Consider the following 115,343-nt stretch of genomic DNA (forward strand, 5'->3'; position numbering starts at 1 on the left):
GCGCAAGCAACGACGTTTGGGGAGAATGACCCCGATCCAATTCGAGGCTACAATGATCGAGTCTGTCGCTCTGGCAGCGTAAACCTGGGTGTCAACCAAACCATCAGCAGACCCGGCTGTCCACTAATTCAGGCTAACCCCTTGACGATGTTCTGGCATTCAACATAAGCCTGCGCTTCAACCGCGGCCCGGTCCAACACTGCAACGATCACTTCAACGGTGGCCGGGCCAAAGGACTGGGCATGGGCGATGAACCAGTCCCGGCTCCGAAGCCCGGAAACGTCCTTATGCTGGGCAGGGATATGGACCTGCAGTGTCGAATGCTGACCACGTCGGCCCTCCAGCCGCGCATGCTCAGCAACCACCGCCGAAGCGTCGATCACCGTCACCCTTGTTTGCGTCAGCCTGACGCTCAACGTCCGGCCAACCAGCTGGTACGGAACAGAGTAATACTGGTAATCACAGTTCACGTGATAATTCGGCCCCACCTTCAGCTGCTTGTATTCCACCTGTTCGAACTGGTGGGACGGCAACGGCTTGAGCAGCTCCGCCTCGGAGCTGGCGAACAGTTCAGCCCGGCTCACCCCGTTGGTGCGGTGCACCTTGGAGTTCACGTGCTCCAGCCTCTGGCTCACCGCTTCGTTGAGCTCCTCGAAACTCTCGAAGTCTGCCTCTGCCAAATACCCCAGAATCATCGTCTCAACGACCTGGACCATCCGCTCAACATGCGCCTTGTCGCGTGGCTTGCCCGGCCTGGCAGGAACAATCGCTGTTCCATAGTGATCGGCCAAGGCCGCGTAGGACTTCGTGACCACTACTTCCCTCGCTTCGCCTTGAGCGGTGATTTTCCGGTTCTGCCGGTAATGCGTCGCGGTTTTCGCATTGTCCGGAACAATCATCTGAGGCACCCCGCCGAAGAACTCCAACGCGTCAACATGCGCCCTGTTCCACGCATCCTGCCTCATGTTCGGATACGCCTTGGCGAAGACCATGGAGGAATACGGTAGCGAGGCGACGAAGAAGTACGCTTTGAACTGCTCACCGTGTATAGCAGAGGTATTTGGTAGCACCTGTGCGCGCATCGGATAGCACTGATGTAACGATCGGATAGCGCTATCCACGTTTCGACGGCAAGATGATTCTGACATCCACGACACCGAGGTCGTGGCCGTCGAAAGGAATCATCCGTCATGGCTGATTACCGCAGAATCATGCTCCTGCTCTTGCAAGGGCGTTCCTACCGGCAAGTGCAAACACTGCTGAATTGTTCACCCCGAACAATCTCCGAAGCCCGCCAAGTGCTCCAGGAGCAAGAGTTCACCACGCCGGAACAACTCAAGGACCTCAGCGACGAAGTTCTGGAACAATGCTTCACCGATGGGCGAAGAATGATCTCCACGAACTTCGTGCCCATAGATATCGACGCAGTCATCAAAGCCAGGCTGGGGCGGAAGAAACCACCCTTGAAAGTGCTCTGGGCCCGCTACCTGCGCACCTCAGCCATCGGTTCACAGCGACACTACCAATACGAACGGTTTTGCCAACTCGTCGCTGAAGAAGTCCGGCAAAGGAACCTGAGCAGCCCCATCGCCCACGAGCCTGGGCGCACGATGCAGGTTGACTGGGCCGGCACCAAAATGCAGGTGGTCGACCCGATCACCGGCCGGGCCACGAAGGCCTCGATCTTCGTGGCCACCTTGCCGTATTCGGGTTTGGTTTTCGCCTACGGGTATTTGGACGAGAAGCTCGGCTCATGGTGCGATGCGCACCGCAGAGCTTTTGAATATGCGCAAGGCGTTGCCCAAGTGATCATCCCGGACAACGCCTCGACAGCCTCCAACACGATCAGCCGTTACGAGAACGTACGGGAGGTGAATCAATCCTACTCAGTTTTCCTTGAGCACTACCGTACTGCGGCGGTCCCGACGGAACCTTACCGGCCTCAGCACAAGGGCAACGTGGAATCCGGGGTGCAGGTGGTGACGAACTGGGTCATCCACTACCTCGATGACCAGCGGTTCGCCTCCATGGATGACCTGAATGAAGCCGTGGCGGAACGCGTGGAATGGCTCAATGATCGTACCCCGTTCCGTGGCGAGCCGCGCTCCCGGCGTCAGTGGTTTGAAGATGATGAACGCCATGAGCTGATGGACCTGCCCGAGCAGCGGTGGCAGCAGGTTGACTGGCGCAAGGCCAAGGTCTCCCGTGATTGGCATTTGATGGTCGACACCATCAAATACTCGGTGCCCAGCCAATACGCCGGGCAGAGTGTTGACGTGCGAATCATCGGAGAACAGGTTGCAGTGATGGCCGATGGGCTGGTTATCGCCGAGCACGTCCGCGGGGCGCGCAGGTATTCCTACGTCACGAATCCCGAGCATGCGCCGGCCGGCTACCAGGACACGTCGTTGCTTTGGACCAGGGCATATTTTCTGCGGCAGGCCAGTAAGATCGGCCCGGGAACCGTTGAGGCGATCACCCGGTTATTGGATCGGAAGAAGATCGAGGCCCAAGGTTTCCGCTCGTGCATGAACATCCTCGCTTGGGGCAAGGGCATGAACCGCAGCCTGCTGGAACGCGCCTGCCAGGATCTTTGCGCTGATCCGCGCACCAACATCAGCTACACCGCGGTCAAGCACCGCATCACGGTGCTGCGCACCGAAGCGGACGGCCGGCCCACGGTGACCGCCCAAGCGGTGGCTGATCCCAAAGTCGGTGCCGAAGCACCGGGCATCACCCGCAACAGGGACACGAGCAAGGCATATCTGGCCGGTGCCAGCTCCTTTAGCCTGGCCGCGCTGACTGGCACCACTGAGACCACGACATTGCAGCAGGGAGAAGACAATGAATGAGGAGCACCTGACCGAGCAGGACATGGACTTGTTCACTGCGTTGCGAATGACTGCTTTCGGCAAAGCGGTGATCAGCGTGGCTAACGACCCCGGTTTCGATGATTGGACGTTCTCGGCGAAGATTCGGTACGCGTTGGAACAGGAGAACGCGGCGCGCAATGAACGCCGGACACAGAAGCTGCTCAAGGCCTCGGGCACTCCCAACCTTGGTGCTTGTGTTGAGGATATCCGCTACCTGCCGGGCAGGTCATTGACGCGTGAGGTCGTGGGACGATTGGCTTCGTGCCAGTGGGTGCAGAACACCACCAACGTGGTCATTCTTGGCCAGTCCAGCGTGGGGAAAACCTATCTGGCGCAAGCCTTGCTGAACGCTGCCTGCCGGCAAGAGTTCACTGCGAGGTATTTCCGGCTTGATGACCTGGCGAATTATTTATCGGTGTTTCACCGTACGGATCCGGAGCGGTTGCGGTTCTTGCAACGGCTGCATGACTACGAAATTCTCCTTTTGGACGATTTCCTGACCACCCCAATCAGCAGTGAAATTGCCAGTGAACTGTTGAACATCCTGGCGGCGCGGGAACATCGAGGCTCGACGATCATCACCTCGCAATTCGATCCGGAGGATTGGTACCGGTCGTTGCATGATGCGGTGATTGCCGAGTCGATTCTGAATCGGCTGGTATCCAAGAGTGAGATGATCCAACTCGACGGGCCGAACATGCGCCGGCATGAGTATGCCTCAACGCAAGACGGCGGCGTAGAGAAGTAGGAGCCGGCGGTGGTGCGTGGACTTCAGGGTGCTATCCGGTCCACGCACTACTGCTACCGTTTCGGTACACAGGTGCTACCAAATACCTCTGCTAAACACTAACCGGTCACTGCATCAACCACCGCCACGTGGGGCCAGCCCAGTCAACGAACATGGCCTTGCCTGGTTCATGCTGCAACGTGGCTACCAGATCATGGGTGCGCATATGCTGCTGGAACTTGGAGCAGAACCGTGAATAACTGTATTTCTTCTGCCCGTCATCGAGGTCGGTGTATTTCATCCAGGCTTGCTGCAACGTGAAGAACCGGTTGCGTTGCAGCTTTTCGGCTACGAGCTCGAAGTCCGGCTCGGAGTAAATGGCGCTGATGACTTTGCGTTTGTCGGGGAAGATTTCGGCCAGTCTCGCGTGCGAGATCTGGCCGATGTTCGCGGTGGTGATCTGGTGAATGTCGATGGCTTTCTTAGCCGTCGAGATGTCTCTTCTCGAACAGTTCACAGATGCGGTGATTTCCGCATAGGTGTGACTGTCCAGGAGCATCTGGATGATGCGTAGGTAATCCATTTTTCGCGGATTCTCCTTGGGTCAAGGATATTCTCTGGAACCATGGGTGGTTCTCGTGAGGGAATATCCGTGCCTAGAAAATCAGCGGAAGATGGCCATCAGTACCGAGTTGGCAGAACGGGGGTACCAGGTTGGAAGAACAGAAGTACCTTCAAACGCTATTCCGCAAACAAACGGCCACGAGTGTACTTGCGCAAGGCTCATATTTTGCCGCGAGACTTCATGGGTATCAAGATGGTGAGTGTGTACAAAGTTTTGAGATTCAATGCCCATGAAGTGATGAGCTTACACGCTCGGCACACGCACATGTGCTCCCAAATGTAACTCTAAATAGCTGAACAGCTACCAACAGCTGACGGCTGTTGGTAGCTGTCTCCACATTAATGAGATTAGTTGTCCACGAGGTCATAAGATCCTGGGCCTACAACGTGGCGGAATTTCTCACCAGTTCGCAATACCAGAAGTGCCATTTCAAGCCATAGGAACCCGCTTAAGGGCTACGAAAAGAAGTCGAGTATCATGCTTGGCTTAAAGGTCAAATGCTCTTGCGATATATTCATTCATCATTTCCGGAAGCGGTGGCTTATGCCCATCACGATAGAACACCAAATCAAATTTAACGTTTTCGTTATGATAATTTCCTTTGGAAAAGTCTAGGCCTAAAGACTTAGCAAATGGAATGCAATGATTTAAAGTATGAAATTTATCTCCAGTATTTTGGATAAACCACACTTTGTTTCGCGCTTCATTTGAGTTATATAGAGCGCCTAAATCAAACCGTGTCGCATTCGACACCAGCTTCTGCTTCAGATCATCCCATGTTGAAAAAGCTGACGATAATAGACGGGTTCGATGACCTTGGCGGTAACCTTCCGCACTTGTTTGCGGTGAGAATGGAAGCGCCACAGAACCATCAATATGGAAAGATGTGGCCAACGCAGCAAAACCTCCACCGCTGCTTCCAGTCAATACGATTTTATCTGCAGAGAGATGCCGTGCAAACTCTCTCACGAGAGTTGTGATCATTTCATGACCATCGTCAACTTCATCCCCTACGTACCAAGCAAGCCCTAATTCATCATGCGTCTGTAGAGACGGATCTGAAATGAACAACACAGACCCATCGAACCGCTTCACAGTATTTTTGAACTCAAATCGGGGCAGAGTGTACTTTTCTCGGTCTAAGGCACCGTGAAAAACGACTAACAGCCTATTAGACTTACGGCGAATCAGCAGAGCATCTAAATTTAATCTCTTAGCAATCTTGCCATCCGGAACTACCCGAAACTGTTGTTCAAATTCAGTCTCCAACTCAACGAATGGCGATTCTTTAGTCGAACATACCGCATCCCATTCAAGATACACACAGTCATTTATTTGAGCAGTTTCCGTGCTGTTAAGGTCATTTCTTTTCTTTTCGAAGTCTTGATCTTTCACCCAAAGATCTAAATCGAAAGTAGAGATTTGTCCCACTAAAGCGGTCATTTCTTCCATACTACGTTTTCCTAGCTCTTAATTTCTTCAGATTCCAGCACAGTTAGTCGACTGATATTTTCGTCAACAACCTTATATTTAGGGAAAGAGGAGATCCACTCCCGGACCGTTTCCTGTTCACTTTCCCTGTGAGTGTCATCGAGCACGATAACAGCGCTATCATTCAGTTTTCCCGCCATAACATAAACGGCCGGACGCCGAGCATTGGGACCGGTTGACTCTGGAGGACCGTCAACGAAGAGCAAATCGACGTTTGCCAGATCTTTCAGCGCGCCAGGGGAATACCAAGAATATTCTTCCCCGCCAACTTGAATCTGTTCCAACGGTGCTAGACGCAGCTCAACTATATCGCTGAGTCCATGGCGATCGACTTCGAGTTGAGTGCGCGAGAGATACTCTTCGAGATGATCAATCGAAATTATGCGCGTTCCAAACTTTTTACAAATGTAGGCCATCCAAATAGTGGATGTACCCCCACCAAATTCGACGATGACTTTTGGTTGTTCTCGCTCCAAGACATCGATTAGGTGAAGTAGCGCCTGAGCGTCCAGCGCATAACCGCCTGTAGGAGGGATCAAAGAATCGACTTCTGCCATTCTTGGCGCCAGTTTTACGAGTGCTTCCATCTGCCGCGTGCTGTCACGGACAGTCTCAGTTATATGCCTGCGCAGCTGTCGACGGCTGTTTAGGCTGTCACGCGCGACTTCTCCGGCAAGTGCTGCAAGCGAGTCCTTGCTCAAATTCACATACCGTGCGAGATCTCCAACACGTTCCAATTCATTGCTGACTTCGTGAAGACGGGCGTTGACATTTTCCCTAAGATCTTCGAGTAAGGATTCAAGATGCTTCGACCGAATGTCCATTGAACTCGTCAATTTCTTAACATCGAGTTCCTGCCCCAGAAGCTCAATGTTCTCCGAAATCGTTCGGAATACAGATACTACATTCGTCCACTTTTTAATCTGCTGAGATTGGGAAGAATCCAAATTCTCTATAATTGAAGCGCGCTCTTCGGACAAAAGTCGCTCTAAAGAATTCACCTGATTAGAAATATTATCCGTTTGCGCATCATATTCCGACAGGAGGCTAACTTTCATCTTGTCAAGCTCAGCCCGAACCACTTCGGGAACCAGGTCGAAAGAATCTTTCGATTCCGAACGCTGCCGTTCCAGTAGTCCAATTAGTCGTCTTTCCATTCGTTCTACTCGCACACGAACGTTAGAAAGCTCAGGGTTGACACGAAGCTTGTTAACAATTTTACGTTCCAGAAGATTGAGAATTTCATAATTCCGAGAATCTAGGTTGTTCGACAAGCGAAGACCGGCCAAGATTTCAGCTTCTGCATCATGGAATGCTTTGGTTTCCCTTTGATAAATGTTCGCGAGCTTTCGTACACGAGTCTCAATATCATTGAGTTGATCTTTATATCCGCGGATTTCATCTATTGTACGATTTATTCGCGTTAATTCAGAACTATTCTCCGCTTCATTCTCGATCTGGAAATTCAATACCTTCTGGACGTTAGTCCGCAGTTCTTCTCTGGTTGAGCGAGACTGCTTTTCAACCTCGACCACGAGTTGGCTAACATTTTTTTCTATAAGCTGTGATTTACGAATCAATTCGCGGTGGCTTTTTCCAGAAAAATTCTTTGCATCCAATGTACGCAGATCGATTTCAGTAATCTTTGCTGACGAGTCCTCAGTTCGCAGGCTCATCCGATGCACTCTGCGCAAATTAACCACACTTAACAGTACAAGAGATAAAAAGAGTAAAAGTATCGTTATTCTACTTATGGATGAAAGTCCTATAATTTCGAATACTATTCCGATAACGGTCAACAAAAAAGACCCTATCACTATAAATTGGACTTTTTTTGAAAGTTCTTTAATCACTTTAATTCCTCCACTAGACCAAACCAAAAAGACCATGGAAAGATTGTTCGATCCTGCCATTTAAACCGAACATATGTGTCAGCCCTTTCCGTGCCTTGCTAGTTTGTTCTAGATAAGCTTCTTTATTCCGCCAATAATAATCCACTAGTTGAGCAACTCCTGTTACGTCGGAGTACAGTGCAGTATCGGCATGCGCGTTTCGGAACTTTTCGGGGAGAATGACGACCCGACCCGTAGCCGCAGCCTCGAATGCCTCTCTGCAAATGAGCTCGGATGAATCTTCGCTCGGAAAGTATACAAAGAAATCGATGGCATTCATATAATCGTTCGGGTCGATCTCACCTTCTCTGAAGGAAACCCAACTATCAGCATAATACTTCTGCTTAAGGTTTCCGAGCGCTCCACGAGCATCACCCAGGGTCCATACTTCAGAAGACTCGCCAGTCGGCCATAACTGTTCTATGACATCCTTCTCAGGCCACTGCAAAGCATTATTATGACAGCTACGTCCAATAATTGGCGTTGAACGATGCTGAGAATTATTTATTCTTGCCTTCTCACTCCAACGATTTAGATCCAATACAAGTGGCCATTCATTATGCAATGATTTCATTCCAGATTCTTCAACTTCGACGAAACCTTGCGTCAGCCCTTTGGGGAATGTCCATAGAACTTCAGCAGAGAAATATTTCTGCGCGTTATTTGAACAATCCGAATATGAATATCGGATTAAATCACAATTAGCTTCCGATGCTAATTCGAACGGTGCCATGATAATCTTTCCAACATCAAGATTTGACTCTTGTGTCGTTGGAAATTGCATTATCGATGGATCATGAAAAATCAAGTTTTTAATTACGATATCTTGGTCCGTGGTGACCTGTGTAATTTGTCCGTCGTTGATGAGACTTTGTATCTGCCAATTCGGTTTAAATGACGTGCGAGCAATAGAATTAGGGGATTCCATTTGCATCATACCGACACGGAATCCGCTGCTAACAAAGTATTCCGCTTCCTCTACCGCGCATCTGAGCCAACCATTAGAAATGCGCCAATCAGCGACCAAGACTATATCCAGCACATTTAGCTTTGGTTTTTCAATTTGGAAGCGGGGCGGGATGGGTAGCGGATCTGGTACGTTTTCGCATATCGACAACGCCGACGCAGGGGTACTCGAATGCCAATATAGTGCTGCGTTCCAGAATGCTCGACGGGATTGATGTGACCATCCTGAAGAGAAATCACCTCGGGATAATGAATTTGGCATCAAGCGGATGATATATAGAGTGTCTCGGATTACACCGACAGTACGATTAGAATAGAACTCAATTCGTTGTCTAAATTCGCTGTCGGCGGCCTTTCTCGCATTTAAGTATCCACCAACCTCACGTGCGAGTTGAAGCGGAGTCATGAAACTCACTTCACACTTTCGTGTCGGACTAAGCCCTGGCATGATGCGACATAGGTTCTCATCCGTACGAACAGCAGACGTCATCACACCCGCAGCTTCAGGGTTTTCTAGCAAGTACTTTACTTGACATTCCAGTCGTTCAGGATGAGACCAGTCATCTGAATCTTGCCCTGTAATGAATTCACCAGCAGCAACTTTCAAACCGACATTACGCGCCTGATACGTGCCACCATTCTCATCAAGCAGGATTACTCTGACTCTGGAGTCGAGCTCCGCCAACCGCTCTAGCAAATTATTCGCACGGTTCGGGCTTGCGTCATCAACAATTATTAGTTCTAGATTTCTCCAAGTTTGATTTAAAATTGATTGTGCTGCAGCCAGAAAAGCTTCCGGTTCAGGATCATAGCTAGTCATGATGACCGAAACAAGTGGACCTTCAATTACATGGTGGAGATCATTCTCTGCAACCAAACGATCAAAGGGGTTCTTAGCTTCTCCACGTAATGTGACCGGTGATCTTTCATCTTCTTCGAAGATCCTGTTAAAGCCCCGTATCCAGGAGCCATAGTCATTCTTCTTTGACCCCTTGAACGGATTGTATAGATCAACTTCTAGGTACCCATTCTGGAGCTCTTTGAGTTCTGGGTTATCGTCTAGATAATTTTCTGCTTCCTCGAATGAGGCGGACTCGAAAATTAATTCAAACTCGAGCTGTCGATATTTCCGCAATGAACTAATATGAGGTAAATTTTCGTTTGCTATTCGAAGTAATCTGAGTCCGGTTGACCGGTCCTCAGCATAAATATTCTGCAGAGCAACGATCCGCCCCAATGAAGCAAGAGCTTCAAAGTTAATATCGCCGTCTCCAAGTTCATCAAGTTTTTCTGAAAGTTCTTCAAATGTGGTTCCTCGGCCAGCTACGGCCGTGGCCAAAACGTCACGGTATCGCACTGATTTTGCAAGGAGTGCGTGTTCCTCTGCTTGCGGCAGGCTTCGGCGGATTCGTTCCGCGTAGGATTTGAGCAACATGCTGTAACTAAGGTTCAACGTCAGCGCAACTTTCATCCATGCTTGTATCTCTAGAATTTAGTTTAGTAGATGATCGCGAAAGTCACTGCTCTCGTGACAATTTTTGGCTGGTAAGTTTTCGATGTGAATCGTCCCGGGTTTTATGCCGCTTTCTATTGAGAGAATGGAAAGCATGCCCAAGCAGTACACCCCCGAAGTCAAAGCGGCTCTTCAGATTTCAGAGTGTAAACGCTGTCTAAACCCGCCAGCTTCCAGCAACGACCGAGCAATATAATGCGTCGGATTCCTGAACCCCAATGCGATACCCCGCAAATGCTCCAGCCTCCCATTTAACGCCTCGGTTGGGCCGTTCGAGCTACCCACATGATCAAAGTACGCCAGGATGTCATCCTTGCGCCGCTTCAACGTAGTTCCTAGTCGCTTCAGCTCCGGCAACCCCGCAGGAACCTTGGCACCGATCTCGTCAATCAGCGTCGATAGCGCCTATTTGCCGACCTCCGGCTTCGACTGCCGATACGCATCAACCATCCGCTGATACACGCTCCATACCAGCTGCACCGGCTGGTATGCCGGCTCGGCGAAAAGATCCTCCAACCGGGATTTCTGCTTCTCGATCGCCAAGTCCAATCCCACCGTCAACGTCCTGCGAGCCTTATAGAGCGGGTCGTCTTTCAACCCTCGCCGCCCGTGCTGCTCGCGTTGCACCCGCTGCCTGCTCTTATCCAATGCATCGGAGCCCAGCTTGACCACATGGAACGGGTCCAGCACCTCCACCGCATCGGGCAGTTCCTCGGCGGAGGCGGTTTTGAAGCCGGTGAATCCGTCCATCGCGACCACCTCGATGCCTTGCTTCCACTGTTCATCACGCTCACTGAGCCAGGTCTTGAACACCGCCTTGGACCGACCAGGGATCATATCCAGCAGTCGCGCCGTGCCTGTGCCCTCACGGACCGCGGTCAGATCCACGATCACCGTCACGTACTTGTCCCCGGTGCGGGTATGCCGCCAGACATGCTCGTCAACACCGAGGACTTTGACCCCGTCAAACCGTGCCGGGTCACTGATGAGCAACCGTTGTCCTTCGGACAGTACTGCGTCGTTGGCGGTATTCCAGGCCAGTCCGAGGCCTTCGGCAATACGGGAGACGGATAAGTGCTGGCAGACCAGCCCGGCCAGCGCCCTCCTGAGGCCGGTGCGGCTGATTTTCTGGCGTGGCGCCACTGCTTCAGTGAGGTCCTCGCGCCACACATGGTGGCAGGTGATGCACCGGTAGCGTCGGTGCTTGATGAGCAGAACGGTGGGCCGCCACTCGAAGGGTGCGTGGGCGATGCGGCGGGTGACTGTATCCCGTGGTGAGCCTTGGCATCCGCAGCTGCGGCACCACGGATCCGGGGTGGTGACTTCGCAGAGGATTTCGGCTTTCTCATCCGTGAGGTTCTGGCCGATCGCGGTCAGCCCCAAGTCGTCGATGCGGGCGAAAGTCGTGAGGTCCGACGCGGTGAAGGTAGACTGGTGCACTGTCGAGGTCTTTCGATGATGGGTAGTGTGGTAACTTCCATTCTTCGCGAAGACCTCGACTTTTTTAGGTTTTCGACATGCCCGGGATCCGGGGTGCTGGGTTCAGCTGGCTACACTCTTATTTCTGAAGAGCCCATAAACCTTGGTGTCAACCAAACCTTAAGCAGACCCTTCTGCACTGGAGCCTTGGCTAACAAGGCGGACGTGGATGACGTGGTCGTGGAATGGGTGCACTGGTACAACAACGACCGGTTGCACTCGACCCTCGGATATCGGTCTCCGGTTGAATTTGAAGAACTCTATTATGATGAAATGAGTGGCTCGTTACCCGATGAAGCCGCCAGTAAACTGGCGGCGTAATTTCCGGGACGGTTCACTATTCAAATATCCTCCGATTATTTGTTCAATCTGCGGCGAGGGAGCGTTCGGAAAATCTCCAGCGGTCCGCACGATGCTGCCGACCTGAAGATTCAGTCCTGGCATCAGGCACGCGACTGCCCGCATGCAGGATATTCGAATCAAGTAAATCTATCGGTTGTGCTCGTGGAGTACATAGGCCGACGGACTCGGTGATTCTCAAGTAATCACTGAAGATGATCGGCAAACCTCTGACTTCAGCAAAACTACTGCACAATTCACTTCGATGCGATCAGTTGATATTGAGATGGTGTTGGGCCCGTTCAGATTCAAGTGGAGCCATTGGCTCCCAATTGCGATCGCGAGCGATTTTCTGACCGTCGCGGAGACCTTTAAATAGGTTGGACGTTCCGCGTATGGTCTTTTCGACCAAGATAAGGCGCAAGATTTCCTTGATAAATGTCAACGCAGTCCCGAGCGCGAACGCGCCAGGGTGCCACATTCCGTGAACCCGATAATATTGCTTTAGAATGGCACGGTTCCGCATGATGTAATAGCGATAGGGGTCGCTAGAGGCGTTGAAATGGCGTACGCCTAAATCAAGCTGCCTTATATCGCGCGTACGTCGCAGAACAAATTCATTGACGATAACGGCAGTGGTTATCCTTGAAGCCAACCAACCGTATAACTGATCGTCCCAATATATGAAGAATCTAGGATCGGGAAAGCCGATGCGTCGTACCACATCTCGATGGATAAACATTCCTTCGAAACAGCCGGAATTCATCTCCCGATATCCCGTCACGTCAAATTCGCTTGGGGCAAAGGGAATTGGGATAGCCAAACGGTCAGAGATCCGATACTGCCAATAGAATTCGCTACCGTCAAAATCGTAGCGTCGCCCTTGTATGACTTAGAACCGAGTCACCCATTTCCCGAGCTTGCCTAATCCGTCGGATATGACCTCGACATCGTCATCCATCATCCAAGTCCACGATGCACCGAGTTCATAGGCAGTCTTCACTCCGGTATGGAACCCGCCAGCACCGCCGGTGTTAGTCGAGAGCTTCTTATATACGACCGCGGCATCAAGGCTACGGGTATGACTCTCGACGATCTCACGAGTGTCGTCGGAAGACGCATTGTCGATGATAACCACGTGTCCGGGCATCGGATCCATCAAGTGGATGCTATTGAGGAGTCGATCAAGCAGATGCGAACGGTTGTAAGTCACGATCACAATCGCTGTTTCCGACGGAGCGAAACTCGGCTTGGCGGTTTCTGCTGTACCTCTTGAATCATCCCTCATATCAAAATCAAGTTTATCCCAATAAATGGCATTCAGCTAATTACCAGCCCAGTTCTTGTTTTAGAAACCTAAATTCAATCAACAATTAACCATACGTTCACGTAAATTTCTCATCCTATTCATATTTTGATTCGTTATTAAACTCTTAGGCGGTCGTAGAAACTTTTCAGGAAATGGGTTGGCAGTATCATTCTCTTAATAATTATTACATTTGAAACCTTGCACAAATAGCGCAAATCGCTGCCGACACTTTAGTAGTCCTGCCTCCATTCATGCGAAAAGAATTGACGTACAGTCAAAAGCAGAACACTGAGACTGAGGGGTGCTGCCGCGAATTACATCCGAAGCACTTTTACACTCACAATTCGGGCATCAGTCGACGCAGTGTGCATCAGAAGCAACGAACGATGAATGAACGCTAAATCAGTGCTTTAAGTAAGCAACCCGTCCGGTGATCTATGAGATCTTCGGACGGGTTGCGAATGAGATTAAGTTCAGTTAGTCAGAGACTACCGCTGCACATTTGCGGACATTACGGTCATCCAGTGCGCCTGACGCATGACGCAGCACCTAGTCAGCCAGGTTGATCTCTCGTGCAACACTGGCACCGATCGCAGCGCCAACCACGTCTAGCACGCCCTGCGGCAGCGCCGAATCGATGTTGATGACTGCCAACGCTTCAGCCTTCTTTTCGTCGCGCGATACCTGCATGCCGGCGATGTTGACGCCCTGCTCCCCCAGTACGTTGCCCAAGGAGCCGACGACGCCCGGACGATCCGCGTAGCGAACGACGATCATGTGATCGGAAATCGGGATTTCGATCTCGTGACCGTTGATGCCCACCAGCTTCTCAATCTGCTTGGGCCCGGTCAGGGTGCCAGCCACTGCAAGCTGGTTCCCTTCATTGGTGGATCCCTTGATGGTCAGCTGGTTGCGGTACTCAGGCGAGTCTGGGGTGGTGATCAGACGAGTGGCGACGCCGCGCTGCTCAGCCAAGACTGGTGCGTTCACGTAGGAAACCTGGTCCGACACAACATCCATGAAGACGCCCTTGAGCGCGGAGAGCTCCAGAGCCTTGACGTCGAGTGTAGCGATTTCGCCAGCAACCTCAACATCAATGCTGGTCAGCGAACCGGATGCCAACGCGTTGAAGATACGGCCAAGCTTTTCAATCAGCGGAATACCCGGGCGGACGTTCTCATCGATCACGCCGCCTGCAACGTTCACTGCATCTGGAACCAGCTCGCCAGCCAAGGCCAGGCGCACCGACTTGGCAACCGAAACACCGGCTTTCTCCTGTGCTTCGTCGGTCGAAGCACCCAGGTGCGGGGTCACAGTGACATTGTCGAATTCGAAGAATGGGAGGTCAGTGCTTGGCTCCTTGACGAAGACGTCAATGCCAGCACCGGCAATTTCTTCATTCTTCAATGCTTCATACAGAGCGTCTTCGTCCACCAGGCCACCACGGGCCACGTTGACCACGTAGGCGGAATTCTTCATCTTGGTGAAGGCTTCCTTGCCCAGCATGCCCACGGTTTCCGGGGTCTTCGGCATGTGGATGGTGATGAAGTCGGCTTCAGCCAGCAACTCGTCCAAGGTCAGCAAGGTGACACCCAGTTGTGCGGCACGTGCCGGGGTGACGTATGGGTCATAGGCAACGATCTCCATGCCAAAGCCCTGCAGACGTGCGGCAACCAGTGCACCGATGCGGCCCAGACCGATGATGCCGGCCTTCTTCTCGAAGAGTTCAACGCCAGTGAAGGAGCTTCGCTTCCATGCGCCGCTCTTCAGCGATGCATTGGCTGCTGGAATGCGGCGTGCCAGCGACACGATGTGGCCAACGGTCAGTTCGGCGGCGGAGATGATGTTGGAGGTTGGTGCGTTGACTACCATGACGCCAGCCTGGGTGGCTGCCTTGATGTCCACGTTGTCCAGGCCCACGCCGGCGCGGGCGATGACCTTGAGGTTCTTTGCGGCGGCAATTGCCTCAGCATCTATCTGGGTGGCGGAGCGCACGAGGATTGCGTCTACGTCGGCAATGGCTTCGAGCAGCTGGGAGCGGTCGGCTCCGTCGGTCTGACGAATTTCAAAGTCGGGGCCGAGGGCAGCAACGGTTGCTGGGGAGAGTTGTTCGGCCAGAAGTACGATTGGCTTGTTGTCAGACACTGGTGTGGCACCTTTGCGATTTCTTGGGCTGATGCTTGCATGGAAGCAGCTGTTAATCGCTGCTTCCATTTCCAGAGTAGCGCTATGTATCCTCCGTTTTCCCTTGAATTCACGCATGTTACGCAGGGAAAATCCGACTTTGTGAAAACTTTCACTTATTCGCTAGACTGTGACGAGCACTAACTCGCGCCGCGTGGTCAAGCCTACATTTACCGCGCAGGACCGTCGTGGATTACGTAATAATTCCCCGTACCGCAGGTCCATTTGAGCTGGGCCCCCGGCACCGATACATCACGTCAATTTCTTGCCACAGCGGATCCGTTCAGCGTTCAAACGATACTCATGCTGTTGCCCACTTCCTGCCAAATCGAGTACAAGCACTTATGGACGCGGTAATGCACCCCGGATACCATCAGTGAGCATCTGAATCCTCCGCTACACCAGGAGTTGCGGACTTATCTTCTTGGGGAGCCATGGAAACACGTATCGGGATTATTGGCGGCGGGATCCTCGGGATTGCCATAGCCCGCGCCCTGTCCACCACCGCGGGGCATCACGTCACGGTGCTAGAGAAGGAAACAACCCTGGCCAACCACCAGACCGGACGCAACTCCGGCGTAGTCCATGCTGGGTTGTACTACCAGCCTGGCTCGCTCAAGGCCCAGCGCCCTAAGCTCCCCAGCAGTTCCCTCCATCCGCCAATCCGTCAATCGTCTGCCGGGCATCCAGTCCGGCAGGTGTCCAGTTCCTGGCACGGAATCGCCAGGTGGCCTGCGTCCTACTTGGCTGATCGCAAATCGAAGAAGATGAAGCTCAAGAACGCGTCCCGCTCGCGTATCCTCTCGGGCACGATCTGCTCGGGCGCGTCCTTGGAATAAGGCGGTTCCCAGACTTTCTCGATGCTGAAACCGGCTTCCAGGAAGGCGGTCATGGTCTCATGCAGCGGCCGATGCCAATAGGTCAGCGACGCGGCCTGGCCGGCGAAGGACAGTTCATCGGTGTACTGGACCCGCTGGAAATAGTCTTCACCCGGGTGATTCCACGGGTACAAGATCGGATGGTTCAGCGAGAGCAAGAGCCTGCCGCCAGGCTTGAGCACGCGCCTGATTTCTGCCAGTGCCCGCGTCCAGTCCTCCATGTAGTGCAGGACCAGCGAGGCTATAGCGCCGTCGAAGGACTCCGCGTCGTAGGGCAAGTGCTCCCCCAGATTGGCCACCTGCAGATCGGCCCCGTCACCGAGCCGCGCACGCGCCAGATCGATCATCGCCTGGCTCGCATCGAACCCGCTCACGAATGCACCGCGCGCCATGAGCTCGTGCGCGAGCGGTCCCGACCCGCACCCGATATCGAGGATCCTGCGCCCGGCGACCTCGCCGGCCATCTGCAGCATTGCCGGACGCTCGTAGAAGGCATTGAGCAAGCTCGAATCATTCTCATCCGAATAAGCCTGGGCGAAGTCGTCATAGTTGGTTCCAGTAGCCACCGCTCAGCTCCACTCAAGTTCATTTTTGTTACTTCTGAGATTTTTTAAGACCCCACAATATCCGTTTTTCAAGAAACTCGCGTTTTCTCGGCCTTGCCAGCCAATATATTTAGCGTCCGCATCGTTTTATTAATCTTCGATGTTGACGAAAATGAAAATCATCCGATACGCTGTCGCCATATCACTCGACCGGATGTTGGGGGTCCGGCAAAACTTGGGGAAAGCCAGTTGATCGTGGGGATCAAGTGGCTGAAATTTTGGCACTCGTTTTGGGAAACGAGCACCATATTCAACGCACCAGTCTGCGTTCTCTAGGTTTAGCACCCCCAGTGTCCACGGATATTGGGGAATTCTTTTGTTTGGCAATCCTGTTGGGGACAGAGTTGCGCGTCGGAAATTGAACCGCCGCCATCAATCAACGCCGTTTTTCTAGCGAGCTTCATCGTTCAAGACGATTTCCGGTGCCGCCTTGGCCCTGGCGCTAACAGCGTCAGTTGCCTTGCCTGCGGTACCGCAGACGTTTACAGCGGCCACCGCAGCCCAGGCTGATACGGAACTAGCCGCTACCGTCGAACCGACCCAGGACTCGAGCACCGAGATTTCCCGCACGAGCGGCCCGGCCGGCGAACGCTCAGCCAGCGCATCGGCAACCGCCAGTGCTGAGGAAGTTCTGAAGACCAAAGAACCGGAGCTTCCATCGCCATCTGAAACGACAGCAGCTCCAACCGCTCAAAGTACCGCGAGCCCGGAACCGACGAGCTCACCGAGCCCAAAGCCCTCCAGCGCGCCGAGCCAGTCCGCTTCGCCTGATCCAGCCCCCACGCTTGCTCCCTCGCCAATTTTGATTCCAGAAGCCACGAAGGCTCCAAAGAACACTGATTCTTCGCCGAGCGCCAGTGCCAAGCCGAAAGAATCCGCTTCAGCGAGCCCCGAGATGAAGCTTCAAGAGCAGAACGAAGTCATGAATGCAATCACTTCGACCTGCACGGACACGCAGTTCCTCAACGCAGTCATTGGTGGCGTCGAAATCGATGGCAACCTCTGCTCCAATGGCGCAGAGGATTGGACCACGATACTGAATGGTCCTGTCGCAAATGACGGCAACAACGACAGCACGCAGTTCACAGAGGGCGCTTCCGAAACCAACTGGCCTTGGACAGGACAAAAGATCGCGGGCGTCAACACCGCCGGTGACAAATCCGACATCACCAAAATCTACGCCACGCAGCGTTCTGTCGACGGAAACGTCTACGCCTTCTTCGGCTTCGAGCGTGCCACGGCGAACGGTACTACTCAATTCGTCATTGAGCTGAATGCCGAACCGAACCCCTCGCCTAATTCCCCGTCTCCGAATCGCAGCACCGGCGATTTGCGCCTGCTCATCGAGCAGGGCGGAAACAACACCTTGACCCTGACTCGGGCCGACGAGTGGAACTCAACCGGTGCCACTACTGGTTCGTGGACCCGGCTGCCCAGCACCGCCGGCTTCACCGGCATCGCGAATGACAAGGCCATTGGAAACTTCGACCGTACCGGGAATCTGGTCAAGGGTGCCTTCGCCGAGATGAGCCTCAACCTGACGGCCCTGTTCGGCAATGCGGATTGCAGCGGCAACTACGGAACTCTCAATGTCCGCTCCAGCGCTTCGGGTGATACCTCTTCCCTGAAAGACTGGGTGAAGCCGATTGCCTTGAGCATTCCGAGCACCTGCTCAAGCGTCCAGGTCGATAAGATCTGGGAGATTGACGGCCAGAGCTACAGCCACGGGCAGCAGCCAGCCGGATTCACCGCCGCACTGAAGCTCGGTGGCCGAGACGATGCGGTCTTCGGCACCAGCTATGCCACCCGGAGCAACGGCTCCAGCTACGAGCAGGGACAAACTGTCACCATCGATGAAACCGTCGACGCCTTGCCCGCAGGCTGCACCAACGTCGCTTCCGGAGATATCGGATCGCACACTCTGGGCGCCGGACACAATAGCTTCACCATCACCAACAAGGTGACCTGTACTGAACTGACCCTGGTCAAGAAGGTCGTTGGCGATGCCTCCGCGGACAGCTGGACGCTCACCGCGACGGGCCCTACCCCGCTCAGCGGAGCCACCGGCTCGACTGCTGTCACCGATGCGGGCGTCAAGCCAGGCACCTACACCTTGGGTGAGACTTCGGGTATCGAGGGCTACCGCCTGACCAGCATCAGCTGCGGCGAGAACCACCCGGTGACGCTGGACGAGAAGACGGTAAGCATTGCAGCTGGCGACAAGGTCACCTGCACGCTGACAAATACCGCCGAGGTGGCATTGACTGTCACCAAGACGTGGATTGTCAACGAGGTTGAATACCCGGACGGCGAGCAGCCTGTTGGTACCGCCAAGCTCACCGTGGACGGCGAGAAGGCCGCATTCGGCGACACCATCACCGGCTACCTGATCGGCGATGAGGTCGCGATCGCTGAAACTGTCGAAGACCTGCCGGCACTGTGCACGCTGACCAGCACCACCATCGACGGCATCGAGGGCAAGACAGCTGCCCATGCCATGACCGGTGATCCCGATCCAAACGTCGTCAAGGTCGTCAACACGGTTGACTGCGTCCAGCAGCTGACCCTCATCAAGAAGGTCGACAACGAGGAGTTTGCAGGCACCAGCACTCCCGACGACTGGACCCTGACTGCAACGGGCATCGACCACGAGTCCGTGTCAACCGGCAAGACAGGCGATGCTGCGGTGACAAAGGCCGAGGTGCCCGTCGGAAACTACACCTTGTCGGAGAACGGTCCGGCAGGCTATGCGGCCGGCGCATGGACTTGCGAGGGCACCGGCAGCTACGCGGACGGCAAGCTCAAATTGGAACTCGGCCAGGAAGCCACCTGCACCATCGTGAACACCGCGAATCCGGGCGCAGTCACCTGGACCAAGACCGATGCGCAGTCCCGGTTCCTGGCAGGATCCGAATGGGAACTGACCGGACCTGATGCCGGCACAGCCGTAGCCATCACCGACTGCACCGAGGAGGGATGCGCCGGGCCGGATCTGGATCCACGAGCTGGCCACTTCATGCTGGAAGACCTTAAGTGGGGCAACTACACCTTGACCGAAACCTTGGCACCTCCGGGCTACAAGCTCGGAGAAAATCCAAGCATCGATTTCACTGTTGCCGGTGATGAACTGCAGGTTGAACTTGCAGCAGTCGTCAACGAGCAACAGGAGGGACCGGCCCTGCCGCTGACCGGCGGCATCGGACGGGACCACGTATATCTTCTAGGCGGCACGCTCCTCACGCTGGGGCTTGGCGCGCTAGGGACCCGGTTCTGGACCACCCGGCGTAATCGCACGATTCGCTAGGTCCTCGAACCACCACATCACCACGCGCTGCCGGATTCATTTTGGGGGGCCGGCAGCGCACCATTCGCAAACACTTCACTAGGGAGAGAACGTGTTCACCGAACAGAAACTCGGCAAGCTTCTTGCCGGAGCCAGCGCACTGGCGCTGGCAGGCGTTGGATTCTTGGGGGCCACCGCCGCAAACGCCGCTGAAACCGGAAACATCGACGGCAGCAAGCTGGGGTCGATCACCATCCACAAGTCCGCGGCCGCCGCAGGAGAGGCCGGCGACGGCACCGCGCTGCCGGAGGATCCTCAGCCAACCCTGGAGGGTGTCACCTTCACCATCCAGCCGGTCTTGCATGACGGGGTCGAGCTGGATCTGAGCACCGCCGAAGGCTGGGAGCTCGCAGAGGCGCTGGGAACAACCCCAACCCTCCCGCTGACCGGGGATTACTCGCTGGGCACTAGCCAGGCAGTGACCACCGATATCAACGGCGTCGCCACCCTGTCGGGTCTGAAGCTCGGCCTGTACCTGGTGACCGAGACCGATTCGGGCAACAACCTGATCAAGGACAAGAGCGCACCGTTCTATGTTTCCGTGCCTAATCCGCAAGAGAATGGCGCGTGGAACTACGACGTGCATGTCTACCCGAAGAACACGCTGAACGAGATCAACATCGTGAAGACCGTGGATGATGCGGCACTGCTCATGGGCGATACCGTCACTTGGACCCTGGAAACCGAAGTTCCGGCTTCCTCGCTGCCGTACAAGTCCTTCAAGCTGACCGATGTCCTGCCAACCGGGCTTGAATTCATCTCCTGGGATTCCGTCTCCATCGGTGGCACGCCACTTGGTGATGGCGACTACACCATCTCGGATGACAACACGGAGATCACCCTCACCGCGGCCGGCTTGCTGAAGCTGGACGGTGCCGGAGCCACCACCTTGACCGCAGTGCTGAAAACCAAGGTCACCGCCATTCCAGAGGATGGCAAGATCACCAACGATGCCACTGTGACCATCAACGGCACCAGCGACAACGACCCGGCCACCACCAACCTGGGTACGCTGAAGCTGATCAAGATGGATGAAGACCAGAAGATCCTGCCGGGCGCCGAGTTCGAGCTGTACGCAGAGGCTCCAGTTGATGGCCAGCCAACTGGCGAACCGCTGGCCACGGGCGTATCCAACGAGAACGGCGAGATCATCTGGCAGCTGCACCTTGGCATCGAGGGCGACGCCACCGAGGACTACTGGGTTCTGGAAACCAAGGCACCGGCCGGCTACGTGCTGCCAGCCAACCCTTGATCCGGTGAACTGATCGTCAACGGTGGCGAGGTCATCACCAACGAGGTCACCAACCACAAGCCAGTGGGTCCTAACCTGCCAATGACCGGTGCACAGGGAACCATGCTGTTCTCGATTGCCGGTGTCGGCCTGATGGGTGTGGCCGCTGGCGGCGCCCTGCTGCAGCGTCGCCGGGCACGCCAGGGGAACTAGTTCCCTCAGCCGCGATCCCGCAACTCACTAAGTGGTGGGAGGCACCATGCCTCCCACCACTTAGCCGTTTCAGAACCACTTTTCGCCAACTTCAACGGTCTAGAAACCAGGACGGCAAATGACCACCATGCACTCGGCTCATTCCCTAGCTTCCGGGAAGCCGCAAAGATGGAAGCTTCCGAAGACAACTTTGGTGATAGCTCTCGTCTTTCTCCTTGGTAGCCTGACCCTGCTGTACCCGACTACGGCCAGCTGGTTTGCGCAATACAATCAATCCCAGACCATTGGAGTCATCAACTCCGACATTTCTGCCGAGGAGCCAGAGCTTCTGCACAAGGAAGTGGCAAGGGCGCAGGAGTACAACGAGAAGCTCGTGGGCGGGGCGTTGCTCTCCCCCAGCAGCAACGTGCCAACCAGTGACGGCCGCACAGCATCTGGACTGCGGTACGACGATCTGCTGAACGTCAGCAGTGATGGACTGATGGGACGACTGCGTATCCCAGCCATCAACGTTGACCTGCCGATCTATCACGGCACCGATGCGGCGACGCTCGAACGCGGTGTAGGCCACCTGGAAGGCACCGCCTTACCGGTGGGCGGCATCTCGCGGCATACGGTGCTGACCGCGCACCGGGGACTGCCCGAAGCGACCCTGTTCAATGATTTGCCCAACCTGGAAATTGGAGACACCTTCACCATCGAAGTTTTCGGCGAGGTGTTGACCTACAAGGTTTTCGAAACCCAGACGGTGCTTCCTGACGAATCCAAGGCTCTCATCCCGAGATTCGGCCAGGATTTGGCTACCCTCGTGACCTGCACTCCGCTGGGAATTAATTCCCACCGCATGCTGGTGACAGCGGAGCGTATCCTGCCGACCCCCATCGCGGATATCGAGGCCAGCGGCAAGACCCCGGACATTCCGGGCTTCCCCTGGTGGGCAGTCTTTGCCGGTGCCGCTCTGGTCTTCTCGGCCCTGTGGGTTTACATGGCTGGCCGGGTGAAGCCAGCCGAGGAAGCTGGTCCCCTCAACTCGTAGGTGAGGCGTTCGGTGTCCGGGCCAACATGGCCTGCATACGCCAAATAATAGGCAACGGCGGCCGCTTCCCGAAGCTATTGCCGTATCCGGTGTGCGAAGCGCAAATGGATACGCAGAGCCAGAGTGCCCACAGTCAATGCCTTCAGGCGAGCATGCCATTTGGCCACGAATCTGTCGTGGCCGACTCCATCCAGGGCTAGAACCGGAGGATTCATTTTCCACGGCGGAACAGCTCGAATGAAATAGCAATACCGGGTTTCAACAAAACTGACGATTCCTGCCGATCCTCCCCGAACTTCACTCGACGAAGTGCAAGTGATCCTGCAAATGCCTGTCTCCGAAGTCGATGAGTTCTATTGCTGCACTTCCCTCGGGCAAAGCGCGGTCCCGTATCACTGGGGAGATACGGGACCGCGCTCCCCTATTTGCGGGGGAACAAACAGGGGCCACAATCGACATTTCGATTCCGTTGGGGGCGGACCTGCCGATTCTTCAAGGAAGCTCTAATACGCTCCTTGAGGTCTAATCATTGCCTTGAATGTATGCCACATGATGATCAGGTCTCCCACTACCGACCAATTTTCGACATAGTACAAATCCAGGCGGACGCTTTCATCCCAGCTCAGATCGCTGCGCCCGCTGACTTGCCACAAACCGGTGAGCCCAGGCTTGATCAGCAGCCTGCGGAAGGTATGCGATTCATAGGCGTCGACTTCGCTTTGCAGCGGCGGCCTCGGGCCAACTAACGACATGTCTCCGCGCAGCACATTGATGATTTGCGGCAATTCGTCGAGCGAAAGTTTACGCAGGAATCTGCCGATTCTGGTAACGCGCGGGTCGTTTTTCATCTTGAACAATGGGCCGGCGCCGTCGTTGGCATGTTGCAAGTCTTTCAGCCGCAGTTCAGCATCAACCACCATTGTCCGGAACTTCAGCATGGTGAATTCCTTGCCGTTCTTACCAACACGCCGCTGGGCGAACACCACAGGACCCGCTGAGTCCAAACGGATTGCCAAGGCGATCACGGCAAATAAAGGCATGCACAACACGAGCCCGACTAGTGAAAAGAGAATGTCCAGAAGCCGCTTGGTTTGCATCATGGCTCCGTCGAATACCGGGGGCTCGACATGCATCAGCGGCAGACCTTCCACCGGACGCATGTGAATTCGCGGACCGGCAACGTCAGTTAGCCCGGCGGCCAGAATCAACTCGGTCTTGGTCTTCTCAAGACGCCAGCCCAACGTCCGTACGGATTCAGCGCCACTGACCAGGCCCCCGGCAACCATCACGGCATCAGCACCATGAATCTGGATGAGCTGCTCCAGTTCTTCCAAGTTGTGGGATACGGGAATATCTCCCAAGGACACGGGAGCGCCGCTGTCCTCGATCAGAGCGACAATTTCGTACATTCCAGCAGACTTCTTGGCGAGTTGCCTTGCCAGGTAGGTGATGTCTCTGGAATTTCCAACCACAATGACACGATGCAAAGTCGCGCCGTTAGCCGCCCTTGCGTGAAGGATACGACGCATCATCCAACGCGCTAGGAGCAGCAAAATGGTTGCTGGTAAAATCCCGGCTAGAATCAGCTCTCTTCCGATGCCCACTTGGCCCGCTAAGGCACCGATGGCAGAAATGCCTGCCGTGACGAAGCTTGCGCCAAGTACACGTTTGTACTCTTCGGATCCCACTCCCAAGGTGTCTGTCCGGCGAGTTCCCCTCACATGCAGCATCAATAACCACAGACTGAAGACTGCAATCCCTGCGGAAACATTGCTGAAGGATAGTTCTATTCCGAAAGCTCCGAAGACTGCAATCATCCAGATTCCTGTGATCGCTGTGTCTGTAACCACCAGGGTTTGCAACCATCGCTGCCGGCGTTCTCGTGCCGGTGCCCAAGCTGGCCTTGCTTCAGTTGCAACTGGTTCCCCGGTGTTGCCCAAAGCATTCAAACTGGATAAACGAGGTTCCCCTACCCCACTTACCATGTATTCCACTTCCCCTCGTGGTCAAAGTTGCGAGTTGGAAGTATGGTGAATCTGTCTTTTCTGCGCATAAGACGCGTATACAAGTTGGCTGACTAGCCAGATCCCCAAAACTCCCCGATCCACAATCTATGCAGTGGGAAGGGACAATTCACGGGTACTTCATACCCGGTATGCTCTCTTTAAGCACTCCCAAGGGAGAGCAGCCTACCTAGTTCTACGTGGTTCCTGGCAGGTGACTACCTAAACCGGTATATTACGCGAGTTCCAGCGCGTTCAGTCCTGTTCTGTCGCTCAGTCCGAGTTTGGCGAAGGCACGGTACAGGTGGCCTTCAACGGTTCTCACCGACAGGTTCAGTTCCATCGCAATTTGCTTATTGCTCAGACCACGAGCCGCCCATTTTGAAATGTCCAATTCCCGGGCCGATAGGCCATGTTGTTCCAGGACTTCCGCCACCGCCGGCAACTTGTCGAACTTTCGTCCCCCTCGGTACAGATGGCGACGGGCTTCGGCGGCTAACTCGCTGTCATCGGAACACGCCCGCAACACTTCCGCCCACACGACATCCTTGGCTTCTGTAGGTACCTGCCCGTTTCCTCGATCGATGAGGTCTGCCAGCCCCTGAGGAGAAGAGCCGAGACGCATTAGTACTTCGGCGATGGCCCTATAGCGTTCTGAAACGGTGCCTCCAGCAAGCCTGCGCAGAACGCCGTTGCTGCCGGCAACGATGTGGCGGGCTTCAGCCGAACGGAATCGGTAAAGATGCCAGAATCCCTGAATGGCGACCTCTGGCAAGGCTGAATTAACGAGTCGCTCGACGGCTTCCTCTAAATTGCTCGCCTCGTCGGATGGCAAGGCTAGTTCCTCCAGTGCTGCCAAAGCCCGGAACAGTGGGTTGGGCTCTGGCAACGAAGATTTCGCGTTGAATGCCAATTCCCGAATCACCGGATCCTGCAGTTCGGGGTCTCGCAATAGCACCGCCACGGCAGTGTGCTGTGCACTATCCAAGGCACCCGCCGCTTTGAAATCAGCGGTAGCCTGAATCAATTCTGCTAGGCAGAGTTCATGCTGCCCAGCGTGCTCTGCCTGCCAAGCTTGTGCGGTCGACGCCAGAGCATTCAGCAGCAGTCCCCGTGGCCAGTAGGCATGCAGCGACTTTTGCAGAACATGCACTTCCTTAATGTCCTTGCCTTGCACTTCCTGAGCCAGCAAGACCGAGGCATATGCACGCAGTTTGTGTCCGAAAGTTCCCTGATCACCAAGTCTCATGACTGCGGCGCCTACCTCCGGATCGTCGATATCCAGGATCAGGTGATCCAGCCCGAACATCAATGCCGAGAAGACGACCTCGATCGGCTGGGAATCTGCGAGAACGGTTTTAAGTTCTTCCGATGGAACGCTACCGTTCCTGCAGGCTTGCACAAAACGTACCAGCGACAACCGCTGGCTTACGTCCCCTCTGGTATCTTTCGACGATTGTTCTTGCATTCGTTCCAGCGCGTTCACGGCGTCCTTTAGAACATCGTTGTTTTCGAAGTACTTTGGCAGAATCGTCACCCAGAAAATTGAGAGCGACTCAGCTTCAGCTTCGGAGACAACGAATGACGACAGGCGGACTAGATCGGCCATGGCGTCAATGTCCTGGCCGGTCTTCGCCATTGCGCGCAGCTCTTCAATTTGGCGCAGCACGGAAACCGGCGAGTTGCTCGGTGCGGTGGCGAGTTCATAGGCTTCACGATATTGCCCTTCGTCATTGGCGGCGCGTGCCGCTTCAGCCAGTTCGTGATCCGTGGCTTCTCCCCCGGCAAGCAACGACCAAAACACCCTGCGCCATCCCATGCCAGTAAATCCGAGGTCGGCATAGCTGGGGATTGCCATCAATTCTCCCGCCTCGTCCGGCGGCATCTTACGAATTACCATGTCTTCCAGCAGCGTTGAAGCCAACGCAATTTCGCCCTGTTGAGCATGCCGCAGCAACCCAGCAGAAAACGCCCACGAGCCACCATAAGACAGCCATCGCTGGCAAAAATTGATGTCGCACGTGCCAGCAAGGATGATCTGTTTAATGGCAGTCGCGTCCGCACGGGACAGCTGTTCAAAGACTAACTGGATCTCGGTGTCAGTCCAGTCGTTTTGGAGGAGTTGCTCAATGCAGAGCACGCTGTAGCCGGCGACGTGCTGCCACATTTGACGGCTCTCAACTTGTCCGCACACGAGCATGACAAGTTCGTATATCCCCCCGGTCAACGACATGATTTCATTGACACTGCCAGTGGTCGGAGGAGCTTCGGTAATGCGCTTCAATTCCGTGGCCACTTGATCTTCACTCAGCGAGCCCAATTCCAGGGTCACCGAAACGTTCAAGGACTGGAATGGCTCAAGATTAGCTACATGGCCGATATCGTCATCGGTCAATAAACACAGATCCACGATCCGGGATTGAACAATCTGAGCAAGGATGTAGGCCGACTCTGGATCCATATGATGCGCGTTTTCCATCAACAGCAAGGCCGGTACTTCGTCCTGGTACCTGGCCGCTGACAACGCCTTGTCAAGTGATCTCATCACTGCGAGGAAATCAGTCGTTGCAGGTACGGTGTCGATCAATGAACTCAGCGCCCCGAAGGGAGTATCCGTTTCGCTGGGCAAGCAATTGACGGTAAGGATAGGACGGCCCACGCTCGTGGCACACCGTTGGATATCCATGACGAAATCAGCTTGCCCACACCCGAAATGGCATAGCACAACTTTGCAATTCGGGCCGTCCGGAATCAACGAATCTATTAAAGCTGTGGCCAGAATCGTCCGAGGTTTGTCTACAGCGGTCTTCGAACTCACTTGCCAGAGCCCCGCTGCTCGTTTTCAACCAGGGCCCTAAGTTCCTTGCGGTTTCGCAGTCCCAGCTTCACGTGTATCTGGTAGAGATGGCCTTCGACAGTTCGAACCGAAATTCCGAAGTGCTCGGCAAGCTCGGCATTGCGCAAGCCTCGAGCCGCCATCATTGCGACGCTTCGTTCCCGACTGGTCAATGGAGCGTGCCAAATGTTGCGTGACGCTTTGTCGGTAGCTGAGCTGATCTCCGCATAAGGGTGTTCCTCGTCCAGGCTCTTAATGCTTGCGATGCAGCGTTGCAGCTTTCGCCGCAGAACAGTATTGCCCTTTGGCATGCGATTCAATGGCAGGGCGGCATGGTAGATGAGTCCATGCGATGCGATGGCGCATGCGATCTCTACTTCGAGATGCTCATCTTTTTCCAAGAGCGCCTCGTTAAGCGCGCAAAGCATATGCGCCGAGTTGTCATTCATCGCATCTGTCAGCACACGCATTTGGTCCCGAGGCATGGCGAAACCCAAGGCAAGGCTTACTGAGGTGGCACGGCACGCAGAGAAATTTTGGCCGAGTTCCAAAGCCTGCTGAATGTAATCAGCCAGGTCGTTCTGGAGGCGGGCATCTGGATTCTGATAGGCACGGCGCAAAAGCCTGGCATAAGAGTAGCTCCAGTGACCCGGTTCAGCGGGCGAAGGGGTTTCGTCGCCTGCTACGGCCAGCGATCCCGCTTGCGCCCGATTGCCTGCCATAGCTGAAGTAAGTGCATAGACTTCCTGCTGAACTTGTGCATCGACGGGATACATCGATGATTGTTCTTGGTCGATGACGGCAGACAGCGCCTTCTGGCATTCCGCGATTCGTCCATGGTGGAGCTGGCGAATAGCGCCGAAATACTCCCTGAATCCTGCGGCTGTCGCATCCATGTAGTCGCTGTTATCGAGTAGCTCATCCATCTGATCCATCACTGGCCACAGGCACAAATTGGATGACAAGCTGTACACCATGAAAGCCACGTGCGGGTGCCATAGCAGCAAGCGTTGGTCGCGCAGATGGGTTTCGCAGCGTTTCAACTCAGCAACAGCCCAACGCACGAGTCTTTCGGCACCGACGAGCTTTCCGCCAAGGTTCCAGTCGTAGGCAACGCACAGCACACCCGCAATTCGAGTTGCTTCATCAGGCCAGCGCTGGTCATTGAGGCAACGAACGATGCCGTCCGTCGAATCGTCGGTAAAAGGTGTTTGCGGCCAGCCTCCCGAACGCACTGCCAAATACCATCTTGGGATGCTGAGCTCGGAGTCGTCAGTCTGGGCTTCTCCGCCCAAGTCGAGTACCGTGACTGCTCCTGCAATGTCGCAAACGTTCATTTTGGCGAAGAATTCAGCCAAGGTTTCCAAACTGCTTGGTGTGAGCCCGCTAGCAGGCTCTGCGTTGTCCAAACGGTTTGGCTGCTGCCCCGACCGGCCGGGATTATCGGAGCCCGGACAGGTCCTTGCGGAACTACCGGATATCATTCCCTGATTCACCGAATCGTAAATTCCTTGTTCGTCCCAGGTCCTTCGCTCGACCATTTGCTGAGGATGAGCCTGATACTTCGACTTAATCCTGCCAGCGCCAGCATTCTCCACTAGTCCGAGAATGAATAAGCGCGACAGCGCCTTGGCTTGTTCCTTGTCGTCGGTGAACTCCCAGGCGTTCACGATGTGCTGCCCCTCGATACGCCTGAGAAGCTGGCGCTCACTTGCTGATAGGCGCACCGTCCTCGTGTCGAAGGATCTGAGATATTCAGTCTGCGGAGCTACTGTAGTGTCCAATACCCATGTTTGGCGCTCTGTCCTTAGAACCCTGCGTTCAAGATCGGAGTCCAACAGTGTTTCTAAGCTTCCCAAGTCGCCGTGCGTCCGAGCCCAGTAATGGGCACGGACTTGTGCACTGATTCTACCCGCTAGACGACGCTCTATGTAGCTGTTGAATTCTTCCTGAGTCGCCGAGAAGGGGTTGAAAAGGACGAGGTCACGCCGCCGGAGGAGCAACGAGAAAAGCACCCCCAGGTTTTCTATTTGATCCGTCAATAAAATGAGCTGGATATTTCCCGAGGCAACTAATTTGCTGAGAATTCGTTCGCTTCGTGAATCCAGCAGATGGGCGTGCTCAACTATGACCTTGGCTGGCGATGGGGGGGATAAACGAGCAAACTCACCCTTGAGCCAATGGAAGACCTGAATGTCGTTGCTGAGATCTACAGCTTCGGTGCTCGATAGCATGTAAAGCAACGCACCAAGGCCCATGCTCTGTGAGAATTTGCTGCATGAAATCCTGATTTCCGGAGCATCGCGTTCAAGTAGCGGGATGACTTCCTCAATCAGATGGCGGTGCCGCTCATGCGCTCCCATACGGATCACTGCGCCGTTAGCACCTTGCTTGCCGAGTGCATCATTCAACCAACCAGCGCTGTAACTGACAATGTACTCATCAGGATTGCCGGTTACTACAGGCACATGTGATGCCTGTCCCCCAATTTGTAATGCCGTAGCCACTTGTTCCCCCATGAACTAGCGATCTCCGCACAAGTTCCCCCAATGGAATTTCATGCGCGGTAGGTTTTCTTTAGCTTACTCTTTCTTTACCGTAATTTTACTGAATGCCGGAATTATATCTCGTCAATTTTCCCAAAGTCGTACTTTTTTAAGCCCTGAAGTTCCTCAACCCTTCTGGCTAATTCTTCAGTCGCCACCATGCCTTTCCTTTGTCCACAGGCCGCCCAAAGACGAGAATTCGCCATGCTATGGGACTTAGGCCTTGAGTGCACGAGGAACTTTGGGCGTCATGGCATCCAGCGCTGAACGTAATCGTGTACTTGATGTGTGCACCGTATAAGGGAAGTACTCGGTCCTTACACCCACGGACGCGAACATGCGCTCAAGCTCGATGCCCTTTTCGGTACCTTTCCAATCGTCGCCTTTGAAAAACACATCGAACTTCACTTCGTTCCAGGTATCCAGACGGTTGGCGCTAGTTTCGATGAACACCTGATCCACGTAGGAGATGTTCTGCACTATTTCAGCGCGTTCCAAGGTAGGAATCACGGGCGAAAAACCCTTGCTTTCCAAAATGCGCTCATCCGACACCACACCAGCGATCAAAAAGTCGCAGCGCATCTTTGCCTGGCGCAGAATGTTCAGATGTCCAACATGAAAAAGGTCGAATGCTCCAGCGGCATATCCAACGATCATTGTGAGTCTCCTGCCTAGATATCGATTATTGCTTTGCCACTGGTTCCTGTGCGGGCTGTGGACGCCGAACGATGCCAAGTACTGCAGATCGAGCGCGCGCCGAAAATGCGCGTTTCTTGCGTGCAAGATCCAGGCACAATGCCTCATAGGCATCGGCAACCTTCTCCCAGTCGTAATCACCGGCTCTTTCCAGAGCCGCTGCAGCCCGTGATTGAACTCTGTTCCGATCGTGCTCTGCTTGCTCGACAAGCCTGGCGACGTCTTGCGAGTTAGTGAAAAACTCCCCGGAGTCACGTAGGACTTCCCGATTGAAGTTCACGTCGAAGGCGTTCACGGCAGTACCGGCACCAATGGCTCGCAGCAACGACGGATTAGTTCCGCCTACCGAGTGACCGTGCCAGTAGACCAGCGCCTGTGCGTAGAGTTCATCGAGCAGCTCCTGGTCCCAGACGCCTCCGAGGAACTTCACTGAAGCGCTGGCCGCCTCATGAACCTGCTGAGTATATGCCTGGGCATACGGAGCCGAACCGACCACAATCAGCGGCAGCTTGGCATTTGATTGCGCATAGCCGCGGACGATCATTTCAACGTGGTTTTCTGGTTCGAATCTGGCAACCACGAGGTGATAGCCGCCGGGCATCAGACCAAGCTCGCCGATGCGATCTTTGCTCTCAGACGAGAGTCGCGGAGCTCCATAGGTGATTAACCGGGTCGGTGCAGAAAACTTCTTGGTGTAGTAGTCGGCAATTCCCTGGGCATCAGCGATTAGCTCGTTGGACCACCATACGGCCAGGCGTTCGCAGATCAGGTAGTACCGTTGCCCTGCAGGACCCCACTTGGCTCGCTTCCATTCCAGTCCGTCTACATGCGTAGCCGCCGGAATGCGTCCAAGTGCCAGTACCGGCAAAAGCGGAGAGTTGGCTGCATTGAAAACCAGCGCGGCATCGGGACGCTTGAACAACGCATGAATGACCGACAACGCTGTATGGCTCAGCGTCTCCAGGCTGCGTTTCTTGAGGGCCGGCAGATGAACCAGGCGCATCCCTAGGTGCTCCCGTTGGCGTTGCTGGGGTTCAGTCCCCCTGCAATACACCGTGATCTGGTGACCACGTGCAGCCAAACGCCGACCTACTTCTTCTATAGCCGTTTCAAACCCGCCATACCGGGCCGGGACCCCTCTGGTACCGATCATTGAAATATTGAGCCGCGGTTTAACACCGCTGTGCCCGACGTCCCCCATTACGTTCCCCCAAGATTGCTCGATTCCGTTGCAATGGAATCGGGCTCGTGACTTTGAGTGATGTTGCGTCCCCACGAAACATCACCTAGCCAGCGAGTGCGAGTGCTGTTCTAATACCCGAAGAGACTAGTTCTCCAGTTGTTAATGTGCATGGGTACACGACTACTTGTTGGCACAGTCAACTACTTGGCTCGACTACTCACATTCCTCCCTGACCGGCCTAAAAGCGCAAGGTAGCGCTGTTAAAGGTCCGTCAAGGGTGAATATCACATTTACATAACGATGGATGCCGTGCCAGACTTTTCATGTTGCAGATTTGCGCGGTCTGCAAAACTGAAATCGTATACACCGATCCGGTGCCACGCCTTTTTGCTGGGGAGCAAGACGTGCCCAACGAGGACTGACCGCATTTGCGTCCCCCTTTTAGTCAATCCCCCATTGCAATCCGTACCTCCGCTACTGCACGCCCGCAAGCTCTAACCCGGTTGGCCGTTGCCACCACGCTCGGTGCCTTGGTAGCATCCGGACTATCGCTAGCCCCGACGACAGGCACCGCTGCTCCGGCGAGCGCAGCTACCCACAACCTGGCCGACTCCATGAGCCGCACTTCGACCACCGGTTGGGGCGTTCCCGAGACCGGCAAGGCCTACTCGCTGAACAGCTCAAGTCGTTTCTCCATCTCCAGCGGAGTAGGCGCTATCAAGCTTGTGCCGGGCAAGAACAGCTACGCTACCTCGGCCATCAACCAGGCGAACGCCAAAGCCCAGTTAGACGTTTCTTTCGATTCCCTGCCTCAGGCAGGATCCCTGTACGCACATCTGGCGTTGCGCCATTCTGCTGATTCTCGTTACGAGTCTTCCTTGCGGTTGACCGAAGGCGGAAAGCTGACCCTAGAAGTTTCGAAAACGGCCAACGGACAGAAAACAATACTCGATACCCATGTCATTCACGACAAGGTGACGATTGGCAAGGCCTACCGTTTGGAGTTCTCCGTAGCGGGTACCGAGTCGCCGAAATTGCAGGCACGTGCCTATGCAGGTACTTCGGCCCCGGCCTGGCAGGTGAGCACCGTGGATAAGAGTGCTTCGGCCATTACCAAGGCAGGGTCGCTGCGTACAGGCGGTTATCTGTCCAGCAAAGCTACTAAAGCATCCGGGCTTCATGTAGATAATCTCTTGGCCTCGTCTGCATCAGCAGGAGTGACCGAGCTCCCCGAAGATTTCGAGCCCGAGTTCAGTACCCCTGATGAGGTCTTTACTCCAGAACCCAAGCCCGAGGCCGAAGACAGCACTCCGGAAGCATCGCCAGATCTTGCTCCTGATTCCTCGCTGCCTTCCACCGCACTGTATGTTTCGAACGACGGCTCAAACACCGCCAAGGGAAGCTTCAGCGCTCCGATGCGTTCTATCGCCACCGCAATCAGCAAAGCCAGCAGCGGGCAAACTATCGTGGTGCGTGCCGGCAGCTACCACGAGTCATTGACTATTCCGACTGGCAAGAAGATTCACCTGCGCAGCTACCCGGGCGAAAAGGTCTGGCTTGATGGCTCCTCAGTCCTGAAGAATTTCAGTTCCGCTAATGGCCGCTACTCCACTACGTGGAATCACGATTTTGATTCCTCCCCTACGTACACTCGTGGTGCCAAGGACAACACCCAGGAAGCGTGGGGGTTCATCAACAAGGACTACCCGATGGCAGCACATCCGGAGCAGGTGTGGATTGATGGTGTTGCGCAGAAGCAGGTTGGGTCGTTGTCTGCGGTGACCGCAGGTACTTTCTACGTGGACCATGCCGGCAACAAGCTCACCCTGGGCACGAATCCGGCGGGCAAGTCGGTCAGGGCCAGCACCCTCATCAAAGCGCTGAGCATCCGTGCTGACGGTTCCACCGTCAACGGAATCAACGTGCGCAAGTACGCTCCATCAGTTCCAGACATGGGTGCAATCACCACTGAAAAGCCAGGTATCTCGCTATCCAACCTGACCGTGGAAGACTCCGCCACCACTGGCATCAACGTCAGCGCAGTGAACAACAAGATCTCCAATGTGCGCATCCAGCGTTCGGGCATGCTCGGCATGAACGCGGTCTATGCCGATGGGTTGAGCGTCAACAAGCTGGTCTCTACCTCAAATAACCTCGAACGCTTCAATTCCTCGCCGGTTTCCGGCGGCCTGAAGATTACCCGCTCGCGTGGGATCACGGTAAAGAATTCCACGTTGTCCAGCAACAAAGGTCCAGGGCTTTGGATCGACGAGTCGGTCTACGATTCCAAGGTGCTCAACAACGACATGGTGAACAACACCGGCCATGGCATGTCGCTGGAGATCTCTGCCAAAGCGATCGTTGCCAATAACCGCATCATCAATAATGGTGGCAACGGGTTCAAGCTGAACAATTCGAGCGATGTACAGATCTGGAACAACACCATCAGCGGGAAGAATCGTGTGCTGAACATCGTGCAGGATAAGCGGCGCGGGGCCAACAAGTCGGACGCAGGCCATGATCCGCGCCAGCCCTTCCCCGATGCAACCATGCCTTGGATCATCAAGAACATCACGGTAAAGAACAACGTATTGTCCAATACCGGCGGCGGCAACGCCATCATGGCCGTTGAAGATTTCTCCAAGGAATTCACCGCAGACCAATTGAAGATCTCCTTGGCTTCGAATGCCTACCACCGGACTGGCACGGCCAATCCAAAGTGGTCTGCTGTCTGGGCGAACGCTGCGAGCAATCCGCATGTCTACACCACCTTGGCTGGGTTCCAGAAAGCCAAGGGGCAGGACAAGTCTTCCTTTGAAATCACTTCGAGTTCGGCACTCACTAGCGGCAATGAATTGTCGGCTTCGGTGACCAACAAGGCGGGCAATGCCACAGCACTGCCATCCAACATAGCGTCGCTGATTTCCAAGACCGCAGGAAGCAAGCGAGTAGGACACTACGCGCGCTAAACTTGCGTCCACACCAATCGGAGGACACCACGTCAGGTGTCCTTCGATTGGCGCTTTAACGCGCTTTCCTGCCGCTCAGTGACAAGGTGCCATGCCTGTCCCAGTCGATGCTTATCCGCGCGCTGGGGCGTTCCAGATTAAGTGAAATGGCAAAGAAGGCCAGGAACATCACCCCGGCGTCGATGAGCCCATTTTCCATGAAGGAACGCACCAGGATGAAGGCCAGGAGGGGAAGGAACAACGTCCTCGCATTGGCGGTTTTCAAAACCCTGAGCACCACTGAGGAAATCCACAGCACAGCAATTGCGGTTCCAATGATTCCGCTCTGCGCCAGCAAGGATATCCAAGATGAGTCGAAAACTTGTTCTTCCCAGTATTGCCCTTCGACAGCGATGGTTTTGGTGCTCAGACCGGTGCCTACCCAGCGTTCCCAGGTGTCCCACGGCAGATTCAGCACCACGGACCAGCTAATCGTCCGCGAGTTCAGAGTCAGCAATGACGCGCTATCTTCCCTGGCCAGAAGGTTCTGCAACACCGGGGTCATCAGCAACGTATAGGTCAGCAGCGGGAATGCGATCAGGGCCGCGATCACTGTCTGTATCGGGATGTGGCGGATCAGCAGGAGCATCAGTCCGGCGGCCGCCGCGGCGCCGATCAAGGCCGTTCGCGATTCCGAGAGAAATAGCATTCCGGCTAGCATCACGAGCAGGGCCAGATGCCAACAGTGCACCCGTGCGCGGATTCCTTCATGGAGCAGCAGCAACGCTGGCACACCTGCGAGCAGCGCAATTTCGTTCGGGCTCAATGGCGGAATTCCACCGGAGAGCCTTGCGCCACCACCGAGCGCCAGCCCCGTTCCGGCACTCAGCGCCCCGACGATCGCCATGGCGAAAGACAAGGCTACCAGCGTTTGCTCCGCCGAATACGTGCGCATGACGAGCATCAGGGTTAAGGCCATCATGAGCACCCTGATGGCGATCACCGCTGAGGCCATCAAGTCGCCGGCAGCAAAAGCACCGATGAGGCTCACCGCGAGGATCATCAGCAAATAGTTCAAGCTTCTGATACCCAAAGGACGGGCAAGGCCATACTTTTTGGCCAATACCCAGGCCCAAGCCAATGCCGCGCTTTGCATCAGTGCCTTAAGAGCGACCACCGGATCAACGCCACCTGTGTAGAAGGCTCCTTGGCGCCATGCAACAACACACCCGACGCACATCAAGGCTATGGCCGCCAAATGCCACGCCTTTGGCTCAGCTTTCGGTTCTGCGGCGTAGCTGGTTGCCGGCAGCAAGGACGGCCAGCTGGGAGTAATCGCGCCCCTGGCAACACTGAAGTTAACCATTGTCATCCACGCGCTTTACCGTGGATGATCACCAGACCGGTGGCTCCCACGCGCACGGCGCTGAGGTCATCAACTATCTGCCGGAGCTTCTTGTACGTAGTCTGCTTCGTCTTTGCAGTTACCAGAACGCAGTCGCAGTGCAATGCCGCCACGGACCCGTCAACTGGTTCCGCTTCCGAGGTTGTCATGACAATGACTACATCGTAGCTTGCTTCCAGCTCGCAAATCAGCGACTCCAGCAACCGGGAAGCATCGAATTTCCTCAGCATCTGCGTCGTGGTTCCGGCAGGAAGAATACCCATCGGAATATGTTCGCGCTGCTGGACAGCCACATCCAGACTCGTCATTCCGGTGAGCACCTCGCTCACCCCAGGCTCCGAGCCCGGGACCAGTTGCTGCTGCTGGGCGTCGCCATAGACCACGATGGCCTTCTTGCCCATGCTTGCGAGCGCAATGCCTAGCTGTTCCGCATCGAAATGCGTTCCGCTATTCGAATTAAGCACCAGGATCCTCCGCGGCAGATGGCCGTCGTTGGACAGCAGGATGTTCGACAGCAGTTGCCGGTAGCCGTTGAGCTTGCGCGGACCACCCTTGTGATGCTGTTGCGAATCCAGCACTTCGCCGATGACCGGCAACTTGATGATCCGCTCGGTATCCTTGGCGCGCAAAATCCTTGGATCGACACGATCGATGAACATCGCAAGAAGCAGGCCGAAGCTCAGCCCGAAGACCAGGCCCACGGCCGCATTCAACGTCTTGCGCGGCGATATCGGATCAGCCGGCATGGTGGCACGCACCGAAAGCGTCGCGGTGACGACGAGTTCCTCGGGGTTCGTGTTCTCCAGTGCTTCGATGTTCTTCGCGAGCACGCGCGCGGAAACATTCGCCAGGTTCGCGGCCACGCGTGGTTCCGAGGCTTGCCCGGTCACTGCGAGGAGCACCGTGTCGGCAGGATTCGTCGCACTCAACGATTCCTTGATTGCCTCGAAATCCATGTCCGTATCGAGTTCACCCCGGACTTTTTCGATAAGCAGCGGATCATTAATGAGCTGCGGATAGGAACCGACGCGTTGAAGTGCAAATTGGCTTCGGGCATAGGACGTGTCGTTAGCCGACTGCGCCTGGATGAACAGAACAGCTTTCGCCGAATATTTCGGCGTCATCATCGAGGTCGCCAGAAGGCTTCCGGCAAGGCCCAGGATGATTGCCAGTGCAATCCATGCCCACCGGGTGCGCAGCACCCGCAAATAATCGCTGAGCTCCATCGGCTGCTTTCCGCTGAGCCTGCTCTCATCAATCCGATAGGATCCATGGCCGGCTTGTTGCTGCTGGGTGTAGGTGTACTGGCTGCGGGTCTCCAATTTCTTAGCCAAAGGAACGCACCTCCCGGTACCATTTGCGCAGTGCCAGGATGATGAATCCCACGTTGGCCACCAGCAGCAACAGGTAGAGCGCAAGGAATACCGGCTGCAGGAACATCAGGCCGAGCACCAAGCACATCAATCCGAAATCGGTTGGCACCACAGCCAAGGAGTACAACGCTGAGGATCGGCCTTCCCCTTTCAGGAAATGCGTACGCGTGCCTTGATTCAGCCGACGCAGCTGGTCGGTGAGAATCATCGCGAAGAACTGGACTGTTGCGACGATCTGGAAGCAAATCGCCACCGCATACCAGCGTTCGTCCAGGTCAGTGAACCGGTAGAAACTCACCAGTACCGCAAGATGAAGCATCGCTGTCTTAATGGCGTCGACAACATGGTCCAGCCATTCGCCGGCGGCAGATCCGCTGTTCTGCAAGCGTGCTAGCTGCCCATCGGCCGAATCCAGGGCATAGCCCAGAACCAGCAAGCCGGCCACCAATATCCCCTGCCACCAGGTTGGGCGCAGCAGCACAATTATCGCGATGGCACTGAAAGTGCACAGCGCGCTGATCCCGGTGACCTGATTAGGCGTGAGCCCCATCTTGTAGGCCATGGCTGCCAGGCGCCGGCCCATGGGACGGTTGATGTACCTCGAGTAGGCAGGTGCGCCCTTCGATGTTTTTTGCCGTTGGGCAAGTTCAGCTAGTGCCCAGCGGTAGTCCCCAGTATTTTTCAGCATTGAGTCCCCCATGACCCGTTTCCCAAGGAGCAGCCAGGCTAGCTGCCTAGCAGCGCTCCCGGCATTTCGGCCCTCATATTCTCGTCAAAACGTTCAGGTGTGTATTTTTCTTCGTATTTGCGCAGGCCTGCCTCCCCCATCGCGGCCAGGCTGCTGGCCGTGCAACGATCGAATATCCGTGCGAGCTCTGGAACGTCACCGGCAGTGAATATCCATCCGTCGACGCCGTTATCGACAACTTCCGCAGGTCCCCCCGAGTCGGAAACTATCGCCGCCTTCCCATGGCGGAACGCCTCCAAAGCCACCAAACCGCAGCCTTCTACGGTGTCTGTGGGCAGCACCAGTGCATCGACCGAATCAAACCAGTCTTGCGGATTGGCAACCTGGCCAATGATCTTCACCGACGCTGTATCCGAGACGAATTCAGCAACCATGCCCCTGACATCGATGCGATTTGCCGAGTCCGGCGCAGATCCAAGCACGTAGAGGGTTCCCGGGCAACCAGCCATGCTCCACGCCTTGAGCAGCGTGCCGTGGCCCTTGTGCCTGACCCACCGGCTGGCTACCAGATACCGCGGTCCGCGTGCGCAGTCCGCGTCCAGCTCCAGCGGCTTGGGCGGATTCGCCGGATCCAGCCGTGGCACCGCATTGTGCACGACGCTCAGCTGGTCTGCGGCGAATCCGGTGCTGCGGGCCACCGTTTGCGAAATGGCAATGCGCTGCTGGGTGAATTTCGCCAGCTGGCGTAAGAGCATTGCTTCACGCGGTCCCCACGGTTCCTGGATATGCAATGTGGTCTTCTTCCTCCCAGCCAGCCGTGCCAATGGAGCCAGCAGCAGGCACGCACTGGTCATCAGGTAGACCTGGTCTGCACCGCTGGAACGCAGCTTTCTCGCCACCTGCGGGGCGAGCCGCGCCATCCGTACCAGCCCCTTTGGAGTGAGCAGGGCACGGCGCAGAATGGGCATGTCCATGTGCTGCACCTCTACCGCGCGTTCCTGGAGCATCCGATACAGCTGGTGCTTGCCGTCCTGGTGATCGACAGGCAGCCACACGGTGATCCGGTAGGTATCACGTAGCGCCTGGACCACCTGCAGCAGGATCCGGTCACTGCCATAGAGCTCATCCGAGGAATGGATGATCAACAGTTTGGTCTTCATTCCTTGCTCCTTACGGCAACTCGGTAATCAACAGTTCATCGAACGAACCCACGATCGGTGCATTGGTCGCCGAACCCGAGAGGTAGACGCCCAAGCCGAAGCTGCCCGCGGCCTGCAGTCCGGCGGTGGAGTCCTGCGCCATGATCTGCCAGTCAGCCGGTTCGCTCGTCCCTGCGTTGTAGACCTTGGCGCGCAGCGTTGTCGCATCGGTGCCCGAGCTCTCGATCAGGACGTTGAGCGGTTCATCGGCACCACCGCTGATGCCCCCGATAACCGTCTCCGGGGTCAGCGTGGTAATCGTTCCGCTCAGGATCCTTTCGAAGGTGCCAGCGACATTGCCGTTGGACAGCACGCGCAGCTTCATCCGATAGCTGCCGACACCCGGCACATCGCGAACTACCACGTAGTGGTACACGCCGCCGCCGGTCGCATCCTTGTCCTGGCTGATGGTGAGGCCAAACAAGGATTCCCGCAGCTGCACCGGAAGCTGGATGCGAGGACCGCTGCCGCCGTTGGCCATCTGGATGTTGCCCTTCCCTCCAGTAACCGAGAAGTTCGCGTTGCTGCTGGACGAGGTCCAGTTGCCACCTAATTCGGCAGTGCCCCATCCGCTGGACAGCGAGCGCTCGAAGCGGTCCCGAGCCAGCACCTCTGCTTGGGCCGGTGTGCTGACCTGGACATTTTGTGTCAAGGTGCCTTCCGCGCCGTCTTCATCGGTGACTGTCAAGGTGATCGCATAATCGCCAGCTTCGGCGTATTCGTGGGTCGCGCTCGCTCCACTGGCTTCACTGCCGTCCCCGAAGTTCCATGCGTAGGATGCAATCGCGCCATTGGCGTCGGCGGAGTCCGCCGCATCCACTGCGATGCCGAGGCCATCGGTGGCGATGCTGAAGGCAGCCACCGGTGCGTCATTGGCAACGGCAACGGTGTTGGCGGTGCTGGCTTGGGCACCATTGGCATCGGTCAGTGTCAGCGTGACGGTGTATTCGCCATCTGCACTGTACCGGTGGCTGGCCTGTTCACCGGTTCCGGTAGTGCCATCGCCGAAGTCCCACAAGTAATCGGTGATTGCTCCGTCTCCGGCTTGGCTTTTCGCCGCATCGACCTGGAGTGCCAATCCATTCACTGTGGTGGCGAACTGCGCCACCGGGCCCTGTCCCAGGGTCACGCTGACGGTTTGCGTCAGCTGGCGGCTGCGTTCACCTGCATGGACGGTGAGCGTGACGTCATAGGTGCCTGCCTCGGCATAGGTGTGTGTGGCCGTGACACCGCTGGCGGTGGCCGAGTCCCCGAAGTCCCACTCGTATCCGGTGATTTCGCCGCCGTTTTCCGGAGGCAGGGACCCCGATGCGTCAACCGTGAGTTCAAGTTGATCCGTGCTGGTCACGAAAGCGGGAGTCGGTTCATTCAACCCTGCCTCGAATACCTGGACCAGGATCTCTTCGGTTGTCTGCGCCCCGTCGTCATCGGTCACCACCAAGGTGATCAGATAGGTGTCGGTGGTGGCGTAGGTATGCTCCACGGTAGCTCCGGTGGCCGTTGTCCCGTCAGCGAAGTTCCATTCATAGGACACGATTTCGCCGTCAGCGTCCGTGGATGCCGACGCGTCGAGTGCCACCGTCAGGTCGGTAATCACGGAACTGACCATGACGACCGGTGCCGTGTTCGCAACCTGCACCGTGACTTCTTGCGTAGTGGTGCCGGTCGCGCCCTGGGCATCGGTGACGGTCAGGGTGACCTCATAGGTGCCTTCGGCGGCGTAGGTATTCTCAGCCGTGGCAGTGCTTGCGGTATTGCCATCGCCGAAGTCCCACGCATAGCTCAGCTCACCGCCTTCCGCATCGGACGAACTGGAGCCATCCACGTTCAGCTTGAGCCCGTCGAGGCTGATCTCCATGGACGCCTGCGGCGCTCCGTTGGCCACAGTGACTTCCGCCGTGGTGCTGGCGGTTTCGTCTTGGTCATCGGTGACGGTCAGGGTGACGGTGTAGGTGCCATCCTCGGTGTAGGTGTGGGTGGCGGTTTCACCAGTTTGGGTTCCGCTGCCATCGCCGAAGTCCCACGACCAGGCGGTGATTTCGCCATCCGGGTCGGTGGACGTGGAGCCGTCCACCGACAGCTTCAACCCGTTTTGCTCACTGGTGAATGCCGCCACTGGCGGTTTGGGCAGTTCGGCCACCGTGACCTGCGCGCTAGCAGTTGCCTGGCCGCCACGGTCATCGGTGATGGTCAGCGTGACCGTGTACTCGCCAGCCTGCTCATACACGTGGGTGATGCCTTCGGTGCTGGCAGCCTGGGTGCTGCCATCTCCGAAGTCCCACGAATAGTCGCTGATGGTGCCATCCGCGTCTGCGGAGGAGCTGGCGTCGAACTGCACGTTCAGCCCCTGGGCGACATGCTCGAAAGCTGCCACCGGAGCCTGGTTTGGCGCGCCGACCAGCGAGTAGTGCTCATCGACTTCACCAGCGCCAAGGACCCGCGGGTAGACCGCGACCTCGTCGATGGTTCCGTCAAACCACTGGGAGGAGGCACCGGACCACAGCCGGTCTCCGCCAATGCGCCAGTAGCCGGTGTAGTTCTCGGCGACGCTCTGGGGGTTGGTGGCCTTCAATGCACCGTCCACGTAGAGCTTCATGCCGTCAGCACCCAAGGTGGATACCACATGGTGCCACTGGCCATCGTTGTAGCTGTCCGTGGTGGTAACCACGAATTCACCGCCTGAATAGGTGCCAAAGACCAACGTGCCATCATCGCGCATGTAGACGTGACGGTCATAGCTGGAGGACAGCCCCGACGCGCCGTTGCCGAATCCGATAATCTTTCCACCACGGTCGGTGGTCGTCTTGAACCACGCTTCGGTAGAGAAGACATTCGGATTGTTCACCGCGCCCTTGGAGATCACTGCCGCGCCGGTGGATCCGAACCCATAGCCCGTACCGCTGCCCAAGGCGCCTTCGACTCCCAAGGACACGCCGCCCTCGATATTGCCGTCGATGCCGGCAAGCGTAGCGTCCTGAGCCAGGTTTCCGCTGGTCTCATCCAGCCGCCAGTACATTGACGGATTATCCGCGTAAATCGCCATGCCATAGGCATCGGTTGGCGGTTCCGGGACATCCGCGGTGTGGCCGGTCGCCTGGTACAGGTTCAGGATCGCCTGTGCCCCCAGCTGCTTGTCAAAGATCGCGATCTCATCCAGGCTGCCATCGAAGTTGTTGCTTCGAGGGGAATTCGGCCAACCACTCAAGTTGTCCCCGCCGATCCTCCAGTGGCCGGTGTAGTCCTGGCCGCTGGTCACATCGGTGCGCTGGCCGACCGGCAAGCCATCGACCGACAATGTCATGCCGGCCTCGCCGAGGGTGGCAACCACCTGGTGCCACTGGCCATCGTTGTAGCTTTCGGCGCTGGAAACCAGCGCAGCCCAGCCCTGCCACGTGCCGAAATGCAGCTTGCCCGAATTATCCATCCACACATGCCGGTCATAGCTGCTGGAGTTGCCGGTCCGGCTATTGCCGAATCCAATCAGCTTGCCGCCGCTCTTGGTTTCCGTCTTGAACCAGATTTGAGTGGAGTAGACATCCGGTGCCGCGCTGGTTCCCCGGGTGGAAAGATATTGCCCGTCGAAATCTGCCGCGCTGTCCTCGACGAAAATGCCTTCCGCTCCGAAGCCAGGAGACGCGCTGGCGTCAGCATCGGTGAATCCAAGGAAGTCATGGACCACTGTTCCCGAAGATTCGTTGAGCGGATAGTGATTCACCGCGCCGGCGTCCTTCAACGCTTGCGTCAATGGATGCGGCGTGCCGGATTCCACGGTAATCGCATCGGACCGGGGTCCGATGTAGCTGTTGCCCGCCGGGTCGCTGACCCGTATCCGGTATTGGTGGGTGCTTCCCGCTTGCGCGCTGGAATCCCGGAAGCCCAGCGACTGCGGCTTCCACCAGATCGATGCGGCATCCTGAGAATCCAGGGCCGTCAACGAGTTGTCCCGCAGCACCTCGTAGGTCAGCGTCTCATCGTCGTAGTCCCAGGTCGTCGGCCACGCGACACGCACCGTGCCATCGCCTTGGTTCATTACCGTAGGCTTCAGATCGGCCGTGTATTCAGGTCGCCGGTTGTTGGTCTCCGAACGCATCGGGAAGACCGCGAGACCCTGCTGGTTCTGGTTATTCAACCGGGTGAATTCGCCGCCCATGACTAGGTAATCGCCGTTATTGTCCAAAGACCATCCGCCCTGGTACTGCCCGGTGTAGAAACCGGTGTTCAGCGAGGGGTACCAATGTAATAGCGTGGGAATCGGCTGGTTGGAGACCGGCGAATTATTCGATGGCGCGGTCTGGTCGGTTCCGGTTGCGAAGGTGGTTTCTGCCAAGCCGCGTTTCCAGATCTGCGGGTTTTCTTCGGGGAACCCATTGACCGAGGTGCAGTCATGTGCGTGCGGGGTGGAGTAGAGCACGTCACCCATCACGCTGATTGAGGAAGTTGATCCGTAGCAATTATCAAGCCAGATCAAGTCCCCGGTTTCAAAGGAGGCGGCGAAACGGCCGTCGAACCAGTGCCAGCCCATGCCATTATTGGCTGCGTAGACAACTCCGTCTTCCAACTTCAGGTCGACAACCCAAGCACGCTGGTTCTCGCTGATCCGTGGCGGAAGGATATCGGCATTCCAGGTCAGCGACTGGGCAGAATCCCTGTCCACCGCGCCGATGCCAACACGCGGCTGCCCGTTGAGCGTCTGGAAACGTCCACCGATGATCACGCGATTGCTGCTATCGGTGGCAATCAGGCCCTGCACGATGTCATCGACAGCCGGAGCCCACGGCTGCAGCGAAGCATTGCTCCGGGACAGCTTCGCAACATTCGTGCGGCTCTGGCCGGCGACCGAGTTGAAGGAACCGCCGATGTATACCGAATCGTTGGTCACTGCCACGGTTTCGACACTGCCGCCGACGCTGGCGTTAAACGAGGTAAGCGAACCATTAGAGGTGTTGAACGCGGCGACCTTGCTGCGTGCCTGGCCGCTGACTGCGGAGAATTGTCCGGCCGCATAGAACATCTGGCCATCGGGACTGAACTCAATATCCAGAACCGGGGCGTTGAAATTCGGGTTCCAGTCCAGGATCTTTCCGGTGCTGATGTTGAAGGCCATGGCATTGTTCCGGACGATCTCGCCGGATCCTCCGGCAGCGACGCCGCTGGGACGCACGCGGGTGAACGAACCGACCACGTAGGCCACGTCGCCGCGCACGCGCAGGTCCCAAGCCACGCCGTTTAGCTGTGGCGTATTGATGAAGTCCGCGCTGACTGTCTGCGGCAGCTCGACTTCAGGTTCCTCTGCGGTAGCCGCCGGGGCCGGAATGGCAACGAGGCCAAAGGCAACCATGGCAAAGGTGCTCAGGGTAGCCAGCAGCATTTTGAAGGCCGGACGATTGCCGCCTTCGTGCGGATCAGCTTTTTTCACGAGAATCGTTCTTCTTTCCCAGAAACGGCAGCATCTTCGGTGCGAGTGAAGTTGCCTTGTGCGGTGCGATGCCCATCAGATGCTTCGCGGATCAAGCTGCCGAGGACCCAGCGACGAATCGCATAGCCTCCGGCCATCGAGCCCAAGGCAGCTGCCCAAGGCACCCAGCGGTAGTCACTGGTCAGCACGATGACCGCCGCTACCAGCGCGAGCGAGAGCAACGTATCCAGCAAGCGCACCGCAAATACTGCGCGGGCGCGTTCCAAAACCGACGCCAGCAATCCGTAAGGAGTTGCCATGGCAACCGCCAGGGCATAAGCGAGCCAGCCGGTCACAGCTAGCGCGGAAAGTTCATGCCCGGTGATCAACGGACCGCCCCACGGCAGCACTGCCACGCCAATCAGCGCGCACGCAACAGTCACCATGCCCAGGCGGAGAACAGCTTTGTCGGTTTCCCTCAGTTGATCAGCCAGAGTTCCATCCAGCCGGCGGGCCATGGAAGCGAAAAGGTAGGAGCAGACACCTGAAACCACCAGCATTGCTGGTGCAGCGTAGATTCGCGCAGCTTCCAGGGAACCGGCAGCACTCAGCGAGACCAATGCGATGATCAGCAGGCGGTTCAAGGTCAGCTGGCCTGGGCGCAATGCTTGCAGCGCTGAACGCCAGATGCCGTATTCGGCCACGGCCCGCCATGCCGCTGGTGCGTAATTCCACTGGCGCTCAGCCACTGGCAAGGTGAGCCAGCCGAGCACCAGACCTGCCGTCTGGCCGATGATGATGGCGATCAGGAACGTTTCCAGGGTCGGTGTGCCCCGCCAAGCGGTACCCAGAATGATTCCGCTGGCAGTTGCCAGTACCACCACGTCCATGGCGACGATACGTGCAAAGGTCATCGTAGCCATGTGATTGCGGCGCACCAGGTCCTCTGCAACGTAGCTGATCGCTGCCAGTGCGTAGAGTGCGGCGCTTCCCACGCTGAATCCGGTTCCCAGCAGACTGAAGCCCAAGCTTGCCGCTCCGACGAGGAGCATCAGAACCAATGCCCAGCCGAACAGGGCGGTACGGATTCTCGCGTTGAATCGGTCCAGGACCATAAGAGAGTCGCCGACGAATCCTGAAATGATTCCGGTTGCGAGGATGAACGATCCATACAGCAGAGAAAACAAGCCCAGTGCTTCGAGCCCGAGCATCCGTGCGGCCAGCATCGTCACCATGAAGTTGGCTGCTGATTGTGTTGCTTGTGCAATAGTTGCGGTGCCGACCTCGCTCAGCTTGCGAATAACAGAACTGAACGGACTCATCATTTGCTCAGCTTTTCGGTGAAGACCATTGGCTCATGAACCGCGTCCAAATCAATGTGCAGGTCCAGGCTCTTTGTCCCGGGCGTTGGCATGAAGGCATAATCAGTCGAGCTGGACTCGTCAACAGCCAGCGAACCGGTGAAATCGTAAGCAGGAATCTCTCCATACAACGGCTGGGCCATGTCGCCAGTGGAAGTAACTGCAGTGATCAACACCTGCGAAAGATCCACTTCCTTGTCGGAATTGTTGGTGACGGTCACCGTAAACACGGCGTACGGCGCGCCGGTGAAGTATCCAGGACCTTCATTGAGCACTTTTCCCTGGTCTGCGAGCTTGACCGATACCTCGAGATCATCAACGTATCTGCCAGTCCCAGCGCTCGGCTTTTCGTGTACAGTGACTTTGTCCTTGGCAGCGATGTCCTTGCCATCGCGCTTGACCTGCCCCGGCAACGTGGATTTCGCCTCGTAGGCGACGGCTGAATGCTTGTACGGCTCGCTGGGTTCAAAGCTCGGTTCCGGGCCGGCAGGCTTCTGCGACTTCGCGGCTTCGTCCCCGGCACCGGCGGCCGCTTGCTTCGCGGCTTCTTGGGTTTGCCCAGGAACCTGCGATGCAGCCGATTCCTCTGTGCTGGATGCCGCATTTTGCGTCGTGTCTGCCACCGGTGGGGTGTCTTGCCCCGATGAACAGCCCGGCAGCGCAAATAGTGCTGTTCCAAGCAGGAAAGCCACGCCGGAACGCAGGTAATTGCCGCCCCGCCAGCCTTGAGAGAAGGAGCCGGTGGTAGCTGGGGGGCTCGCCAATACGGTGCGCGACTGGCATACCACCGACCCCGCATCCTCGCCACGGGTGAAAGGCAACGTGCCAGAAGCTTCGCCAAGCCCGCTCCCCGCGGCAAAACTATGGTGCTCTGATCTCCTGGCCGATAATTTCCCCAGACGGGCCAGAGCTCTGCGGCGTTGATAGCCACTGCGAATGTCATTCATTGATTCCCCCCAGAATCTGAAGTTTCCCCACTGAGCACTGTATTAAGCCAAATACCCGGGTGGGTGATACAGGACTACGCAACGGACCGGAAAACTACTTGCCTTTGCCAGTTGGGTTCCGCCTCACCGCAGCTGAGACAAGTAGTCATGCAACGCGACAAGTTGATCTTGGGGACAAAATCCTGTCGCCCTGATCTTGGTTGTATCAAGCACTCCGAATCGCGGACGGGGAGCAAATGGGGATTTCGTGGACGAGTACTCTTCTGTTGTGGTGCTGCTGACCCGCTGGGGGTCTTGTCCGCACATGGAGAAAACCTGCTTCGCGACGCTGTACCAACTCAGCGGCGCGCCATTTCCCTGGATGTTGTACGTACCGTAGGCGCAGTCGTGGTCGATCAAATGCATGATGCCTGCCGCGAGATCCCCGGCGAAAGTCAGCCGGCCAATTTGGTCGTCTACGACCATCGGTGAAATATCGCTGCGTGCCAGGCGAGCCATGGTGTCCACGAAGTTCGTTCCGTGCCCTATGACCCAGCTCGTGCGCACCAGATAGTGTTTCGGAACGGAACGGACAGCTGTTTCGCCTGCTGCCTTCGACTGCCCATAGACCCCTAGGGGCGCGATTATCGAGTCTTCGGAATAGACCTTTTCCATGCCATCGAATACGTAGTCCGTGGAGACGTGAACCAGCACCAACCCGTGTTCCAGGCAGCGCGCGGCTAAGGCTTGAACTGCTGTCGCATTGACCTGCCAGGCTCTTTGCCGCCCCGACGGCGTTTCGGCCGCATCAACCGAGGTATAGGCGGCCGCGTTGATCACATGCGAATAAGCCTGCCAATCGATCTGATCCAGTGCCGTTGCACTGCAAAGGTCCAGTTCTTCTCGTCCGTAGACATCCAGCCTCGGATCTTCGGCATGGCGTTGGCCCAGGGCGCGCCCCAGTTGGCCTCCCCCGCCGAGAACCAGTATTTTCTTCTCGGCGACCGGGGCTGCGTCAGCCAAATTTGGATGATTCAGATCTGCTTCGGAAACGATAGCGTTGTCCAGTGGGATGGGCCATGGGATTGCCAGTTCAGGATCCGCGAGATTGACGTAACTGTATTGGCCCCGGGATGAAGCGCTCCAGTGTTCAGTGACCAGATACGTGTACGCGGTATTTTCTTCCAAAGTCTGGAAGGCGTTTGCGACTCCGCGGGGAACGAAGACAGCCCTATCTGGGCCCAGCCGCATCGAAATGCTTTGCCCGAAGCTCTCCCCCGGCCTCAGGTCAACCCAGACAGCAAAAATGCTGCCGGTAGCCACTGAAATATACTTATCCCATGGCTCGGCGTGAAACCCTCGGGTGGTTCCGGCCTGGCGGTTGAATGAAATGTTGTTCTGCACGGGACGGAAATCTGGAAGTCCGGCAGCAACCATCTTGTCGCGTTGCCAATTTTCCTTGAACCATCCCCGCTGGTCTTCATACAGGGGAAGGTCAATCATCAGCAGTCCGGGGATTGCTGTGCTTGCTACGGTTAGTTCTGGAATTTCAATGCTCATGACCCGATCGCCTCGCTGGCCCGCGCCTCGTGCAAGGCGTACATGTTTTCCGTTGCCTGCTTCGACGGAGCCCACCATCGGCGATGCTCCTTGTACCAGTCGATGGTGCTCGCCAGACCGGCAGTGAAATCTTGATATTCCGGTTTCCATCCGAGCTCTTCTCGAAGCACCGTCGCGTCAATTGCATAGCGGAGATCATGCCCCGGCCTATCGCTGATCCAGTCGAACTCGTTGTTGGGACGGCCCATGAGTTCAAGAATCTGCTGAAGCACCGAGAGGTTGTTGCGTTCCCCGTCAGCGCCGATCAGGTACGTCCTGCCTGATTCGCCTGCCTCCAAGATCCGCTGCACAGCGCTCGAATGATCCGCGACGTGGATCCAGTCGCGCACATTTTTTCCTGTGCCATAAAGCTTGGGCTTGATTCCGCTCAGCACATTGGTGATTTGCCGTGGGATGAATTTCTCAACGTGCTGGAACGGGCCGTAGTTGTTGGAACAATTGGACAGGGTTGCGTTGACCCCGAAGGACCGCACCCAGGCCTTGACCAGCAGGTCGCTTGAGGCTTTGGTCGCTGAATAGGGACTGGACGGCTGGTACGGAGTGGTCTCGGTAAAGCGCTGCGGATCATCAAGTTCCAAATCGCCATACACTTCATCGGTGGATATATGGTGAAGCCGCACTCCGTGCTTGCGGACTGCTTCAAGCAACTCATAGGTTCCAACAACATTGGTTCTGATGAACGCCGCAGGATCGCGCAAGGAGTTGTCGTTATGCGACTCGGCTGCGAAATGCACGACCGTGTCGTGGCTGCCCACCAGTTCATCGACTAATGCAGCATTGGCAATATCACCGATCACCAATGTGCTTCGGTTCCTGGGAAGCTTTTCCAACGAAGCTGAATTGCCGGCGTAGGTAAGTTTGTCCAATACGGTAACGACGCAATCGCTGTGCCGCATCAGGTGGTGGGCAAAGTTCGCGCCGATGAACCCTGCGCCCCCAGTAATCAGAATCTTCTTCACGGAAACTGCCTTATTTCATTTCTAGTGCGAGTGATGTTTTGCCAGCGGCAAGGCGAAGAGCCCTGATTGCGCCCCGGCAACGATGCCGTTGGCGCTGTCCCAAGCTTGCTTCGTCAGGGCTGGCCCACGAGAATCTCCACCATTTATCAGAAGCGCAAAGCGCCGCATAGACAGCGCTGGATACCCCTGTGGTTGATTTCATCGTGTCTGTCCAGATGGCATGTCGACAAGACTCGAGCATGATCAGGTCCCAGCAGGGAGCCGGCTCGAACCGAATAACGCCAAATCGGCACGTGGCCCATCAGCGGAACGATTTTCTGCACCCGGAAGTGGTTGGCTGAATGCGCCTCCGCCATCTCTGTACCAGGAGCATGGACGAAGAACGTCTTTTGTGTCCGCCGAAAAGCAGCCGGCTTACTTCCCAGTGCCGGACGGTATCGCAATCGGTGAGCGGACCCATGTCCGCTGTGAAGTTCCACAATCTCTTCCCCCATCAGAGTCGTCAAACCTGCAATTCAAAAAGCTCAGCCCTGATCCCACCAGGCCACCACTACGCGTTCTGGCAATACTTGGGGTTCGTGCAGCCAAGCACTGCCAGCTCGGTGCCAGCCATCGGATCGACAGCTACCTTGGTTCGTCTCAGAATTCATGCCCGTTATTCCCCCAAGAATTACAACAATGCAGATGCTGAAGATTTTCGAATTTGTAGAATGCACGCTCAAAACACGCGATCTGTCGCTAAAAAATACTCAGGCAACGCACATTTTTCACGCGTAGTCGACTACTTATTTATCGAAAAATTACTTGTACACTCCACTCGAAAACCGACTCAAGATACGCGCATAACACGTGTAATATCTAGTCAAACATTGAATTTCATCCAGGCTTGTCAATGCAGAGGGCACATCTGCACCTCAAAGAAAATACTGGATTTTAGTGACATTAAATAACACATAAAAGAAGTTCTAAGATTAGTTATACCTGACAGAAAAAACTTGTTACCCTCGACTTTATGAGGGGAATAATTTTAGCTGGCGGAACGGGGTCACGCTTGCACCCAATCACGCGGGGAATCTCTAAACAGTTGGTGCCAGTCTTCGATAAGCCAATGGTCTACTACCCGTTGTCTACTCTTATGCTTGCGGGCATCAGAGATATCTTGGTTATTACGACACCACAGGATGAATCACAATTCCGCGGGCTGCTGGGGGACGGCTCGCAATTCGGGATCAATTTGTCTTACGCGGTCCAGCCGCGACCAGAGGGTCTGGCCCAGGCGTTTGTGCTCGGCGCAGATCACATTGGAGATGAGTGCGTAGCCTTGGTGCTCGGCGACAACATCTTCCATGGGCCAGGATTCGGTACTCAGCTGCAAGCGTATGCAGATCAGCCAGGGGCGACCGTTTTCGGGTACTGGGTCAAGGATCCAAGCGCCTATGGTGTCGTCGAGTTCGACAGCACAGGGCGGGCAATCTCGCTCGAAGAAAAACCTTTGGAACCCAAGAGCCATTTCGCCGTACCCGGGCTGTACTTCTACGATAATTCGGTGGTTGAAAAGGCTCGGCACTTGGAACCTTCTGCACGGGGCGAATTGGAAATCACCGATATCAATCGCTTGTACCTCGCAGACGACCAGCTTAATGTGACAGTGCTGGCGCGTGGTACCGCATGGCTGGATACCGGAACGTTCGATTCACTCAATGATGCGAGCAATTTCGTCCGTACTGTCGAAGCGCGGCAAGGGCTGAAAATCGGGTCACCTGAAGAAGTCGCTTGGCGCCAAGGTTTCATTGACGACAACCAGCTGCATTCCCTTGCCGACGCATTGGGCAAGAGCGGTTACGGGGATTACCTGCTTCAATTGACGGAGCAAAAGTTCGCAGATCCGCATCATGTACGTCCAGTGATGCGTTCGGCCACGCTGCGTTGATGCCTGGACGCCAGCAGTAACCCTGGGGTTACCGCTTGGCCACGGCCCAACAAGCCGCGGACCGAACGATGCGCGCCGTGCTCCATCAAGGCACTGTTCATGGCGTATTCGTGTCGACCTTTCTCGTGTGCAGCGAGAAGAAGAGGAAGCTCAAGAACGCATCGCGGTCGCGCAGCGCTTCTGGAATCACGCCTGCGGGCGCAGCTTTTACATACGGAGGCTCCCAGACGCGCTCGATCGCAAACCCAGCGGAGATCAGCGCTGTCATGATTTCGTGCAGCGGGCGATGCCAGTAGGTCAGCTGGGCAGGCTTCCCATTGAAGGTCACTTCATCGGTGTATTGGGTGAGTTGGAAGTAGTCCTTGCCGCGGTGGTTGAACGGATAGAGAATCGGGTGGTTCACCGACATGATGAGCCGCCCGCCGGGCTTGAGCACGCGGCGTACTTCTTCCAGTGCGAAGCTCCAGTCCGGCAAGTAATGGAAGACCAAGGACGCAATCGCGTCGTCGAAACTGCTATCGCTGCAGGGGAGCTTCTCCCCCAAGGTGGCCACTTGGAGATCTGCGTCGTCGCCCAGCCGCTGGCGTGCCAGATCCACCATGGCATGGCTGGTATCGAAGCCCGATACGGTGGCTCCGCGAAGGATCAGTTGTTCGGCCAATGGGCCAGCACCGCACCCGATATCCAGGATTCTCCGTCCTGCGACGTCCCCTGCCAACTCCAGCGTGGCCGGGCGCTCATAGTAGGCATTCAGCATGCTGAACTCGTTCTCATCCGCGTAGTCCGTGGCGAAATCGTCGTAGTTGCTTTCCTGCAGCGCTGGCGCACTCCCTTGATTGTTTCCAGCGAGTCTAGCAATCAGCTCCCCAACCGCTTGGGAAAAAGCTGCTATCAAGGCGCATCAACCGAGAATTTCCAGATTGGAGCCCTAATCTGTCCTGGTTTCCGTCCGAATGCATTGCGTACGGCTTGCGAGCAAATTTTCCGCTTGTCTCTCAGGACTGCGAGATCTCCCTTTCGACAGACTGCCTCGATTCTCAGGGCAACGGGTACGAGCCAGATTGATTCTATTACTTCGCCTCATTGGAATTCGTTAATTCTATTTACTCCAGTTAGGACGCCATGGACTGAGGACTCCCAATATGTCATGTGCCACGTTACGATGAGACTGACTGGTACGCATACGCTTCACAGAAACCAAGAATTAGGAAATAACGGAATTTGGACGATTCAAGTGGCTTCCACTTTTCAGAAATTTCTGACAATGCGTTCGACACAGTGGATACGACGTCATGGGAGAAAATTTCCACCGAACCTGCAGGTGCTGAGATCAAACATGTGTTGGCCGACCCCAAAGATTCAGACAAACGCTGGTTCTTCAAGAACAACACAGTAGACGAACGCATGCGTTATGGAGAAGATTTCGCCGAACTGCTGTCCAGTCATCTAGCCCCACTACTTGGCATAGCCAGTGCAACTGTCTACCTCGCAGTGCATGATGGCGTGGAAGGGATAATTTCATTAGACGTGAAGCCACTAGGGCTGGATCTTATCCACGGTGCAGTTTGGCTTCCGTCTCGCGGGATCACGGATTTCGTCCAAGGGTCGAAGATGCGGCAAGGGCACTCTCTCACTAATATCAAGAACTCCTTGGACGGAGTTCTCCCGCCTCCAGGAGGAGAATATTCATCCGGAATGACTGCTTTTGATGCTTTCGCCGGGATCTGCATCTTTGATGCATGGATAGCAAACCAGGATAGGCACGAAGATAACTGGGCTATCCTCCACCCATCAATCAAGCGAAACGATCTCCAAGAACGTCTTAGCCCCATCTACGACAACGCCAGCAGCCTCGGGTTCAACCTGAGCGAAGAGCGTTTACTTAGCATGACTGAAGACACCAATGGCCAGGAAATCGAAGCCTGGGCCGCCAGAGCAAAGGCTAAACGTCTTGAACGAGTTGGACCCGGCAACCGACGGCTAGGGTTATCTGAAGCGGCCGGCATGGCGTTCTCAATGTGCACCGCCGCCGGAAAAGAGCACTGGTCGAATCGTTTGCAGGAGCTGGACCTAGATCAAATACGAGGAATTCCTCACCAAATCCCCAAAATGTCGTTGCCACGGCGTAAATTTATAGACAAGCTACTCACCGTGAACTTGGAAAGGATTCGAGATGTCTGTATTGACCCCTCCTAGACTCTTGTCGTCCGATGTCCTCGGTTCACACGAAATCAGCGTGCTTGCGGTCACTTGGCAACATCCTATTACCCGCCAAATCAGCGTGATCGGGTTATTGTCCAAAAATATCGCCGGCATCTACCGTTTTAGTTATGTGCGCAACGTCCTGGCAATCGAAGACTTTCAGCCACTTGTTGGATTCCCCGACCTCGATCGAAACTACGAAGCAGATTCGCTCTTCCCGCTGTTTGCGCAACGGGTCATGGAGCCTCGCCGCCCCGATTACTCCAGATTCATTTCGTCCTTGGGCCTTTCAGACAGCCCAACACCATGGGAACAGATCTCGCATTCTGGCGGACGCAGAGCAGGCGATACGTTGCAGTTGCTCCCCGTCCCAGTACCTTGCGAGGGTCAACTCAATTCTTGGGAAGTTTCTTTTCTAGTGCACGGTATGCGCCATATTGCAGGCGAAGCTCGAATTCTGAATCAACAAGAAGTCTCGATCAGTCGCGACCAGCAGGAACGCGCACTTGCTTCCTTGCGCTCTGGGTCGGACCTGTCACTGGTACGAGAACCATCAAACCCGAAAAACAATAATGCCGTTGTAGTTACGGATAAAGATTGCACGCCGTTGGGGTACGTTCCAGACTTATTCACTCTGGATCTCGCCGCACTTGATCTGAATAGTATTTCGTGCACTGCTGAAGTCGTCAATGGTCCTGATGCACCATGGCATATGCGTCTTGTTGCGAAACTGCGTTGCACCGTACCACCGGCCTTCGAGTTCTTCACGGATGAAGCTTGGCAGCCATTGGCTAATAGCTGAATATGTCATTGAGCATCAGCTGATCTAGCTTCGCACGAGTCGGCAAGAAAGCGCAGCATTCTAGATAAAGGTCCAGTTTCTGATTCGAAGCTAGACCTTTTTCTAGTATTCGCACTAGCGGAATAAGGTGCTCGACATCTTTTGCCGCATACGCCAACTGTTCAGGAGACAAATTCTGGTCGAGCCAGTTGCTCGTGCGCACGGTACCTTTATTTAGTTGCACACCAAGAACGCGCATTAATAGAGCCTGCAGCGAATGCTCAGCCTCCTCACCTGCCCAAAGAATTTTGGAAGCGATTTTTGTGCACACGCAATTTCGCGCGTTAGCCCCCCATGTTGCCGTCATAAAAGCCAGATCAAACGGAGCGTGGTGGAATACCTTCCGAGTGCTTCGGGATTCGATCAACTGGCAAATACGGACTGCGGTGACTTCACTTCGAACCTTGACGAGATGAGCGCCTGACTGTTCACCAAAGAACTGCACCAGCCCCAAACTATCCGTCTTCCAATTCAGCCCTGAAGTCTCGGTGTCACATGCGATTAATGACTCCGTCTGCAGCGCTTGGTACGCCTGCTTCGAAAGATCTCCATCATGAATTTCGAACATACTCCTGAGTCTATGGCCATGTAGCGCTAGACGAAAAAGAAACGTCAGCAGGATCCGAATACTTTGAAATCGAATCCTGCTGACGTTTATCGTTCAGTGTTCAAGCAGAAAACTCTAGCGGGCTACCGAACCGTCGACGTAGTCATCCGAGGATGCATCGGAGATCCAGGAGAACAGCGAGCGCAGTTCGCGGCCGGTGGTCTCGATTGGGTGTGCTTCGCCCTTGGCACGCTGGTCCTTGAATTCAGGAGCACCGGCCTTCTGGTCCTCCATGAAGCGGTTGGCGAAAGCGCCGGACTGGATGTCAGTCAGGACAGCCTTCATGTTTTCCTTCACCTCTGGGGTGATCACGCGTGGGCCGGAGACGTAGTCGCCGTACTCAGCGGTATCGGAGATCGACCAGCGCTGCTTGGCGATGCAGCCTTCCCACCTCAGCTCGACGGTCAGTTGCAGTATTTCGAACTACGACTTCCGCGCGCCAATGCCCGTCTATTGCGGGGTAGCGACTCCTGGCTGGAAGTTCCGGCGCTGCGCTCGAATTCATCCGAGAATCGTAAGCTCAACCGAGATAGGCTCGTATCGTTGCGATGCCATTTATAATCAAGACATGGGACAAACCGGTTCCATATTCGCTCGCATATTCATGGGGAAAAATTGAATAAATTGGTTCAGCGCGCGCTGGCAGTGGTTGCCACCGGTGCGCTTGCGTTCTCTGGAGTTGCCATTTCAGCGGCTGCTCCAATGCCAACTGCCGCACCTGCAGTCCCTGTTGCTGCCGCCAAGAAGGCCCCAGCAGTGGCCATCAAGAAGATCGGCACGAAAACCGTCAAGGGATCCGCCAAAGCGACCGTCAAGCCAAGCTACTCCAAGGCCAAAAACGTCAAGATCAAGTCGGCGTTGCTGAAGGTGGTCAAGGGCAAGAAGTCCATCGCCAACAATAAGAAGTCGGTCAAGCTTGCAGCCGGCACATATAAGGTCACCACCACGGTCAAGTACCAGCTCAAGGGCAAGACCTCGACTGTGAAGAAGACGCAGACCTTGCTGGTGAAAAAGAAGGCTGCCGCCAAGCGATCCGTGAAGATGAATGGCAAGGCCAAGAACTGCCCGGAGGGCTACCCGGTGAAGGGAAACCGCACAGGCAGCAAGAAGGAATGGAAGTACCACGTCAAGGGCCAGCGCTTCTACGACATCACCAAGCCCGAGGAATGCTTCAAGACTGCGGCTGATGCGCGCAAGGCCGGCTACAGGGCATCAAAGATCTGAGCTGGCTCCGGCTTGCACTATTTATCAATAACTGAATAGGAATTGACCTCGACTGCTGTGCTGGCAAAGCAGTCGAGGCCAATTTTATTGTGGGAGCCTATTGGTCCAGTTCGGCTTTGGAAGCGTCCGCGTCGTCCGCAGATCGGTTCTTGCAGATGCCCTCAGCTAGGGAACTCGACATGTCCTAAGAGGTCGGCGAGCCCAGCAATCCAGCTCATCATTTTCAAGCAGCAAAAAGCCGCTGGCCCCGACCATTAATAATTGTCGAGGCCAGCGGCGCTTGGCTAGTAAATCAGCTCATTGCCTGCAATTAGCGGGCTACGGAACCGTCCACGTAGTCATCCGAGGATGCATCCGAGATCCAGGAGAACAGCGAGCGCAGTTCGCGGCCGGTGGTCTCGATTGGGTGTGCTTCGCCCTTGGCACGCAGTTCCTTGAACTCAGGAGCGCCGGCCTTCTGGTCTTCCATGAAGCGGTTTGCGAAAGCGCCGGACTGGATATCAGCCAGGACAGCCTTCATGTTTTCCTTTACCTCTGGGGTGATCACGCGTGGGCCGGAGACGTAGTCGCCGTACTCAGCGGTGTCGGAGATCGACCAGCGCTGCTTGGCGATGCCGCCTTCCCACATCAGGTCGACGATCAGCTTCAGCTCGTGGAGCACCTCGAAGTAGGCGATCTCCGGCTTGTAGCCGGCTTCGGTCAGGACCTCGAAGCCGTACTGGACCAGCTGGGAGGTGCCGCCGCAGAGCACAGCCTGCTCGCCGAACAGGTCGGTTTCGGTCTCTTCGGTGAAGGTGGTCTCGATGACGCCGGCGCGGGTGCCGCCGATGCCTGCTGCGTAGGACAGTGCCAGTTCCTTGGCGCCGCCGGTGAAGTCCTGCTCCACGGCGATCAGGTCAGGGATGCCACGGCCGGCTTCGAATTCGCGGCGCACGGTGTGGCCTGGTGCCTTAGGGGCAACCAGGGCAACGTCAACGTTGGCTGGTGGCTGGATGAAGCCGAAGCGGATGTTGAAGCCGTGGCCGAAGAACAGGGCGTTGCCCTCTTCGAGGTGCTCGGCGATCGACTCGGTGTAGACCTGGGCCTGGACCTGGTCCGGGGTCAGGATCATGATGACATCTGCCCAGGCTGCTGCCTCGGCAACGGTGGCGACCTTCAGGCCTTCGGCCTCAGCCTTGGCGCGGGACTTCGAGCCCTCGGCCAGGCCAACGGTGATTTCGACACCCGAGTCGCGCAGGCTCAGTGCGTGGGCGTGGCCCTGGGAGCCGTAGCCGATGATGGCTACCTTCTTGCCCTGGATGATCGAGAGGTCTGCGTCGTCTTCGTAATACAGATCAGCCACTGTAATTCTCCTTATATGTGCTTCTGGTGAAGAAGTCTTTGCTGAGGCACTGTTGCTTACTTCCAAGCTAGGTGCCAAGTATCTAAATTTTGTAGTTCGTGTCTCTTGAAGTCGTTGCGCCTAGGCGGAAATCGTCTTCAAAGCGCGGTCGCTCATTGACTTGGATCCGCGGCCTACGGCCAGGGTTCCTGCCTGGACGATCTCGCGGATGCCGAAGGGCTCAAGCACTGCCAGCAGCGCATCGATCTTCGCGGCGTTCCCGGTGGCTTCCACGACCAGCGAGTCGGTGGATACGTCGATCACCGAAGCACGGAACAGTTCCGCGGCCTGGGTGACCTGCAGACGGGTCGTTGCATCGGCGCGCACCTTGATCATGATGTGGTCGCGCTGCACCGAGGTTTCGGGCAGCAGTTCCACGATCTTGATGACGTTGACCAGCTTGTTCAGCTGCTTGGTGACCTGCTCCAGGGAATCCCCCTCGGCGTCGACCACCACGGTCATGCGGCTGATGCCGGCAATTTCCGTCGGGCCCACGGCCAGCGAGTGAATGTTGAAGGCACGGCGGGCGAAGAGGCTGGCGACGCGGGTCAGCACGCCGGGAACGTCTTCAACCAGTACCGAAAGCGTATGCTTTGCCATGTTCTAGTCCTCCTCTTCCCATTCAGGGGTCATGCCGCGGGCAATCTGGATCTGGTCATTGCTGACTCCCGAGGGCACCATTGGCCACACCATGGAATCGGCCGAGACCACGAAGTCGATGACTACCGGACGGTCATTGATTTCCAATGCCTTCTGGATGGTCGCATCGATATCCTCATCGCGTTCGCAGCGCAGGCCCACGCAGCCGTAGGCATCCGCCAGCTTCACGAAGTCCGGAATCCGGGCGGTTCCGTGCCCGGTGTTCAAATCGGTGTTGGAGTAGCGGCCATCGTAGAACAGGGTCTGCCACTGGCGAACCATGCCCAGCGACGAGTTGTTGATCACCGCAACCTTGATCGGGATCTGGTTGATCACGCAGGTGGCCAGTTCCTGGTTGGTCATCTGGAAGCAGCCGTCGCCGTCAATGGCCCAGACCACGCGGTCCGGCTGCGCCACCTTGGCGCCCATCGCGGCCGGCACCGAGTAGCCCATGGTGCCCAGCCCTGCGGAGTTCAGCCACGAGCGCGGACGCTCGTACTTCACGAACTGCGCGGCCCACATCTGGTGCTGGCCCACGCCTGCCACGTATACGCCTTCCGGACCGGTCAGCTCGCCGATCCGCTGGATGACGTTCTGCGGAGCCGAGAGGCCATCGTGGGTTTCGGTGTAGCCGATCGGGTAGGTTTCGCGCAGTCGGTTGAGCAGTCCCCACCAGCCGGTCAGATCCTGCTGGGCTTCGTTCTCGAAGCGTGCGGCGCAGGCTTCGTGCAGCTGCGGGATGATCTCATCCAGCGAACCCACGATCGGCACATCGGCCACGCGGTTCTTGGAGATTTCCGCGGGATCGATATCGGCGTGGATCACCTTCGCGTTCGGCGCGAAGGTGGAGAGCACGCCGGTGACGCGGTCATCGAAGCGGGCACCGAGGGTGATCAGCAGGTCTGCCTGCTGCAGCGCGGTCACTGCGGACACGGCGCCGTGCATGCCCGGCATGCCCACATGCTGTTCATGCGAGTCCGGGAATGCGCCGCGGGCGGTCAGGGTGGTGACCACCGGTGCGTTGATGAATTCCGCGAATTCCTTCAGCTGCTCGTGCGCGTTGGCCTTGATCACGCCGCCGCCGACATACAGCACCGGGCGGGTTGCCGAAGCGATGAGCTTGGCGGCTTCGCGCAGCTGCTTGTTGTGGCCACGGGTGACCACGCGGTAGCCGGGCAGGTCCACCTTGGGCGGCCAGGAGAAGGTCATCTCGGATGTCTGCGCATCCTTGGTGATATCCACCAGCACCGGACCGGGACGGCCGGTCTGCGCCAGGTAGAACGCGCTGGCCAGCGTCCGAGGAATGTCCTCTGCGTTGGTGACCAGGAAAGCGTGCTTGGTGATCGGCATCGTGATGCCGACAATGTCTGCTTCCTGGAATGCGTCAGAGCCAATGAAAGCGCTATTGACCTGACCGGTGATGGCCACCATTGGGACCGAGTCCATATTGGCATCGGCCAGTGCGGTGACGAGGTTGGTTGCGCCTGGACCGGAAGTGGCGATGCAGACGCCCACTTCCCCGCTCACCATGGCGTAACCCTGTGCGGCATGGCCTGCACCCTGTTCGTGGCGGACCAAGACGTGGTTAATCTTGGTCGAATCCATCAGTGGATCATAAGTGGGAAGGATGGCCCCACCTGGTAATCCGAAGACGTCTTTGACGCCCATTTCTTCCAGCGAGCGGACGATGGCTTGTGAGCCCGTCATCTGTGTGGGAGCAACGATATTATTCGGACCCTGGACCGGGTTCGAAGCTTCCACGACGGAAGAGACAGCGGCGGCGGCATCCTTGGTTCGATTGATTGACTTCGCAACCGACGCCGGATTGGCGGGTGTTGAGTTGCTCATCGGGATCCTTTCCATTTCTATCTCTTCGTTTACGCATAAAAAACGCCCCGCGGCCGTCACTGATGACGAAAGGGGGCTTGCGCGTTACCGGTGTACCGTCCGTGGTGTTGGACAGCGCCTCAGGCTCCGCGCCTGATAACTAGTAGTACATCGGTGTTTATTTGCATGCCTCTAGTTTTCTCCACCTCACGGCAAAGAGCAACTAGACACCCTGTTTATCTCATTATATGAGATGAATGTCCAAAGATTGGACGCGTCCCCACGTTCATTCCTTGGCCATTTCGCTTCCCGGGCACTGAAAGCGCCTGTCGAAGCGGGGTTAGCTGAAGACGAGCACCAGCTGCCAGGGATGCGATTAATCCAGCTCGCAGCCCTTGCCCCAAGGAAACCGCCTGCCTTGCAGATGGTTTCGCTTGCAGCTTTAAGCCAAGAAGGGCATGAATTGGGCCAGTGGCCACACGTGCGCATGGCTTCCTGACTCAATTAGCATCTTGGCTCATTAATCCCATTCTAGAAGTCAATATGACCAATCAGATAACCCATGACGTGTCGATGACATATTTCGATAAGTGTTGCGTCTGATCAAATTGTCCAAACTTATCGGTAGAGTAAGGGGTATGGACAAGCGCCCAGACGAAAATCCGACCCAGCAGGTCAAGGACCGCCTCCACGAGGCTTTTGACTCGCAGATCCCCAATTTCGCCAGCTACAATCTCGTGGCGGGCACCGGCATCGCCGGTTCCGGGGGGCTCAAGGTCATCGGATATCGACGCCAGCCGGCGGAGCTGATTATTGCGCCAGTCAATGCAAGCAGCTTGGAAGCCTCCGAAGATGCCATCAATATCAACAATACGAACGTGAACCAGCTGGCCGAGCTGAGCGATGGCGGCTACGAGATTGCGATCTCTTCGGGCCGGGTGTTCCGCTTCAGCGTTCCCGAAGCGCCGAGCATCGACTTGCATGTGGATGACGCGATCAGCATTGGTGCCACGCTCGACCAGAAATCGGATGCTGAAGACTTCGCCGATTTCATGGATCACTTCATGAACACCATCGAAGGCACCGAGAACTTCGTATAAGCAGCAACAGCATCCCAAAACGAGAAGGCCATCTCGCCTGCCAGCTCCAACGCGAGCCCTGCGGCGAGGTGGCCTTTCGTTCACAGCGCCCCGGGGTGATTCCCGCGGTAGTCGGAAGCGAGAAACTCACCTTCTACGGTGATAATCTCGACCCGGTCCAATTCGCTGGATTCGTAGCCGACGGATGTGATGACCAGTTCGGCATAGCGGACGGCACTGCCATCGGCGATCCAGTCGCTGCCCTCCACGACGATGGCGAGCACGCCCTGGACCGGAGAAAGCCAGCCGACGGTGGCGTATTGGATGGAATCCTTGGCGAATGAATGGAATCCCGCAGCGCCCTGGCCGTTGAGGTACTGGAAGATTTTCTGATCAGCCCATTCCTGCCGGCCCTCGACTTCCTCCAGGTTATCGGCGTACTTCGGCAGCGCCGCGATCGTCGCGTTTGCGCCCGGGATGCGGTCGGATGCTTCGAACTGCAGCGGCGTGCAGCCGGCCAGGCACGTTGCCAGCGCCAGTCCGGCAGCTACGACGCCGGTTTTGCCCAAGGCATCCCTGGCCTTTGAGCGCCGCTTGATCGCGGCAGCAAATACTTGAAGCACCATGCAATTGAGCCTAGCCCATGGCCAGGACATCTCCACAGGCCATTACCGAACCGGCGTTCATGCCGGCGCCGCGCTCGGGGTCAGCCTTGCGCGGCCTGGTACAGGGAGAGCTCCTCGGCCTGCATCACCAGCCACGGGCTGAAGGCCCACGGCGTTGCACGCAGGGCAACGCCCAGCTGCGCCGGATCCACCCAGCAGTAGTCCATGACTTCATCCGGGTTCGCGGTGATCTCGCTGTCAATCACGGCGGTGAAGACCGGGCAAATTTCATTCTCAACAATGCCCGAGGCATCCACGGCGCGATAGCGGAAATCCGGCAGCGCCGATTCGATGCCACTGACCTTGAAGCCGAGCTCATGGGCCGCATGGCGGGCAATCGCTTCCTCGAAGCTTTCACCGGGCTGCGGATGCCCGCAGAAGGAATTGGTCCATACCCCTGGCCAGGTCACCTTGGACAGTGCGCGGCGGGTCACCAGCACCTGGCCGGCGGCATTGCGCACATGGCACGAGAAGGCCTGGTGCAGCACGGTATCCGTGGTGTGGACCAGTTCTTTCGGTCGCACGCCGATTGGCTGGCCATCCTCCGAAAGCAAAATGACATCCATTGAAATCCTTGATTCCCCATCCGGGTCTAGTTAGGTGAAAAGTGCCGAAAAGATCAGGAGCATGGTCAGCAGGAAACCGCACAGGTAGTTGATCCACAAGAATCTCTTCCATCCTCGATTAACCGTACCCGAGCTCGCGTCGCTGACCCCAAGATGCGGTAGGACGTTGAGCACATAGGGCAGGGCCAGCAGCGACGCCCAGCGGCCGATCCCCTGCACCCCGGCGACCACCAGCACTCCGGCCAGCACATAGCCGGCAAGGACCAGCCAGATGGTGGTGCGGGCGGACAAGGCGGTGGCAATCGATGACAGGCCGCCCTGGCGATCGGGAATGATGTCCTGGATTGCGCCGAGGGCGTGGCTGGCCATCCCCCACAGCAGAAACGCGCCAAAGACCAGCCACTGCCCGGGCTGCACGCTGGCACCAGCGAGCACCCAGCCGTAGACCGCCGGCGAAACGAAATGCACCGCGCTGGTCAGCGAGTCCAACCCGGGCCGTTCCTTGAAGCGCAGCCACGGTGCCGAATAGGCCAGCACAGCGAAGATGGACACGGCCAGCACGAGGTTGGCCACCAGGCTTCCCGCCGCTGCGAGCACCACGAGGAACGGAACGGCGCACGCAACGCAGGCGACGAGCAGCGCCTTGTGGCTCTGCCGGGACAGCAGCGCGCCCTCGATTCCGCCCTTGCGCGGATTGCGCAGATCCGATTCGTAGTCGAAGACATCGTTGATGCCGTACATCAGCAGATTGTAGGGAAACAGGAAGAACACCGTGCCCACGGCCAAGCGCCAATCAACTCCCCCGCCGGCCAGCAGAAAGGCGGCGGCAAACGGGTAGGCGGTATTCACCCAGGAAATGGGCCGCGAGCTGGCAACGATTCCGCGGATCATGAAGCATCCTTTCTGCCTGCGCCGAGCAGCCACCACAGTCCGGGGAGAAGGAAGACCGCGCAGGCGGCATAGAAGAAGTCCTCGATCGGGGCCAGGCCGATATGCACCCCGGACAGCGTGCCGCTGCCGTAGCCGAACAGCCCGGCGTAGATCATCAGGTTGTCGAAAATCGCGGTGAGCACCAGCATCACGGCCAATGCGGCGCCCAGCGGCCTGATCACCGTGCGCAGGCGCTGCTTGCTGGCGGCCAGCCCGGCGGCGAAGATGGCCATGGCCGCGGCAAGGAAGCAGAAGCTCAATTCAAGGAACATGCCGCTCACCTCGCAGCCCGCGGACCAGCATCGGCAGGCCGGCGAAGGCGGTCATCGCGCAGTAGCACAGGAAGATGAGGAAGAAGACTTCTTCCAGCGGGAACTGCTCGCCCACCATGATCCCGGTCATGAGCTGCGATTCCTTGTGCAGGAAGATGCCCTGCCTGATGGCCAGCACATCCCAGAGCACGAAGAAACCGGTGCCCAGCGCGAGGGCCAGGATCCCGCGCACCGGGTGGCGGAAGAGAAACAGCTTCCCCTTGGCATCCAGCAGCACCATGCAGGCAAGCAGAAACAACAGGATGCCCAAATAGATCATGCTCCGGCCTCCTGCGCCAGCGTTGCAGCACCGCTTTCGGCCATCGGCCCGGCACCGGGGACACCGAGCACCGCCTTGGCTGCCAGCTCCCCGCTGATCAGGCACATCGGCACCCCGATTCCGGGGCGCACGGTGCTGCCGGCATAGTGCAGCCCGCGCACGGTGGCGCTGCGGTTGCCCGGACGCAGCATGGCGCTTTGCCCCAGGGTATGGGCCAAGCCCAGCGCACCGCCCCTGAAGGCGCCGTACTGGGCGGCGAAGTCCCCCGGGCCGATGCTCTGGCGCACCACGATCCGCGACCGCAAATCCTCGATGCCGGCCCAGGAAGCCAGCTGGTCGATGGCAGCGTCGGCCACCGCCTCGACCATGGCGGCTCCTGCGCCATCGGCGGCGCCCATCCCCCATCCGGGCACGGCCGGGGCAGGCACCAGGATGAACAGATTCTCGCAGCCCTCCGGTGCCACGTCCGGGTCGGTGGCGCTGGGCTTGCAGACATAGATGCTGGTTTCTTCCTGCAGCGCCTGCCCATTGCGGATGCGCGAGAAGTTCTCGTCCCAGTCGGTGGTGAACAGCAGGTTGTGGTGTTCCAGCTGGGGCAGCTTGCCTTTGACCCCCAGGCAGAGCAGCACAGCGCTGGGGCCGGGATCCTTGCGCTGGAAGCTCTTGGCGGTATGGGTCTGCAGTTCTTCGGGCAGCAGCTCGCCGTCCAGGTGGCGCACATCCGCGGCTCCGATGACATGCGCGGCCTCGGTGCGCTGCGCCTTGCCCTGCTCATCGATCCAGCGCACCGCGGTGACCCGCGGGTTCTTTCCCGGGCTGGTTTCTATGGCCGTTGCGGTGGCTGAGAGGTGGATGGATGCGCCGTGCTTCTGTGCCAGTGCGGCCATCGCATCGGCCACGGCGGCGAAGCCACCCATCGGGTATTTGACCCCATCGGCCAGATCCAGGTGGCTCATCAGCTGGTAGAGCGCTGGGGTGCGGTTCGGGCTGGAGCCCAGGAACACCGCCGGGTAGCCGAGCAGCTGGCGGATCTCGGTGCTGGCAAAACGCCGGGCGGCATGGCCTGCCAGGCTGGTGGCCAGCAGCTTGGCCAGCTGCGGGGCACGGCGCAGGATCTTCGGGTGCAGCAGCCCGGTCAGCGAGCTGAAATCATCGTAGAGGAAATGCTCCAGGGCCAGTTCGTAGCCTTCCTTCGCGGTGCGCAGGTAGCGCGCCAGGGCTGGAGCGCTGCCCGGTTCCAGGGCGTCGAACAGGGCGCTGGCCGCGGCACCGGTGCCCACGTCCACGGGTGCGTCGCGGTGCTGGAAGAAGACGCGGTAGCCGGGATCCAGCTCGCGCAGCTGAAGCTGTTCGCTGGTGCTGGTGCCCATGAGCCGGAACCAGTGCTCGAAGACCTCGGGCATCAGGTACCAGGAGGGCCCGGTGTCGAAGCGGAATCCGCCGCGCTCCAGGCGTCCTGAGCGTCCGCCAGGATGCGGCTGCTGCTCGATGACGGTGACCTTGCAGCCCCGGGCGGCCAGCAGCCCGGCGCTGGCCAGGCCGGAGAAGCCTGCCCCGATGACGACGACATCCGGGTTTTCGTTCTTCATCTGCGTGCTCTTTCCATGAGTTGCTTGCGGTGCGCGCTGCGGCTGGTTCCCAGCAGCACGCGGGCGGCGATCAGCGCCTTGCGCGGGGTGGAGACCGAGATGCGGGTGCGCAGCAGGTCGGCGGCGTCGGCCTTGCCCAGCTGGGAATTCAGTTCGTGGAACAGGTCATGGGCCAGGCGCACCGCCCGGGCCGCTGACGGGGCCAGATAAGGCATCCCGGCGCGGGCTTGGGCCAGGTCCTGCTCGATCTGCTCCACCAGCAGCGCCTTGGCCTGCTCGTCGAAGCGGGCCGGGTTAATCCCGGGAAAGTAGCTGCGTCCCAAGTCCTGGCTGTCTTCGGCCAGATCGCGCAGGAAGTTGACCTTCTGGAAGGCCGCGCCCAGGCTACGGGCAGCCTGGCGGGCCTGCTGCTCCTCGGCCCGGTCCAGTTCAGGTGCGCCGGGCATCGCACCGAAGACCCGCAGGCACATCAGCCCGATGACTTCGGCCGAGCCGTAGATGTAGTCCTGCAGGCTGCGCGCGTCGTGCTGCCCGGTGGAGAGGTCCGCGCGCATGGATGCGAAGAACGGGCCGGTGAGCGCGGCGTTGATGCCGGTGGCCCGGGCGGAGATAGCGAAGGCATGGACCACCATGTTGGTGCTGTAGCCGCGGTCCATCGCTCGCAGGGTCTCGGCTTCCAGCTCATCGAGGCAGCCTCCGATGGCCTGGTTATCCAGGCCGGCCTGGCAGGCCACCCCGTCCACGATCTCATCAGCCAGGCGCACCAGCGCATAGATATTGGCAATGTGCCGGGCACTGCCGGCATCCAGCATCCTGCAGGCCAGCGAGAACGAGGTGGAGTATTCGCCCAGCACCACCCGTGCGCTGCGCTGGGCGGCGCGCGAGTAGTGCTCCAGGGCGGCGGTGCTGGCCGCGGGCTTCAGGGAAGTATCGCGTTTCATGGTGTTCAGCTGCTTCGGTCCAGAATCAGGCTGGTGCATTCGAGCAGCAGCGTGCGGGCTTCTTCGGGCAAGTCCAGGAAGGCGGCGGAGCCGGTGGCCCGCGAGCACAGCTGCGCAGCCAGCTGGCGGGCGAAGCGCTCTGCTCCCTGCGCCGCCAGCTCCTGGCGGATCCTGCCGGCATCCACCGTTCCCTCGCGGAATCCGTTGAGCAGTGCGGAGAATTCTGGTTGCTCGCTGGCCAGGGCCAGCAGGATGGTGCTCTTGAATTCGCGCAGATCAGATTCCACCGGCTTGCCGGTGCGCGCCGGATCACCGAAGGTGCCCAGCACGTCATCGATGATCTGGTAGGCTACGCCGAGCTGGCAGCCCACCGTGCCGAGAGCTTCGGCCTGCACGGGGTGCGCCCCGGCCAGCAGGGCTCCTGCCTGCAGCGGCAGCTGGAAGGAATAGGCGGCGGTTTTCATCTGCTCCATGCGCAGCACCTGGCTGGTGGTGGCAGGTGCCGGGCCCAACGAGTAGAGCAGGTCTTCGAGTTCCCCGGCTCCTGCCTGCTCAATGGCTTGGAAGAAGGCTTGTTCCACCCCGGCTTCGGCATCGCTGCCGGCCGCGGCGCGGGCGGCGAGCTTGATCGCCTCGCTGATCAGCAGGTCCCCGGCGATGATGCCCACCGAATTGCCCGCATGCTCGGCATCGGCAGGATTCCGGCCGTTGGCCAGGGCGTGGTCGCGGTAGACCGCCGAGATGGTCGGCTCGCCGCGGCGTACGAAATCGCGGTCCACCACGTCATCGTGGATCAACAGGGCCGCGTGCAGCAGCTCGAAGGCGCAGCCCAGGTCGATGGCGCGGGCTTCGTTGCGTCCGCCGAACGCCCGGTATCCGAGCATCACCATCCCTGGCCGCATGAGCTTGCCGGTTCCCAGGCGTGCGCCGATTCGGGACCAGAGCAGCGCGGTCTGCTCCGAGTAGGCGGCGCTGCGCCGCTGGGCCTGGATGGCCAGAAGTTCCAGCCGGTCGCTGATGGCCTGCCGGGTGGCGTCATCGATGAGCCCGCGCGCGGCCAATGCGGTTTGCGATAGCGGAGTGTGTGCTGGCGCTGTTGGGGCCGGCAGGGACTGGTGCGTGGTGGTGTGCGTTCTCATGATTCCCTGCTCCCAGGTTGTGGTGTGGTTGCTTGGTGTTCTTCACTGCTCCCGGTCCCCCGCTGGTCCAGTTCACGCCGGGAAGCTTCCAGCTCGGCGCGCAGCCGGACGCGATCCGGCTCGTCGAGTCGCGCACTGAAGGTGTGCAGATGCCGAAGCAGTACCTGTCCCGGTCCGGTGGACACAGGGAAATTGGGTCCCGGGACCACCAAGGTGCGCCGGCGGTCCGAGGCGTGATGCCGTCTTTCCACCACTCCGCGGGCCTCCAGCCGATCCAGGACCGAGGTGATTCCTGCCGATGAGACCCCGAGTTCGCGGGCCAGTTGCCCGGAGCTGGGTGTTTGCATGGAGCGCAGCAGGTTCACCGCGCGCAGGTCTGTATCGTTCAGGCCAAGGCGATGCCGCAAGCGTGCCTCGCACAGGGCGTAGGAGCGCGTCAGCCGCAACAGCTCCCGGAAGAGTTCCGAGGTCGTCAGCACTGCTGGACATTCCATGATCACTTCTCTCGCCTTGTTGATATTTAGCTTGTCTAGATACATCATGGTTTAACTATCTCGTTTTGTCGACTCGAAACGGGAAAAACTTTCCATCGACCTTTCAGGAGCGCACGATGAGCAGCTCAACCAATTCCCCCGATTTCCCCCTGCCGGCCCGAACGGCCACGGCATCGTGGACGCTGCCGGTGATCACGGCGCTGGCACTGGTTCTGGCCATCGCCGTCTCCTTCATCGGCAGCGGGGCCCTGGGCGGGACACCAATCCAGCAGGCAGCCGGCGGCTATCTCAGCGCCGATGCAACACTGCTGGCCCCGGCCGGCCCAGCGTTCTCCATCTGGAGCGTGATCTATGCAGGACTGGCCGTCTACGGAATTTTCCAGCTCACGCCCGCCGGGCGCCGCTCGGCCTGGGCAGCTAGGTTGCGGATGCCCGCGCTGCTTTCGGCTCTGCTGAACGCCGCCTGGATTACCGTCGTGCAGCTTGGCTGGCTGGGAGTAAGCGTCGCGGTGATTTTCGCCCTGGTTGCCTGCTTGGCCTGGATGCTGTCCCTCATGATGGCCGGCACCCCTGGCTCGCGCACCGAATACTGGATCATGTGGCTGACCTTCGGTATCTACCTGGGCTGGGTCTGCGTGGCCAGCATTGCCAACACCGCAGCGTGGTTGCTCTCGCTGGGCGTTGGCGAAGGCGCTTCCTGGACGCCGGGATTGGCTGTGGTGCTGCTGGTGGCGGCAGCGGGCATCGGTCTGGGCATCACCGCCTACTCGGGCAGGAATTTCACCGCGGTGGCCATCGCCTGGGGCCTGGCCTGGATCGGCGCGAGCCGGCTGGCCGGCAGCAACCAGTCCGAGCTGGTGGGCTACGCCGGCTTGGGCTGCGCGGCATTGCTGCTTCTCGGCTCGCTGGCCATCGCCTGGCGCCAGCGCGGGGTGACGGCGCCATGAGCTTGATCGCGGTAACCGGAGCCAGCGGATATATTGGCGGACGGCTGGTGCCGCTGCTGTTGAGCAATGGGCACCAGGTCAGGGTGTTCACCCGTGATGCTCAGCGCCTGCGCGATATACCCTGGCGCGGCCAGGTGGAAGTCGTCGAGGGCGACCTGCAGGACCGGGACGCCGTGGCCAGGCTCTGCAAGGACGTGGACCTGCTCTACTACCTGGTGCACTCGATGTCGGGAACCCGAGATTTCGCGGCCCAGGAGAAAGCCTGCGCACAGGTTGTGGCGCAGGCCGCGCGGGAGCAATCGGTCAGCCAGCTGGTCTATCTCTCGGGCCTGCATCCCGCCGGCGAACTCAGCGAGCATCTGGCATCACGGGTGGCCGTGGGAGAAATCCTGTCGGAGGCCGCCAGCACGCTGGTGCTCCAGGCAGGCCTGGTGATCGGCTCGGGCTCGGCCAGTTTCGAAATGGTCAGGCACCTGAGCGATGTGCTGCCGGTAATGCCGGCACCGCGATGGGTGCTGAACCAGGTGCAGCCCATCGCCATCCGCGACACCCTGCACTACCTTGCGGCCTGCGCCGAGCTGGCGGAACCCGCGCAGGGCACCTATGACATCGGCGGGCCAAGCACCTACAGCTATGCCCAGCTGATGAAGATCTATGCCCGGGTGGCCGGCCTGCGCGAGCCGAGCATCTGGCCGCTGCCGCTGCTGACCCCGCGGCTGGCCTCGCACTGGGTGAATCTGGTGACGCCGCTGCCGCACACCCTGGCATCGGCGCTGGTGCAGTCGCTGCAGCATGATTGCGTGATGGGCTCGCGGGAGATCGATGCGCTGATTGCCCCGCCAGCCGAAGGGCTGTGCGACTATCCGCGGGCGGTGCAGCTGGCGCTGGAGAAGATGGATGCTGACGCGGTGCAAACCAGCTGGGCTACCGCCCAGCCGATCGCTGCCCCGGCCGAACCGCTGCCTTCAGACCCGGACTGGGCAGGGCGCAAGGCCTACACGGACATCCGCCGGATCAGCACCTGCGCCACCGAGGCGCAGCTGTTCAGCGTGCTGCAACGGCTTGGCGGGGATTCGCACTATTTCGCCTTCCCCGCCTTGTGGAAGCTGCGCGGCCTGATGGACAAGCTGGCGGGAGGCGTAGGCTCACGGCGCGGCAGGCGCTCGCACAGCACCTTGGCGCTGGGAGATGTGCTGGATTGGTGGCGGGTGGAAGCCCTGGAGGAGAACAGCCTGCTGCGCCTGCGCGCGGAGATGCGCGCCCCGGGGCGGGCCTGGCTGGATTACCGCATCGGGAAGGACAGCGAGGGGCGAACGGAGCTGATCCAGCGTGCGGTGTTCTTCCCGCGCGGCCTGGCAGGACGCTGCTATTGGTGGGCGGTATTCCCGTTCCATGGCGCCATTTTCCCGGCCACCATCAAGAACATCGTGCGCGATGCGGAAAAGCAGGAAGAGGGCTGAGCAGCTCCTGTTACTCCGGGGCTATTCGGTTTCGCCGGGGCCCGGTTCGCCAAGGCTGCTTTCCATGGCATCAGAGGTGCTGGCAAGGAACCGGATCACCACTTCCCGTTCTTCGGGGCTCAGCGATTTGGCGACTTCGAATCGCTTGGCATGATGCCGGCCGACCTGCTCGCGGGCGGCCAGATGGGTTTTCTCGGTCACTTCCACGCACTGCGAGCGACGGTCGGTTGGATGCTTGGTGCGCCGCACATGGCCATGGGCCTCCAACCGGTCAATCATCTTGGTGACCGACGCACTGGAAATTCCCAAATACTGGCTCAGGGCGCCAGGGGTGACCGATTGCCCGGCATGCTTGGCGGAGATCATCTTGCGGATGGCGCGCATGTCGGTTTCGTTCAGTTTCATGTACTGCTGCGAGCTGCGCATGATCCGGCGCTCGATCTGGCGCATCCGGCCCATTTCAGCCATGATCCGGTCGATTTGCTGCAGATCCGCATCCACGACGCCAGCCCGCTTGATCAGCTTCTGGCCAGGATCGGATTCAGCTAGCCCGTACATGGTGGGCAGGTCTTTGGCGGACATGGTGCCTCTCCTGATCGGATCTCGGTCGCGTGCCTAATTGGATCTTACGCCGTGCGTGATGGATGCATGCAGAAAACCCTGCGGCCGATGGAATCAGACCGCAGGGTTTTGTTGGTGCGAGTAGAGAGACTTGAACTCTCACGTCCGAAGACACTGGAACCTAAATCCAGCGCGTCTACCAATTCCGCCATACTCGCTAGCGCTACACCGGAAACACCGTTTCCCTGAAGGCGACCTCATTTAGTGTAGCGGAACTTGGGCCTGATATGAAATCAGTCAAGGGCAGCGGCTACTTCGGATCAATCCCCAAGTCACGGCGCAGCTTTGCCACATGTCCGGTGGCACGCACGTTGTACTGCGCGAGCGCAACCTTGCCCTCTTCATCGACCACGATCGTGGAGCGGATCAGGCCTTCGTAGACCTTGCCGTAATTCTTCTTTTCTCCCCAAGCACCATAGGCTTCAGCCACCGCGTGATCTTCATCGGAAAGCAGCGGGAAATTCAGTTCTTCGTTGGCAACGAACTTTTCAAGCTTTGCGGTCTTGTCCGGGGAGATGCCCAGAACTGCATAGCCCAGGCCCTTCAATGATTCGAGCGAATCACGGAAGTCGCACGCCTGCTTGGTGCAGCCAGGGGTGGATGCCGCTGGATAGAAGTACACAATGGTCTTCTTGCCACGGTAATCGGACAAGGAGACGGAATTGCCGGCAGCGTCCTGCAAGGTGAAATCAGGGGCCTGGTCGCCGACGGACAGGCGGTTAGCCGTTGCGGGAGTACTCATGAGCTGATCCTCTTTTCTTTGCGGTATACAAAAAATCCGACCTGATGAATCAGATCGGATCTACTGTGCGCCCTCCGGGACTCGAACCCGGAACCTAATGATTAAGAGTCATTTGCTCTACCAATTGAGCTAAAGGCGCTTCCTCGCTCTGACTAGTTCTTTTTCAGAACCCGTCATTGCGACGTAGACAATCATAGGCAGAAATGGCGCAAAAGCAAAAATCGCCCAGCATCCAGCCCGAAAAGAAAAACATCCAAGTCAGCTTCATGTTATCACGACTACGCCGATGGCGAAGTAATCTAAAACACACAAGTTTTCACTTCGGCAATGCCCATTGCCATCACGCACCGTAGTTGCATATTCCATAACTCCGACCACCTGCTAGAAGTTCGCCATCGCGGTCGCTGCGCCGCGAGCCGCAAACGGGCACGAGTCGAAACGCTGATCCGCCCCGGCATTGCCAGCGGACAAGCCCCGCGGCCGGTAAATTTCGGCCTGGCGCCATGACCGGAAGCGCAGAATCGCGCATGGTCAACAAAAAAGGCCAGACCGAAGCCTGACCTTTGTTTTGTGCGCCCTCCGGGACTCGAACCCGGAACCTAATGATTAAGAGTCATTTGCTCTACCAATTGAGCTAAAGGCGCGTATTGATTTATATAAACAAGTTGCCTGGTGAACCGAACAAATTGTTCGTGCGCCCCCCGGGACTTGAACCCGGAACCTAATGATTAAGAGTCATTTGCTCTGCCAATTGAGCTAGAGGCGCCCGCTGCGATGTTCTAGAAGCTTTTTGGGCTTCGCGCTTTCGCAACGAGATAAAACTTTACCAGCAATTTCCCTCAGCGCAAATTCGATTGCCAGTATTCCGCGGTGACCTTCATTACAGGAGATGACTAGGGATTACTACCAAAGAGCGGAAGGGGTTTGTACAGTGATTCCATGAGCACCCAACGAACGATTTCATTCCCCACCCAAGAACTGATTGATGCGGTCGGACCGATCCCGGAAAATCTCAAGGCAGTGCTCTGGGACTTGGAGAACGACCCCGAGACCCCGCTGGAAGACATCGATATTGCCATCCTTCCCTACATGGCGAATCCCCAGACGCTGAAAAACGTCCGCAAGGCGCCCAATGTCAAGGTGGTCCAGACGCAGACAACCGGCTTTGATGGAATGATCGACCTGATTGGCGACCGCGCCGATATCAATACAGCGGCCGGCGTCCACGCGGCGGCTACCGCCGAGATGGCACTGGGACTGGCCATCGCCTCCTTGCGAGGCTTTCCGCAATCGGTGCGCGATCAGCAGCAGGGCCGATGGAATCCCCAGCAATGGCCCGGCTTAGCTGACCGTACCGTGGGCTTGGTTGGCGTGGGCGGCATCGGCGAGGAGATCCGCAAGCGCCTGGAGCCTTTTGAAGTCAATCTCTTGCGCTTCGGATCGACCGCCCGCACCGATGAGCACGGCGAGGTCTTCGCAACCTCCGAGCTGGCGGCTCGGGCGCCGGAAATCGAGGTGCTGATCCTGATCGTACCGCTCGATGATTCCACCCGCCATCTGGTGGACGCGCAATTGCTGGCCAAGCTTCCTGATGGCGCGACGGTCATCAACATGGCCCGCGGTCCGGTGGTGGACACCGACGCCATCGTGGCGGAAGTCGCCTCGGGCCGTTTGAACATGGCATCAGATGTCTTCGACCCGGAACCGCTGCCTGCCGGCCATCCCCTGTGGCAGCACCCCAATGCCTTGGTCATTCCGCACAATGGCGGGAACACCAAGGCGTTCTTCCCGCGCATGGTGAAGCTGCTCAAGAAGCAGGTGCAGGCCTGGGCGGCGGGCAACGACGGCGAGAACCTCGTGCACCGCAGCTAACAATTTAGTGACAGTTGACTGCTCCGGGAGTTTTGGCTCCCGGAGCAGTGGACGTGGTGCGCTATCTTTGATAAATACCTTTGCGCATTGCTCCCTGCTTGTTCCCTGCGCAAAGCAGTACCGCCTGCCGAAGGAAGATGAGCCATCCCCGTGCCCGAATTGCCACCGAAACTCGTATCACGACGCGCATTGCTGACCGGTACATTGGCGACAACCGCACTGGCGCTGACCGCCTGCACCGGCAATTCCGAACCCGCCACCTCCGCTTCGCCCTCGGCCTCCGCCAGCGCGTCCCCTGTTCCGCGGACCTTGCGCTTGGCGGCAGCCGCTCCCCCGGTCAAGCTTGATCCTGCCATCGTCGGCGATAACGAATCCTTCCGGATCACCCGCCAGGTCTTCGAAACGCTGGTCGACATCGATCCGGATACCGGCAGCACCGTAGCCGGCCTTGCCGAGTCCTGGACCGAAAGCCCCGACGGCCTGCGCTACACCTTTACCCTGCGCCAGGGAGTGCTCTTCCATGACGGCACCGAATTGACCGCTAAGGCAGTGGTCGCCAACTTCAACCGCTGGGAGAATTTGTCGCCGCAGCTGCGCACCGCCTCCAGCCAGGGGTTCGCGAACATCTTCCACATCGACAGCGACATCCCCAAGCTGCCCACCGCCAAGGAACTTGAAAAGACCTTCAAGAGCATTGGCGAGGCTACCGAAGAAGAGCTGGCCACTCAGCAGTCGCGCACCGAGCAGCTCGAAGAGTTGTCCAAGCAGTTCGAGACGAAGCTCTTTGACGGCAAGTCCTCCGCGGGTTCGGCAAGCTATTTCGCGTCCGTCGAGGCCACCGGCGAGTACGTGGTCACCTTGAACTTGCGCCGCAGGCTGCCAGGACTGGTCGACGCGCTGACCTTGCCGGGCATGGCCATCGCTGCACCCAGCGCGTTGACCGGCGGACCCAAGCAGAATCCTGCCCAGTCGCTGTCCACCCACCCGGTAGGTACCGGGCCCTACGCCTTCGTCTCCAATGGCAACGGCGTGGTGCGCCTGGAGATCTTCAAGGACTACTGGAACCAGGCGCGTCTGGACAACAACACCGGGCATCCTGAAGTCGCGCTGATCTCCGCAGTTCCTTCGCCCTACAACCGCGAAGGCGCGCTGCTGGCCGATGAAATCGACGGCTTCGACATGGTGTCGGTGGACATCATGCGCACCCTGGTGCGCAATGCCAAGGTGGTCGTCCAGCGCGACCCCTTCTCGGTGCTCTACCTCGGCATGGACCAGCGCAACAAGTGGCTGGCCAAGCCGGATTTCCGCATGGCCATTGCCCATGCAATCAACCGCAGCTCGCTGGCCGAGAAGCTGTTCCTGCAAGGATCCAAGCATGCTTCCACCCTGCTGCCTCCCGCGCTGAGCATTCCGGCTCCGGAAGAAACCCCCAACCACGACGCCACGAAGGCCAGGGCGTTGCTGGACGAGCTGGGCTACGACGGTGAAGAAATCGAATTCGCCTATCCGCTGCGGGTTTCGCGCAATTACCTGCCGTTGCCCGAGCGCACCTTCGCGCAGATCGCCGACGACCTGGCCGCGGTGGGCATCCGCATCAAGCCCAAGCCGATCGCCTGGACCGATGGCTACGTGCAGACCGTGCAGTCCAAGGACTTCAATGGGCTGCACCTGCTGGGCTTCTCCGGCGGCTACCGTTCCGCCGACGACTTCCTTTCGGGCATCCTGGCTTCCAAGGAGAATGAGTTCGGCTACACCTCGGCGTTACTTGACTCACAGGTCATGCTGGCCCGTTCCGTCCCATTTGGAGAGGAGCGGACCGCCGCCTATGCCGATATCCTCAAGACCCTGAACACTGATCTGCCCGCGCTCCCCTTGGTCTTTCCGATCTCTGCGCTGGCGTTTAACGGGAACGTCACCTTCTATCCGCCATCGCCAATGCTCAATGAGTGCTACGCGGATGTGCAGATGACGAATTCACCGTCCATCTCAAGTTAGCGACCGTTAACCCAGTTAACGATTTCTGGCCCCCGGGGATATGGGTCTACTCTGGGAGAGAGCAAAGTATCACTGTCGATGGAGATCCTCGTGCCTTCTGAAACGTCAACCGAATCTTTTGACGTAGTACTAATCGGTGCCGGCATCATGAGTGCCACCCTTGGCACCATGATCAACCAGCTGGAGCCAACCTGGTCCATTGGTCTTTTCGAGAACCTGGACAAGGCCGGGCAGGAATCCTCCTCCCCTTGGAACAACGCAGGCACCGGCCACTCGGCACTGTGCGAGCTGAACTACACCGCTGCCAAGGCTGACGGCTCGGTCGATCCGGCCAAGGCCATCGGCATCAACGAGCAGTTCCAGGTGTCCCGCCAGTTCTACTCGTGGGCCGTGGAGAACAAGCGCGTAGCTGACAACAGCTTCATCAACGCCCTGCCGCACATGTCCTTCGTCATCGGCGAGGACCACTCCAAGTACCTGCAGACCCGCTACGAGGCCCTGAAGCCGAACGCCCTGTTCGACGAACTGGAAATCACCAACGACCTGGACACCATCAACGAGTGGACCCCGCTGGTTGCCAAGGGCCGCGACGCCTCGCAGAAGGTCGCCGCGTCCCGCGTCGTCTCCGGCACCGACGTCGACTTCGGCCGGCTGACCCGCGAGTTGACCGACTCGCTGAGCGCCGCCGGCGCCTCGGTGAACTACGGCCACAAGGTCAAGGGCCTCAAGCGTTCGGGCGCCGGCTGGGAGCTGACCGTCAAGGACAATGCTTCGGGCGCAGTGAAGAACGTCAAGGCCAAGTTCGTGTTCGTCGGCGCGGGCGGCGGAGCACTGCCGTTGCTGCAGAAGGCAGGCATCGACGAGATCAAGGGCTTCGGCGGATTCCCGGTCTCCGGGCAGTTCCTGCGTTGCACCGACGAGACCGTCATCAACCAGCACCATGCCAAGGTCTACGGCCAGGCTTCCGTGGGCGCACCTCCAATGTCGGTGCCGCACCTGGACACCCGCTTTGTCGACGGCAAGCGCTCGCTGATGTTCGGCCCGTACGCCGGCTTCTCGATGAACTTCCTGAAGTCCACCGGCCAGCTGGATCTTCCACTGTCCCTGCGTCCGCACAACATCATCCCGATGCTGGCCGTGGGCAAGGACAACCTGGATCTGACCACCTACCTGATCAAGGAAGTTCTCAAGTCGCGCGCCAAGAAGGACGAGTCGCTGGCAGAGTACTTCCCTCAGGCAGATGGTTCCAAGTGGGAACTGATCACCGCTGGCCAGCGCGTCCAGGTCATCAAGAAGGATGCCAAGAAGGGCGGCGTGCTGCAGTTCGGCACCGAGGTCATCACCTCCTCGGACGGCTCGATCTCCGGCCTGCTCGGCGCTTCGCCAGGCGCGTCGACCGCCACCCCGATCATGATCGGCCTGCTCTCGCGCTGCTTCCCTAAGCAGTTCGCCGGCTGGGAGTCGAAGCTGAAGGACATGATTCCTTCCTACGGCCAGAAGCTGAACGAGAACCCGGCACTCTACGCCGAGGTCAAGGCAGCTACCGACAAGTCCCTGGGACTGTAGCCACCTGGCACCACGAGAACCGCCCACCAGCACTGGTGGGCGGTTCTTCGCATATCCGGGCTAAGCAGTACCGCGGGTTATTGCACCGATGCGGCGACCTCGATGTCCAGCGGGGATTTCAAGGTCTGGAGCACCACGCAATACTTTTCGGTGGCCTCGATCAGCTGCGCCACTTCCTGCTCGCTGGCCTCGGTCTGCAGCTCGAAGGACAGCTTGATCGAGCTGACCCCACCGCGGCGTCGGGATCCAATCCCAAGGTGCCGCGCACATCCAGCACGCCGCTCGCGTGGAGGCTGCCGCTCACGCTCAGCGAGCGGTTGATCGCCACCGCGGCCAAGGTGACACCGGCACAGGCCACCAGCGCCTGCAGGAGCATGTCCCCCGAGCAGGCCAATGTCCCGTCCCCGCCGGTGGAAGGGTGCAGGCCGGCGTCCACCAGGGCTTGGCCGGTGTGCACCGAGCAGGACAGCCCTTCTTCTCCAAGCGTTCCGCTGGCCTCCAGCACGATGCTTCCAGCCTCCGGCTGCTCGCGGTACAGCTGCTTCAATGGCTTCTGCACGTTGCGTAGAGTATCCCGATCCATGGCTGCCCTGCACCTCCGCGAAGTTCCGCGGGACTATCCCGTAGATCGAGTATGCGCGCGATTCCGCACAAAGAGCCGGGCGATCGGCAGAATCTTCGCGTGATCGACGGCAACGGCAATTCACAACGCCGGGGTCGTTTTCCAATGTTCCCCGGCCAAGGAAGCACCCGCGGCATCCGATGACGCATGGGTCAGGCCGGCAGAATGGCGTAAGCCCCCTAAAAATCAAAAAGCAGCATCCAACTCCAGCCCCATGCGGCTGCCGGGTAGTCCATTCGGATGATTTTTGCGTGCTTAACATCTCTCGGTGACCGTTGTGCAATGGCAACCAACTAAAGTTGGATATAAGCCCTTCCCACTGCGACACAACGAGGACCACACCCGCATGCAGCGCTTGGCCATCTTGTCATTGAAGAACCGGGCGCTCATTGCGCTCATCACGGTTTTCGCCGCCGTTTTCGGCGTGATTTCCATGGGATCGCTCAAGCAGGAGCTGATCCCGGAACTGGAATTCCCGCAGATCTCGGTCATGGCAACCCAAATGGGTTCCAGCCCCGAGGTGATCGACGAGCAGGTCGCCGAACCGCTGGAAACCGCGCTGCAGGCTGTCGAGGGCCTGGAATCCTCCACGGCCACCTCGCAGACCGGCTTCACCCGCATCGGCTTGACCTTCGAATACGGCACGGACATGGACCGGGCCCGCACCCAGGTGGAACGGGCCATTGCCAACTCCAAGTCCCAGCTGCCCGAGGATGTGGAGCCGACCGCCTTCGCCGGTTCCATCGCCGATTTCCCGGTGCTGGCCCTGGCCGTCTCCTCGGACCAGTCGCTGGAAGCGCTCAATGACGACGTGGAGCGCCTCACCCTGCCCAAGCTGCAGAAGATCGACGGCGTGCGCGAGGCCTCGGTCTCCGGCGGCTCCTCCCAGCACATTGCGGTGATCCCGAAGGACAGCCAGATGCGCGAGGCCGGGCTGTCCGTCGCGGACCTGAAGGACGGCATCGAGAACGCCGGCTCCCCCATGCCGATCGGCAACCTGGACGTCGACGGACTGGAGCTTCCGGTGATTGCCGGGTCCACCCCGGATACCCTGGACGCCATCAAGGACATCCCGCTGGTCACCGACAACGGTCCGGTGCTGCTCAAGGACGTCGCCGAGGTCTCGGTGCAGGCCGACGAGGCCACCAGCATCACCCGCACCAACGGCGAGGAGACCCTGTCCATCCAGGTCACCAAGACCCCGGATGGCGACACCGTAGCCATTTCGCATGCCGTCACCGCGATGCTCGCCGAGCTGGAATCGGAGCTGGGCCACAAGGCCAGCATGACCACGATCTTCGACCAGGCGCCGTTCATCGAGGACTCGATCAAGCACCTGGCACTGGAAGGCGCGCTGGGCCTGGGCTTCGCCGTGATCATCATCCTGGTGTTCCTCTTCTCGGTACGCTCCACCCTGGTCACCGCGATCTCCATCCCGCTGTCGCTGATGGCGACGTTCATCGGGATGAACGTCTTCGGGTACACGCTGAACATGCTGACCCTGGGCGCACTGACCATTTCCATTGGCCGCGTAGTGGATGACTCGATTGTGGTCATCGAGAACATCAAGCGCCATCTGGCCCACGGAGAATCCAAGGCGCAGGCCATCCTGCTGGCGGTCAAGGAAGTTGCCGGCGCCATTACCGCGGCGACCCTGACCACCGTGGCGGTGTTCCTGCCGATCGCCCTGGTGGGCGGCATGGCCGGCGAGCTTTTCAGCCCGTTCGCGCTGACCATGACCATCGCGCTGCTGGCCTCGCTGCTAGTCTCGCTGACCATCGTCCCGGTGCTGGCGTACTGGTTCCTGCCGCACCGCCCGGGCAGCGGCGAAACCCACACCGTGCACGTAGCCGAAGACAAGTCCTGGCTGCAGCGCGCCTATATCCCGGTGCTGAAGAAGACCCAGAAGCACCCGATCATCACGCTGCTCGCCTCCGTCCTGGTGCTTGCCGGCACCGTGGCGATGACCCCGCTGCTGAACACCAACCTGCTGGGTTCCACCGGCGAGAACTCGATCTCCATCACCGCCGAAATGCCGTCGGGCACGGCCATGGAAACCACCGAGAAGGAAGCAGCGAAGATCGAATCCAAGCTCGCGGACATCGACGGCATCGAAGATGTCCAGCTGACCGTGGGCACCGCCAGCGGCATGGCGGCCATGTTCTCCTCGGGCTCGGACACCGCCAGCTTCACCGTGATCACCGATCCCGATGCGGACCAGGAAGCGCTGAAGAACACGGTGCGCGAGCAGGTCGAGGCACTGGACCTGCCCAAGGACCTGGATCTGAGCTTCGGCTCGAACTCCTCGGCCATGATGTCCAGCGATGTCACCGTCGAGATCAAGGCCCCGGATGAGGGAATCCTTCGCGAGGCGACCACCGCGACGCGCGAGGCGCTGGAAGGCACCGAGCACGTCACCGAAATCTCCGATAACCTCTCGGCCGAACGCGAGCAGGTATCCATCGATATCGACGCCACCAAGGCCGCCGAGGCCGGGCTGACCGAAACCCAGCTGGCGGGCATGGTCGCCTCGCAGGTCTCCCCTGTTCCTGCCGGTACGCTGCGCCTGGACTACACCGACATGACGGTGCAGATCGGCGAGGGCATGGACCTGGACAGCCTTGACAAGCTGCGCGAGCTGGAGATCCCGACCGCCGCCGGCGTCAAGGAACTGCAGGACCTGGCCACCGTGGAGCGCGCCAAGGTGGTCCAGCAGGTCACCACCTCCAACGGCGAGCGGATCGCCACCGTCACCCTGGCCCCTGCAGAGAACATGCTCGGGGATGTGTCCAAGGACGTCACCGAGCGCCTTGAGTCGGTGCAGCTGCCCGAAGGCGCTACGGCAGAAATCGGCGGCGCAGCCACCGAGCAGGCCGAGTCCTTCAACCAGCTGTACCTGGCGCTGCTGGCGGCCATCGCCATCGTTTACGTGATCATGGTGGCCACCTTCAAGTCGCTGATCCAGCCGCTGATCCTGCTGATCTCGATTCCCTTCGCCGCTACCGGCGCGATCGGCCTGCTGCTGATCTCCGGCATCCCGCTGGGCCTGCCCTCGCTGATCGGCATGCTGATGCTGGTGGGCATCGTGGTGACCAACGCGATTGTGCTGATCGACCTGATCAACCAGTACCGCGAGGATACGCCCGAGCGTCCTGCCATGGACCTGGAAGATGCCATCATGCACGGCGCCCGCCAGCGCCTGCGCCCGATCCTGATGACCGCACTGGCGACCATCTTCGCTCTGGTGCCGATGGGCCTGGGCCTGACCGGCCAGTCGGGCTTCATCTCCCAGCCGCTGGCCGTGGTGGTCATCGGCGGCCTGGTCTCCTCCACCTTGCTCACGCTGATCCTGGTGCCGGTGCTCTACCGCCTGGTCGAGTCCCGCAAGGAGAAGAACGCCAAGGCCCGCTCCGCGCGCAAGCATTCGGCGCAGCAGCACACCGCGGCCCAGGACCTGACCCGTGCCATGGACAGCGCCAGCGCCAAGATCGCGCCGGAGGCTGCACCGGCAGCCGATGCCACGACTAAGGCCAAGTCTGAAGACACGGCCGGAGACAAGGACAAGAACAAGGAACAGCCGGAACCAGCCGAGACCGGCAAGGCTGGCAAGGCTGGCAAGAATGAGAATCCGGCGGCACCGGCCGATCAGGTCGTCAACCCGTTGACCGGACAGATTCCGGTCTCGCGCAAGGAACGCCGCGCGTTCGAAGAGATGATGAAGCAGACGCCGCCAAAGACTGACGACTAGCTTTCAGCGTCGATAGAACTCGGGCCTGCAACCACAACGGTGGTTGCAGGCCCGATGCCGTTATCGCGAAGCCAAGGGCCGCTGGTGCTACACCAGCTGCAGCTCGGTCAGGCAGGTCGCGTTCTCATCCCCGGCGGTGGTCACCGTGGTTTGCGCGGTCTTTCCCTGGTACGTGAACTCCAGGTCCACCGAAATTCCCCGCGGAACCCACAGGCCGATAAATCCGTTGTCGAAGGATTCCATGTCCTGGTCCACCAATACTTCACCGGTATCCGAGTTGACTGCCTTGACCTTCATTTCCACGCCTTGCAGCTGCCCCACGCAGGTGGTGAGGCTATGGAAATGGCAGCTGTGGGTCTGGTCCACATAGGGTGCGGCTGAGAGGTAGTACTGGTCTTCGGGCAGCGGCAGGTTCGCGGTGCGTCCCGATTCATCGGCCAGCACCAGCTGCGTTGGCTTCACCTGGGCGGTGAAGTTCTGAGGCCGTTGGTCCTGCGGCAAGCGATCGAGCTGGTCGATGACCTGCGTGGCGTCCAACCCCTCCAGTCCCAGCTCGGCAAGGAACTGCCCTGCGTGCTCGGCGTCGATCGCCGTCGTGGCAGACTGGCTTGCTGGCTGCCCGGCACTGCACCCTGCGAGGAGGGCCAGTGCCAGGACGGTTCCAGCGCCGGTTGCCGCCGCCTTCCAGCGTGCAGTGCAAGGGGGCGAAATTCGTTGAGTCAAGTGATATCCCATCTTCCTGGTTCGCAGCACCGTTTACAGTCCGGCCAGCAGCTGTTTCATTTCATCGACTTCAGCGGTCTGCGACTGGATGATCTGCCCAGCCAATTCCTTGGCCTCGGCATCCTGGCCGTCCTCCAGCTCCGACTCGGCCATGTCCACCGCACCTTCGTGATGCATGATCATCTGCTCGAGGAACAGCTGCGCCGCTTCCTTTCCGGAAGCTTCCTGCAGTGCCTTGATCCCGTCTTCCGGAACCATGCCATCGTGGTCCATGCCCTCTGGCATGTCCCACTCGTCCAGCCATCCATCCATGCGCTCGATCTCCGGCGCCTGGGCTGCCTTGATGCGCTCGGCCAAGGCTGTGACCTCCTGCGGGATGTCTTTCTTGCCCAAGATCATCTCGGACATCTCGATCGCCTGTTCATGGTGCACCTTCATGCCCGAAGCGAAAGCCATATCGGCATCGTTGGCTGACGCTGACTGGTCCATGGAATGGCCGGCATGCGAATCGGATACTGAGGCGCTCGGCGCCGGGGTACTTGATGATTCCCCCGCGCATCCGGCGAGGGCGAGCGTTGCGCCCAGCACGAGGGCGCTGCAAATGAGGATCTGCTTGTTCATGGTAATTCTCCTGGTGGATATCGAACGTGAACGGCGCCGCCTGCGGCGGCGCCGGAACCAGCCGGAGGCCGGTGCGTGGACCGGCCAAGCCCTCACGTTCGGCAGATCCCCAAGGCAACCAGATCAGGTTTTTCCGGCCCGATACCAGGCAGCGCCGATGCCGCGCACAACGTCTGCGGGAACGCCGTCGGGAGCACGGCTACGGTATGCGGCGGCCGCAAGAACAGCAGCATGGCCAGCAGCGCCAACACGCAACCCGCGGCGGCCATGCCATGGTCCATCGGACAGTCGGCGCAGCCCTGCTCCGGGCCGCTCGCGTCGGCTGGCGGCGCATGTGGCGTGGGCTCGGCGTCTGCCGGATGTGCATGGGCCACCGGGGCCAAGGACTGCGCCTGGGCTCCATGGTTCATCACATGCATCGAGAACAAGCCGAGAAGCACCGCGCTGATCAGGAACAGCGAGCGGACGACCGCCAGGCGGGGGCAGTTGCGCCCGCCGGCCTTCGCCGGGTGTTTTCCGATGCTCATGGATCCCAGCTTAGCGACGGCAGCTCACGGACGCGAAGCGCGTCCACGTCCGAATCCCCGTTCTGCGTTGATTGCAGCTCCAAGCTCGGATAAACCATTAATATTAAAGTTGTGCACAATTGAATTGTGTGCAATCATTATTCCATGGCAATAGTTGACGATATGGTGTGCTTCTCCCTCTACTCGGCAAGCCGGGCAACCACTCGCGCATATACCGAACTGCTCGCCCCGTGGCAGCTGACCTACACCCAGTACTTGGTGCTTGTTTCACTGTGGACCGAAGGCGATAAGCCGGTGCGCGAGATCGGCGAAATGCTCCAGCTGGACTCCGGGACCCTGTCTCCGCTACTTCGCCGGCTTGAGCAGAAGGGCTTCATTGAACGCCGCCGCGATGGCCAGGACAGCCGCGTCGTCAACGTCAGCTTGACTCCCGCTGGAACATCCTTGCGCAAAGACTTGGCGCACATACCGGCGCAGATTGCTTGCGGTACCGGACTGCCGGATATGCAAAGCGCCAAAGCGCTGCTAGCAACCCTGCACCGCATCACCACTTCCATGCAGGAAATCCCTGCTCCGGAGGGATCCTCCGGAAAATAGCTGCGAGCTTTTACCATCAACGAAAGGCAATTCCATGGAAACCCTGTACACCGCAGAATCCCTGTCCACCGGCCAAGGCCGCGAAGGCCGAGTCCAGACCGCCGACGGGAAGCTCGACCTGGTCCTGGCCTCCCCGGCAGAACTAGGCGGCTCGGGAGCCGGTACCAACCCGGAACAGCTGTTCGCCGCTGGCTACGCCGCTTGCTTCCACTCGGCATTAAATCTGGTCGCGCGCGGCCGCAAGGTAAAAATTGACGACTCCAGCGTCGGCGGCCGTGTCCACCTGAACCGCGACGGGGAGAACGGATTCAAGTTGTCGGTAGAGCTGGAAGTCATCATTCCCGGCCTGGAACCCGCACTGGCCCAGGAACTGGCCGATGCGGCTCACCAAGTCTGCCCCTACTCCAATGCCACACGCGGCAACATCGATGTCCTAGTGAGCGTCAGCGATGACTAGGTCCCGGGAGGGGAAGCCACTGGGCTTCGCCCGGCACGGAGCACGGATAGCGCTCGGCTCATTTCTCGGCTTCGCCGGGGTCAGCCACCTGACCTTTGCCCGCGAGGAATTTCGCGCCCAGGTCCCGGACTTCGTCCCGCTGGATCCGGATCTGACAGTCATCCTTTCCGGTGTCGTGGAAATCGGCCTGGGACTTACCCTGCTCGCGCTGCTCAAGAAGCGGGTAGCCGTGGGCTGGATCGCCGCGCTCTTCTTCGTCGCGGTGTTCCCCGGCAATCTAGCCCAGTGGCAGGAGGGACGCGATGCGTTCGGCTTGGACACCGACGCGAAACGACTGGCCCGGCTCTTCTTCCAGCCGGCGCTGATAGCGCTCGCACTGTGGAGCACCGCAGCATGGCGCGACCGGGCCCAGCTGCGGTCCAAGGCCTAGAAAAGCGGCGGCATGCGCACGGCGGGAGTTTCGGGCATCACGCCGGATGCCCCGCCGTGCACTGCCTGCGCAATTTCGCTGGCCGGCGGCCTGGCGCCCGCCCATGGCTAGGCATCCCGACGTTTCAAGCTGATGCATCCGGCGCCGAGCAAAGCAACGCTCCACGCAATCAGGACTATCAAGGCCACCAAAGGCCCGTACGGTTCGCTGGCTCCGGTCGCCATGAACGTCGCCGCGTTGGTTGGCAAATACTGGATCACTTCTTGGATCCACTCAATGGGGATCAGCTGCAGAATCTGCGGCAACCCGATGACCAGCATGATGGCGCAGACGATGGTTCCCGCAGAATTGCGGCAGAGTAAACCCAATCCAAGAACCATCAAGCTCAGCAACGCCAGGTAGGTTCCGGCTCCTAGTGCCGCGGACACCAGGTCCGAGAAACTGAATGTGCCATACTCCCCTGCGCTCAGCGCTGTGGGAATGGTGGCCAGCGAGATCATCACAACACCGGTCAAGAAATTCACCGCAATCAGCAACAGCGCCTTGGCCCCGAGGAATACGCCGCGTCGCGGGACAGCCTGCAGGGAGCTGGCGATGGTTCCGCTGGAGTACTCGTTGGTGATGTGCAGCGCTGATCCCACCGCGAAGAACAGCTGGCCGAATTGCAAGGTGGCAAAGGCCAGCAAAGGGGCTGGCATCGCGGTGTCGAAGCCGTTGTCCCCGCTGGCTTTCGCGCTGATGCCCATGGCCCAGCTCAACGCGATGGTTGCCACGAACCCGGCAAGGAACAACCCGGTCAGGGATCGCAGGCCAAGGAACTTGGTGGTTTCAGCTCGGGTTGCGGCCATCAGCGCTGGGGCTGACAAACCGGACGTCGCTTGGTTGATTGCTGGCGACCTCAGTTGCCCATCGCCTTTTCTGCCGTGCTTGAAGTGAATTCCACCGTGTCTCGTGTCAATTGGTTATAGGCCGATTCAAGTGATCCGCGTGCCTGGCTCAACTCGTGGAGCTCGAAACCGTTGCTGAACGCGATGGCGCCGACTTCCACCAGGGAAAGCCCGTAAATTTCCAGACAGTTCCGCCACCCTCAGTGACTTCAGCACCGTGGCGGGCCACGGCTCCGGCGAGCGCCGAAGCTTGCGGCGAGCAGACTGCAATCACCTGCTGGGCATAACCCCCTGATGAGCTGGTCGGTAGGTGCCTGGGTGATCAGTTCTCCGCGTCCGATGAGGACCAACTGGTCTGCAACCTGCTGCACTTCGCTCATGAGGTGGCTGGAAACGAAAACCGTTCCTCCCTGCGCGGCCCGGTTCTTCATGAACTGGCGGATCCAAGCGATGCCTTCGGCGTTCAGTCCGTTCATTGGCTCGTCCAGGATGAGGATCTGCGGGTCGCCGAGCAGAGCGGCGGCGATGCCCAGGCGTTGGCGCATGCCCAGCGAGAAACCGCCGATGCGTTGTGCCGCTACCGATTCAAGTCCGGCATGGGCCAGGACTTCATCGATGCGGCTCGCCGGGATCTTGTTGCTTTGCGCGAGGGCTTTCAGGTGCGTGCGAGGCGTATGTCCGGGGTGGCCGGCGGTTCCTGTGATGTGCGCTCCCACGGTGCGCATGGGATGGCGCAGTTGTTCGTAGCCCACCCCGTTGATCAGCGACTTCCCGCTGGTGGGCGCATCAAGTCCGAGGATCATGCGCATGGTGGTGGATTTTCCGGCGCCGTTGGGTCCGAGGAACCCGGTGACGGTTCCAGGCTCTATCGTGAAGCTCAGTTCGTTGACGGCTCGGTTGTTCCCGTAGTCCTTGGTCAGCGAGTCTAGGGTGATCATGGTGTGCTCCTTGGGTTGTGCTTCAACCCTAGGAATTCTGCTGTGCCGGCACATCGGAGGTTGGTCGGCTCTTCTCATGGCGAAGTCCACGACTTTCGTCGGTGTTCGCTGCAGCGCATCATGCGTAGCATGAGTTCCATGACTACTTCGTGGAAGCAGCTCGGGCTTCTGATTGCCCTGGCATTGTGCGCGTACTTGGTGCCGATTTCCACGAATGCCGCATGGATTCTTCTGGCGCCTTGTGCGGCTTGGATCAGCTATCTGGCCGGTCGGCATGTGGCCTCGTTGCTCCATGGCGTGCTGGCCTTCGCCGCCGGCACGCTTGCCGCTGCGCTGACACTGGTTTTCTCTTCGCATGTCAGCTTGCTGACCTTTGCCTTGAATATCCTGACCGGTCTGGTGCTGTTCACGCTGCTGCCTTGGTGGATTGGGCGGTCCCGGCGCAATACGGTGCTGTTCCGGGTCCAGGAACGCGAGCATGCGGTGGTGCAAGCCGAGCTTCGCGAGAGGGCCCGCATCGCCGAAGCGATGCATGACCAGCTGGGGCATGATTTGGCGCTGCTGGCTCTGTCGGCCAGCGGGCTGCAGGTCACCGTGGAGAAAGGCAGCGAAGCCTATGCGCAGGCTGCACGGGTCCGCGAGCAGGCCGATGCTTCCATCGACCATCTGCACCAGATTATCGGCGTGCTGCATGATCCGGATCAGCAAGCTCCGTTGGATCCAGCAGTTGAGAGCATCGACCGCTTGCTCGAACGGGCACGTGCCAACGGCATGGGCATCAGCTATGAGCATGACGGCGGCAAGTCTTCTTCGCTTTCTGCCGATGGCGCGTCGGCGTTATTGAACCAGGTGGTGCAGGAAACACTGACCAACGCTGCCAAGTATGCCCCCAACCAGCCGGTCAGCATCAAGCTGGATACGCGCACTAGTACCGCTGTGCTCCGCATTGCGAACTCGCTGGCCGGGGACTTCCCGGAGCCGCGGCCCGGGGCCACGGGATTGGCCTCGTTGCGCCGGGCCTTGGACGCCGCCGGCGGTTCGCTGCAGATCACCCAGGCAGCCGGCCGTTTCGAACTGCTGGCCCGCGTTCCCGTGGGCAAGCAACACCGTCCGTCACCGGTATCCCATGCGCCTGTTTTGAAAACCAGCAGGCGCCTGATGATTGCCGTGCCGATTCTTGCCGTCGCAGCCATCGCCGCCGGACTCTACTTGCTGCAGGACGCCACCTACAGGGCCACGGCCTTGAGCCCTGCAGACTTCCAGCAGCTGCAGCCTGGGATGAGCCGCGAGGAAGTTTCCCGCTTCGTAACCGCCAAGGGCCTGGACGAGCCTTTGCCGGTAATCAAGGAATCATCCCCGGCCGCCAACGCCGAATGCCGGTACTACGCCGCGAAAACCGGTGTACTCGACCTGGGCAGCGAGATGTTCAGGCTGTGCTTCACCGACGATATCCTCGTCTCCGCCGACCACCTGTACCCAGCTCCCTAGGATCGCTCCCGCCATGGACATTGACTCCCCCGTAACCGTTTTGCTCGTTGACGACGACCCGCTGATTCGTGCAGGCCTTGGCACCATCTTGGGCAGCGACCAGCGCATCACCATCATCGGCGAGGCTGAGAACGGCCACCGTGCCATCGAGCTGTCCCAGCGTCTGGAACCGCACGTCATCCTGATGGATATCCGCATGCCGCAGCTGGACGGCCTGAGCGCAATGGAGGCCATCCTGGAGCAGGATCCGGAGGCCCGGGTACTGATCCTGACGACCTTTGGCGAAGAAGACTACATCGACCGCGCCATGTCCGGCGGCGCGGCTGGATTCCTGCTCAAGAGTTCCGGACCGGAGGAACTGGTCGGAGGCGTGCTGGCGGTCGCCGCGGGAGCCGCTGCCCTTTCGCCGCGCATCGCGAAGCGCGTCATCGACAAGTTGCGTGGCATTGACACCGCAGCCGCCTCCCGCGCGCAGTCGCGAATCAGCTCCCTGAGCAGTCGTGAGCATGATGTCTTGGCGCTGGTTGGCGCGGGCTTGTCCAACGCGGAAATTGCCGGCAGGCTGTTCTTGACCGAAGCGACCGTCAAGGGGCACATGACGAGCATCATGCTCAAGGTCGGGGCGCGCAATCGCGTGGAGGCCGCGCTCATTGCCTATCAGGGCGGGATCGCCAGTCCGCAGAGTCCGTAGCCGCATCGTTGAATTTCGCGTCGAGTTTGCGGATCCAGCGCGACCCTTCGCCTTCCTTCGCGGCTTCGTCGCCGGGATTGACCAGCGAGCAGGTCTTGAATGACAGGCACCCGCAACCGACGCATCCATCCAGCGAATCCCGCAGCGATTCGAGCTGCAGCATGCGGCGATCGATGATCCGCTTCCAGTGCGTGCTCAGCTGTTCCCATTCGATCTGCCGTGGGGCCCGGTCCTCGGGCAGCTCGCTCAACGCGTCGGCAATTTCGGCCAAGGTCAGCCCCACACGCTGGCCCGCGGCAATAATGGCCAACCTGCGCAGCGTGTGCTTGGGAAAAAGGCGCATGTTCCCGCTGGTACGGGTGGAGAAAATCAGGTTCCGCGATTCATAGAACCGGATCGTGGCGACTGATACCCCGGCACGGCGCGCAAGATCCCCGATGCCTAGCTGGCTTTTCCTGGTTGGCATTGCGGATTCGCTGGCGGTCATAAATCGAATTATTCAGCCCCTTTCCCTTGACCTCAAGTTAGCTAGAGCCTGTTGGCTGTCGTATGAACCACGACGAAAGGCCACGACATGAGCGCCACCCAGATCTACCCATGCAACACCCCGTTCTCGCCCCTGCCGGAACTGCAACTTGATGCAGGGAACACGTCCCCGCTGAACGCGCGCCAGCTGCGTCGCCATCTGCGGCAGCTGCGCAAGCACCGGCGCCATTGCCAGTGCACGCCGCAGGGAACATCAATGGAATTGGCCCATGAGCACAGTTCCCTCTTCTGGGGTGGCGGCTTCATCCCCACGCATCGCTGATCCGCGTCAGGCAGCCGTAAGCCTGGTGTGAACGAGCAGAAGCAAGTGTCAGCAAGCGCACCACGCAGGGAACGGGAATATTTGACGCATCAACTTGTTATTACATGCATACGCATATAAATTGGTGGCAGGGCAAAACGCTTGCAACGTAGTAACAGGAGTGGACATGCAATTCGGAGTATTCTCAGTCAGCGACATCACCCGCGACCCGACCACCGGCCGCATCCCTACCGAGAAAGAGCGCATCGACGCATCGGTGGCCATCGCCAAGAAGGTCGAAGAGATCGGCATGGATGTCTACGCCATCGGCGAGCACCACAACCGCCCGTTCTTCTCCTCCTCCCCCACCACCACGCTGGCCTACATTGCCGCGCAGACCGAGCGCATCATCCTGTCCACCGCGACTACGCTAATCACCACCAATGACCCGGTGAAGATCGCCGAGGACTTCGCGATGCTCCAGCATCTGGCCGACGGCCGCGTGGACCTTGTCCTAGGCCGCGGCAACACCGGCCCGGTCTACCCATGGTTCGGCAAGAACATGCAGGACTCGGTCAACCTGACCGTGGAGAACTACCACCTGCTGCGCCGCCTGTGGGATGAGGACGTCGTGAACTGGGAAGGCAAGTTCCGCACCCCGCTGCAGAACTTCACCTCGACGCCGCGCCCGCTCGATGACGTGGCACCGTTCGTCTGGCATGGATCGATCCGCACCCCGCAGGTCGCTGAAATCGCCGCCTACTACGGCGACGGCTTCTTCGCCAACAACATCTTCTGGCCGAAGGAGCACTACCAGCAGCTGATCGGCCTGTACCGCGAGCGCTACGAGCACTACGGCCACGGACGCGCCGACCAGGCAGTGGTGGGACTGGGCGGCCAGTTCTACATGGCCAAGGATTCCCAGCAGGCGGTCAAGGAATTCCGCCCCTACTTCGACAACGCCCCGGTCTACGGCCACGGACCATCGCTGGAAGACTTCACCGCGCAGACCCCGCTGACCGTCGGCTCGCCGCAGCAGGTGCTGGAGAAGACCCTGTCCTTCCAGGAATACTTCGGCAGCTACCAGCGCCAGCTGTTCCTGATCGACCACGCGGGCCTTCCGCTGAAGACCGTGCTGAACCAACTGGACATGTTCGGCGAGTACGTGCTGCCTGAACTGCGCAAGGAAATGGAGTCCCGCGCACCGAAGGACCTCACCCCGGCGCCGACCCATGAAGGCCTGGTGGCCGCTCGCAACGCTAAACTGGTCGCTGAGCAAGCAACCACCAAGGAGCCAGCAGCAAGTGACCGGGACCAGTAATCCAGCAGCCTCATTGAAGGTCACCACCGATGCCTGGGAAGCGCTTTTCCGCGCACAGGTGGCGGTCATGCGCCAGATCACCGCAATGCCGGAATTCGGCAAGCTCTCCATGCGCGAGTACGACGTGCTGTTCAACTTGCGCACCTGCCCCGGAGGCAAGAGCCGGCTGGTTGACCTGAATAAGCAGCTGCTGATCTCGCAACCCAGCCTGAGCCGCATGGTCACCCGATTGGAAGACCAGGGGCTGGTAGTTCGCGAGCCCGACCCGGATGACCATCGCGCCATGCAGCTCTCGCTGACCGAGAAGGGACGCAAGCTGCAGCAGGAAATCGGGCGCGAGCACGTCAAGCACCTGCACAACCTGCTGGGCAGCGCGCTGAGCGAAGACGAATTCCATGAACTGCAGCGCCTGAGCACCAAGCTGCGAGATGCGGTGCAGTAGCGGATCAGCCGAGCCCGGAAGGACATGCCATGAGGCAGCTCCTTCCGGGCTCTTTGGCATTGCATGGGATTAAATTGATTCATCATCACCTGTTCATTCACGGCACCCAGAAGGCAGATCACTTTTGAAGGACGAGAAGCTATTCAGCTTGGAAGAAGCCGCTGGCACCCTTGGGGTAGACACCAAGCAGCTGCGCAGCTATCTGCGCCAGCATCGTCCCAAGGGCGCAATCCAGAAGCCGCCCCAGCCAGGAGGCACGTGGCATGTGTCCGCCACCTTGCTGGCCCAGCTGCAGTTCGCCGGCGCACCGGGAATGGACATTGCCCTCAAGCCCGTCGATGACCAGGTCATTGATTCGCTGGAATGGTCGCCGTGGGAAACCTTCGAAGCCACAGCCGACTCGGCACCCGTGGCTCCGGGAGTCTACATGTTCCGCCGGGCCGGCGCCGGGGACCACAAGCCCATCTACGTGGGGCAGGCCGGCGAGCGCAGCGGCAAGGGCCTGCGCGGACGGCTGAAGATCTATTCCAGCGGCAAGGGTGCGACCTCCGGCCTGGGCAAGTACGCCTTCGACGAAGCGTTGGCTGACCCGCAGTGGCTTCGGGAACTGGCAGCCGAGGCCGATCGCGGCGAGTCCCGGACCGTCCAGCAAGTCGCGCGCTTGGCCATTGACCGCTTGCATCTCGAAGGCCGGTGGGTGACCTGCATCCACCGCAAGGCTGCCCTGCTGCTGGAAGCCGCGTTGATTCGGAAATACCACGCTACGCTGTGGAATGTTGCCGGTGCGCCGAAGGATGCCGGGAACTGAGTCTCCTGCTGGATTTTCCCGGGCTTGGGGTTGATTCTGCTTGCGGGCAGGTTCATTGTTGGAGTAGCCACCCTCCCGCCAGTACGTAGGTTGAATCGAGGCATTTGCCATGGGCCCGGTAGTTTGCGATGTCACCGTCTCCTTGGACGGATTCTGTGCTGGTCCCAATCAGAGCATGGCACAGCCGCTGGGCGAAGGAGCCGAAGCGCTGCACCGTTGGCAGTTCGAGAATCTTGAGGAAAACCAGGCCGAAATTTCTGCCATTACCCAGGCCTCGGCTTTCATCATGGGCAGCAAGATGTTCGGCCCTCCAGCCGGAGAAGACGATGCCGGCTGGGTCGGGTGGTGGGGAGAGAATCCTCCGTATCATGCCCCGGTCTTCGTGCTAACCAATCATCCGAAGCCGATGCTTTGCCTGGAGGGCGGAACCAGCTTCCAGTTCATCTCCGAGGGGATCGAGGAAGCCCTTGCCGAGGCACGGGAAGCCGCTGGCGAGAATCCGGTGGCCATTGCCGGCGGTGCGAGCACCATCGTGCAATTCCTGCGAGCCGGCCTCATTGACGAGCTGCGGCTGCATATCGCGCCGATCCGCCTGGGCCGCGGGGAGGCCATCACCGTTGAAGACATAGAAACACACATGGACCGCGTTTCCCGCCGCGAAACTTCACTCGTGACGCACGTGTACTACCGTCGCCGCCGGTAGCTCACGCACGGGCTATTTGTAGAAGCCCTCGCGCAGGTTGATCCCGTACTCCAGCCACGCTTTCATTGCGGCCAGCATTCCGGTCCATCCTTCGCAATTGCCGAAGGCGGCCTTGGCACCTTCGGCGGTGGCAACCCAGCTCGCTTCGCTGATGGTCACCTTGGTTCGGGTGCTGTCCTCCAGGGACTCGAAGTCGAACCTCACGGTATTCATGCCATCTTCAGCCGTGGATGACTGTCCTCCCCATTGGAAGACGATGCGCTTTGGTTCTTCCAATTCCACAACCTTGACCGGGAACGCTCCGGGGAAATCATGGAAGTCCCAAGTAACGGTGGCACCGTTTTCCAAGTATCCCTCAGCTCCCCCGGTAGTGAAATAATGGGAAAGCTGTTCAGGATCAGCCACAGCTTCGAATACTTGCCTGATCGACTTGGAAATGATGCCTGAGACGGAGAAAGACAGTTCGCGAAGCTCTTGATGTGTTTCCATACGTCAGGTTTACGCCTGAGGCGCACAGGTGACAATAGGAACGGGAAAATTCCCAGCGAAAATTAGCGGCTAAACGCCAAACGGCTTGGCATAACGGTAGTCGCCGCGTGGCAGGCAGCTGTCATCGAAGACGCGCACCATGAAGTGTTCGCCCCACGAGGGAACCGAAGGGTGGATGCCTCTGGGCTGGGCAGCTTCGTAGCCGAAGCGGCTGTAATAGCCAGGGGCACCGAGCAGGACAATGCCGCTGATGCTTTCTTGCTCAGCCCTGTCATGAATTTCTTGCATCAGGATCGATCCGACACCCCGGTGCTGGTATTCCGGAGCAACGGCTAGCGGACCTAGCCCCAATAAGGGTTCCCCATTGACTGCGCCCCATGTCGCGATGACGTGGCCGATGACCGTTGTGTCGTCCAAGGCAACGATTGAGAAGCGGTTGTCATATTGGTCGCACTCGAAGAGCTGCTGCAGCAGTCCGACTTCCTCAGGCTCAACCATCGGATCGATTCCGGCGAACGCAGCGTGCGTAATTGCATACACCGCAGCTCGGTCATCGAAGACTTCTGGACGGATACGCATGCACGCAAACCTACCAAATCTCGCCCAACTAGAAAAATTGACTCGTCGCATTCTTCTATCTGCCAGAACGCCTGCCCAAGGCACCTCAGCGCCTGCTGGAGAAAAGATCGCAGCAACTTGCGGGCAAGTCTGGGACCGCGATTTCCCGCGCAACCGGCCTCGTAGAACTACGAGGCTGAATGGAATTCCCGCTTGCTGCTTGGCAGGGGCCACAGCACCTGGAAATTTTCCGATTCCCCCACGTGGGAAGATGCTTCTCCTGGTGCAGGCAACGCGTCGCTGATGATGGCACGTGCCTACTTCCAAGGGATAAAACGGTCCGCTTGCTTCCGCAGAAGTTCGGTCGCAATAGGCCCGTTTCATCTCCAACGTTTGCAGTAACACCTTGAATGACTCATGGATAAGTGATGGAATGATGGTCGCATCGCTTGTCACCTCTACCGGAGAATTCCATGAAACAGCCTCGGGCGTTCAAGATTTCCATGGCTGCCGCGCTATCGGCTGCGCTGTTCGCAACAGTGCTGCCGGCAAATCCGGCACTAGCCACAGCTCCTGCCTCCGCCGTGTCAGTGCCCCAGGCACAAGTGCTCGCAGTTGACAGCGGACTGCAGATTGCTGCCAAGAAAATCCAGCGCAATCCAAGCAAGGATGATGTCTTCGTCAACAAGAAGTACCCGCTGAGTCCCGTGAAGTACGCTCCGAAGACGGTAGCCGTCAAAGGCACCAACGTCAGGCTGAGGCCCTCGGCCGCCAAGGCCTACACCAAGATGGTGAAGGCAGCGGCCAAGGATGGCGTCAAGATTCGCGCCGTCAGCGGATACCGTTCATACAACCGCCAGGCGGAGCTGTTCAACTACTACTCGCGCATCTACGGCAAGAGCTACGCTTCGCGCATTTCTGCTGTACCAGGCACCAGCGAGCACCAAACCGGTCTGGCCATTGACGTTGGAAACGCCAATGGCGCCTGCGGATTGCAGGCCTGCTTCGCCAACACTCCTGTGGGCAAATGGGTAGGCAAGAATGCGCACAAGTACGGCTTCATCATGCGCTATCAGAAGGGCCAGGAATCCGTTACTGGCTATGCCTACGAACCGTGGCACTTCCGCTATTTGGGCACTTCGTTGGCCAAGAGCGTCAAGAATTCCGGGGCCAAGAGCCTCGAAGCCTACTACGGGGTTTCCGGCAAGAAGTCTGACAGCGCTCCGAAGAAATCCAAGGGCACTGCCCAGACCACCGCGAATCTGAATATGCGCACCGGGGCGGGCACCGGCAATCGCGTGCTGCTGACCATTCCGAGGGGCAAGACCGTCCAGCTGACCGGTTCCAAGAAGTCCGGTTGGTACCAGGTTCGCTACAGCTCGAAGACCGGCTGGGTTTCAGGCAAGTATCTGAAGAACGTCTCGATGCCATCTGCGCCAAAGAAGGATACGAAAAAGAGCACACCGCAGAAGAACACCAGCAACGCCAAGTCGGCCAAGACCACGGCCAACTTGAACATGCGTACCGGGGCAGGCACTAGTAATCGCATCGTGCTGACCATCCCGCAGGGCAAGAAGGTAGCCATTCGCGGCGCCAAGAAGTCCGGCTGGTACCCGGTGAAGTACGCGGGAAAGAACGGCTGGGTCTCGGGTACCTACCTGAGCAGTTTCTCCTCGTCCGGTACCGCTCCGAAGACGACGAAGCCCAAGACTTCGAAATCTTCGTCAAAGAAGACCATCGCTAATTTGAACATGCGCACCGGTGTTGGGACGAGCAAGCGAGTCATCCTCACCATTCCAAAGGGCAAGACGGTGACGGTCCGCGGTGCCAAGAAGTCAGGCTGGTACCCGGTGAAGTACGCAGGGAAGAACGGCTGGGTCTCGGGCAAGTACTTGCGCTAAATCTTTGGACTAGCGCACCAGTGTCCGCATTGTGAAAGATAGGCGATTCATTCTCAGATGAATCGCCTATCTTTTTGCTGTTGCACTTCCCCGAGGTACGGCGAAATTGCCACTTCATGGTCAATTACTTACTTCGACGGTCAACGGCAAGTTCGCAAGTCGCTAACTGGCAGATACAGGATTGGCCGCTTCATGGTTCCAAACGGATCCCGTTTCCTAGCACTAATTGGATAGGCTAAGAGCAACTTGCCTACACTTCGCGCAGCTGGTTTCCAGCACAAAACTTTGGGGGAAATACATTGCAGGAAAGCACGAACCAGAAGTCTGATCTCCCCAGCCAGCAGGAGGAAGAACTAGGTGCTGTGGATCCGAACGCCACAAATCCGGATCAAGGAGCGGACGAGACCCTCTCCGATATGCTCAAGGATCAGAATGTCGATGCCGAGCAATTCGCTACTGCTTTCCTCAAGAAAGTAATTCGGCTCAGAGGCGTGAAAATCGATCGTGATCATTTCCTCACGGCAGAGCTGCACAAAAAGGGATGCAGCCGCGATCAGATAGATAGAGCAGTCTCTACCAACCCAGCCGCGGCAGGCATCGGGCCCAAGATCTTGGATGAAATCGCTTCCGAATCCATTGATTTTGAAACCCGCAAATCCACTGCTTTGTCATTTGCCAGTGGATTACCTGGCGGTTTGTTCATGTTCGGAACCATCCCTGCGGATATCACGCAGTTCTATATCCATGCGTTCAGGGTCATGCAAAAAATTGCTTACACCTACGGTTGGCAATCTTTCCTCGACGACGTGGATCATATCGATGATGAAACCTTGGGCAAGCTTGCTGGTTTTCTCGGCGTGATGATGGGAGTCAGCGGTGCATCGACCACGGTAGGCCGGTTCGCTGCCCAGGTAGCAGGACCGGCTATTCAGAAGAATATAGCCAAACAGGCTCTGACAAAAACCGCCTGGTATGGTCCGATGAAACAAACGCTGAAGTTGATTGGCGTCAATGTCACTAAGCAAAGCTTTGCCAAGAGCGTCAGCAAGATTGTTCCTGTCGTTGGCGGTGTGGTCTCGGGAGGGCTGACGTTCGTTACGCTCAAGGTGCAGTCCAATAGGCTGAAGCAGCACTTGCGCGAGCTTCCGCCACCGCTAGTTGACGCAGCGGAGTATTTGGCTGCCCTTCAGGATCTGGACAAGGCCGAAACCGAGAATGGCCTGTCAGCGACGCTGAGTTCAGCAGGAGCTTCTGTCCGCGACAAGGCACACAAGGTTTCGGATTCCGTGCGCGACAGCAACTTGGTAAAAGGTGGCCTGTCTGGAGCTTCTGCCGGCGTATCAAAGGCGAAAAATCTTGGGTCATCGCTGGCCGGTGCAGCTAGCGGGCGACTTGGCGGAAAGAAGCGAGCCGAACGCCAACAGACACTCCCCGCTGCTCCGACCGATGAGCAACAGGAAACCGACGACTGACAGCCAAGCGATCTCGAACGATTCCCCAAAAGCTGGAGCAGCCGATCACAGCTTTTGGGGAAATATTCGTACTAGGACATTGCAGGATGCTGCCATGTGTCAAGAAGTCCGTCGGAGCCACGGTCACCGAACTGAAAACACAACATTGGACAATCCAAGGCTATAGCCTTGGCTATTTCAGAAGCCCGGAAACGCAGGAAACGACAGCCGACGCTACCTGGCTGATCTCGTTCTCTTTCGCCGTACGTGTGAACGACAGCCTGACAGCCGTGTGGGCCAATTCTTCTTCATAGCCCATTGTGGTGAGCACTGCGGAAGGGTCGGTCGAGCCTGCCGCGCACGCAGAACCCGAAGAGCAGAGGACTCCCCTGCGGGCCAACTCAATCAGCACCGTTTCGCCAGCGGTCTTTGGGAAGACGAAAGAGGCGATGCCGCCAACGCGATGCACCGGATCTCCGGTGAGCTGGACACTTTCCGGATGCTTGGCATTGAGCTCATTGAGAATCCGCTCAATCAGGTACGGGCCAAAGTTGTCGCCGAGTCCGGCTTCGCGCTGCGCAGTCGCCGCTTGCAATGCCACAGCTATGCCAACGGCGGCAGCCGGGTTCTCGGTGCCCGAACGCAGTCCGCCCTGCTGCCCGCCACCGTGCATCAGCGGCACAAAGCGATGCTTGGCCGACAGGTACATTGTTCCGCTGCCCTTGAGGCTGCCGATCTTATGCCCGGAGATGCTCAATGCGTCCACGGCGGCGCACAATGGCTTGAGGTCGATCCAGCCGGCGGCCTGCACGGCATCCGTATGCATGATCGCCCCAGCCGCATGTGCCAGTTGGGCTAACTGCTCTACCGGCTGAATGGTGCCGACTTCATTGTTCACCGCCATCACCGAAACCACGGCAACATCCGCATCAATCAGCTGGCCGGCCGCTTCCAGATCCACGAGCCCCGTGGCCGAGACAGGGATGATACGGTGTTCGAATCCGTGGAATTCAACCAGATACTTGCAGGCTTCCAGCACGGCTGGATGCTCAATAGCGCTGGAGACCACCACACGTCCGCGGGGCTTTGCCAAGGCCGCGCCGATAACGGCAGCGTTCGCTCCCTCGGTGCCACCGGAAGTGAAATACACTTCTTCTGCCGCCACACCCAGCTGGCCGGCTACCTGCATTCTTGCCCAGTCATTGGCGCGCTTGGCTTGCTGGCCGGCTTCATGCAAGGAAGCTGGATTGCCGAAATCCTTGGTCAGCAATGGGTTGAGCATGTCGAGAACGTCCTGGCGAGGTGGCGCAGTGGATGCGGCATCCATGTAGATCATGCAATAACCATATCCAGACCAAGGTCAATTGCTTTCACCGAGTGCGTGATGGCACCCGAAGAAATGACATCGACACCGGCCTCGGCGACTGCCGCTACGGTGGCCGCGTTGATGTTCCCGCTGGCTTCGACCACTGCTTGCCCGTTGATCAGTTCAATCGCTGCGGGAATGTCAGCCGGATCAAAGTTATCCAGCATGATGATGTCCACTCCAGCGGCGAGCACCGGCGGAATCTGCTCAATGGAATCAACCTCAACTTCCATCGACGTGGTGTGCCCCAGCCGGGCGCGCACGGATTTCAGGGCTGCGGTCAGCTGCTCGCCGTTATCCAACAAGGCCAGGTGGTTGTCCTTGGCCATGAAAGCATCGGACAGGTTGTCGCGGTGGTTGACTCCCCCACCGCAACGGACAGCATAGCGTTCCAGGACGCGAAGTCCTGGCGTTGTCTTCCTGGTATCGGCAATGCGGGCATTGGTATGCGCAACCAGTCCTACGAGTTCGGCGGTTGCGGTGGCGATGGCACTCATGCGCTGCAAAAGGTTGAGTCCCACGCGTTCAGCGGTCAGCAAGCTCGCCGCTGGCCCGCTGACCTTGAGCAAATCATCTCCGGCGGCAAAAGCCATTCCCTCGGCAACCAGCTGCTCGACCTCCAGCTGCGCATCGACCAGCTGCATGGTCCGGGCGAATACCGCCCCTCCGGAGAGCACCCCCCGCTGACGGGCCTGCACCACGGCAGTGGCCGTCGCCCCCTCGGGCACGATGGTCAGGGCGGTGAGGTCGCCACGCGGATTGTCCTCGGCGAGCGCCATTTCAATGATGCGGTCCATGGCTGCGGTCGGTACCGGATGGATCAGAGTGTTCACGCGTTCAGTTCCTTGCTCAAGAAGTTCTCGTTATTCAGCTCGCTTGGGTGCAATGTCCAGCCATAGCGCACGCTCTGACCTGGCCCTTTGCTGGTGCTTTCGGTTGAATCCAGGCGCTGGTGTGCACCCAGGCTTCCGGTGCGTGCCATGGCACCTGCGGCAATGATCCGTGCGGCGATCCACAGATTGCGCAGTTCTACTTGCTCTCGCGCTGTGGCGGCTACCGGGGCACTCGTCGCCAGCAAGTGGGCCATGTCCTCCAGCTGCCGTCCGGTGCGGTACACGCCAAGGGAGTTACTGGCAGCGGCTTGCAGTTGTTCGAGATCCAGTGGCGCTTCCGGGATGGGCTCGGAGATCTGCCGGATGGCCAGTTCCTCGGTAGTGCAGCGGGCATCCGCCGGGTCGCTGCTCACTGCCACGATGGCATCCCTGGCGAAGACCATGGCTTCCAGCAAGGAGTTGCTGGCCAAACGGTTGGCACCGTGAACTGTCGTGTTGGCGCATTCACCGGCGGCATAGAGTCCGGGGACACTGGTTCGACCTGAGGTGTCGGTGTAGATCCCGCCCATGAAGTAATGCTGGGCAGCCACCACCGGAATCAGGTCATGAGCCATGTCCAATCCGGAACCGTCCTCGGTGCACGAGGCGAGCTTGGCCGTGATGGAAGGGAAACGGGTTGCGAGGAATCCTGCGCCACGGGCTGCTTCCACTGCCCGCGCATCAAGGAAAACCTGGTGCCCGGATTGGATTTGCCCATGGATGCCTCGGGCCACGACATCACGGGGTGCCAGTTCTGCATCCGGGTGGAGTTCAGGCATGAAACGATGCCCGGCCTCGTTGACCAGGATGGCACCTTCGCCACGCACCGCTTCGGACACCATGCCGGCCTTCGGATATTTGGCAGGGTCAACCAGTGTTGGATGGAATTGGATGAATTCGGCATCAGCAATGACAGCACCGGCTCTGGCTGCCAGGCCAAGGCCGTCGGCGGTTGCGCCGTGGGGATTGGTGGTCGCCGAGTACAACTGCCCAATCCCGCCGGTAGCCAAAAGCACCGACTCGGCTTCAAGCAGCTGCTCCGCGTCGTGGCGCAAATAGTGCACCCCAGAGACTCTGCCATCTTGCAGCAGCAGGTCGGTGGCAAGCGCGTCCTCGATGATGCTGAGCTTGTTTTCTGCCTCCAGCTGGCGCACGGCTCGAACCAGCGTTTTCACCAATGATGCACCGGTGGCATCCCCGTTGATATGCAGAATTCGGTGGGCGCTGTGCGCGGCTTCTAAGCCGAGCTGGTAGGAACCGTCTGAATTTCGGTCAAACTCCACCGCGTAGGTTTCCAAGGCCTGCACCAGCTTGTCGCCCGAGGAGCACAGGTGTTCCACCGGTTCCAGACCGCAGTGTCCCGCGCCCGCCTTCAGCGTATCGGCAACATGCTTGGACACCGAGTCGCCGTGGGCTACGGATGCTTCGGTGACAGCCGACAGGCCACCCTGCGCGTGCTCGGAATTCGAGTCCCCGAGCTTGCCTTTGGTCAACAGTACCGGGCGGATGCCCAGCTGCGCGGCCTGCAGGGCAGCGCATAGGCCCGCCACTCCTGAGCCGATGATCACCAGCTTCTCTGGTGTTCGCTGCTCCTGGCTCATGGCTTGGCAGCCAGCATGCGCTCCAGGGCGATCTTTGCATCTGCCTGCTGTTCCTCCGGTACCGAGATCTGGTTGACCACGCGTCCGGCAACCAGCTCTTCGAGCACCCAAGCAAGGTAGCCGGGGTGGATTCGGTACATGGTGGAACATGGGCAGATCACTGGATCAAGGCAGAAGATGTTATGCTGCGGGTACTGGGCAGCCAGGCGGTTGACCATGTTGATTTCGGTACCGATGGCAAAATCCGTCGGTTCGGTTGCGGCTGCAATGGCCTTTTGGATGTAGTCGGTGGAGCCGGCTTCATCTGCGGCGTCGACGACTTCCATCGGGCATTCCGGGTGCACGATGACACGGACGCCCGGGAAATCCTCGCGCGCCTTGGCGATCTGCGCCGGGTTGAAGCGCTTGTGCACGGAGCAGAAGCCGTGCCACAAAATGACCTTGGCATCGAGCAGTGTGGCAGCTTCGTTGCCGCCCAGTTCCTTGCGCGGAGTCCACATTGGCATTTGCTCCAATGGAATGCCCATTGCCTTGGCGGTGTTGCGTCCGAGGTGCTGGTCCGGGAAGAACAGGACACGGCGTCCGCGCTCGAAAGCCCACTCCAAAACGGTTGCCGCATTGGAAGAGGTGCAAACCAGTCCGCCGTTGCGACCGACAAATGCCTTGAGCTCGGCGGAGCAGTTCATGTAGGTCACGGGAATCACCGGCATCCGCCCGTCATCGGCTTCATCCGAGTAGAGCGCGGTGAGCTCTTCCCAGCACTGTTGCACGCTCGGGCCGTCGGCCATGTCCGCCATCGAGCAGCCTGCCGCAAGGTTGGGCAAGATCACCGACTGATCCTCGCGGCTGAGGATATCCGCGGTTTCGGCCATGAAGTGCACGCCGCAGAACACGATGGCTTCTGCCTTGTCGCGGGTCAGGGCCGCATTGGCCAGCTGGAAGGAGTCGCCTACGAAGTCCGCGTACTTCACCACTTCGTCGCGCTGGTAGAAGTGCCCCAGGATCACTGCCTTGTCCCCCAGGGTTTCCTTGGCAGCAATGATGCGGGCGTCAAGCTCGGCATCGCTGGCCTTGAGATATTCTTCCGGGATGGAACCCTGTACCGGGTAGCCTGCTGGCACCGAATCGCCTTGGGAGGCGCCGGGCCCGTAGCCTGCCGGCGTGTCCCACGGGTTGGACGCCAGGTCGGTGGAGCAGGTGGAGTCCGGTGCCAGCAGATTGAGCCGAGCGATGTTCTGGGCTACCGAGGCATTGGCGTTGTCAGTGATTTGGGTGCTCATGGGTTCGTCCGTTTCTTGCAGGATGACGGTAAATAAGTGTGGATGATGCTCGCTAGCCGTGCAGGGGGTCGACTTCCAATGGGTCCGGCCCATGGCCCACGTAGCGGTAGAGCCGAGGAGGCCGGTGCTGTCCGCCAGCCAGATACTCATCGGTTTCCTCGATGGAGGCCGTGTTCTTGAGCGTGCGGCGGAAGTTCGCGGGATCCAGTCGCCGTCCGAGGATGGCCTCGTAGACTCCGCGCAGAGCCGCCAAGGTGAAGCGCTCTCCCAGCAATCGATGCGCTATCTGCCCGTATTCGGTCTTGTTGCGCAGCCGCCACATGGCGTAGTCCAGGATCTTCCGGTGGTCGAAAGCCATCTGGGCGATCTGCGGGTCATCGATATCGAACCAGGCCACGTTGTCGTCTTGGACCGTGGCGCCGACTTGGTCAGCGTTCAGCAGCGCAAAGTAGGCGATGGTGACCAGCCGGTGGGTTGGCGAGCGGTCGATATCGCCGAAGGTGTAGAGCTGCTCCAGGTAGGAGGGGCGTAGACCTGTGGTCTCGGCAAGGTTGCGCCCGGCCGCTTGGCCGAGGGATTCCCGCGGATCAACTGGACCGCCCGGCAGCGCCCACATTCCGGCGTGGGGTTGCCGAACGCGACGGACCACGGGCAAGCAGAGTTTGTCAGGGCCACCGTCCTTGCCTTCGCGGATTCCCAGGATCACCGTGGAAACCGCAAGGGCGGGTGGGAGGTTGCGGCGTTCTTCGACGTTCGCCCAGCCCGGTACGGATGACATTTTTTCTTGCCTCGTTTTCAAAGCATTCGATTTCGTTAGAGTCATTCTGACATTAACACTCTTGGCACGCTAGCCCGGATCTCATTTCGCCGCTGGATAGCCTATGATCGATGGCATGACTTTGGATCTGAATCTTCGAGTGGTTCGCGCAAACGCTGAGGTGAAAAGCCCATCCGTGCTTTTCATCCATGGCTTCGCCTCATCCGGCGAATTGAATTGGGACCGCTCGCGTTGGCTGAAATATTTCACCGATGCGGGACGCGATGTCCTTCTGATTGACTTGCCCGGCCATGGAGAAGACCCTCGACGCAACGACGGCAGCTGGGCACCAAGCCAGATTCGCCAGGCGCTGGCGGCCATTGTGATGGATCTGGATGAAGGTCCGGTCGATGTCATCGGCTACTCGTTGGGTTCACGCCTTGCCTGGGAGTTCGCGGCATACAATCCAGACCTGGTGAATCACCTGGTCATCGGAGGTCCAGGGGCCGGCGATCCGCTGGCTGCCTTCGAATTGGATCAGGCCCGCGCCCATGTCGAGACGGGCGAAAAGATCCATGATGACTACACTGCCACCATCATGCAGATTGCCAAGGCTGAGCCGTCCAATGATCTCTCGGCGCTCTTTGAGCTGATCGAAGCCATCAAGTCCGAGCCGTATGACCCTGCCGCAAAGGTACCGTCAGTCCCGACCTTGCTGGTGGCTGGAGACCAAGATGATCTCGCCACGACCATGCCGCACCTGCGTCGGTTGCTGAAGAATGCGGGGACACGCAATGAAGTGCTGTGGCTAGCAGGACGCAATCACGCCAACGCGGTTACCAGCCGCGAGTTCAAGGAAAAGGCACTGGGGTTCTTGAATTCCTAGGCGTAATCCCACAACCAGTTGGCTGCCCTACGGATCTTTCCGTAGGGCAGTTAAGTTTTATATACTCCCGAATCAGATCGGACCAGCGCCGTAGTCCGAGACTACAGCGGCGTGTACATCAGCAGGGTCAGGTCCGTGGCTTCGGTAGGAGTAAGGTTGTGCTGCTCGTAGCGGGTCAGCCCCAATTCAGGGTGCCGGAACACGCGTTCGCCGGTGCGGAACCCTGCAACGTCCCGTTCATTCCAGATGGCGGCGAATTCCGGGGAAGCCGCCGAGACCCGGGCAACAATGCCGCTCTCCCCCGAAGGGCTGAGCCATCCACGCGTTTCGGCACGGAAACTTCCAACGAATCCTCGGCTTTGCACTTCCCAGTCCGGCAGCATTTCGCGCAGCTGCGCGTCGGTGAACACCAGCCACAAGAGGTTCCGGTCCTCGCTCTCCAGCGACTCCACCCGCGGATACAGCTCCGCGTAGGCCCTGTTCCATCCCAGGATGGTCCAGTCAGCCGAAAGCAGGAAGGCAGGGAACTGCAACGCATCCAGCAATCGCTGCAGGGCCGGGGTCATGCCGCCGTTGCCAATTGGTTCCAGCTCGCCGTGCCCAGCCAGCGAAAACAGGTACGAGGATTCCACCGGAGTCAGCCGGTACAACCGCGCCAAGGACTGCAAGACCTGGCGTGAGGGATTGATGTCCCGGGCCTGCTCCAGCCAGGTGTACCAGGTAACAGAAACACCAGCCAAGGTGGCGACTTCCTCACGGCGCAAACCTCGCACCCGGCTGCGCCCGATCTCCGGCAGTCCGTGCGATGCCCTGTCAGCCCGGGCTCTGCGGTCCTTGAGGAATGCCGCGAGCTCTTCTCTGCGTCTCTGGCTTGGATTCACTGGGCACGCCCCTCTGCATGGTAGTAGTACTACTAGTATTGTCACCGTCTGGGTTTGGCGGCAAATATATGGTGAGATTTTAGGTATGACCACACTTCGTTCACACACTGTCACCCATGGCCGCAATATGGCCGGCGCTCGCGCACTGTTCCGCGCAGCCGGCGTGAACGGCGCCGACCTCGGGCGCAAGCCGATCATCGCGGTCTCCAACAGCTTCACCGAGTTCGTTCCCGGACACACCCACCTGCAGCCGGTTGGCCGCATCGTGTCCGAGGCCATCGAGGCAGCCGGCGGCATTCCCCGCGAATTCAACACCATCGCGGTGGATGACGGCATCGCCATGGGCCACGGCGGCATGCTCTACTCCCTGCCGTCCCGCGACCTGATCGCGGACTCCGTGGAGTACATGGTCAACGCCCACTGCGCCGACGCGCTGATCTGCATCTCCAACTGCGACAAGATCACCCCCGGCATGCTCATGGCCGCACTGCGCCTGAACATCCCGACCGTCTTCGTCTCCGGCGGCCCCATGGAATCGGGCCGTGCCACCCTGGTTGACGGCACCGTGCGCACCCTGGACCTGGTGGATGCCATCTCCGAGGCAGTGAACGAGAACGTCTCCGATGCCGACCTGCTGCGCATCGAAGAGTCCGCCTGCCCTACCTGCGGCTCCTGCTCCGGCATGTTCACCGCCAACTCGATGAACTGCCTGACCGAGGCCATGGGCCTCTCGCTGCCAGGCAACGGCTCCACCTTGGCCACCCACACCGCGCGCAAGGACCTGTACCAGAACGCCGGCAAGCTGGTAGTCGATATCGCCAACCGCTACTACGGCGAAGATGACGAGACCGTGCTGCCACGCAGCATCGCCACCAAGAAGGCCTTCGGCAACGCCATGGCACTTGATATCGCCATGGGCGGTTCCACCAACACCATCCTGCACCTGCTGGCCGCCGCCCGCGAGGCCGGCGTGGACTTCGGCCTGGACGAGATTGATGAAGTCTCCCGCCGCGTGCCATGCCTGGCCAAGGTGGCACCGAACGCTGCCGGCAACGGCACCATCTACTACATGGAAGATGTCCACCGCGCCGGCGGCATCCCTGCCATCCTCGGCGAATTGCGCCGTGGCGGCCTGCTGGATGAAACCGTGCACACCGTCCACTCGGCAACCCTGGGCGAATGGCTCGATAACTGGGATATCCGTGGCGGCAAGGCGACAAAGGAATCCTTCGACCTGTGGCACGCGGCCCCGGGCGGCAAGCGCTCCTCCACCGCATTCTCGCAGTCCGAGAAGTGGGCGGCACTGGACACCGATGACGCCGAAGGCTGCATCCACTCAGTAGAGAACGCCTACTCCAAGGACGGCGGCCTGGCCGTGCTGCGCGGCAACATCGCCGTGGACGGCGCAGTGGTCAAGACCGCTGGCGTCGACCCATCGATCTGGACCTTCTCCGGCCCGGCTGTGGTCTGCGAATCCCAGGACGAGGCAGTGGAGAAAATCCTGAACAAGCAGGTGAAGGAAGGCGACGTAGTGGTCATCCGCTACGAAGGACCGAGGGGCGGTCCCGGCATGCAGGAAATGCTCTACCCGACCTCGTTCCTCAAGGGCCGCGGCCTGGGCAAGTCCTGCGCGCTGATCACCGATGGCCGCTTCTCCGGCGGCACTTCGGGCCTGTCCATCGGCCACGTCTCCCCCGAGGCGGCCTCCGGCGGCCTGATCGCGCTGGTTGAAGATGGCGATACCATCTCCATCGACATCCCGACCCGCGAGCTGACCTTGAATGTCTCCGACGAGGTTCTGGCCCAGCGCCGCGAGCGCTTGATCGCCACCACCGGCTATCATCCGAAGAACCGCGAGCGCGTGGTCTCCCCTGCGCTGCGCGCCTACGCCGCCATGGCGTTGTCCGCAGACAAGGGTGCGGTCCGCGACGTCGACAGTGTGGAGCGCGCCATGCGCGAAGCCCACGAGCGTGAAGCTGCAGCCCAGAGCGCATCGCAGATCTAGCCTGAACGCTTGACCGCGGCAACCGGCCCGGACCTCTTATGCAAAATAAGAGGTCCGGGCCGGTTCTGTTAATTCTGCACTTGCCTGTTGGACGAATGCAGGCGCTGCCCTATGCACCTAAAGATGCGCCTGAATGCGAGCGATGCAGTTCTTCTCTAGATCCCCCAATTCAAGACAACGATATGCCGATACAATACGCGGGCGTTCAGCGTTTTACCAGCAATTCAGGACAACTTGATTCGGCAGACCGACAAGTGAAGTAAGCAAATCACTTCTTTCGTCATTGGATAAACGCGCTTGCCAACATCGTTATCCTCGGTCCCCAGGAATCATGGACACCCGGAATCGCATCGCCTGATACCCGAGCCAAGGCCTTAAAGAGTGTGCCATTCAGCGAAACGCCACTCGGTTCCGATACGATGGGCGTTCCTAACGGCACCTCTGCCGAGAGCCACAACTGCCCCCAGTCAAACGCTTGGAGCCCCAGAGGGCGTGGCACGCTTCGAATCGTTCGCGGCCATCGGCGCAACGTTCCGCACCTAGGCCCTATCAATCATTGAGCATTAACCTGCACCCTTCGACCAGTAATTTGAGTACCGGATCTGACTTGCAAAGTAAAAATACATCTCAATCTGATAAAGGTTACGCGTATCTCTTGATTAGGCTTTGAGGTTGCTGCTGGCTCGGGTAATTTTTGTATGGTGAAAAGAGCAACTCTATGAGCCAACGCCGCGCGTTCCGCCGCGTTTTCCTTCCCGCTGCCTGGCTGGTCATCGGCGCCTTGATCGCCGTCAGCCTCGTGAAGCTCGCGTTTGCCGGCGGTACTTCCGCCGCCGACGACGACCTGTTCCCCACCGGAGAAATCCCGGCCGAAACCGTTTTTGCCGAAAAAGCAACGGTCGAGAACAAGCTGACCATCCCCGGAACCATCAAGCTCACCGAATCCAAAGAGCTGAACGCTCCCGTGGACGGCGTCGTCAACTGGGCCTTCGTCAAACCGGGTGACAATGTCTCCCTTGGCGACCGTATCTTCCAAGTCCGCACAGAGTCCCAGCCGGAAGTCGCTGAAGCCAGCGACTCGGACACCGAGGGTTCCGAAGGCGAACAATTGACGGTGGAAGCTGCTCCCGTCGTGAAGTACCACGATGTCTACGCATCGGCCACCGGCAAGGTAGGCGCTTTCCAGATCGAGATTGGCGATGACGTCACCAAGGGCACGGGCCTCGGCTCCATCCAGCCGCAGGAATTCCTGGCGGCCGGTTCGATCGATCCGCTGGATCGCTACCGCCTGATGGACGAAACCCTCGAAGCAATGATCACTATTGACGGCGGGCCGGAGCCCTTCACGTGCAAGGATCTGTCTGTCGGGGACAGCGCGTCGAAGAAATCCAGCTCCAGCACGCAGGACCAGGATATGGAATCGTCCATGGATCCAATGGCCACCGGCGAATCCCCGGAGAGCTCTTCAAGCAGCGAGATTTCTTGTGCTGTTCCAGCTGACGTCGTGGTCTTTGATGGGCTGAGCATGAACATGGAAATCGATGCTGGCACCGTTGAGGATGCAGTGACTGTACCGGTATCGGCAGTTCGCGGCTTGGTTGGCCAGGGCGCGGTGTGGAAGCTGGATGAGAACGGCAAGGAAATCCGCACCGAAGTAGAGCTGGGCGTGACCGATGGAAAGATCATCGAGGTGGTTTCCGGGCTGAAGGACGAGACCGAAATCCTTCGGTTCGTCCCGGGATCCACCCCGGCGCCAGGTGAAATGATGCAGATGGAGCCCTACTCAGATGAGTGGTGAGCCATTGCTGAAGCTCGAGGACGTCACGCGCAGCGTCCGGCTGCCCGATGACAGCGAGCTGCATATCCTCAACGGGATTGATCTCACCGTATCCGAGGGAGACCACATAGCAATCGTCGGACGTTCGGGCACTGGGAAGTCCACGTTGCTGAACATCCTGGGCCTGCTTGATCGTCCGACCAGCGGCCGCCTGCTGTGGCGCGGCAAGGATGCCGCCCGGCTGAGCGCCAAGCAGGCTGCTCATGCCCGCGGCCGCGACCTCGGGTTCGTCTTCCAGCAGTTCAACCTCCTGCCCGGACGCACTGCGCTGGAGAATGTCATGGCTCCGCTGATGTATGCCAGCGGCCGCGATTTCTGGAATCGGCGCAAGCTGGCCACCGAGGCACTGGAACGCGTGGGACTGGACGGACGCCTGGATTCCATGCCGCAGACCCTCTCGGGTGGCGAGCAGCAGCGCGTGGCGATTGCCCGCGCGCTGGTGCGGCGCCCTCGCGTGGTGCTCGCCGATGAGCCCACCGGCGCATTGGACGTCAGCACTGGACGTGCCGTCATGGACTTGCTGGATTCCGCCACGGTTGATTCGGGCGCGGCCCTGATCACCATCACGCACGACAGCAATGTGGCGGCCCTGGCGCGTGAGCAGTTCCGCCTGGATTCAGGGCGGCTGCATCCGCTCGGTGAGGTCGTGGTCCGATGAATGCTCTTGCACGTCTGGCCACCGGATTTGCCGCAGCATTGCTGGAGGCGTGGCAGGAACTGCGCATCCACAAATTGCGGGTGCTGCTCTCCTTGATTGGCGTGACCGTAGCCGTGGCATCGCTGACCACCGCCTTGGCCGGCGCCGGCATGGCCCGGCAGATGATGACCGAAAGCCTTGAACGCGACGGACGTCCGGCAATGATCACCACCTATGCCTTCGATCCGAGCTCGGATGGAGGTCCGCAGGGTGATGATTCGGTGGCGCAGGCTTTCGAGAAGACCAGCGCGCGCTTCAAAATCGACTACACCACGATGATCGGCCGCAGTTACGACCAGCGGGTCTCATATCAGGGTATGGCCCTTGAAGCGGAAACCCTGGTGGTTGAGCCGGACTACGCCCCGATGCACCGACTGGTCATGAGCCAGGGCCGCTGGCTGGAATCCGAGGATGCGCAAAATCTGTCACCCGCCGTGGTGGTTGACCAGAACATCATGAGGGAACTGGGATTGGAAGGCCAGCGCCTGCCGCTCGCCGTCGACTTGGTGAGCAACGGCAACGCCGTGTCTGTCACGGTCATCGGCACCGCCAGTTCCCGATCCTTCGGGATGTCTGGCCAGTTGTGGATGCTGCCGGCCACCTATGACCATTGGTTCGCAGGCCAATCCCCGATGAATGAAATGGCCTACAAGATGTGGGTGCCTATCGACGGATCCGAGGAGTTGGCTATGCACTTTGGCCAGCAGATGCAGGCCGAGCTTCCTGGCTTCACCGTCGATTCCCACCGCGAGGATTACCTGATGTGGGGTGCTGATGAGAGCCTGAATCAACTAGCACTAGTGGTTTCCGGCATTGCAGTGATCATCTTGCTGCTTGGCTCGCTGAGCCTGCTGAACGTTGCGATGGTGACCATGAAGCAGCGCATTCGCGAAGTCGGCATCCGCCGCAGCTTCGGCGCCACCACCGGCCGTGTATTCTTCTCGGTCATGATGGAGAGCGTGGTCGCCACCGCGGTGGCCGGCGCCCTGGGCGTACTGATCTCCGTGGCTCTTGTTTCCAATGAGAGCTTGCTGAACATGGTGCTCGCTACCGAGCTGGACCAGATGCCGCACTTCCCGCTTGATGCCGCACTGCTGGGCATGGGAGTCTCCATTGCGGTGGGCGCGCTCACCGGCGTGCTCCCGGCACTGGTGGCAGCGCGAGTGAAGATCGTGGATGCCATCCGCGTGTAGGCCACGGCCTGCACTGCCACTTGAACAACTTAATAGCACGAGGCGCTGGCCGGGGAATTCTCTCAGGCCAGCGCCGTTCTTAACGCGGTTTTCAGCCTATACGGGTCCCTAGCGGAATATCAGATCCGCCGGCTCCCGGCCTCCGCAAGTCATTCCTGTCAGCAATTGTGCGCTATCGTACATTCGATCTGATGCCCTGATTTCGACGATTCTGGAAAACTTTCGACTGCGTCAAATTTCCTGTGATTCCGCGGATTTTCCGCCCTCCCTCGCGGGCGTTTCGAAAGATTCCCGCTTCCCGCTTGACACCGCCTGAGATTGGGAGCACACTGATCGTATACGATTCGATGTACGAGATGATGTTCGACGAAAGCAGGCCGATCAACGGTGAGCAATATTGTCCCAGTAACCGAAGAGACCTTCGCGCAGGCAGGCAAGATCCTGGCCGTACACCTGAGCTACTCCTCGCGTGCGGCGCAGCGTGGACGCACCCCGAAGTTCCCCAGCTACTTCATGAAGGCCACCAGCTCGCTGGCCGCCAGCGGTTCCACCGTGGAACGCCCTGCCGGCACCGAGCTGCTCGCCTTCGAGGGCGAAATCGCACTGATCATCGGCAAGTCCGCCCGCCGCGTCTCGGTTGAGGACGCCTGGAGCTACGTCGGACAGGTCACCGCATCGAACGACCTGGGCGTGCACGACATGAAGTACGCGGACAAGGGCTCGAACATCCGCTCGAAGTCCGGCGACGGCTACACCCCGGTCGGCCCCAACGCGCTGGATGCTTCCACCCTGGATCCTGCCAAGCTGCGCGTGCAGACCTGGGTCAACGGCCAGCTCGCCCAGGATGCCGACACCTCCGAACTGCTCTTCTCCCTCGCCACCATCGTTGCCGACCTGTCCCAGCAGATGACCCTGCAGCCAGGCGATATCATCCTCACCGGCACCCCTGCCGGCTCCACCGTCTTCTTCCCGGGCGATGTCGTCGAGGTCGAGGTCACCGATCTGGTTTCCGGCGCATCCACCGGCAAGCTGAAGACCACCGCCATCGAGGGCACCGAAGCCTTCGCCGCATTCGGCAACCAGCCAAAGGTCACCGACAAGGACAAGGAAGACGCCTACGGCGATCGCGAGAGCGCCGGCATGGAACCCCTGATTACCGGCAAGTCGGTGCTGACCGACAAGGTCCGCGAGCAGCTGGCCTCGGTCGCCACCGCCACCCTGTCCGCCACCCTGCGCAAGCGCGGGTTGAACAACGTGAACATCGAGGTTCCCGGTGCCACCAAGGGCATGCAGCGCGTGATCGGCACCGCCCGCACCCTGCGCTACATCCCGAACCGCGAGGACCTGTTCAAGGCCCACGGCGGCGGCTACAACATGCAGAAGCAGTCCATCGACTCGCTCAAGGACGGCGAAATCCTGGTCATGGAAGCCCGTGGCGAGACGGGTTCGGCCACCCTGGGCGACATCCTGGCCCTGCGTTCCCAGCAGCTCGGTGCCGCCGGCATCATCTCCGATGGCGGCGTGCGCGACCTGGATGCGGTATCCAACCTTCAGATCCCGGTCTTCTACAACGGCGCCCACCCGGCAGTGCTCGGCCGCAAGCACGTGGCCTGGGACAAGGACATCACCGTGGCCTGCGGCGGCGTGTCCGTGCAGCCGGGCGACGTGATCGTGGCCGACTCCGATGGCATCGTGGTCATCCCGCCAGCCATGGTGGCCGAGGTGGCCGCCGAGGCAGCGGTGACCGAGTCCAATGACGAATTCATCTTCGCCATGGTCAAGCGAGGCCACGGCATCGAGGGCCTGTTCCCGATGAACGCTGAGTGGAAGGCCAAGTACAACGCCTGGAAGGACGCAGGCAGCCCGGATCTGGACTCATGGTCGCTGTAATGACTGCTTCCAAGTCCGAGGCAGCCTACCAGCTGGTTTCCGAGCGCATCGTCAACGGGGCGTACTCCCCCGGCTATCGGCTGGTGCTGGGCACCATCGCCGATGAGCTGGGCTGCTCCGTGGTTCCGGTGCGCGAGGCGATCCGCCGGCTGGAGGCCGAAGGGTTGGTCCACTTCACCCGAAACGTCGGGGCGACGGTGGCCCATGTGGATTCCACGCTCTACCTGCACACCATGCAGACGCTGATGGTCATCGAGCCGGCCGCCACCGCGCTGGCCGCCGATGCCATGGACGCCAAGTGGCTCGCCAAGGCGCGGGCGCTGAACGAGAAGATGCGCCAATGCCTGGAGGACTTCGACCCGGTGGCCTTCACCCGGATGAACACCGAATTCCACCAGCTGCTCTACGGCCAATGCCCCAACCCGCACATTCTGGACCTGGTCCAGCGCGGGTGGCGGCGCCTGGCGGCGATGCGCGCGAGCTCCTTCACGCACATCCCGAACCGGGCCCGCGCCTCGGTTGAGGAACACGAGAAGCTGCTGGATCTGATTGCCGATCACGCCACCCCGGCGCAGATCGAGGCCGCGGCGCGCGAGCACCGCGCCCACACCCTGAACGCCTACCTCAAGGCCGCCGGCATGGCACCGAGCGCCATCTAGCCAGCAGCCCCTGCACTACCCATAGTTTTGCCCAAAGCCATCCGGTGAAAACACCGGGACAACGCACGAAAGGAACTGCCATGAGCAAGCACTTCGTACCGGAAAATCTCCCAACCCACCTGCAGCACTACATCAACGGCGAATTCGTTGACTCCATCGGCGGAGCAACCTTCGACGTGCAGGAACCGGTCACCAACACCAACTACGCCACCGTCGCCTCGGCACAGCCAGAGGACGTGGACCTGGCCGTCGCCGCCGCAAGCAAGGCCTTCAAGGAAGGCCCATGGTCCAAGATGCTGCCGCGCGAGCGTTCCCGCGTGCTGCACAAGATCGCCGACATCGTCGAGTCCCGCGATGAGGAGCTCTCGCTGCTGGAGTCCTACGACTCAGGCCTGCCGATCACCCAGGCCAAGGGCCAGGCACGCCGCGCCGCCGAGAACTTCCGCTTCTTCGCCGACCTGATCGTCGCCCAGGTGGACAACACCTTCCGCGTCCCAGGCCGCCAGATGAACTACGTGAACCGCAAGCCGATCGGCGTCGCCGCGCTGATCACCCCATGGAACGTGCCGTTCATGCAGGAATCCTGGAAGCTGGCCCCGGCCATCGCCACCGGCAACTCGGTGGTCCTGAAGCCGGCCAGCTACACCCCGCTGTCCGCCACCCTGTGGCCAGAGATCTTCCGCGAAGCCGGCCTGCCAGAGGGCGTCTTCAACCTGATCTTCGGCTCCGGCGGCGTGGCCGGCGACTACCTGGTCAAGCACCCGGACGTCCCGCTGGTCTCCTTCACCGGCGACTCCTCCACCGGTGCCACCATCTCCACCGCGGCCGCACCGTTCTTCAAGGGCCTGTCCCTGGAGCTGGGCGGCAAGTCCCCTGCCGTGGTCTTCGCCGACGCCGACCTGGAAGCCGCATTGGACGCCACCGTCTTCGGCGTGTTCTCGCTGAACGGCGAGCGTTGCACCGCCGGTTCCCGCGTGCTGGTCCAGCGCGACATCTACGATGATTTCGTTGCCAAGTTTGCGCAGCGCGCCAAGAACATCCGCGTCGGCCTGCCGAGCGACCCGAAGACCGAGGTCGGCTCGCTGGTCCACCCGAACCACTTCGACAAGGTCATGAGCTACATCGAGATCGGCAAGAACGAAGGCCGGTTGCTGGCCGGCGGCGGCCGCGCCGAAGGCTTCGAGAATGAGGGCAACTACGTCGCCCCGACCGTGTTCGCCGATGTCGCACCGGATGCGCAGATCTTCCAGGACGAGATCTTCGGCCCGGTGGTTGCCATCACCCCGTTCGACACCGACGAGGAAGCGCTGGAGCTGGCCAACAACACCAAGTACGGCCTGGCCGCCTACGTCTGGACCTCGAACCTGAAGCGCGCGCACAACTTCGCGCACCAGATCGACTCGGGCATGGTGTGGCTGAACTCGAACAACGTCCGCGACCTGCGCACCCCATTCGGCGGCGTGAAGGCTTCGGGCCTGGGCCGCGAGGGCGGCTACCGCTCAGTGGACTTCTACACCACCCAGCAGTCCATCCAGATCAC

General features: G+C 59.0%; 95 protein-coding genes, 4 tRNA genes and 3 pseudogenes (1 of these 102 running past the window's edge). 40 read left to right on the plus strand and 62 right to left on the minus strand.

Going from position 1 to position 115,343, the window contains the following annotated elements:
* Positions 1-128 precede the first annotated feature (128 nt).
* Positions 129-1,121, minus strand: coding sequence for an IS21 family transposase (gene istA / locus EKH49_RS08415; RefSeq protein ID WP_161567481.1), 993 nt, complete (start codon positions 1,119-1,121; stop codon positions 129-131).
* A gap of 69 nt (positions 1,122-1,190) precedes the next feature.
* Between istA (EKH49_RS08415) and istA (EKH49_RS08420) the strand changes: the two genes are divergently transcribed.
* Together istA (EKH49_RS08420) and EKH49_RS08425 are read left to right on the plus strand one after the other, a co-directional pair.
* Positions 1,191-2,852: an IS21 family transposase gene (istA, locus tag EKH49_RS08420; protein WP_128470488.1), complete on the plus strand. Its 1,662-nt coding sequence runs from the start codon at positions 1,191-1,193 to the stop codon at positions 2,850-2,852.
* Positions 2,845-3,621 (plus strand): ATP-binding protein, encoded by a 777-nt coding sequence (locus EKH49_RS08425; protein ID WP_128470489.1) that lies wholly within the window; start codon positions 2,845-2,847, stop codon positions 3,619-3,621. The genes istA (EKH49_RS08420) and EKH49_RS08425 overlap by 8 nt, the downstream gene beginning before the upstream one ends.
* Before the next feature lie 106 nt (positions 3,622-3,727).
* On the opposite strand, the gene EKH49_RS08430 is transcribed toward EKH49_RS08425, so the two are convergent.
* From EKH49_RS08430 to EKH49_RS08450, 5 genes and pseudogenes are all read right to left on the minus strand, one after another.
* Positions 3,728-4,183 (minus strand): hypothetical protein, encoded by a 456-nt coding sequence (locus tag EKH49_RS08430; protein WP_128470490.1) that lies wholly within the window; start codon positions 4,181-4,183, stop codon positions 3,728-3,730.
* A 528-nt stretch (positions 4,184-4,711) separates the two neighbouring features.
* Positions 4,712-5,677 (minus strand): hypothetical protein, encoded by a 966-nt coding sequence (locus EKH49_RS08435; RefSeq protein ID WP_128470491.1) that lies wholly within the window; start codon positions 5,675-5,677, stop codon positions 4,712-4,714.
* Between the two features lie 11 nt (positions 5,678-5,688).
* Entirely contained in the window at positions 5,689-7,392 is a 1,704-nt protein-coding gene (locus EKH49_RS08440) for a class I SAM-dependent methyltransferase (RefSeq protein ID WP_161567482.1), read from the minus strand.
* A 190-nt stretch (positions 7,393-7,582) separates the two neighbouring features.
* Entirely contained in the window at positions 7,583-10,045 is a 2,463-nt protein-coding gene (locus tag EKH49_RS08445) for a glycosyltransferase family 2 protein (protein WP_128470493.1), read from the minus strand.
* A gap of 174 nt (positions 10,046-10,219) precedes the next feature.
* Positions 10,220-11,527, minus strand: a pseudogene (locus EKH49_RS08450) (ISL3 family transposase).
* 27 nt (positions 11,528-11,554) lie between these two features.
* On the opposite strand from EKH49_RS08450, the gene EKH49_RS08455 reads away from it, so the two are divergent.
* Positions 11,555-11,887 carry an IS3 family transposase gene (locus tag EKH49_RS08455; protein ID WP_161567483.1) on the plus strand — a complete coding sequence of 111 codons (333 nt, stop codon included), beginning with the start codon at positions 11,555-11,557 and terminating at the stop codon, positions 11,885-11,887.
* Positions 11,888-12,176: 289 nt separating this feature from the next.
* Here EKH49_RS08455 and EKH49_RS17110 read toward each other — a convergent pair whose 3' ends face one another.
* From EKH49_RS17110 to serA, 3 genes are all read right to left on the minus strand, one after another.
* Positions 12,177-12,728, minus strand: coding sequence for a hypothetical protein (locus tag EKH49_RS17110; RefSeq protein ID WP_330857422.1), 552 nt, complete (start codon positions 12,726-12,728; stop codon positions 12,177-12,179).
* Positions 12,729-12,797: 69 nt separating this feature from the next.
* On the minus strand, positions 12,798-13,193 hold the full coding sequence (locus tag EKH49_RS17115; RefSeq protein ID WP_330857423.1) for a glycosyltransferase: 396 nt from the start codon (positions 13,191-13,193) through the stop codon (positions 12,798-12,800).
* Between the two features lie 570 nt (positions 13,194-13,763).
* On the minus strand, positions 13,764-15,359 hold the full coding sequence (gene serA, locus EKH49_RS08465) for a phosphoglycerate dehydrogenase (RefSeq protein WP_128470495.1): 1,596 nt from the start codon (positions 15,357-15,359) through the stop codon (positions 13,764-13,766).
* Between the two features lie 473 nt (positions 15,360-15,832).
* On the opposite strand from serA, the pseudogene EKH49_RS16885 reads away from it, so the two are divergent.
* A pseudogene (locus EKH49_RS16885) lies at positions 15,833-16,024 on the plus strand (FAD-dependent oxidoreductase); the annotation flags it as partial.
* A 113-nt stretch (positions 16,025-16,137) separates the two neighbouring features.
* Here EKH49_RS16885 and EKH49_RS08475 read toward each other — a convergent pair.
* The 3 genes from EKH49_RS08475 to EKH49_RS16545 all read right to left on the minus strand — a co-directional run bounded on the left by EKH49_RS08475 (position 16,138) and on the right by EKH49_RS16545 (position 17,745).
* Positions 16,138-16,842: a class I SAM-dependent methyltransferase gene (locus EKH49_RS08475; RefSeq protein ID WP_201739584.1), complete on the minus strand. Its 705-nt coding sequence runs from the start codon at positions 16,840-16,842 to the stop codon at positions 16,138-16,140.
* Positions 16,843-17,271: 429 nt separating this feature from the next.
* Entirely contained in the window at positions 17,272-17,523 is a 252-nt protein-coding gene (locus tag EKH49_RS08480; protein ID WP_128470497.1) for a hypothetical protein, read from the minus strand.
* A gap of 48 nt (positions 17,524-17,571) precedes the next feature.
* Positions 17,572-17,745, minus strand: a complete 174-nt coding sequence (locus EKH49_RS16545; RefSeq protein ID WP_161567484.1) for a hypothetical protein — start codon at positions 17,743-17,745, stop codon at positions 17,572-17,574.
* 58 nt (positions 17,746-17,803) lie between these two features.
* Here EKH49_RS16545 and EKH49_RS08485 point away from each other — a divergent pair, with 58 nt between their 5' ends.
* From EKH49_RS08485 to EKH49_RS08500, 4 genes are all read left to right on the plus strand, one after another.
* Positions 17,804-20,185: a SpaA isopeptide-forming pilin-related protein gene (locus EKH49_RS08485; protein WP_128470498.1), complete on the plus strand. Its 2,382-nt coding sequence runs from the start codon at positions 17,804-17,806 to the stop codon at positions 20,183-20,185.
* A 91-nt stretch (positions 20,186-20,276) separates the two neighbouring features.
* On the plus strand, positions 20,277-21,476 hold the full coding sequence (locus EKH49_RS08490) for a SpaH/EbpB family LPXTG-anchored major pilin (RefSeq protein ID WP_128470499.1): 1,200 nt from the start codon (positions 20,277-20,279) through the stop codon (positions 21,474-21,476).
* Between the two features lie 63 nt (positions 21,477-21,539).
* Complete coding sequence (locus tag EKH49_RS08495) at positions 21,540-21,668, plus strand: LPXTG cell wall anchor domain-containing protein (RefSeq protein WP_145964440.1); 129 nt, start codon at positions 21,540-21,542, stop codon at positions 21,666-21,668.
* Positions 21,669-21,861: 193 nt separating this feature from the next.
* Positions 21,862-22,704, plus strand: a complete 843-nt coding sequence (locus EKH49_RS08500) for a class C sortase (RefSeq protein WP_236641096.1) — start codon at positions 21,862-21,864, stop codon at positions 22,702-22,704.
* 503 nt (positions 22,705-23,207) lie between these two features.
* Here the strand turns inward: EKH49_RS08500 and EKH49_RS08505 are convergent.
* The 5 genes from EKH49_RS08505 to EKH49_RS08525 form a co-directional block, all read right to left on the minus strand.
* The gene (locus tag EKH49_RS08505; RefSeq protein ID WP_161567485.1) at positions 23,208-24,521 is read right to left on the minus strand and encodes a sugar transferase; all 1,314 of its coding nucleotides are present in this window, start codon (positions 24,519-24,521) and stop codon (positions 23,208-23,210) included.
* 421 nt (positions 24,522-24,942) lie between these two features.
* A complete protein-coding gene (locus EKH49_RS08510; protein ID WP_236641097.1) occupies positions 24,943-27,336 on the minus strand; it encodes a helix-turn-helix transcriptional regulator in 2,394 nt (797 codons plus the stop codon).
* A 185-nt stretch (positions 27,337-27,521) separates the two neighbouring features.
* Positions 27,522-30,050: a helix-turn-helix transcriptional regulator gene (locus tag EKH49_RS08515; RefSeq protein ID WP_161567486.1), complete on the minus strand. Its 2,529-nt coding sequence runs from the start codon at positions 30,048-30,050 to the stop codon at positions 27,522-27,524.
* A 255-nt stretch (positions 30,051-30,305) separates the two neighbouring features.
* Positions 30,306-30,746, minus strand: coding sequence for an adenylyltransferase/cytidyltransferase family protein (locus tag EKH49_RS08520; protein WP_128470504.1), 441 nt, complete (start codon positions 30,744-30,746; stop codon positions 30,306-30,308).
* 25 nt (positions 30,747-30,771) lie between these two features.
* Positions 30,772-31,986 (minus strand): glycosyltransferase, encoded by a 1,215-nt coding sequence (locus EKH49_RS08525; protein WP_201739585.1) that lies wholly within the window; start codon positions 31,984-31,986, stop codon positions 30,772-30,774.
* Between the two features lie 596 nt (positions 31,987-32,582).
* On the opposite strand from EKH49_RS08525, the gene EKH49_RS08530 reads away from it, so the two are divergent.
* Positions 32,583-34,937, plus strand: a complete 2,355-nt coding sequence (locus EKH49_RS08530) for a right-handed parallel beta-helix repeat-containing protein (protein WP_128470506.1) — start codon at positions 32,583-32,585, stop codon at positions 34,935-34,937.
* Positions 34,938-34,992: 55 nt separating this feature from the next.
* Here EKH49_RS08530 and EKH49_RS08535 read toward each other — a convergent pair whose 3' ends face one another.
* The 9 genes from EKH49_RS08535 to rfbB form a co-directional block, all read right to left on the minus strand.
* On the minus strand, positions 34,993-36,288 hold the full coding sequence (locus EKH49_RS08535) for an O-antigen ligase family protein (RefSeq protein ID WP_128470507.1): 1,296 nt from the start codon (positions 36,286-36,288) through the stop codon (positions 34,993-34,995).
* Complete coding sequence (locus EKH49_RS08540; RefSeq protein ID WP_128470508.1) at positions 36,285-37,655, minus strand: Wzz/FepE/Etk N-terminal domain-containing protein; 1,371 nt, start codon at positions 37,653-37,655, stop codon at positions 36,285-36,287. The genes EKH49_RS08535 and EKH49_RS08540 overlap by 4 nt, the downstream gene beginning before the upstream one ends.
* Positions 37,648-38,382: a CDP-alcohol phosphatidyltransferase family protein gene (locus EKH49_RS08545; protein WP_128470509.1), complete on the minus strand. Its 735-nt coding sequence runs from the start codon at positions 38,380-38,382 to the stop codon at positions 37,648-37,650. The genes EKH49_RS08540 and EKH49_RS08545 overlap by 8 nt, the downstream gene beginning before the upstream one ends.
* Before the next feature lie 38 nt (positions 38,383-38,420).
* Positions 38,421-39,542 (minus strand): glycosyltransferase family 4 protein, encoded by a 1,122-nt coding sequence (locus EKH49_RS08550; protein WP_128470510.1) that lies wholly within the window; start codon positions 39,540-39,542, stop codon positions 38,421-38,423.
* A gap of 10 nt (positions 39,543-39,552) precedes the next feature.
* Positions 39,553-44,997 carry a PKD domain-containing protein gene (locus EKH49_RS08555; protein WP_128470511.1) on the minus strand — a complete coding sequence of 1,815 codons (5,445 nt, stop codon included), beginning with the start codon at positions 44,995-44,997 and terminating at the stop codon, positions 39,553-39,555.
* A complete protein-coding gene (locus tag EKH49_RS08560; RefSeq protein ID WP_128470512.1) occupies positions 44,994-46,301 on the minus strand; it encodes a hypothetical protein in 1,308 nt (435 codons plus the stop codon). Before EKH49_RS08560 ends, EKH49_RS08555 begins: the two co-directional genes overlap by 4 nt.
* Positions 46,298-47,284, minus strand: coding sequence for a hypothetical protein (locus tag EKH49_RS08565; RefSeq protein ID WP_161567487.1), 987 nt, complete (start codon positions 47,282-47,284; stop codon positions 46,298-46,300). Before EKH49_RS08565 ends, EKH49_RS08560 begins: the two co-directional genes overlap by 4 nt.
* Positions 47,285-47,407: 123 nt before the next feature.
* A complete protein-coding gene (locus EKH49_RS08570) occupies positions 47,408-48,823 on the minus strand; it encodes a sugar nucleotide-binding protein (protein ID WP_128470514.1) in 1,416 nt (471 codons plus the stop codon).
* On the minus strand, positions 48,820-49,842 hold the full coding sequence (gene rfbB, locus EKH49_RS08575; RefSeq protein ID WP_128470515.1) for a dTDP-glucose 4,6-dehydratase: 1,023 nt from the start codon (positions 49,840-49,842) through the stop codon (positions 48,820-48,822). The genes EKH49_RS08570 and rfbB overlap by 4 nt, the downstream gene beginning before the upstream one ends.
* A 1,012-nt stretch (positions 49,843-50,854) precedes the next feature.
* Between rfbB and rfbA the strand changes: the two genes are divergently transcribed.
* Positions 50,855-51,772, plus strand: coding sequence for a glucose-1-phosphate thymidylyltransferase RfbA (rfbA, locus tag EKH49_RS08580; protein WP_128470516.1), 918 nt, complete (start codon positions 50,855-50,857; stop codon positions 51,770-51,772).
* Positions 51,773-51,869: 97 nt separating this feature from the next.
* On the opposite strand, the gene EKH49_RS08585 is transcribed toward rfbA, so the two are convergent.
* A complete protein-coding gene (locus tag EKH49_RS08585) occupies positions 51,870-52,529 on the minus strand; it encodes a class I SAM-dependent methyltransferase (RefSeq protein ID WP_201739586.1) in 660 nt (219 codons plus the stop codon).
* Positions 52,530-52,993: 464 nt separating this feature from the next.
* Between EKH49_RS08585 and EKH49_RS08590 the strand changes: the two genes are divergently transcribed.
* Positions 52,994-53,968, plus strand: coding sequence for a hypothetical protein (locus tag EKH49_RS08590; RefSeq protein ID WP_128470517.1), 975 nt, complete (start codon positions 52,994-52,996; stop codon positions 53,966-53,968).
* A complete protein-coding gene (locus EKH49_RS08595) occupies positions 53,946-54,776 on the plus strand; it encodes an HIRAN domain-containing protein (protein ID WP_128470518.1) in 831 nt (276 codons plus the stop codon). The genes EKH49_RS08590 and EKH49_RS08595 overlap by 23 nt, the downstream gene beginning before the upstream one ends.
* On the opposite strand, the gene EKH49_RS08600 is transcribed toward EKH49_RS08595, so the two are convergent.
* Positions 54,766-55,383, minus strand: a complete 618-nt coding sequence (locus EKH49_RS08600) for a ribonuclease D (protein ID WP_128470519.1) — start codon at positions 55,381-55,383, stop codon at positions 54,766-54,768. The two genes, EKH49_RS08595 and EKH49_RS08600, sit on opposite strands and share 11 nt — an antisense overlap.
* A 114-nt stretch (positions 55,384-55,497) precedes the next feature.
* A pseudogene (locus tag EKH49_RS08605) lies at positions 55,498-55,836 on the minus strand (ketol-acid reductoisomerase); the annotation flags it as partial.
* Between the two features lie 201 nt (positions 55,837-56,037).
* On the opposite strand from EKH49_RS08605, the gene EKH49_RS08610 reads away from it, so the two are divergent.
* A complete protein-coding gene (locus tag EKH49_RS08610; protein ID WP_236641098.1) occupies positions 56,038-56,646 on the plus strand; it encodes a sunset domain-containing protein in 609 nt (202 codons plus the stop codon).
* 310 nt (positions 56,647-56,956) lie between these two features.
* Here the strand turns inward: EKH49_RS08610 and ilvC are convergent, their stop codons facing one another.
* The 3 genes from ilvC to EKH49_RS08625 all read right to left on the minus strand — a co-directional run bounded on the left by ilvC (position 56,957) and on the right by EKH49_RS08625 (position 60,514).
* Positions 56,957-57,988, minus strand: coding sequence for a ketol-acid reductoisomerase (gene ilvC, locus EKH49_RS08615; RefSeq protein ID WP_128470521.1), 1,032 nt, complete (start codon positions 57,986-57,988; stop codon positions 56,957-56,959).
* A gap of 120 nt (positions 57,989-58,108) precedes the next feature.
* On the minus strand, positions 58,109-58,627 hold the full coding sequence (gene ilvN, locus EKH49_RS08620; protein ID WP_038991387.1) for an acetolactate synthase small subunit: 519 nt from the start codon (positions 58,625-58,627) through the stop codon (positions 58,109-58,111).
* 3 nt (positions 58,628-58,630) lie between these two features.
* Positions 58,631-60,514: an acetolactate synthase large subunit gene (locus EKH49_RS08625; protein WP_038991385.1), complete on the minus strand. Its 1,884-nt coding sequence runs from the start codon at positions 60,512-60,514 to the stop codon at positions 58,631-58,633.
* Positions 60,515-61,131: 617 nt separating this feature from the next.
* Here EKH49_RS08625 and EKH49_RS16550 point away from each other — a divergent pair.
* On the plus strand, positions 61,132-61,593 hold the full coding sequence (locus EKH49_RS16550; RefSeq protein WP_161567488.1) for a hypothetical protein: 462 nt from the start codon (positions 61,132-61,134) through the stop codon (positions 61,591-61,593).
* A gap of 80 nt (positions 61,594-61,673) precedes the next feature.
* Here EKH49_RS16550 and EKH49_RS08635 read toward each other — a convergent pair whose 3' ends face one another.
* The 9 genes from EKH49_RS08635 to EKH49_RS08675 form a co-directional block, all read right to left on the minus strand.
* Positions 61,674-62,198, minus strand: coding sequence for a hypothetical protein (locus tag EKH49_RS08635; RefSeq protein WP_128470523.1), 525 nt, complete (start codon positions 62,196-62,198; stop codon positions 61,674-61,676).
* Between the two features lie 80 nt (positions 62,199-62,278).
* Complete coding sequence (gene idi / locus EKH49_RS08640) at positions 62,279-62,803, minus strand: isopentenyl-diphosphate Delta-isomerase (RefSeq protein WP_128470524.1); 525 nt, start codon at positions 62,801-62,803, stop codon at positions 62,279-62,281.
* A gap of 30 nt (positions 62,804-62,833) precedes the next feature.
* Complete coding sequence (locus EKH49_RS08645) at positions 62,834-63,694, minus strand: prenyltransferase (RefSeq protein ID WP_073707539.1); 861 nt, start codon at positions 63,692-63,694, stop codon at positions 62,834-62,836.
* Positions 63,691-64,005, minus strand: a complete 315-nt coding sequence (locus tag EKH49_RS08650; RefSeq protein ID WP_128470525.1) for a lycopene cyclase domain-containing protein — start codon at positions 64,003-64,005, stop codon at positions 63,691-63,693. Before EKH49_RS08650 ends, EKH49_RS08645 begins: the two co-directional genes overlap by 4 nt.
* Positions 63,995-64,324 (minus strand): lycopene cyclase domain-containing protein, encoded by a 330-nt coding sequence (locus tag EKH49_RS08655; RefSeq protein ID WP_128470526.1) that lies wholly within the window; start codon positions 64,322-64,324, stop codon positions 63,995-63,997. The genes EKH49_RS08650 and EKH49_RS08655 overlap by 11 nt, the downstream gene beginning before the upstream one ends.
* The gene (crtI, locus tag EKH49_RS08660; protein ID WP_128470527.1) at positions 64,321-65,913 is read right to left on the minus strand and encodes a phytoene desaturase family protein; all 1,593 of its coding nucleotides are present in this window, start codon (positions 65,911-65,913) and stop codon (positions 64,321-64,323) included. The genes EKH49_RS08655 and crtI overlap by 4 nt, the downstream gene beginning before the upstream one ends.
* The gene (locus EKH49_RS08665; protein ID WP_128470528.1) at positions 65,910-66,854 is read right to left on the minus strand and encodes a phytoene/squalene synthase family protein; all 945 of its coding nucleotides are present in this window, start codon (positions 66,852-66,854) and stop codon (positions 65,910-65,912) included. The genes crtI and EKH49_RS08665 overlap by 4 nt, the downstream gene beginning before the upstream one ends.
* A gap of 5 nt (positions 66,855-66,859) precedes the next feature.
* On the minus strand, positions 66,860-67,993 hold the full coding sequence (locus EKH49_RS08670; RefSeq protein WP_128470529.1) for a polyprenyl synthetase family protein: 1,134 nt from the start codon (positions 67,991-67,993) through the stop codon (positions 66,860-66,862).
* Positions 67,990-68,535 carry a MarR family winged helix-turn-helix transcriptional regulator gene (locus EKH49_RS08675; RefSeq protein ID WP_128470530.1) on the minus strand — a complete coding sequence of 182 codons (546 nt, stop codon included), beginning with the start codon at positions 68,533-68,535 and terminating at the stop codon, positions 67,990-67,992. Before EKH49_RS08675 ends, EKH49_RS08670 begins: the two co-directional genes overlap by 4 nt.
* 68 nt (positions 68,536-68,603) lie before the next feature.
* Here EKH49_RS08675 and EKH49_RS08680 point away from each other — a divergent pair, with 68 nt between their 5' ends.
* Both EKH49_RS08680 and EKH49_RS08685 read left to right on the plus strand, forming a co-directional pair.
* A complete protein-coding gene (locus EKH49_RS08680; RefSeq protein ID WP_128470531.1) occupies positions 68,604-69,434 on the plus strand; it encodes a tryptophan-rich sensory protein in 831 nt (276 codons plus the stop codon).
* Positions 69,431-70,894, plus strand: coding sequence for an SDR family oxidoreductase (locus EKH49_RS08685; protein ID WP_128470532.1), 1,464 nt, complete (start codon positions 69,431-69,433; stop codon positions 70,892-70,894). The genes EKH49_RS08680 and EKH49_RS08685 overlap by 4 nt, the downstream gene beginning before the upstream one ends.
* Before the next feature lie 21 nt (positions 70,895-70,915).
* Here the strand turns inward: EKH49_RS08685 and EKH49_RS08690 are convergent, their stop codons facing one another.
* The 6 genes from EKH49_RS08690 to EKH49_RS08715 form a co-directional block, all read right to left on the minus strand.
* Positions 70,916-71,476, minus strand: a complete 561-nt coding sequence (locus EKH49_RS08690; RefSeq protein WP_128470533.1) for a MarR family winged helix-turn-helix transcriptional regulator — start codon at positions 71,474-71,476, stop codon at positions 70,916-70,918.
* A 112-nt stretch (positions 71,477-71,588) separates the two neighbouring features.
* Positions 71,589-71,673 (minus strand) — tRNA-Leu (locus EKH49_RS08695).
* A gap of 92 nt (positions 71,674-71,765) precedes the next feature.
* Positions 71,766-72,257, minus strand: a complete 492-nt coding sequence (gene bcp / locus EKH49_RS08700; protein WP_038991372.1) for a thioredoxin-dependent thiol peroxidase — start codon at positions 72,255-72,257, stop codon at positions 71,766-71,768.
* A 66-nt stretch (positions 72,258-72,323) separates the two neighbouring features.
* Positions 72,324-72,396 (minus strand) — tRNA-Lys (locus EKH49_RS08705).
* A gap of 432 nt (positions 72,397-72,828) precedes the next feature.
* Positions 72,829-72,901, minus strand: a tRNA-Lys gene (locus tag EKH49_RS08710).
* A gap of 49 nt (positions 72,902-72,950) precedes the next feature.
* A tRNA-Lys gene (locus EKH49_RS08715) sits at positions 72,951-73,023 on the minus strand.
* A 173-nt stretch (positions 73,024-73,196) separates the two neighbouring features.
* Between EKH49_RS08715 and EKH49_RS08720 the strand changes: the two genes are divergently transcribed.
* The 3 genes from EKH49_RS08720 (at position 73,197) to EKH49_RS08730 (ending at position 77,690) form a co-directional block, all read left to right on the plus strand.
* Positions 73,197-74,129: a 2-hydroxyacid dehydrogenase gene (locus EKH49_RS08720; protein WP_128470534.1), complete on the plus strand. Its 933-nt coding sequence runs from the start codon at positions 73,197-73,199 to the stop codon at positions 74,127-74,129.
* A 150-nt stretch (positions 74,130-74,279) separates the two neighbouring features.
* Positions 74,280-76,124, plus strand: coding sequence for an ABC transporter substrate-binding protein (locus EKH49_RS08725; protein WP_161567489.1), 1,845 nt, complete (start codon positions 74,280-74,282; stop codon positions 76,122-76,124).
* Between the two features lie 72 nt (positions 76,125-76,196).
* Positions 76,197-77,690, plus strand: a complete 1,494-nt coding sequence (locus tag EKH49_RS08730; RefSeq protein ID WP_269088434.1) for a malate:quinone oxidoreductase — start codon at positions 76,197-76,199, stop codon at positions 77,688-77,690.
* A 160-nt stretch (positions 77,691-77,850) separates the two neighbouring features.
* On the opposite strand, the gene EKH49_RS08735 is transcribed toward EKH49_RS08730, so the two are convergent.
* Complete coding sequence (locus EKH49_RS08735) at positions 77,851-78,249, minus strand: OsmC family protein (RefSeq protein ID WP_236641099.1); 399 nt, start codon at positions 78,247-78,249, stop codon at positions 77,851-77,853.
* 409 nt (positions 78,250-78,658) lie between these two features.
* Here EKH49_RS08735 and EKH49_RS08740 point away from each other — a divergent pair, with 409 nt between their 5' ends.
* Positions 78,659-82,060, plus strand: a complete 3,402-nt coding sequence (locus EKH49_RS08740; protein WP_128470537.1) for an efflux RND transporter permease subunit — start codon at positions 78,659-78,661, stop codon at positions 82,058-82,060.
* Positions 82,061-82,147: 87 nt separating this feature from the next.
* On the opposite strand, the gene EKH49_RS08745 is transcribed toward EKH49_RS08740, so the two are convergent.
* The 3 genes from EKH49_RS08745 to EKH49_RS08755 form a co-directional block, all read right to left on the minus strand.
* Complete coding sequence (locus EKH49_RS08745; protein ID WP_128470538.1) at positions 82,148-82,783, minus strand: CueP family metal-binding protein; 636 nt, start codon at positions 82,781-82,783, stop codon at positions 82,148-82,150.
* Positions 82,784-82,816: 33 nt separating this feature from the next.
* The gene (locus tag EKH49_RS08750; RefSeq protein ID WP_128470539.1) at positions 82,817-83,404 is read right to left on the minus strand and encodes a DUF305 domain-containing protein; all 588 of its coding nucleotides are present in this window, start codon (positions 83,402-83,404) and stop codon (positions 82,817-82,819) included.
* A gap of 92 nt (positions 83,405-83,496) precedes the next feature.
* On the minus strand, positions 83,497-83,931 hold the full coding sequence (locus EKH49_RS08755; RefSeq protein WP_128470540.1) for a DUF6153 family protein: 435 nt from the start codon (positions 83,929-83,931) through the stop codon (positions 83,497-83,499).
* 144 nt (positions 83,932-84,075) lie between these two features.
* Between EKH49_RS08755 and EKH49_RS08760 the strand changes: the two genes are divergently transcribed.
* Genes EKH49_RS08760 through EKH49_RS08770 form a run of 3 tightly spaced genes read left to right on the plus strand, consistent with a single transcriptional unit; the run spans position 84,076 to position 85,415 of the window.
* Positions 84,076-84,528: a MarR family winged helix-turn-helix transcriptional regulator gene (locus EKH49_RS08760; protein WP_236641100.1), complete on the plus strand. Its 453-nt coding sequence runs from the start codon at positions 84,076-84,078 to the stop codon at positions 84,526-84,528.
* 34 nt (positions 84,529-84,562) lie between these two features.
* Complete coding sequence (locus EKH49_RS08765; protein ID WP_128470541.1) at positions 84,563-84,985, plus strand: organic hydroperoxide resistance protein; 423 nt, start codon at positions 84,563-84,565, stop codon at positions 84,983-84,985.
* Positions 84,978-85,415 carry a DoxX family protein gene (locus EKH49_RS08770; protein ID WP_128470542.1) on the plus strand — a complete coding sequence of 146 codons (438 nt, stop codon included), beginning with the start codon at positions 84,978-84,980 and terminating at the stop codon, positions 85,413-85,415. Before EKH49_RS08765 ends, EKH49_RS08770 begins: the two co-directional genes overlap by 8 nt.
* 107 nt (positions 85,416-85,522) lie before the next feature.
* Here the strand turns inward: EKH49_RS08770 and EKH49_RS08775 are convergent, their stop codons facing one another.
* Positions 85,523-86,263, minus strand: a complete 741-nt coding sequence (locus EKH49_RS08775; RefSeq protein WP_128470543.1) for an ABC transporter — start codon at positions 86,261-86,263, stop codon at positions 85,523-85,525.
* Between the two features lie 248 nt (positions 86,264-86,511).
* A complete protein-coding gene (locus EKH49_RS08780) occupies positions 86,512-87,240 on the minus strand; it encodes an ATP-binding cassette domain-containing protein (RefSeq protein WP_330857424.1) in 729 nt (242 codons plus the stop codon).
* Between the two features lie 138 nt (positions 87,241-87,378).
* On the opposite strand from EKH49_RS08780, the gene EKH49_RS08785 reads away from it, so the two are divergent.
* Together EKH49_RS08785 and EKH49_RS08790 are read left to right on the plus strand one after the other, a co-directional pair.
* Entirely contained in the window at positions 87,379-88,728 is a 1,350-nt protein-coding gene (locus EKH49_RS08785; RefSeq protein WP_161567490.1) for a sensor histidine kinase, read from the plus strand.
* Positions 88,729-88,741: 13 nt separating this feature from the next.
* On the plus strand, positions 88,742-89,419 hold the full coding sequence (locus EKH49_RS08790; RefSeq protein ID WP_128470545.1) for a response regulator: 678 nt from the start codon (positions 88,742-88,744) through the stop codon (positions 89,417-89,419).
* Here EKH49_RS08790 and soxR read toward each other — a convergent pair.
* A complete protein-coding gene (gene soxR / locus EKH49_RS08795) occupies positions 89,376-89,885 on the minus strand; it encodes a redox-sensitive transcriptional activator SoxR (RefSeq protein WP_128470683.1) in 510 nt (169 codons plus the stop codon). The two genes, EKH49_RS08790 and soxR, sit on opposite strands and share 44 nt — an antisense overlap.
* 108 nt (positions 89,886-89,993) lie before the next feature.
* Here soxR and EKH49_RS08800 point away from each other — a divergent pair, with 108 nt between their 5' ends.
* The 5 genes from EKH49_RS08800 to EKH49_RS08820 all read left to right on the plus strand — a co-directional run bounded on the left by EKH49_RS08800 (position 89,994) and on the right by EKH49_RS08820 (position 93,480).
* The gene (locus EKH49_RS08800; protein ID WP_038991358.1) at positions 89,994-90,227 is read left to right on the plus strand and encodes a hypothetical protein; all 234 of its coding nucleotides are present in this window, start codon (positions 89,994-89,996) and stop codon (positions 90,225-90,227) included.
* 166 nt (positions 90,228-90,393) lie between these two features.
* Positions 90,394-91,527 (plus strand): LLM class flavin-dependent oxidoreductase, encoded by a 1,134-nt coding sequence (locus EKH49_RS08805; RefSeq protein ID WP_121866599.1) that lies wholly within the window; start codon positions 90,394-90,396, stop codon positions 91,525-91,527.
* Complete coding sequence (locus EKH49_RS08810; RefSeq protein WP_066137733.1) at positions 91,511-91,969, plus strand: MarR family winged helix-turn-helix transcriptional regulator; 459 nt, start codon at positions 91,511-91,513, stop codon at positions 91,967-91,969. The genes EKH49_RS08805 and EKH49_RS08810 overlap by 17 nt, the downstream gene beginning before the upstream one ends.
* 124 nt (positions 91,970-92,093) lie before the next feature.
* A complete protein-coding gene (locus EKH49_RS16700) occupies positions 92,094-92,777 on the plus strand; it encodes a hypothetical protein (protein ID WP_236641101.1) in 684 nt (227 codons plus the stop codon).
* Between the two features lie 109 nt (positions 92,778-92,886).
* Positions 92,887-93,480, plus strand: a complete 594-nt coding sequence (locus EKH49_RS08820; protein ID WP_128470546.1) for a dihydrofolate reductase family protein — start codon at positions 92,887-92,889, stop codon at positions 93,478-93,480.
* Positions 93,481-93,492: 12 nt separating this feature from the next.
* Here the strand turns inward: EKH49_RS08820 and EKH49_RS08825 are convergent, their stop codons facing one another.
* The gene (locus EKH49_RS08825) at positions 93,493-93,969 is read right to left on the minus strand and encodes an SRPBCC domain-containing protein (RefSeq protein ID WP_128470547.1); all 477 of its coding nucleotides are present in this window, start codon (positions 93,967-93,969) and stop codon (positions 93,493-93,495) included.
* Between the two features lie 69 nt (positions 93,970-94,038).
* On the minus strand, positions 94,039-94,548 hold the full coding sequence (locus EKH49_RS16555; RefSeq protein ID WP_161567491.1) for a GNAT family N-acetyltransferase: 510 nt from the start codon (positions 94,546-94,548) through the stop codon (positions 94,039-94,041).
* A 452-nt stretch (positions 94,549-95,000) separates the two neighbouring features.
* Here EKH49_RS16555 and EKH49_RS08835 point away from each other — a divergent pair, with 452 nt between their 5' ends.
* Positions 95,001-96,428: a D-alanyl-D-alanine carboxypeptidase family protein gene (locus EKH49_RS08835; protein WP_128470549.1), complete on the plus strand. Its 1,428-nt coding sequence runs from the start codon at positions 95,001-95,003 to the stop codon at positions 96,426-96,428.
* Positions 96,429-96,727: 299 nt separating this feature from the next.
* Positions 96,728-97,900: a hypothetical protein gene (locus EKH49_RS08840; protein WP_128470550.1), complete on the plus strand. Its 1,173-nt coding sequence runs from the start codon at positions 96,728-96,730 to the stop codon at positions 97,898-97,900.
* Between the two features lie 172 nt (positions 97,901-98,072).
* Here EKH49_RS08840 and EKH49_RS08845 read toward each other — a convergent pair whose 3' ends face one another.
* The 5 genes from EKH49_RS08845 to EKH49_RS08865 are packed head-to-tail and all read right to left on the minus strand — an operon-like array spanning position 98,073 to position 103,776.
* The gene (locus tag EKH49_RS08845) at positions 98,073-99,215 is read right to left on the minus strand and encodes a cysteine desulfurase family protein (RefSeq protein WP_128470551.1); all 1,143 of its coding nucleotides are present in this window, start codon (positions 99,213-99,215) and stop codon (positions 98,073-98,075) included.
* Positions 99,212-100,078 carry a carboxylating nicotinate-nucleotide diphosphorylase gene (nadC, locus tag EKH49_RS08850; protein ID WP_201739589.1) on the minus strand — a complete coding sequence of 289 codons (867 nt, stop codon included), beginning with the start codon at positions 100,076-100,078 and terminating at the stop codon, positions 99,212-99,214. The genes EKH49_RS08845 and nadC overlap by 4 nt, the downstream gene beginning before the upstream one ends.
* Complete coding sequence (gene nadB / locus EKH49_RS08855) at positions 100,075-101,718, minus strand: L-aspartate oxidase (RefSeq protein ID WP_128470552.1); 1,644 nt, start codon at positions 101,716-101,718, stop codon at positions 100,075-100,077. Before nadB ends, nadC begins: the two co-directional genes overlap by 4 nt.
* A complete protein-coding gene (gene nadA, locus EKH49_RS08860; RefSeq protein WP_128470553.1) occupies positions 101,715-102,998 on the minus strand; it encodes a quinolinate synthase NadA in 1,284 nt (427 codons plus the stop codon). The genes nadB and nadA overlap by 4 nt, the downstream gene beginning before the upstream one ends.
* 52 nt (positions 102,999-103,050) lie before the next feature.
* Entirely contained in the window at positions 103,051-103,776 is a 726-nt protein-coding gene (locus EKH49_RS08865) for an NUDIX hydrolase (RefSeq protein ID WP_128470554.1), read from the minus strand.
* 115 nt (positions 103,777-103,891) lie between these two features.
* On the opposite strand from EKH49_RS08865, the gene EKH49_RS08870 reads away from it, so the two are divergent.
* A complete protein-coding gene (locus tag EKH49_RS08870; protein WP_236641102.1) occupies positions 103,892-104,641 on the plus strand; it encodes an alpha/beta fold hydrolase in 750 nt (249 codons plus the stop codon).
* A 101-nt stretch (positions 104,642-104,742) separates the two neighbouring features.
* Here EKH49_RS08870 and EKH49_RS08875 read toward each other — a convergent pair whose 3' ends face one another.
* Positions 104,743-105,522: a helix-turn-helix transcriptional regulator gene (locus EKH49_RS08875; RefSeq protein WP_038991539.1), complete on the minus strand. Its 780-nt coding sequence runs from the start codon at positions 105,520-105,522 to the stop codon at positions 104,743-104,745.
* Between the two features lie 85 nt (positions 105,523-105,607).
* Between EKH49_RS08875 and ilvD the strand changes: the two genes are divergently transcribed.
* The 7 genes from ilvD to hpaE form a co-directional block, all read left to right on the plus strand.
* Positions 105,608-107,527 carry a dihydroxy-acid dehydratase gene (ilvD, locus tag EKH49_RS08880; protein ID WP_128470556.1) on the plus strand — a complete coding sequence of 640 codons (1,920 nt, stop codon included), beginning with the start codon at positions 105,608-105,610 and terminating at the stop codon, positions 107,525-107,527.
* Positions 107,528-108,245: 718 nt separating this feature from the next.
* Positions 108,246-109,325, plus strand: coding sequence for an efflux RND transporter periplasmic adaptor subunit (locus EKH49_RS08885; RefSeq protein WP_128470557.1), 1,080 nt, complete (start codon positions 108,246-108,248; stop codon positions 109,323-109,325).
* Positions 109,315-110,022, plus strand: coding sequence for an ABC transporter ATP-binding protein (locus tag EKH49_RS08890; RefSeq protein ID WP_128470558.1), 708 nt, complete (start codon positions 109,315-109,317; stop codon positions 110,020-110,022). The genes EKH49_RS08885 and EKH49_RS08890 overlap by 11 nt, the downstream gene beginning before the upstream one ends.
* The gene (locus EKH49_RS08895; protein WP_128470559.1) at positions 110,019-111,254 is read left to right on the plus strand and encodes an ABC transporter permease; all 1,236 of its coding nucleotides are present in this window, start codon (positions 110,019-110,021) and stop codon (positions 111,252-111,254) included. Before EKH49_RS08890 ends, EKH49_RS08895 begins: the two co-directional genes overlap by 4 nt.
* A gap of 387 nt (positions 111,255-111,641) precedes the next feature.
* Positions 111,642-113,144 carry a fumarylacetoacetate hydrolase family protein gene (locus tag EKH49_RS08900; protein WP_128470560.1) on the plus strand — a complete coding sequence of 501 codons (1,503 nt, stop codon included), beginning with the start codon at positions 111,642-111,644 and terminating at the stop codon, positions 113,142-113,144.
* Positions 113,144-113,803, plus strand: coding sequence for a GntR family transcriptional regulator (locus tag EKH49_RS08905; protein WP_128470561.1), 660 nt, complete (start codon positions 113,144-113,146; stop codon positions 113,801-113,803). Before EKH49_RS08900 ends, EKH49_RS08905 begins: the two co-directional genes overlap by 1 nt.
* An 80-nt stretch (positions 113,804-113,883) precedes the next feature.
* Positions 113,884-115,343: the 5' portion of a 5-carboxymethyl-2-hydroxymuconate semialdehyde dehydrogenase gene (gene hpaE, locus EKH49_RS08910; protein WP_128470562.1), read on the plus strand. It continues 37 nt past the right edge of the window; the window shows 1,460 of its 1,497 coding nt (coding positions 1-1,460); it begins with the start codon at positions 113,884-113,886; its stop codon lies off the right edge, out of view.

The sequence above is a fragment of the Glutamicibacter sp. HZAU genome, from assembly GCF_004100365.1.
GTDB lineage: Bacteria > Actinomycetota > Actinomycetes > Actinomycetales > Micrococcaceae > Glutamicibacter > Glutamicibacter nicotianae.

Coding starts and splice junctions, on each gene's coding strand:
- istA (WP_128470488.1), top strand. CDS start 1,191: ATGGCTGATTACCGCAGAATCATGCTCCTGCTCTTGCAAGGGCGTTCC.
- EKH49_RS08425 (WP_128470489.1), top strand. CDS start 2,845: ATGAATGAGGAGCACCTGACCGAGCAGGACATGGACTTGTTCACTGCG.
- EKH49_RS08430 (WP_128470490.1), bottom strand. CDS start 4,183: ATGGATTACCTACGCATCATCCAGATGCTCCTGGACAGTCACACCTAT.
- EKH49_RS08435 (WP_128470491.1), bottom strand. CDS start 5,677: ATGGAAGAAATGACCGCTTTAGTGGGACAAATCTCTACTTTCGATTTA.
- EKH49_RS08440 (WP_161567482.1), bottom strand. CDS start 7,392: ATGAGCCTGCGAACTGAGGACTCGTCAGCAAAGATTACTGAAATCGAT.
- EKH49_RS08445 (WP_128470493.1), bottom strand. CDS start 10,045: ATGAAAGTTGCGCTGACGTTGAACCTTAGTTACAGCATGTTGCTCAAA.
- EKH49_RS17115 (WP_330857423.1), bottom strand. CDS start 13,193: ATGAGGGATGATTCAAGAGGTACAGCAGAAACCGCCAAGCCGAGTTTC.
- EKH49_RS08485 (WP_128470498.1), top strand. CDS start 17,804: ATGAATGCAATCACTTCGACCTGCACGGACACGCAGTTCCTCAACGCA.
- EKH49_RS08505 (WP_161567485.1), bottom strand. CDS start 24,521: ATGATTGCAGTCTTCGGAGCTTTCGGAATAGAACTATCCTTCAGCAAT.
- EKH49_RS08520 (WP_128470504.1), bottom strand. CDS start 30,746: ATGATCGTTGGATATGCCGCTGGAGCATTCGACCTTTTTCATGTTGGA.
- EKH49_RS08525 (WP_201739585.1), bottom strand. CDS start 31,986: ATGGGGGACGTCGGGCACAGCGGTGTTAAACCGCGGCTCAATATTTCA.
- EKH49_RS08530 (WP_128470506.1), top strand. CDS start 32,583: ATGAGCCGCACTTCGACCACCGGTTGGGGCGTTCCCGAGACCGGCAAG.
- EKH49_RS08535 (WP_128470507.1), bottom strand. CDS start 36,288: ATGACAATGGTTAACTTCAGTGTTGCCAGGGGCGCGATTACTCCCAGC.
- EKH49_RS08545 (WP_128470509.1), bottom strand. CDS start 38,382: ATGCTGAAAAATACTGGGGACTACCGCTGGGCACTAGCTGAACTTGCC.
- EKH49_RS08550 (WP_128470510.1), bottom strand. CDS start 39,542: ATGAAGACCAAACTGTTGATCATCCATTCCTCGGATGAGCTCTATGGC.
- EKH49_RS08560 (WP_128470512.1), bottom strand. CDS start 46,301: ATGATGAGTCCGTTCAGTTCTGTTATTCGCAAGCTGAGCGAGGTCGGC.
- EKH49_RS08565 (WP_161567487.1), bottom strand. CDS start 47,284: ATGAATGACATTCGCAGTGGCTATCAACGCCGCAGAGCTCTGGCCCGT.
- EKH49_RS08570 (WP_128470514.1), bottom strand. CDS start 48,823: ATGAGCATTGAAATTCCAGAACTAACCGTAGCAAGCACAGCAATCCCC.
- rfbA (WP_128470516.1), top strand. CDS start 50,855: ATGAGGGGAATAATTTTAGCTGGCGGAACGGGGTCACGCTTGCACCCA.
- EKH49_RS08585 (WP_201739586.1), bottom strand. CDS start 52,529: ATGCTGAATGCCTACTATGAGCGCCCGGCCACGCTGGAGTTGGCAGGG.
- EKH49_RS08595 (WP_128470518.1), top strand. CDS start 53,946: ATGTCTGTATTGACCCCTCCTAGACTCTTGTCGTCCGATGTCCTCGGT.
- EKH49_RS08600 (WP_128470519.1), bottom strand. CDS start 55,383: ATGTTCGAAATTCATGATGGAGATCTTTCGAAGCAGGCGTACCAAGCG.
- ilvN (WP_038991387.1), bottom strand. CDS start 58,627: ATGGCAAAGCATACGCTTTCGGTACTGGTTGAAGACGTTCCCGGCGTG.
- EKH49_RS08625 (WP_038991385.1), bottom strand. CDS start 60,514: ATGAGCAACTCAACACCCGCCAATCCGGCGTCGGTTGCGAAGTCAATC.
- EKH49_RS16550 (WP_161567488.1), top strand. CDS start 61,132: ATGGACAAGCGCCCAGACGAAAATCCGACCCAGCAGGTCAAGGACCGC.
- EKH49_RS08635 (WP_128470523.1), bottom strand. CDS start 62,198: ATGGTGCTTCAAGTATTTGCTGCCGCGATCAAGCGGCGCTCAAAGGCC.
- idi (WP_128470524.1), bottom strand. CDS start 62,803: ATGGATGTCATTTTGCTTTCGGAGGATGGCCAGCCAATCGGCGTGCGA.
- EKH49_RS08645 (WP_073707539.1), bottom strand. CDS start 63,694: ATGATCCGCGGAATCGTTGCCAGCTCGCGGCCCATTTCCTGGGTGAAT.
- EKH49_RS08650 (WP_128470525.1), bottom strand. CDS start 64,005: ATGTTCCTTGAATTGAGCTTCTGCTTCCTTGCCGCGGCCATGGCCATC.
- EKH49_RS08655 (WP_128470526.1), bottom strand. CDS start 64,324: ATGATCTATTTGGGCATCCTGTTGTTTCTGCTTGCCTGCATGGTGCTG.
- crtI (WP_128470527.1), bottom strand. CDS start 65,913: ATGAAGAACGAAAACCCGGATGTCGTCGTCATCGGGGCAGGCTTCTCC.
- EKH49_RS08665 (WP_128470528.1), bottom strand. CDS start 66,854: ATGAAACGCGATACTTCCCTGAAGCCCGCGGCCAGCACCGCCGCCCTG.
- EKH49_RS08670 (WP_128470529.1), bottom strand. CDS start 67,993: ATGAGAACGCACACCACCACGCACCAGTCCCTGCCGGCCCCAACAGCG.
- EKH49_RS08675 (WP_128470530.1), bottom strand. CDS start 68,535: ATGATGTATCTAGACAAGCTAAATATCAACAAGGCGAGAGAAGTGATC.
- EKH49_RS08680 (WP_128470531.1), top strand. CDS start 68,604: ATGAGCAGCTCAACCAATTCCCCCGATTTCCCCCTGCCGGCCCGAACG.
- EKH49_RS08685 (WP_128470532.1), top strand. CDS start 69,431: ATGAGCTTGATCGCGGTAACCGGAGCCAGCGGATATATTGGCGGACGG.
- EKH49_RS08690 (WP_128470533.1), bottom strand. CDS start 71,476: ATGTCCGCCAAAGACCTGCCCACCATGTACGGGCTAGCTGAATCCGAT.
- bcp (WP_038991372.1), bottom strand. CDS start 72,257: ATGAGTACTCCCGCAACGGCTAACCGCCTGTCCGTCGGCGACCAGGCC.
- EKH49_RS08720 (WP_128470534.1), top strand. CDS start 73,197: ATGAGCACCCAACGAACGATTTCATTCCCCACCCAAGAACTGATTGAT.
- EKH49_RS08740 (WP_128470537.1), top strand. CDS start 78,659: ATGCAGCGCTTGGCCATCTTGTCATTGAAGAACCGGGCGCTCATTGCG.
- EKH49_RS08750 (WP_128470539.1), bottom strand. CDS start 83,404: ATGAACAAGCAGATCCTCATTTGCAGCGCCCTCGTGCTGGGCGCAACG.
- EKH49_RS08755 (WP_128470540.1), bottom strand. CDS start 83,931: ATGAGCATCGGAAAACACCCGGCGAAGGCCGGCGGGCGCAACTGCCCC.
- EKH49_RS08760 (WP_236641100.1), top strand. CDS start 84,076: ATGGCAATAGTTGACGATATGGTGTGCTTCTCCCTCTACTCGGCAAGC.
- EKH49_RS08765 (WP_128470541.1), top strand. CDS start 84,563: ATGGAAACCCTGTACACCGCAGAATCCCTGTCCACCGGCCAAGGCCGC.
- EKH49_RS08770 (WP_128470542.1), top strand. CDS start 84,978: ATGACTAGGTCCCGGGAGGGGAAGCCACTGGGCTTCGCCCGGCACGGA.
- EKH49_RS08775 (WP_128470543.1), bottom strand. CDS start 86,263: ATGGCCGCAACCCGAGCTGAAACCACCAAGTTCCTTGGCCTGCGATCC.
- EKH49_RS08780 (WP_330857424.1), bottom strand. CDS start 87,240: ATGATCACCCTAGACTCGCTGACCAAGGACTACGGGAACAACCGAGCC.
- EKH49_RS08785 (WP_161567490.1), top strand. CDS start 87,379: ATGACTACTTCGTGGAAGCAGCTCGGGCTTCTGATTGCCCTGGCATTG.
- EKH49_RS08790 (WP_128470545.1), top strand. CDS start 88,742: ATGGACATTGACTCCCCCGTAACCGTTTTGCTCGTTGACGACGACCCG.
- soxR (WP_128470683.1), bottom strand. CDS start 89,885: ATGCCAACCAGGAAAAGCCAGCTAGGCATCGGGGATCTTGCGCGCCGT.
- EKH49_RS08800 (WP_038991358.1), top strand. CDS start 89,994: ATGAGCGCCACCCAGATCTACCCATGCAACACCCCGTTCTCGCCCCTG.
- EKH49_RS08805 (WP_121866599.1), top strand. CDS start 90,394: ATGCAATTCGGAGTATTCTCAGTCAGCGACATCACCCGCGACCCGACC.
- EKH49_RS08820 (WP_128470546.1), top strand. CDS start 92,887: ATGGGCCCGGTAGTTTGCGATGTCACCGTCTCCTTGGACGGATTCTGT.
- EKH49_RS08825 (WP_128470547.1), bottom strand. CDS start 93,969: ATGGAAACACATCAAGAGCTTCGCGAACTGTCTTTCTCCGTCTCAGGC.
- EKH49_RS16555 (WP_161567491.1), bottom strand. CDS start 94,548: ATGCGTATCCGTCCAGAAGTCTTCGATGACCGAGCTGCGGTGTATGCA.
- EKH49_RS08835 (WP_128470549.1), top strand. CDS start 95,001: ATGAAACAGCCTCGGGCGTTCAAGATTTCCATGGCTGCCGCGCTATCG.
- EKH49_RS08845 (WP_128470551.1), bottom strand. CDS start 99,215: ATGATCTACATGGATGCCGCATCCACTGCGCCACCTCGCCAGGACGTT.
- nadB (WP_128470552.1), bottom strand. CDS start 101,718: ATGAGCCAGGAGCAGCGAACACCAGAGAAGCTGGTGATCATCGGCTCA.
- nadA (WP_128470553.1), bottom strand. CDS start 102,998: ATGAGCACCCAAATCACTGACAACGCCAATGCCTCGGTAGCCCAGAAC.
- EKH49_RS08865 (WP_128470554.1), bottom strand. CDS start 103,776: ATGTCATCCGTACCGGGCTGGGCGAACGTCGAAGAACGCCGCAACCTC.
- EKH49_RS08870 (WP_236641102.1), top strand. CDS start 103,892: ATGACTTTGGATCTGAATCTTCGAGTGGTTCGCGCAAACGCTGAGGTG.
- ilvD (WP_128470556.1), top strand. CDS start 105,608: ATGACCACACTTCGTTCACACACTGTCACCCATGGCCGCAATATGGCC.
- EKH49_RS08885 (WP_128470557.1), top strand. CDS start 108,246: ATGAGCCAACGCCGCGCGTTCCGCCGCGTTTTCCTTCCCGCTGCCTGG.
- EKH49_RS08890 (WP_128470558.1), top strand. CDS start 109,315: ATGAGTGGTGAGCCATTGCTGAAGCTCGAGGACGTCACGCGCAGCGTC.
- EKH49_RS08895 (WP_128470559.1), top strand. CDS start 110,019: ATGAATGCTCTTGCACGTCTGGCCACCGGATTTGCCGCAGCATTGCTG.
- EKH49_RS08905 (WP_128470561.1), top strand. CDS start 113,144: ATGACTGCTTCCAAGTCCGAGGCAGCCTACCAGCTGGTTTCCGAGCGC.